The sequence below is a fragment of the Paenibacillus sp. 23TSA30-6 genome, assembly GCF_014858585.1.
In the GTDB taxonomy this organism is placed as follows: domain Bacteria; phylum Bacillota; class Bacilli; order Paenibacillales; family Paenibacillaceae; genus Paenibacillus.
Genome location: NZ_SLTL01000003.1, coordinates 115,343 through 230,685 on the forward strand (window position 1 = coordinate 115,343; position 115,343 = coordinate 230,685).

The following is a 115,343-nucleotide window of genomic DNA, read 5'->3' on the forward strand; positions in this document are numbered from 1 at the left end:
TGATCTCCGCTACACCATACGATAGCCCGCAAACGATGCACGCGTCTCGCTGATCCAGCGCCGTGCTGTCGGCCCCAGATCGGTCGTCTCCGAGTAGATAAGGGAGGTGGTGCGCCGTGTCTCCTTCAAATCAGGCAAGTACAGCGCCGTTAGCCCATTATCCCGCAGCAGCTCGCTGCGCAAGTAGGATTTGGGCAGCAATGCGGAAGCCTTGCAGGTCGGCAGCAGGCGCACAATCGCCTCGAACGAGTCAATTTCCATACGGATATCTGGCATGATGCCGCTGCGCTGGAACAGGTCATCGGTCAGACTGCGGTACCAGGTTCCTTTGGAAAAAATAATCATTGGCAATCCTTGCAGGTCTTTCATCGAAGCGGTTCCCGTCTTCATCGTTAATTCATGTCCGATCGGAACGACTAGCTCCAAATGATCGTCAAACAGTGGAATGCAACGCAAGCCGGCCTCATGAATGGCAGACCCGACAATACCGGCGTCTGCTTTTTTGTCGCGTACAAAAGCGACGATTTCATGGGTTTTGCCTGTGAGCAGTTTCAGCTCGGTTTGGGGATGCTTGCTCATGAAAGCTTCAACAAGAGTAGGCAGTGTCGTTTGGAGTGTCGTCAGACTTGCACCAAGGGTGAGCATACTCTGAGCTTCATTTTTGTGCTGGGACAGCTTTTGTAAAAAACGAAGCTGGCGCTGGCGCTGCTCCAGTGCGAAGGTATATACAAATCGGCCTGTCGACGTAATTTCGAGTCGTTTGCCCCGTCGATCAAAGAGGTTTACGCCCAGATCCTCCTCCAGCTTGGCGATTTTGCGGGACAGGGCGGGCTGGGACAGATTAAGCAGCTTGGAGGCTTTATTCAGGCTGGATTGCTCGACAATGACGGCAAAAGCGTTCAAATCCTCAAACAAATCATCCACTTCCTCTCTATATGCAAAAAAGACATAACAATTAATACGTATATTGCAATTCCATTATAAGCCGAAAAGGAGTAACATGAAAGCGACACAAGATGTTCACACCTTTGTTTTCTCTTTTAAGGAACACCTTGTTGGACATTTCCTGTCGGAAACTGTCATATTATATGTTATATTACTATTGAAAACGCTATTATTGGGAGAAGGGAGCATTACCTAGATGAGAGGATTTTATTCCAGAAAGCTGCACTCGCTTCTTGGCGTCATCCCGCTGGCTCTGTTTTTTGTAGAGCATTTGGTGACCAACTTCACAGCGGTGGAGGGCGGCAAGGAAGGATTCAATCGCAGCGTGGCCTTCCTAAATGGTCTGCCGCTTGTTATTGTGCTTGAAACGTTATTTATTTACTTGCCATTGTTGTTCCATGGAATCTATGGTTTGTATATCGCTTACCAGGCTGATCCGAATGTCAAACGTTTTGGCTATTCGCGTAACTGGCGCTTTCTGTTTCAGCGCATTTCCGGTGTAATTACGTTCGTGTTCATTATCTGGCACGTATACGATACACGTTTTCAGGTGGCTCTGGGTAATGTAACACATGAGGAGCTAGGCGGCGTGATGCATGGCATTGTGACGAATCCAGTCTATTTTATCCTTTATTTAATCAGTGTCGTTTCGGCATCCTTTCACTTTGCTAACGGACTATGGGCATTTATGGTCAGTTGGGGAATTACGGTGGGACCACGTGCGCAAAAAGTATCTTCCTATATCTGCATGACCTTGTTCGTGGTTATATCCATCGGCTTCATCGCTTCCCTGTTGGCATTCCGCAGCGCGGAATTTCAGGAAACGGCAACCGCATGGGTACAATGCAACGCAATTCAACAGCTACTGTAAACGAGGTATTCAAACGATAAAATAAAATCCTGAAAAAAGGAGTGAGCAGAAATGGCAGCATCCAACATTATTGTCGTGGGCGGCGGTCTTGCGGGTCTAATGGCTACGATCAAGGCGGCAGAGGCAGGAGTTCACGTTCATTTATTTTCTTTGGTTCCGGTCAAAAGGTCCCACTCCGTTTGTGCTCAAGGCGGCATCAACGGCGCGGTGAATACGAAGGGTGAAGGCGACTCGCCCTGGATTCACTTTGACGATTCGGTCTATGGCGGCGACTTTCTGGCCAATCAGCCCCCGGTAAAAGCGATGTGCGAAGCGGCTCCGGGTATTATCCATCTCATGGACCGCATGGGTGTCATGTTTAACCGGACACCGGAAGGACTGCTGGATTTCCGCCGCTTCGGCGGTACGCAGCATCATCGGACAGCCTTTGCCGGAGCGACGACAGGGCAGCAGCTTCTGTACGCACTTGATGAGCAGGTACGACGCTGGGAATCCGAAGGTTTGGTGACCAAGTATGAAAACTGGGAGTTTTTACAGGCTGTACTGGATGATGAGAGTATCTGTCGCGGCATCTGTGCGCAGGATTTGCGCACGATGGAAGTGAAGACTTTTGCAGCGGATGCAGTTATTTTGGCATCGGGCGGACCTGGCATTATTTTCGGTAAAACCACGAATTCCGTGATTAATACCGGTACGGCTGCCGGGGCGGTATATCAGCAGGGCGTACGCTATGCCAACGGCGAGTTTATCCAGATTCATCCGACGGCTATTCCTGGGGATGACAAGCTGCGTCTGATGTCCGAGTCGGCACGGGGAGAGGGCGGCCGTATTTGGACGTACAAGGACGGCAAGCCGTGGTATTTCCTCGAAGAAAAGTATCCTGCTTATGGAAATCTGGTCCCTCGTGATATTGCGACACGTGAAATATTCAGTGTATGCGTCGATGATGGGCTCGGCATTAATGGCGAGAACATGGTGTACCTCGATCTGTCCCATAAGGACCCGAAAGAGCTGGACGTGAAGCTGGGCGGTATTATTGAAATTTATGAAAAATTCGTCGGTGACGATCCGCGTAAAATACCAATGAAAATCTTCCCGGCTGTGCATTATTCGATGGGCGGCATGTGGGTCGATTACAATCAGATGACGAATATTCCGGGGCTGTTTGCTGCCGGAGAATGTGAATTCCAGTATCACGGAGCGAACCGTTTGGGTGCAAACTCGCTGCTGTCAGCTATTTATGGCGGTATGGTGGCTGGACCGAAGGCTGTGGAATATATCAAAGGCTTGAAAAAATCCGCACAGGATATAGCTTCCTCCGTGTTCGATGCGGCGGTCAACCAGCAGGCGGAGAAGTATGAGCGTATTTTGCATATGGACGGGAAAGAAAATGCCTATGTCCTTCACAAAGAGCTGGGCGAGTGGATGACGAACAACATGACCGTGGTTCGTTATAATGACAAGCTGGAAGCTACGATCCACAAGATCAAGGAGCTGAAGGAGCGTTACTCCAACATTAACATCAATGATGCTTCGCGCTGGAACAATGCGGGTGCGGCGTTCACACGTCAGTTGTGGAATATGATGGAATTGGCTGAGGCCATGACCAAAGGGGCGCTGCTGCGTAACGAAAGCCGTGGAGCCCACTACAAACCGGACTTCCCGGACCGTAACGATGAGGATTTCCTGAAAACAACGATTGCGGACTGGACACCGGAAGGACCGCAAATCTCGTACGAAGCGGTGGACGTTTCGCTGATCAAGCCGCGTATTCGGGATTACTCCAAGAACAAGTAATTAAGGAAGATACAGAAGGGAGTGTATGAGATGTCGGAGCAAGCAGTGAAATCGGATAAAACCGTAAAGTTCGTTGTGACCCGTCAGGATGAACCTAATGCGAATCCATATACGGAAGAATTTGAGTTGGCTTATCGACCGGGGATGAATGTAATCAGTGCGTTGATGGAGATTCAGCGTAACCCGGTGGACAGTCATGGTAAAGAGACGGCCCCGGTATGCTGGGAGTCGAACTGTCTGGAGGAAGTGTGTGGAGCATGCTCCATGGTGATTAACGGCAAGCCGCGTCAGGCTTGTGCAGCGCTCGTCGATAAGCTGGAGCAACCGATTACCATTGCGCCGATGAGCACGTTCCCAGTTGTACGGGATTTGGTCATCGACCGCAGCCGGATGTTTAACGCGCTCAAGAAGGTCAAAGCGTGGATTCCGATTGACGGTACCTACGATCTGGGCCCCGGCCCCAGAATGGCAGAGAAGAAGCGTCAATGGGCGTATGAGCTGTCCAAGTGCATGACCTGCGGTGTCTGCCTGGAGGCTTGCCCGAATGTTAACGAGAAAACGACATTCATTGGACCTGCGGCGATATCTCAGGTTCGTCTGTTCAATAGTCATCCAACTGGGGAAATGAATCAGGAGGAGCGGCTGGATGCGTTGATGACGGACGACGGGCTGGAGGGCTGCGGTAACTCGCAAAACTGCGTACGTTCCTGCCCGAAGGGCATTCCGTTGACAACCTCCATTGCCGAAATGAACAAGCAAACGACCAAGCATATGTTCAAGCGCTGGTTGACCGTATAGCACTAGCCAGTGGGCGATTTAAAAACAGGCTTTTTCCCTGAACGGGAGAAAGCCTGTTTTTTTGTGCTCAGGACAGATAGGAGTTACCATGGAGGGAGGAGAGTGGGGCAGCAGTTATGGTATAATTATGGTATTGTGTATCGTTTTTGGAGAAAAGGAGGCTGGACAGGTGACTGTACAACCGATGACGCGTCGGCCCGTTACCGGGTCGGATGTGCTGAAAGGATTAAAGAAGCTGGGGGTTCAAAAAGGCATGACGTTGCTTGTGCACTCGTCGATGCGCAGCTTTGGCAGTTTTGTTCCGGGCGGGGCCTCTGCGATTCTTTTGGCATTAACCGATGCGATTGGCCCGGAAGGAACGCTGGTCACGCCGACGCAGTCCCATGATCTGACCGATCCGTCGACATGGATGAACCCGCCTCTGGGTGAGTCATGGTGGGAACTTGTACGCGAGGAAATGCCCGCCTATGATCCGGCCTGGACGCTGACCGGAGGGATGGGTATTATTGTGGAAACGTTTCGTGGCCTGCCGGGAACACTGCGCAGCGGACACCCGCATGTTTCGTTTGCGGCCCGTGGACCTGCAGCCTCACACTTGCTGGAAGGGCATGAGCTTGATTTCGGGCTGGGTGAACAATCGCCACTGGCGAAGCTATATGAGACAGACGCCTATGTGCTGTTGCTGGGCTGTGGACATGAGAGCAACACGTCCTTTCATTTGGCGGAATACCGTATTACGTACAATGGACGTGAAGAAACGACCCATCAGGCCCCGATGATGGTGAACGGGGAGAGGGCATGGGTATCTTTTCAGAATTTTAATATATCCTCGGATGATTTTGACAAGCTGGGGCTTGATTTTGAGCGGGATCGTCCCACAGCCTTTACGCGGGTGAACATCGGGGATGCATCGTGTTTTTTAGCGAGGCAGCGTGATTTGGTAGACTACGCAGAACGATGGTTAGCCACCAACCGCTAGAGGGCTAAAAGTATGAGATATTTGAATCATGAGATATCTGAACTGTACAATAGTTGAATAGATAGCAAGGGGGCACGCATATGGAGAAGACGCCGCAAACCCGCCGCGAGAGTCAGGATGCCCCACACGATGAGGCCGCTATCCCTCCCGGTTCTTCGCGGCGTTCCATTTCAAATGAGCCAGCCAATCCTTCGCGCCGCCGTTTTTTGAAAAAAGCCGCTTTAGCGACAGCCGGAACCGCGCTTTTAACCGGAGGGTACGCTTCCTTATGGGAGCCTAATCATTTGGAGATTACACGTTTTACGCTATCTTTGCCCCGTCTGCCGTCGGCTTTTGACGGTATCAGAGTCGTACATTTTAGTGATGTACACTTGGGCTTTCACATGGATGAGCAGGACCTGCGGGAGCTTGCCGACCGGATTGCAGGACTGGAACCGGATTTGCTTTGTTTTACAGGTGATATTGTAGATGATTATGCCGTATCTATGAAAGCCGCTGTTCCGGTCATGGCTTCGATGCATGCCACACTCGGTAAATTCGCCATTCTCGGCAATCACGATTATAGAGGTTTACCAGCCGGGGTACAGGAGCTATATCCAAAAACCGGGTTTACGTTGCTGAGAAATGAACACGCGATTGTAGAGCGAGCCGGGCAGCGTGTGGCGATTGTTGGGTTAGAGGATGACATTATGGGCAAGCCCAATCCGCGGCGTGCCATACACGGACTGTCTGATGAAATGTGCAAGCTGCTGCTTATGCATGAGCCGGATTATGCGGATGTGGCGGCGCGAATGTCCTTTGATCTTCAACTGTCGGGACATACACATGGAGGACAGGTGCGCTTGCCTGTCATTGGAGCGCCGATGCCGCCTCCGGGTGGACGCAAGTACATTCAGGGATTATTTCATGTGGGGAGCGACAGGATGCCGCTGTATGTCAGCAGGGGCATTGGCATGACCCATCTGCCGATTCGTGTGCTATGCAGGCCAGAGCTGAGTGTCATTACACTGAAATCCGGTCAATAGGCTATTATATATTTACTTTCATCAGTATGGGCTTGTAACTACATAAAAAGGGTTTAGTGTAATGTGTAGCTGTTTCGGACAAAGGAGTGATATTCAGATGGATCGTATTGCTGTCATTTCAGATATACATGGCAATTGGCCTGCCTGCGAGGCGGTGCTGGAGGATATTGCTTCCCGAGGAATTAGTCGTGTGTTTTGTTTGGGGGATCTGATCGGCAAAGGGCCTAGCCCTTGCGAGGTTCTGGAGGCTGTCCGTCAACGTTGCGAGGTGGTCGTGCGGGGCAATTGGGATGAGCTGGTTAGCATTACGGATGATCTCAATTTTAGCTGGCAAGCCGAGCGCTTGGGCACAGAACGGCTACAATATTTGGCACAGTTGCCGTTTCATTATGATTTCAGGATGAGCGGACGCCGTATCCGGCTTTTGCATGCTTCGCCGCAAAGTGTATATCATCGCGTGCAGCCATGGGATGAACCGGAGAAAAGACTCGCCATGTTCGACCCGTTGGCTGAGGAAAATGGCAAAGCCGCTTTTGCCCCGGATGTTGTAGGGTATGGAGATGTGCATAATGCCTTTATTCAGCATTTCCAGGGCAAGACGCTTTTTAATGTCGGCAGTGTGGGGAATCCGCTGGATGTAACGCAGGCTTCTTACTGCATTTTGGAGGGAAACCTGGGAGAAGATACGCCTGCACCTTTTTCCATTCAATTTGTACGTGTGCCTTACGATATAGAACTGGCGGTAAAACAGGCAGAGGAAGCCGGCGTACCTTCTTTGCCGTATTATATCCGTGAGCTGCGCACAGGCATTTACCGGGGAATTCAGGACCTGGATTGATTGTGCAACCTATTCGCTGCAAAAAGCCAATCCATCCGCAGGAGGGATCATTGTGCTGACCAGAGAAATGCTTCGTTCAGGGCTGCCGGAGCTTTATACTAACCGTGTCCGGTTGCGCCAGCTACAAGCGGGGGATTACCCCGCGCTGGAACGGATGCTGTCCGATCCATTGGTTATCCGGTATGTGAACCGGATTCGCAAGCCAGTCGATGCGCGGATGCGGCGTCTGGTAGCGCAAATCAGAGTAGCTGCGGATTCTCTGGATTCCCTGCATTTTGCGGTGGAATGGCATGGGGGAAATACAGCAGCAAACAACGAACCCGGCCAACTCAACGAACTCCATGAACCTAATGAACGCAGCCACTCGCCGCTGCTGGGTATCGCTTCTTTTCAGCAATGGAATGAAAAAGCGGGTGAGGCGCAGCTAGGCTATATTTTGGACCGTCCTTTCTGGGGACAGGGGCTGGCTACAGAGGTCGTGGAGGAAATGCTGAGATTTGGTTTTGGTGCTTTAAAGCTCAAGCGGATCGAAGGCCGTTGCCAAGAGGATAATCAGGCTTCCGTGCGTGTGCTGATCAAAAATAAGATGCGCCTGCTGCGCACAATCAGTGCCTATGATCATTCAGGAGAAGTGCCGAGTGTATTGGTGTTCTCGATTACCCAAGGGGATTATGCGTAGAAACGGTAGTGGAATATTTTGTTACAGAGATGAAATATAACTGCAAAACAACTCTAACACAGGACGGGTACAATACAGACATGACCCCCTTTTGAATAATATATGTTGCTGGGACCCGATGATTCGGGTCCTCTTTTTTTGTCTTGTTTTTATTGTAGCTACGTGCGATTTACAAGTTACTTTTATGATTCATAGGTACGGTTCAGGTCGTTTATCAGCTCAGGAAGCCATTCGGTCAGGGAAAGAAAGGAGTACCCCACTGATCGGGCTTTAGTTGTATCCATGTACCACGATTGTGTAATACCAAATGGAGACATATGCTCGTCGGCTGTTTTTTCTTGAATCACGGCCTGTTTTCCAGTTAACTGTTCAATGGTGGAAATGAGTTCTCCAATCTTCACAGTACCGTCCGAGCAAGCATTTACGGGTCCTGTCAAATGAGATTGACCAAGCCAAAGCAGAAAATCTGCGGCTTCGTCAGAACGGATAAACGAGATGTGCGCTGCCGGATTCGGTATGCCGATTTTTATTCCATCACGAACATGCTCAATATGAAAATGAAGTCTTCTCGTATAATCATCTGTTCCTAATACAATCGGAAAACGAACAGCGGCAACCGGGAACGTAGCTTGTTGCATGAAAACCGCTTCTGCCTGCCGTTTAGCCCCCTGATATGTAAAATCGTCCTTGCCGCCTTTGCGAACCAGGTAAGCCTGGGGGTCGAAGACACTCTCGGTCAGCACTTCCGGACTTGGATCGTAGACGGATAAGCTGGAGGTCAGAATATACCGTTTGGCTTTAGCATCAAAAATGCGGCACGCTTCTCTGGCTTCATCTGGAGAAAAGCAAATATTATCGTAGACAACATCCCAAACCTGTTCACCTACCGCCTCAGCCAGCGCTTCCGCATCGTTACGATCTGCAATAATCCGTTGGACACGGTCACCGAACGAATCGCTTGTTTGACCTCGTGTAAGGATCGTAACGTTGTTCTCAGAGTCCTCCAGCAGACGTTCCACCAGCCTTTTGCCAAAAAATCGCGTTCCACCTAATACAAGTATCTTTCTCATTCATGAATCACTCCTTATGGACTTGTTTTCATTATATTAAGGTAGACGAAAACAAGGATGCAAAGGATACGATGCGATAAATAGATAAGTACATACTACTTACAAAAAAATGCTTAATATCACTTAACAAATCGTGCAATAATGCTTATAATTGATTTATGGAGGTGATGCTTATTTATCAAGAAGAAAGGTTAGTGAAAATTCTTGAGAGGCTTCAGGAAGAAAAGATGATTTCGAATCAGGAGATATGCGATATGCTCGGTATTTCCAGAGACACTGCCCGGCGGGATTTCATTAAATTAGTGGATGAAGGTGCTGCGATACGAACCCATGGAGGTATTGCTTTACCTCAGTTTAAAGACAAAATAAAAGCATATAAGGAAAGAGTCCATGCTTCTTCTGAAGATAAATATAAAATTGGAAAAATAGCTGCCTCTTATATCAACAAAGGTGACCTTTGTTTTCTGGACGTCTCAACGACAGTGAAATTTCTTTGTGATCATCTCAATACAAGCTCTACAGTTTATACTCATTCCCTTGATAATGCAGAAGCACTATCTAACAACAATGAGGTCGATATATGCCTGCTGGGTGGAAAGTTTAATCCTGAAAATCGCTTTTTTTTCGATGTTAATGTGGCATCTCAGTTAAATGATATTTACTTTGATAAAGTTTTTCTTGGTGCAGCTGGTATTTTAAAGGATGGCATCTATTTTTCGAATTTTGAAGATGCGGTCATCAAAGATTTAGTAGCAAAACGATCAAAAGAGGTTATTCTGTTGGCGGATTCACGGAAATTCAATCAAATCAGCTCCTATAAGGGTGTTAATTTTAGTGATATTGACATGATCATTACAAATGAAAAGCCACCAGATAGCTTTAGAAGGAATTTTGAGGAAAATAACATTGAGATCAGACTTATTAATGAAGGGAAGGCAGTTAAAGATTACTTCGAGGGGGGCAAATATGACAAAGATAAAAGCAGTTTTCAGTGACATAGACGGGACTTTAATTAATTCAAATCATGTGATAACCGAGAAAACAAAGCTTGCAGTCCAAAAAGCAACAAACCTGGGTGTACCATTTGTCCTTGTTTCTGCTAGAATGCCAAGTGGAATCTTGCCACTCCAAAAAGAATTGGAAATCGATTCACCCATTATTTGCTACAGTGGTTCTCTGGTAATAGACTGTAGGAGTAATACCACTATTTTCAGCAAAGGCTTGCCTCAAGAGAATGTTATTGGCATTTATGAGGCTGTAAAAAGCAAATTCTCAAACATTCATATTAACATCTACAGCCATGATCAATGGATTGTTGAAAATCCACAAAACGAATGGATTGTTCAAGAGCAAAATATCACAGGGGCTCAGCCTACTCAGGCGAACCTTAAAACCTTCATAAACACAAACCCTGAAATGCATAAAATTCTCTGTATGGGTCCGTCTGAAGAAATCGAAGAGCTTGAAGAAGTATTAAAGAAAGACAACGCCGTTCTAACCATCTACAAATCAAAAGACACTTATCTGGAAATTATGTCTGGAGATGCATCTAAATCTAAAGCAATTCAGCAGATAATCAGCCGTTATGGTTTTAAAAAGGAAGAAATCATGGCAATCGGTGACAATTTCAATGATATTGATATGCTGAAATTCGCTGGGCTGGGCATCGCAATGGGGAATGCGCCTGACGAAGTTAAAAAGTATGCGAACCAAGTGACCTCCAGCAATGATGAAGAAGGATTAAGTTTGAGTTTAGAAGAGAACGTCATCAGCTAAAGGCGTTCGCCTTTGCAATGGGATTCTACCCTTTAAAGGGCTTATACCATCCTGAGAATCCCGTTGCAACAGCGATCGTAAGATCAAATCATTCGCGTAGTGGTGGATCACCAACGAAGTCTGTCCAATTACTCCCCGAGCAGCTTCAAAAAGTTGGCTGGCACCGAAAATTGCTGATTATTAATGGTAATCTTCCGAATCTCTTCAATAGAGTCGTCTTCCCCTTGGGCGTCTTTAATCTCTTTAATTTCTCGGTGGAGACGTTCCATTTGGAGGTCAAGCGCATTGGCTGAATCTGCCGCATTTTTTAATTCGCGTGTCAGGCTTTCAGGTACGGACTGGTTGTATTTATAAAAGATTTTATGCTCCAAACTGGCCCAGAAATCCATCGCAATGGTCCGAATTTGTACCTCCACGCAGACCAACTCCTGACAGTCGGACATGAATACAGGAACCTGGATCAGCAAATGCAGACTTTGGTAGCCGTTTGGTTTGGGATTTTTGATGTAGTCCTTGACCTCCAGCACCTTCAAATCACTTTGTCTCTGTAACATGTCACTTACATCATAAATGTCCGAAATAAAAGAGCAGGTAATGCGTAGTCCCGCAATATCCTTAATGTGATCCTTGACGGCAGCAAGGGAAAGCTCGCTATTTTTACGAAACATTTTGTTCATGATGCTCTCAGGGGATTTGAGGCGCGATTTGGTATGCTCAATAGGGCTATAATCGTGCAGCGCCTGAAATTCCTGCTTTAGTATTTCAATCTTGGTTTCCATCTCGTCGAGCGCAAATTTATAGATCAGCATAAAACGCGTGATATCGTGCTTTAGCTTTTTGATCTTGTCCATCGGGTCTTCCGGATACATATGTAATTCTCCTCACACATAGATGTCGTTTATTTAAAATAATGGAGCCGTACGGTTTAAGGTGGTTGGCAGCGGAGCGGCAAATCCCACCCTAAACAAATTTTAAAGCGGTACTGGAATTTTACGTTTTTGTTTAAAATAAACCCATTCGCGGAAGCCAATATCCTTCAGCATCGCCTTCACTTCGTCCCAATCATCGCCTACCCGAGCAGGTTTATGGGCATCTGAACCAAAAGTGACCTCTACACCAAAATGATGCGCTCTTTCTAAAATAGAAACGGACGGGTACCATCCGCCGCTGAGCTTGGTTTTACCTGAAGTGTTAATTTCAATCGCTACACCGGATTCTGCAATCACTTTCAAGGTTTCATCAATCGCTTCATCGGCAGGAATATCTGAGAAAGCCGGGAAATTCCCCTTCATCGCGTCGATATGACCCAAAATCTGAAACATACCGCTCCGCGCAGATTCCTGAATGAGCGCATAGTAAGCTTGTTTGACCTCGATTTTGCGTGCATCACTTACGTCATTCCAACGACTGCGATTAAAAATGCTGTCTCCCTCAACGTTGTGGATCGACCCAATGAGGTAGTCGAACGGATAAGGGGCCAGGGTGGAACGGTACAGTTCTGCAAAATCAGGAAAATAATCTGTTTCCAATCCGAGCAGCACGTCAATACGGCCTTCGTATTCCTTCTGTAGCTGCTGTACCTCTTCTACGTACTCGGCAAGCTGTGATTTCGCCATATAAATTTTCGGAAAAGCCTGATCCTGCTCACTGCATAAAAAGGGGGAGTGGTCTGAAATACCAATTGCCTGTAAACCGGACTGAATACCTGCTTCGATATAGTCCCGAATATTGCCGTCTGCATGACCGCAGCGGAAATGATGGGTGTGCAGATCAAATTTCATAGGATGTCGTCCTCTCGTATTTAAGGTTTGTATTTCGTATGGTGTTCCTAGCGGAGTGCGCTATTCAGAACTGATAAAATTGGTTTCCGGCATACCCTTTAGATCGCTTAGAAACTGCTGCATAGCGGAGTTCAGATATCGGCCGGATTTATAAATGACTCCCACCGGATGGCTAACCTCCAGCTCGGTAATCTGGATCATTTTCAATGTACCCGCACGTAGCTCGGGAGTGACCGACAGCCTGGATATAATGGCAGCGCCCAGATTGATCTCGACCATCCGTTTGACTTCCTCGCTGCTGGACAATTCGATCACGACATGAGGCACAATTTGGTGTTTTTTAAATACATCGTCCACGAATTTTCGTCCTACCGTATCGGGTGAGAGCAGAATAAGTGGAATTTCCCGAAGGGCTTCAATGGTAGCATGCGGTTGGGAGGCCAGCGGATGAGTGGGCGATACGACAAGCTCAAAGGAATCGTAATACAAAATCGAAGTGCTCAAATTTGGATTACGTTCGATCAAGTAACCGATGCCAACATCAATAAGCCCGTTTTCCACCTGTTGATAAATCATGGAGGAAGCCATGGATTGAATAGAGGTTTTGATGAGCGGGAATTGATCCTGAAAGTAGGAAAGTACACGCGGTAAAATTTGAATGGCGATAGACGTCGTAGTGCCCAGCGCAATATGACCCTGCGGCGTTTCGTTCAGATCGTACAATTTTTGCCGCAGTTCCTCGACAACACTCAAGATCCGCTCTGCATGTTCCAAAAAAACAGCCCCTCGGTCGGTCAGGGTGACGGGTTGGTTGCGGTCGATCAGAATGGTCTTGAACTCGTCCTCCAGACTTTTGATTTGGGCGGATACCGCCGGCTGCGTCAAATTGAGAAGTTCTCCGGCTTTGCGGAAGCTCATCGTTTTGGAAATCATGATAAGTGTTTCAAGTTGACTGATGTTCATGAAGTTCCTCCTCTCTTTTCTTAATTCTGTCGCAGCAGTACAGCCTGAGGATTTTTCACAAATCCACATGTGCATATGTAAAACCATCGTTATGCTTATTTCATTAAATTATAGGTTATTCGAGCGGGAAGGGCAATGAATCGAAGCAGAACACCGTGAAGTATGGTATATTGGAAAATAAAGACTAAAGTCCTGCTATACATCAAAAGTAACCCATTTGAATTCGATGGAAAGTGATGGAATAGGACATTATTCACATTTTTTGTGATTCGGCTATAAAAAATTGCTAGATAGCTGTCGATAAGTGATAGAGAGAGTATTTTACTGAAGGTTGATTCGTTATGCATCATTTTGAAAAATAAAATTCTAATTAAAATGGGACTTTTGTTGTGTGTCTAAAAGCCCATCGTAAAGGGGCGCAATGATCGTGAAGGCAGAAGTGATAAATCCTTTTTTGGAGTCGGCGCGGCGGGTCATTGAACAATTGATTCAAATCTCTCCCTCACCCGGCGATCTTGGTGTGAAAAATGTCGAGCTGGTAGACGACCATATTTGGATTATGATCGGGATGACCGGACAGCTTAGCGGAAATATTGTGTTCGGCCTGAATGAACAGGTAGCGTTGCGTATGGTTTCGGCGATGATGGGCGGATTCGTTTTGACTGAAATTGATGAGATGGGCAAAAGCGCCATTTCGGAATTGGGCAATATGATCAGCGGTAATGCCAGCACGATTTTGTCCAATCAGGGGATTGTAGTCGACATTACGCCTCCGCAGGTCATGAAGTCGGAAAACTTGACCTCCTTCGTACCTCAGCGTGCCCTTTATATTCCGCTCACAGTGGAAGGGATTGGCGAGCTGGATATTCAGGTGATGATCTCTTAATATTAAAGAAGCAGGTTTCTTTAATATGGAGGGATGACCATGAGTACATTGCAAAACAAGGTGGTTGTCATTACAGGGGCATCCAGTGGAATTGGCGCCCTTTGCGCACGGTTGCTGAGCGAAAAGGGCGCGATTCCTATTTTGACAGCGCGTTCGCAGGAACGGTTGGAGCAAGTGTCGGCGGGAATTAGCGGCAGGCATGAGCTGATCCCTCTGGATGTCACTCGTCAGGAGCAGGTAGAGGCCGTGGCTGCCCGTGTGCTGGAGCAGTACGGACGGGTCGATATCTTGCTCAACAACGCAGGTTACGGGAAGTTTGAGTATTTTCATGAGACAGACCTGACAGAGTTTGAACAAATGATGGATGTGAACTATATGGGCGCTGTCCGTTGTATCAAGGCATTTCTGCCGCAAATGACGGCAAGAGGTACAGGTCAGATCGTCAATGTGGCATCCATGGCTGGCAAAATCGGGACAGCCAAATCGTCCTCCTACACAGCAACGAAGCATGCGCTGCTAGGGTTCAGCAATGCGCTTCGGCAGGAGCTGCGCGGGAGCGGAGTTACGGTAACGACGATTAATCCCGGACCGATCGACACACCTTTTTTTGACCTCGCTGATCCTTCGGGCGGATATGTCCGTAATGTAGGCTGGTTTATGCTAAAGGCGGACAAGGTGGCACAGCACATCGTGAGAGCGATGGAGCTTCGCAAGGAGGAGGTTAATCTGCCACGGTGGATATCTCCTTTTCTCAAGCTGTATCAGCTTGCTCCCAGACTGACTGACAGACTGGGCCATGGCGTGATGAACAAAAAATAAAGGATGTCCCGCAAACCATGTGATGGTGGAGGGACGTCTTTTTTTTGTTATTTCGTAGCAAAGGAGGGCGGGACTAAATATCTGCATTTGGTTGCAGGGCTGTTTTCGCATATAATGGAGAGTAACGAATTTACGTATAGGGGTTGGACCTTTTCATGACATTGAATTTTGAATCGCTCGGCATTGAACAAGATCTGTTGACCAAGCTGGCTGAGCATGAGATTACGCAGCCTTCGCCGGTTCAGGCGCAGGCTATACCAGAAATGATGAAGGGCAGGCATGTATTGGCTCGTTCGCAGACCGGCACAGGGAAGACGCTGGCTTATTTGCTGCCATTACTACAAGCCATTGATCCACAGAAAAAGGCTACACAAAAGCTGATCCTGGCTCCCAGTCAGGAGCTGGCGATGCAAATTGTACGCGAAGGTCAGCGTTATGGGGAGCATCGCGGCATCCGTGTGCTCGGCCTGATCGGTGGAGCGGCAGTCAAGCGCCAGATCGAGAAGCTGAAGGACCATCCGCAGCTTGTGGTCGGGACACCGGGACGTGTACGGGAACTCATCGCTTCCAAGAAGCTGAAAATGCACAACATTACAACCATCGTCATCGACGAGGTGGATCAGATGTTCCAGCTCGGCGGAGCAGGCGATGTCACGAACATCCTGGGCACCGCCCAGCGTGACCGTCAGTTAGTATTTTTGTCCGCAACGCTGAACGACGAAATTCAAGCGCTGGCCAAGCGGGAAATGAAGGATTACGTGGAAATCGGGATTGATCCCGACCAGAAGACGGCCAGCGGTCTGGAGCACTATTACTTTGTATCCGAAGAACGGGATAAGGTGGACATGCTGCGCCGACTGGTGCGTCATTTTAATCCGAGAAAAGCGCTGGTGTTCGTCAATACCACCAATGCTATCGGGGAGATTGAGGCCAAGCTCAAGCATATGGGACTGACTACAGCATCCCTGTACGGTGATGCGGACAAAATTACACGTACCAACGTGCTGGCCCAGTTTCGTGCAGACAAGCTCAAGGTGCTGATTGCTTCCGATGTGGCAGCCCGTGGTCTGGATATTGAGGGACTGGAAATGGTGATCCATTTTGATCCGGCTACGGACAGTCAGGCTTATGTTCACCGTGCGGGACGGACCGGACGAATGGGGCGCAAAGGATTGGTTGCGTCGGTTGTTACCGACCGCGAAACATTCATCATGCGTAAGTTTTCCCGTGAACTGGGCATCGACATTGCAGAGCGTGCGTTGCACGGAGGGCGGGTTGTCGTGCCGCGTCCGGTGGATGCCAAGCGTGCGCCTGTAAGGCCATCCGAAGCCAGACCCACTTCTGACGGAGCAGCCTCGGAAAGCCGCAAGGCACCTGCACGCGGTGAGAACGGTCGTCCTGGCAGAACTACGGCAAATGGCTCGGCTCCAGGTAAGGGCAAAGGAGCAGCTTTGTCCAAAGCTGGGAAAGCGCAGCGCGAGCGTGATCGTAAAAACAAGGGAGCACCAAGATGGCTGAAGGAAAAAGGGTCAAAACCGAACGGATAAGTGAGAAGAGGGGGAGCCATGGAACAACAGCCTGTATTGCAAATTAATGGACTGACAGGCGGATACAGCGCCAAGCGCCCGGTGCTGCACCAGATTTCTCTGGATGTAAAGCCGGGCGAAATGGTGGGGCTGATCGGTCTGAACGGAGCCGGGAAAAGTACGACGATGAAGCATATTTTGGGACTGATGACACCGCAGGCGGGAGAAATCCGCGTGCAGGGACATAAGCAGGCAGAAAATCCCGAGCAGTATCAGGGAGCCATTGCTTTTGTACCCGAGTCTCCAGAGCTGTATCCCGAAATGACCGTGATAGAGCATATGGAATTCACCGCCAGAGCGTATGGAGTCAGTGAAGCTGATTTCCGCACCCGCAGTGACCAAATGCTGGACTTGTTCCGTATGCGGGATAAGAGCGGAAGCATGTCGATGCATCTCTCCAAAGGGATGCGCCAGAAAGTGATGATTATGTGCGCATTTTTGGCGGGACCGCCGCTATATGTCATTGATGAGCCATTTTTGGGTCTGGACCCGCTCGGTATTCGTTCCCTGCTTGATTTTATGCTGGAAATGAAGCGCTCGGGCTCGTCCATTTTGCTCAGTTCTCATATTTTGTCCACGATTGAAAATTATTGTGATCGTTTCATTGTGCTTCATCAGGGTGCCATCATTGCACAGGGTACGCTGGACGAAGTGACAGCACAGGCGGGTAAGCCGGGCATGCCGCTGGAAGATGCATTTTATGAGCTGGTACAGGGCAGGGAATGAGCATGGATTTGCAACGCTTGCATAAAGAAAGACGTGTTGCCTTCTGGGGACAAGTGCTGCCTTATCTCGGCTATGTCATTCAGAGCGGCCTGGCGGTCGTCTTCGGCTTTGCGCTGATTGCCTTTGCCGCGTGGTATACGTCGCTGATTATGCATATCCCGCCGGATTTGCCCATCCGCTGGATTATGCTCATTGTAGCCGTTCCGGTCGCTCATGTAAGCTTCCGTACGTATTTGAATGAAGCCGATATCGTCTTCCTGCGCCCGCAGGAGCATGCGATGCACCAATATTTTAAGTCCAGTCGTATCCGTGGCGTGGTGTATAAAATATTCGGCCTGCTGTTGCTGCTAATGATCGCGTGGCCGCTGTATATCCGCAGCGATACTGCGCCTAAGCCACTGCTGCTGACCATACTGCTGTTCGTGCTGCTGAAGCTGCTGTTCAGCTATGGCGGCTGGCAGGAGCTGCGCATGGTATCGCGCGGCGCAAGCATGGGGTATCGTCTGCTTCGCTGGGCGCTGGCAGTGCTGCTGGTAGCCGCATGGCTGTGGCAGCCTCCGCTGCGCAGCTTGCCGTTTATCGTGCTGGTGGGTGTGGTGTACGTGCTTGTCCTGCGTTTTCCGGTCAAGCTGCTGGTGGCATGGGAAAACCTGATCCGTACAGAAGGCATTCAGGCTGCCCGTGTGATGCGTACTTTGGGCTGGTTTGTTGATGTGCCGGCCCTTACGCAGAGAGTGACTCCGCGTCGCTGGTTGTCTTGGTTGGGTGGTAACATACCGTGGGACAAAAAGGGAGCTTATCGTTACCTGCTGTTCAAGACCTTTGTGCGCACAGAGCCTGTGGGGATGGTCATACGGCTGGGTATCCTTGGCCTGTTGATTATATGGATCATGCATACGAGCTGGATCGGTATCGCTGTGTATTTATTTTTTATATTCCTGATCGGCGTGCAGATTACTTCGCTAAGGCAGTACCACAAGGATTCGCTATGGCTTCAGCTCTATCCGCTTCCTGCCCATACCCGCCGTGCGTCTTTTCTGGACTTTGTTGTCCGGCTGCTGTTGCCGGTTGCGGTCGTCCTGTGGCTTCCTTTTATGTTGAGAGGAACTGAAGGGCTAATTTCCACGCTGCTTACGCTGGCTGGTGGAGTGCTGGTGGTATACTTGGTACGAGGCGCTCAGGCGAAAAAATGGCGTCTGGACGGTCAAGATGAGGAAGAAGTTTGATCCTGTGTGTATAAAGTAAAAACAAAGGCTATTCCGTAAGCAGCAAGCGCTGTTTGCAGAGTAGCCTTTTTGCGTGGGTACTGCTATGGGTCAGCCGTGGGCGCAGATGTCATTCTGCTTAAATAAACATCGTTTTGCTGATGATTACTAACAAAATGAACAGTACCAGAATCGTTCCTGTGCTTGTGAATGCGCCGAAACCACCGTAACCGCCTCTTGTTTCTTCTGCTCCCATGCTCATTCTCCTCTCGGTCATTGTGATGTAGGATACACCGTATATTATGAAGCGGATTTTCGGATTGCGTGGGCCAACGTGGAGGTACATTGCCGGATCGCCTTGTTTTTTCAGCGGATATGAGGGGATAGAGAGGAAAAGACACGTTTTGTCGAGAATAGAAGAAGTATGTAATCATTATTACTTGGAAAGTGGGAACGACGAGATGCTGGCAGACAAGCTGCTCGTGAATATATTTCTGGTTTTTGTACCCTTGCTGGTGTACAGCGCTTTATCGGATTATCGACATATGAAACAGACCCCATTGCTCATGGGAGGGGTGCTGGGTATCTCTTCTGTGCTTTGTCTTATTTTCTCGTATAGCTGGTACGGCTTGTTTTGGGATCTCCGATATGTTCCGCTGATCCTCTCCGTTTTATATTTTGGTCCCGGAGCAGGACTGGTGAATATAACACTCATGATGATGGCCCGCATTTATGTTGGACCTGATTCCATCGGAGTGGGGCTGATTAGCATGCTGTTATGTTATCTCGTACCTCTCTTGGTGAGAAAAAAATTTATGCAGCTCAAAGGCATGCTGGCCCGAGTGTTGATAAACTTGCTCATGAGTGTGTGGATGAATGTGATCATGCTGGTTATTCTTATGATGCATTCCTGGGCCAACGGCAGACTGGACGAGGATGAAGTCGAGCTGATCAAGGGGGTCCTTTGGTTTGCTATAATTCAATTTCTAAGTATCGGAGCTGCCTCTTGCTGGATGGAGTTTAGTCTCGAACGGGAAGAGATGAGAAAAAAGATCAAATATGCTGAACGTCTCAATACGTTAGGGGAACTGGCCGCTTCCATGGCTCACGAAGTTCGTAATCCGTTGACGGTCGTAAAAGGGTTCCTGCAAATGGCCCAGTCAGGGCTGGAAGGAAAAAACCGCAGATATATGGCGTTGGCGCTGGCGGAGGTGGATCGGGCTGAAAGAATCATTAGCGACTATTTGAATTTATCCAAGCCGCAGATTGGGAAGACGGAGCTGATGGATCTGTCCGGTATGGTTCAACAGATTGTTCTGCTCCTGAAACCGATGGCGGCCAAGCAAGGCGTAAGAATGCAGACGGAGCTGAGGAATGAAATATATCTACATACGGATCGTAATCAACTGTTGCAGGCGCTAATTCATATCACGAAAAATGCGATTGAGGCTGCGGAAGATGGAGGCAAGGTATACATAAAGCTGGCAGTTCAGAAAGAGAAGGCATGTCTGAATATCAAGGATACTGGAAAAGGCATGAGCCCGGAACATCTGGAACGGGTAGGCACTTTGTTTTTTTCGACCAAAGAAGTAGGGACAGGGCTGGGAACGGCAGTCTCCTTTCGCATGATCGAAGCGATGAACGGCAGTATACGGTATGAGAGCGAGCCGGGAGCCGGTACGGAGGTTATCATTTTGCTGCCGCTGGCACAAGAATCTTTGCGGGCTGCTGAGGGATAAGTGCTTTGAGTTGTGAATGAATCGTTCAGCAGGGGATATAAAAAAACGGTATGCCGCAACATCCGGCACGGCACACCGCTTAATCCAGCTATAAGTCTATCCAGTTAATACCGACCGATTAGATTAGGGGTTCAATAAGTCTTGCACACCACGATAAACAATGTCGTACAAGTCTTCCAGATATTCTTCCTCAATACAGGAAAACGCGATACGGAGATCATGCTCACCTAGTGCAATCGTTCCCACACCATATTGCTCCAGCAGATATGTGCGCAGTTGTTCGGCGGACAAGCCGTTCAGCTTGAGACACATGAAATAACCCGAATTGAAAGGATAGTAACTCCATACATCTCCGTATTTTCCGCTATCAAGTAACGCCTTGACCTTGTTGGCCCGGCCTTTCATGATTTGGAACTTTTCTTCCTTCTGTTGCTCAAAATCCGGTGATTTTAGAGCATCCAGCACGAAGGTTTGCGACGGGTGAGGGCCGCTGGAAATCGTTGCCCGAATGATTCCCAATGTTTTTTGCTCCAGTGCGCTCAGTACATCCTGATGTTCCGAAGCAAAGGTAATAAATCCGACACGGAAGCCCCACACAAATTCTTCTTTGGTAGCTCCGTCAATTTTGACTGGTAAAATTCTTGGATGAAGTCCAGCCAACTGGCCGAATAGCGATTCATGCAGCGAATCCTCGAAGAACAGGCCAAAATAAGCGTCATCCGTCACAACTACGACATTGATGCCTGCTTCTGCTGCTTCCTGAATGGCAGCAACAATCGCTTTGCCTTCTTCGATTCCCGGTGTATAGCCGGTCGGGTTGTTTGGGAAGTTCAGCACAACGATGGCTTTGCCGTATTCCTTCTGTGCCAGCAGCGCTTCACGTAACCCCTCACTATTAAAACGTTGATCCTCTGTGAACAACGGGAAATTCACCAATCGTCCATGACGGCGAATACCGAAGGTCAGCTCATAATTTTCCCAGTTTTTGTCCGGATAAATGACAGCATCCCCTTCATCCGTAAACAGGTCGGCAACGATGCTCAAACCATGAGTCAGCGCGTTCGTAACCACAGGTAGGCCGTAGCTTTTTCCAGCGAGCGACGGGTTTTCCTTCAGCATTTTTTCCCGCCATACACTACGCAGTTCGGGCTTGCCCGCAGGAGGCGCATAAGGGTACAGGTCCTTGGGGCTGTATGCAGACAGCTTCTCCTGAATGACCTCCAAATGCATAGGACCGCTACCCTCGGTAGCAATACCAATTGTAGCGTTGTACTTTTTAGCAAGTTTCCCCGCCTCAGCGGATTGACTTAAAATCCCTTCTTTTGGGAAATAAATCTCTTTACCTAAAAGAGAAAGCATTTCATATACATGCTCGTTGCCTGCCTGAATGTTGCGGTTTAACTGCGCTGCCAGTGGATTCATTCCGGTTTCATCCTTCCAAGTCATTTTGATTACATATTATAGCATTACACACGGTAAGCGTCACGCAAAAGCGTCAACGAAGCTTTCCTGACCTGCTGGAGCATGAATCCACGGGGAGGGAAGGCTTTATTTTTTGCGTAATGGCAGTTCTGCGCTTATATTATAATTTAACGGGATATGGGACAACGAAAGAATAGCATAAGGAGGTGCAGATTTTGCTGGATACGTCTGCGGCATCGTTTATCCTGTTGCCTGCCTTTGCCAAAATTGTGTGTGAGCCGGGCTGGAAATGGCAGGTACGCGAAAGACCGATGCCAAACTACGATTTATTTTATGTATGGAGCGGTGAAGGAACGGTTGTATTGAACGGGGAGTCTTATTCGGTAAGCAAAGGAAGCTGCTTCCTGTTCAAGCCGGGGGATGATACCCGGGCCACGCATAACCCGCAAAAACCGCTCATACTTACCTATATTCATTTTGATCTAACCGAGCCGCCGAAGATTATCCCTGCCAGCTATCGTATGCTGGAGGAAACGGTCGAGGTGGAGCAAATGCTTGCAAGGTACGTCCGTCTGCGCCTGGAACGCGCTTACGGGGCAGAGGAGGAGGGCGCGCTAATCCTGAAGCAGCTCATGATACATCTGCTGCGTGCCGACCGCAAGGAGCCGCAGGAGCAGCCGGCCAGCCACCAGCTCACCGAGGTCATCCGGGAAACGGCCAATTATGTGCGCCAGCACCCGGGGCTTCCTCATCGTGTCGAGGATTTGGCGGCACGGGCAGGGTTGTCATCACGTTATTTTTCGATCAAGTTCAAGGAGCTGCTGGGCGTTTCTGCGCAATCTCATATCATCAGCATGCGAATTGAGCGCGCACAGCATCTGTTGCTGCATGCCGGAATGAATGTGACTGAGGTGGCAGAGGCTTTGGGATACCGCGATATTTTTTTCTTCAGTCGCCAGTTCAAGCAGCACACGGGAAAAAGTCCATCCGAGATCAGGTAAAGGAATAAGCGGGTGGTTCTGGGGATCGTCATATAACGAATAAAAAAGATAAACACATATGAGAGGACCCGAGCAATTTTGCCGGGTCCTCTCATATGTGTTGTTGTAGTCATGCTGTAACGGCAAACACGCTTACGCTTTCGGAGCGTGCCGGAAGCAACCGAGACGCTGCCCCATTCTTACTACATCCCCTAGCTTCAACGCAGGGTCAGGATCAAACGTGCCGTTTTCGGTCAGCAAAACGACGGTTGAGCCAAACTCGAAATATGCAAGATCGTTGCCTTTTTCCCATGAGACGGCTTCATCATCGGTATATTTGATACTGCTTACATTCATCGCGCCAACCTTGACGACCGCCACCTCGCCGTATTCATGGGCAATGTACGTAATCTGCCGTTCATTGCGGCTCAGAACCGCTCTCATATGCTGTAAGCCGAAGTCATTCACCGGATATACCTTGCCGCGCAAATGCTCCTTCTCCACCAGTGTACCGGATACCGGCGCATGAATACGATGATAATCAGTCGGACTGAGATACAGTACAAAGGCGTAGCCATGCGTGTATTTCTCAAGACGCGGCGAACGGTTAAGCAGCTCATCCAGCGTATAGTCCTGACCTTTGACATTCAAAATCGTGCCGGACGTAATTGGGCCAGTGAATGTAATCTGCGCATCCACCGGACTGGTCATCACCTCGGCGTTCGTATCAATCGGGCGCATGCCCGCTTTTAATTTGCGTGTAAAATAGGCGTTCAGGGAAGGATATTCCTTCCATTCCTGCTCAGCCTCATGCGTCTGGATCTGGTACGTACGTATAAAGGTGGGGATAAAAAGTCGGCTTGCACCGCTTTGCGCGAAGGAACCCACGACCCGACACACCCACTTGCGCGATGATAGCTCGGTCATGAGCCGCAGCCACTGTTTTGCCATTTCAGATCCCCCTTGTTCATTTCCGAGCCGTCTTGGCCGGAACCTGTCCGGCCGCTCTGAACTATATTGACACAGAATGTGACGTAAATCAATACAGTGGACGGTCGAGTGAACGGTCGGTGTCTGCCGGGGGCATCCGTTCGAGAAGCCAACGCGCATAAGCCATCGGCTGAGTGTACGTTTCTTTCCAGACATTGTTCATGCCTGCCTGGCTGAAGCCGTAGCGCTGATCGCGGCCGTTGCATTCGATAAAAACAATCTTGCCTTTCTGCGTAATGCCCAGGTCCAGACCGACGTCAGCCAGCCGGGGAAGGTTTTGTGCCAGCCGATGAACGATTTGCAGCGCGAGTCTTTCCAATTCATTCATCAGACGGGCTGCGTTCCATGGCAGAGCCGTCTGTGCCTGTGACAACACCTCTGGCAAGGAACGGGCCGAGCCGCCCTGCGCCACATTGGAAACGAAGGTGTGGGAGGGAGCAATTTTGGCAAACATGCCTGTCACGCTCCAAATACCGCCATATCCGCGTTGCACCGTCACACGAATATCAAAAGGACGGTTGTTATACAAAGCGAGTGGTAATGTTTCCTGCACGATATGAGGACTACGCAGTAACCGCTTGTGTAGAAATGAAGGCAGTTCTCCGGCGTACAGGCGCAGTGTGATCCACCGATCGGGTACAGTGGGATGTGCGCATTGTAAAGTCCAGTCACCACGGGAATGTCTCAGGCGCATAATTCCTCTGCCGATGCTCCCGCTGCTTGGCTTGATGATGACATCTCCGGTCTGCTCCATCAAGGTACGAATCGAAGTCCGGTTGCCTTGCAGCGTACGTGGAAGATGGGGATGGAGCAGAGGGTCTTCCTGCAATATTGCATGTATGTGGTCCTTACGGAAACGGTTTTGTTCATTAAAGATGTAAATTCCGTTCTCCACCAGTCTGTTGATTTCACTGGCATTTTCGTTCTGTCGATAGAGGGTCCGATTATGGATGACCCGTGGCAACGGGAGAGTCATCTGACGATGGCCGTTACCATGTTTAACAAAAGCCCGGCATGTTCCGGTCGGTATATGAATATCCTCCAGACGAAGAAAGCAGGGGATTAGCTCGTAGCTCAATCCGGCGTCTTCGTAATTGAAGAGTGATTCATATCCCGTCCTCATGGCGGGGATGCCCCGGTACGTCACCGGGTTGAGCATGACGCCGACATGCAGCATGGGTGTGTCCGCCCTTCCTTGTTGAGACTCCAACTGACAACTCAGTGGTTCTAGTCCATCATATGTATCAAAGATCGGCCAGGCATGGACGGTAGCCTTACTGCATGCCCAAAGTGAGAAGCCAGGCACCTTTCAGGCAGGGAGGCGATATGATACACCATGAGTGTTGAAGAGAATTACAAGCGCTTGAATCAGAGAGGAAAGAAGGTGCAGGGCTGATGCAGAGGCCGAAGGTGGCAGTCGTTACACCGGGCTCTTTTGTTATACCTTCGCCCCGCAGCAGCTCGGTAGAGCGGGTTATTGCCCATATGGTACCGCTGGCCAGCGATAAGCTTCAGGTACAGATATATGGCATACGGGGAGATGAGGTGCCAGATAACGCCGATGTGGACGGGGTGCCATGCATACGTTATAAGCAAGGGCCAAGTTATGTTCCCGAGGTGATCGCCGACCTAAAAAGGTGGTCTCCTGCGGTGGTTGATGTGCACAACCGCCCGGCTGTGGCATATGCGATCCACAACGCTTTGCCCAATAGCCGGATCGTGCTGACTTTACATTCGACCACTTTCATCCGGGAGCCGCACCTCAAACGGAAGGAAGTGGATCGACTGCTGCAGCCGCTGGAGCGGATCATCGTGAACAGCGCCTATATGGGGGCAACCGTAGCTACTGACAGCTCTGATGCTGTCAGGGAACGCATCGCTATAAATGAGCTGGGCATTCATCCCGGCGATTTTCTGCCGCGCTGGACACCTGCGGCAGAAGCGGTCAGAACGGCGCGGCTGAACGATTACGGCTGGGCAGGCCGCCGCATTGTGCTGTACGCGGGCAGATTGGTGTCGGGCAAGGGCGTTCATCGGCTGCTCAAGGCCCTGCCGGGCATCGTCCGTGCCTGCCCGGATGTGCTGCTGCTCATTGCAGGCAGTGCCTATTACGGGCAGAGCCGCTTCACGCCCTATTCGGCGTCGCTGCATCGGCAGACGCGTAAGCTGAGATTGGGAAAGCACGTCAAGTTTCTCGACTATGTTCCCCATCCGGCGTTGGCCTCGCTGTATCAGTTGGCCGATGTGACCGTTGTTCCTTCGGTGGGAAGTGAGGCCTTCGGGCTGGTTAATCTGGAAGCGATGGCCGCAGGTGTACCTGTGGTTGCTTCCCGTACGGGCGGCATCCCAGAGGTTGTACGGCACGGGGAGACGGGCTGGCTTGTGTCTCCATCTCCGGGGGAGCAGGAAATGGCTGCTGCTGTCATCGGACTGCTCCAGCAGCCTGACTTGCGGCGGCGCATGGGAGAGGCCGGGATTGCCGAGGTACGAAAACGGTTTTTATGGCAGCATTCATCACAGCGCTGGGCGCAAATCATGCTGGATTGCGTAACGTAGTGACGTGAGCCCAGCTGTGAGCATAGGCTATTCTATAGGCATTAGCCATGATTCCCAGCCGGGTGAATGAAGCGGAGCGACCGCTGGTTCACTTCTGTGCCAAAGGAGCGGTCATTATGAACCATCGTATGAACCATAATAGTAAGGATAAAAGAACAGTGCGGCGTAACCTTTCCAACGCAGTTCCTTCCCCTCGTATAGACAAAAATAAAACGGCTCCCCCATCCGGCAACAGCAAACCGATCCAGCGGGAGACGGTGAGTGTAAAGTCTATCGTGGAAAGCCAAGCTCAAGCACATGACCTTATTGCAGTGGATGAAGCAGCATGGAGGAAGCACAAGCTTCCCAAGACGTTGGAGGAAGCCATGCTGCTCAACCGGGGGTCTGTACTGCTGCTGTCTGTGCCAGAGACGGATGCGGAACCTGGGACGGAATACGGCCTAACGTCTGTAACGTCCAGAGGTCAGACAGAGCAGGAATCTTTGCTGGATTGCTCCATTACCAGTATCCACATTGCCGAAGGCAGACATCGCCCCAAGCAGCAGCGGGTAGCGTTGTCCGCTGACAAGCCCGTTGCTGCTCTTACGGATGATGACGAATCTCCACTTAACATGACCTATGATGACGGGCTTCTCCGCGAGCACACATTTAATTCAAGAGCGGCTTCAACACGGTTTGGCAGCACTCCCTTTCACATTCCCGCAGAAGCGTGCAGGGATGAAGTGAGTATTGTGTTTGAGCAGCCATTCAAGGACGTGCATTATGCAATCACAGGAAATGCGAGCATACCGGGGGTAACGGTATCTGTCACGAAATGTCAGAGAGATTCGACGGTGTTCACGGTGGAACGCGCACACGCAGGTTCGGTTTGTGAAGGTTTGATTCTGTGGATTGCAATCGGGCACGATTAAAAGATGCCTATATAATGGTTGCGAATTTGCTTAAAACAAGAAAAAGGCATCCCGATGAAGGGACGCCGTATTCATGAGAGGAAAGAGGGCATACTTGTAATGGTAATATCGCCCTCTTTTTGTACATCCTAAGTAGAGCCAGATGTTTGCTTGTTTAAGCTCAATTTATTTCACACCTACAGCGTCAAAGGATTTAATGGCAGAAATGACTGCTATTGAATTTTCACCATAGCTGTCCTTGGCTGCCTGAATAACGGCGGCGCGTGCAGTGGAGAAATTAGAGGTGGAGGTCAGGTAATTTGTAAAGGCATTATAGTAAATATATACAGCTGCATCACGTCCGATTCCATCTACCTTGACACCATGGAAGGTGCCGCCTTGTGCCAGCAGATAGTAGGCTTTGTTAATAATGCCGCTATTAGTGTGGGTACCACCATAATCCTCGTTATTAGGGTCGGTATCAAAATTGCTGTAGTGATCGACCTGACCGTATTTGACAGGATCGGAAAGGGAGCGAATGGCGTCACCCTTAATGTTAGGTGTATAAGCTACTTTGCCAAAATCCCAGTTGGTACGCTCAATGTCGTTACCGATAATATCCGAGATGCTTTCACTCAGTGCGCCAGATTCAGCGAAATACACCAGCCCGGATGAATGCTCGGTCACGCCGTGAGTCAACTCGTGAGCAACAATTTCAAGGTCGCTGCTGAAAGGGGCAAATAACGTGCCGTCACCGTCTCCGTATAGCATATGGGTGCCGCCCCAGTGGGCATTATTGTAGTTCTTTTCCCCATAATGGACTGCGGAGGCAATAGCCATGCCACGTCCGTCGATGCTGTCGCGACCAAATTTTTCTTTATAATAATCATAGGTGCGAATGGCATAAGCATGGGCATCCACCGCAGCCGGATCTTTCCATACGTTATCTGTACTTGTATAAAGGGTGCCTGGAAGCGTCTCGGTATTGTGAACATTGTAAGTTAAGATGCCTTTACCACGAGTCGCATCCTTCAATTGGTACTTTTTACCAGAAGTCGTTGTTTCGAACGTTTTGGTATCCCCGAGTACACCACGACCTGTGCCGATTACTTCATTGAGGATGTCATACTTGAACACGATTTTGCCGTCATTGGCATCAATAAAGTAACGTGTGCGCAGTAAGGTAGGCTGCAAAATATTAACTTCCGTTACATAAACCAGACGTGTTGTGTCTCCATCAGGATAGATGTACAGTTCTGCCTTAGGGTCCACGCTCGGTTCCAGATTGGCGATTTTGGCGATAGGTGCAGTTGCAGGCTCTACCGCTTCCAACTTGCTATTCTTCAGTTCAGTTGTTTTTTCCAGATTCAAATTATCCTTGTCCATAGAGGAAGATTCTTCGTTGTTAGATGCCTCTGCGTAGGTGTCTTTACTCACACTGCTAACGTCCCCGGAAGGTTCAGCAGCGGTATGGGCGGAGGAAGAGAGGGATTGAACACGTGTAGCTGCATCTTCATACGCGGTATAGACGGCCTCAGTAGCACTGATTTTTGGAGTTGTATTTTCTTTAGCGTCGGCTTGTTGATCTTCTGAAATGACAGCTCCCAGATAAGAAGTAATTTTACCAGCCTTATTCACATGGATGGTCTGCTCGGCTCCAAATACAGGGATTCCATCCACATACTGTTTTAGGCGATAATGTTGCGTACCGAATTTATCACTGGTTCGATCCACGATCCGAAATTGCTCACGGACACGGGTGCTGCTGTTGGTATTGTCCATACTCATTAATGTTTTCTGTTGTCGATTCAAAAAGCTCCAGACCAGATTGTCACCTGATACCGATGAAGGAGACTTCCAGTTTACGGTTTGAAATGTTGGCGTAAACTGAGTAGGATCGGGAACAGAATTCTCCGCTGCGGCTGCGGATGCCCCAGGTACTACAGAGCCTAAGAGCATAGCCCCTCCAAGAAGTGAAACCCATACTTTTTTCATTAAATACTCACTCTCCCAAGTTGATGTGAGGATGAAAATCATCCTGTTTGAATAGGCATGGCGCCATGTATGTAGGTCTTGTTGCTTCTTTGAAACGTGAAGAGGATGGAAAGAAATTACCTTATGCAAAAAAACCAGATATAGTTTTTTGCAATTCTATCTTCTCGGCTCTGATGTTAGCACAGAGATTGTCGAACGAGAAGAATTATTATACAAATAACTCCAAAATGATTCAATAGTCCCAAAATATTAATTTGTTTGTCGTATATCGTCGAAACAAATCGAAAAAAGGGGCATCCCGTTAAACGGGACGCCACAGGCTCAAGGAGGAAGGGGTACAGACTTACACTGTACCCCTATTTTTTGTCCACTTATAAGTAGGATCAAATGATAGCCACATAACAGGCTTCTATCTACTGAATGAGGAACATTTTCGAGGAATACGGGATATGATTTACTTGATTCCTACAGCATCAAAGGATTGAATAGCGCTGGTTACTGCTGGCGAATCAGCACCGTAGAGGTCCTTGGCTGCCTGCACTACAGCCGCGCGTGCGTTAGAGAAGTTGGAGGTAGAGGTCAGATAGTTCGTAAAGGCATTATAGTAAATGTATACAGCCGCTTCGCGTCCGATACCACTAACCGTAACGCCATGGGACGTACCGCCTTGTGCCAGCAAATAATAGGCTTTGTTGATAATACCGCTATTCGTATGGACTCCGCCTTCATCATCATTGTTAGGGTCCGGGTAAAAATTGGAATAGTGATCCGGCTGGCCATATTTTGCAGGGTCGGATAGAGAGCGCAGAGCGTCGCCCGGAATGTTAGGCGTATAAATGCCATCGCCAAGGAGCCAGTTGCTACCATCCATATCATTACCAATAATATCTGAGAAGGCTTCATTCAGCGCACCGGATTCACCGTAATACTCCAGATTGGAGGTGAACTCTGTGACACCATGGGTGAGTTCATGCCCCACGACATCGGGATCACCGCTGAAAAAGGTAAATGATTTGCCGTCGCCGTCGCCGTATGTCATTTGAGAGCCGTTCCAGAAGGCGTTGTTATATTTTTTGCCGTAATGGACGGTCGAACGGATTTGCATGCCGCGTCCATCAATGCTGTCACGTCCGAATTTTTTCTTATAATAATCAAAGGTTCGAATGGCGTAGGCATGGGCATCAACACCCGCCGGATCATCCCATACATTATCCGCATCCGTCAAAATAGTACCTGGTGTCGTTTGGCGGTTGGCAGCGGTGTAGGTTACGATCCCGTTACTGCGTGTCGTGTCTCTCAACTGATATCCGTTGCCGGAAGCTGTGGTCGTGAACGATTTTATTTCACCATCTACGCCGCGACCGGTGCCCGTTGCGTAGTTGAGGATGTCATACTGGAATACAATTTTTCCGTCTTTGGCATCAATAAAGTAGCGTGTACGCAAAGGTGCAGGCTCCAGAATATTAACCTCTGTCACATAAACCAGCCGTGTAGTCTCACCGTCAGGATAGATGTACAGTTCTGCTTTAGGTTCCACACTTGGCTCCAGATTGGCGATTGTGGCAATGGAGCTATGTTCGGCTGCTGCCGCTTCAATGTGGCTGTTCTTCAGCTCGTCTGCATGTTCCAGACTGGGATTGATTTTATCAATAGAGATGGATATTTCGTTGTTAGATGCTTCCGCGTAAGTGTCTTTACTTACACTGCCTTGATCCTTGCTGCCCTCGGTAACGTTATTGGTGACGGAAGGGTAGGATTGAATTCGTGTAGAGGCTTCTTCATACGCGGTATAGACAGCCTGGGTAGCACTTATTTTTGGAGTGGTATCCTCGGTGGCATCTTGCTGTTGATCCTCTGAAATGACGGCGCCCAGATAAGAGGTGACTTTACCGGACTGATTCACATGGATGGTCTGCTCGGCTCCATATACGGGAACCCCGTTTACATACTGCTTCAACCGATAATGGTTTACACCAGATTTGTCGCTTGTACGATCAATAATGCGAAATTGGTCACGAACACTGGTGCTGTCTACACCTATCAGCGTTTTCTTTTGTCGATTCAAATAACTCCATACAATATTGTCACCGGATACGGATGAAGGAGCCTTCCATTGTTCTACGTGAAAGGTTGGCGTAAGCTGAGTGGGATCAGGAACGGAATTCTCCGCTGCTGAGGCACCGGGTGCTACAGCCCCTAATAATATAGCTCCCCCAAGCAGTGAAACCCATACTTTTTTCATTAAAAAAATCACTCTCCCCAAATTTAGGTCAGGATGATGTACATCCTGTTTTGTTTTAGGCATGGCGCCATGTATGTAGGTCTTGTTGCTTTTTTAAAACGTGAAGATCATGAAAAAATGAACTTATGCAAAAAAACAAGTTTTATTTTTTTGTGATTCCACCGTCTTGGCTCTGATATTAGCACAGAGAATGTAGGACGAGAAGATGTATCTTACAAATCACTGCAAAATGAGTCTAAAGACCCTTATTTAGATTTTATTTGTCTTATTTAGTCGAAATTGATCGAAAACGTACAGAAGACAAGAAAAGGGCGTCCCTTTGAGGGGACGCCATAAACATAAGGGGGAAGGGGTGCAGACTTGTACACTGCACCCCTATTTTCCGTCCATTGTATGAGCAGGTCATATGACAGTTGCACAATGGCAAAGGTCTATGGACGAGGATGAATAAGGGGGATTGCAATTATGATTTAGTTAACGCCTACAGCGTCAAAAGATTTGGCAGCTGCAGTTGCTTGTGCCGAGTTCGCACCGTAGAGATCTTTTGCCGCTTGAATAACAGCAGCGCGTGCGTTGGAGAAGTTGGAAGAAGAAGTCAGGTAGTTCGTAAAGGCACTATAATAAATTTGTACCGCTGCATCGCGACCGATACCATTTACAGTTACGCCATGGAAAGTACCGCCTTGTGCCAACAAATAATAGGCTTTATTAATAATACCGCTGTTAGTATGAACGCCACCGTTATCGGAGCTGCCTTTATACAAGTTTGAATAGTGATCTGGTTGATCATACAGGGTAGGATTGGACATAGAACGAAGTGCATCGCCCGCAATGCTTGGCGTATAAATATCATCGCCTACAAGCCAGTTTTTACGCTGAACGTCATTGCCGATGACGTCCGAGAAAGCCTCGTTCAATGCACCAGATTCTCCGTAATATTCCAAATTCGAAGTATACTCTGTGACACCGTGAGTAAGTTCATGACCTACCACATCGGGGTCCCCGCTGAATGCGATAAATGTGCTACCGTCCCCATCTCCATAAGTCATTTGGCTGCCGTTCCAGAAGGCGTTATTGTAGCGGCTACCGTAATGGACCGTCGAACGGAGTTGCAGGCCGCGTCCGTCAATACTGTTGCGCCCGAATTTGTCTTTATAATAGTCATACGTTTTCGCGGCATACGTATGGGCATCTACTCCGGCCGGATCATTCCATACGTTATCGGCATCTGTCAGAATTGTGCCTGGTATGGTCTGACGGTTGGAGGCCGTGTAGGTCACGATTCCGTTACCGCGAGTTGTATCTCTTAACTGATAGCTACTGCCGGAAGCGGTAGTGGTGAACGACTTGGTATCACCAAGCACGCCTTTACCTGTGCCTGTCGCTTCATTAATGATGTCATACTGGAATACGATTTTGCCATCATTGGCATCAATGATGTAGCGAGTACGCAGTGGCGCAGGCTCTAAAACATTGACTTCTGTCACATAAACCAGCTGCAGGGTATCCCCGTTAGGATAGAAGTACAGATCGGCTTTAGGATCTACTTCAGGCTGCAGATTAGCAATTTTGGCAATGGAACTTTGTTCTGTCTCCACCGCTTCAATTTTGCTATCTTTCAGGGCAGACGCTTTATCAAGACTAAGCTCGTCCTTATCAACGGATGTTGTTTTATCGTTGTTAGCAGCTTCTGCGTAAGTGTCTTTACTTACACTGCTTTGCTTTTCAGCATCTGTAGAGATCGTATCGTCGGAGGAAGGGAGGGCTTGAATCCGTGTAGCTGCTTCTTCATAAGCGGTATATACGGCCTCGGTAGCACTGATTTTCGGAGTTGTACCTTCCGTAGCTTCTTGCTGCTGATCCTCAGTAATCACGGCCCCCAGATAAGAGGTGACTTCACCAGACTTGCCCACATGAATCGTCTGTTCAGCTCCATATACGGGAATCCCGTTCACATACTGTTTCAGCCGATAATGACTTACACCGGATTTGTCGCTTGTACGATCAATGATGCGAAATTGATCACGGACACTGGTGCTGTCCGTACCCAGCAACGTTTTCTTTTGTCGATTCAAATAACTCCATACAATGTCGTCACCCGACACCGATGAAGGGGCCTTCCATTGCTCGGTGTGGAAGGTTGGCGTAAGCTGACTTGGCTCTGAAACGGAACTTTCCGCAGATGCACCAGACGCTACCGACCCTAATAACATAGCTCCTCCAAGAAGCGAAACCCATACTTTTTTCATTTAAAATTCACTCTCCCCGGTTAATGTCAGGATGAAGACCATCCTGTTAAGAAATAGGCATTGCGCCGTTTATGTTGGTCGTGTTGTCGTCTGGAACATGAAGAAAATGGAACGTGAAGAAGAAAAACCGAAGTGTCTTTCATGAAGAGTGCGTGAAAAGAGGGTACTGCATGTGAAGCTTACAGTCTGAAAAGGTGACAAACTCCTCCTTTCCTGTCGTATAAGTAAAAGTGGAATAAAGGCGGATAATGGAAAAAAGTTGTCTTATGCAAAAAAAACAAATGTTGACTTTTTGAACTCCCATCATCTGGCTCTGATATTAGCACAGAGAATGACGGACGAGAAGATGTATGTCACAAATTTATCCAAAATGATTCTTTAGACCCTAATAACTCATTTATTTAATAGGATTAATAAGAAATGTCAAATAAAGTCGAAAATTGCTTTGTCGAAAAGACTCCACGCTTGCCGTTACACACGCGTTTTAGAGCGCATAGGTTATGTTGAACTGTCCTAATTATGCTGTCTATCCATACAGCAGCAAGGGAGGTGAGGTGGGAGCATGAGGAAGCAGGCAAGATTTGGATTCAAGGCCCATCGCAGGCGGCATTCCAATGCGCATGACCCCTACCCGAAGGTGTGGCTGCCTGTACGAACGCCATCCGTGCATATCACCCCGACCCCTGTAACAAGGAGGGGACCAGGCACAGAAGCAGAAGTACAGACAGGTGAAGAACGGCCACCCGGTTCGTCTTCGGCGGGAAAATTGCTCGTATCCGTCATCATTCCGGCTATGAATGAGCAAAAAACGATCGGGGCTGTAGTCCGTGAGGCACGCCATGTTCATCCACATACCGAGGTCATCGTCGTCGAGAACGGATCAAGCGACAGGACAGCCAAGGCGGCAAAAGCAGCGGGTGCGCGCGTGCTTTCCTACCCGCAGCCATTGGGGCATGATATTGGCCGCCGAGTCGGAGCGGAAGCGGCTTCCGGGCAGGTACTGCTTTTTCTGGATGGTGATATCGTCATTCCCTGCGTCAGACTCAAGCCATTCATACAGGCCGTATGTGCTGGAGCGGATGTTGCACTGAATGATTACCATGGGCCGGTAGAGCGTACGTCGGTGCATCCTGTGGTTGAAGCGAAGCATGTATTGAATATTTTGTCGAACCGTGCTGATTTAGGAGGGGCATCCATGACGGGAATCCCGCATGCCATAAGTCTAAGGGCTCTAAATAAAATAGGTCTAAAGTCCTTGGAAAAACCTCCGTTATTTCAGGCCATGTCGATCGCTTCTGGCTTGCGGGTGGTGACTGTTCGTGGAATAGCCGTCGGTAAAGTGAATGCGACCCGCAAAAAAATGAACGGCAGGGACCCGCTTACGGATGTGGTTGTACAGGATCATCTTGACGCGATTGCCTGGCTTACATCACATCTGGGGACGCGTGCAGGATATACGGATTTGAAACGCAAACGGATCAGAGACGAGGTGAAGCCGTGAGCAGAACGTATCGTAAAGGGAGGTATGATGACCGAAGCCGGGGCATACGTCGGGTTCAGCGAAGACATGGAAAGACGACCGCGATGGACAGCCGCAGGGTGAGGAAACCTGCGCCCCGACGGAGGGAAATGATCGAAGTTCATCCCAGAGAGGTTCGGGCATTGCCCGGGGATATCCTGCTGCGGGGAACCGCCGCCGCAGTGGTCAGTGCCTGCAACGAGGAATCTACGATTGGCGGGGTGCTGAGCGAGCTGGAAAAGCTGCCGTTTACGGATATCATCGTCGTATTGAACGGTTGCACGGACGGCACACGTTCTATAGTAGCGAAGCATCATCCGGGTGTGACCCTCGTCAGCGTGCCGGATCGGCTCGGGCATGATGTTGGACGGGCGGTAGGCGCACGTATAACGCAGGCTGATATCGTGCTGTTTGTGGACGGGGATCTTCCGATTCCTGCGGCTGATTTGCTGCCTTTCCTCAACGCAGTGGATCAAGGAACGGATGTGGCGCTTAATGATCTGAGCAGACATTTGCCGCCATACTTCCGACAGGACAGCGTGACCCGATGCAAAGGATTTCTGAACCGCGTGCTGCGCAGGCCGGATCTGGGGGCAAGCTCCTTGACTGCTGTACCGCACGCGTTATCACGGCGTTCGCTGGAGCTACTCGGTCCGGCCATGCTCGCTGTTCCGCCGAAAGCCCACGCTATGGCGGTGTTGCACGGTATGAAGGTGACGGCAGTACATGCTGTCGACGTCATTGGAACAAACCGCAAGCGGGCTTTCAATATCGGCAAAGGGAATGTCATGGAGCAACTGATTGTCGGCGATCATGCGGAGGCACTGGCTGCGGTGTTTCAGGTAGCCGGAGCTTCCCCGCTCGGACCTGTTCCAGCGCGGGCCGACGTCGCCAAAGGGAGGAATGCACGATGAGTCTGACGAGCATTATTATTCCGACCTATAACGGTCTGCACCTGCTCAAGCCGTGTATTGAGGCGATTCGGACACATACAGCAGATGTGCCTTATGAAATTATTGTTGCGGACAACGCTTCAAATGACGGAACGGATGATTTTTGTGAAGCCGAACGGCTGATTAGTATCCGTCTCCCCAAAAACCGGGGTTTTCCGGCAGCTTGTAATCAAGGGCTGCGGCTGGCTTCGGGTGATCAGCTCGTCATTTTGAATAATGATGTGACGGTTACACGGGGATGGTTATCCAATATGCTGGTTGCATTGCGGAGCCAAAGCACAGTGGGACTGGTGGGACCAGTGACGAATTATGCTAGCGGTACTCAGCAGATTGACGGATTAGCAGGGGATTTGGATAGCTGTCTCCAGTTTGCAGAGCAGAATAATGCAAGTAATCCGTCCAGATGGCAGGAGGTCAAGCGGCTGGTCGGGTTTTGTCTGATGTTCCGGCGTGAGCTGATGGAACGGATCGGATTACTGGATGAACGGTTTAACCCCGGGCATTATGAGGATGACGATTATTGTCTGCGCGCACGTGTACATGGCTACAAACTGTTGATGTGCAGTGACTGTTTTGTCTATCACCAGGGGAGTGCGAGCTTTTCACGCTCGGAATCTGCCTGGGTCGAAGAGTTGATTGAGCGGAATCATCGTTTGTTTATGGACAAATGGAACATAGACCCCAGAGCGTTTATTGAGACTGGAAATAGCGGAGCTTTAGGCACCGAACATGCTGTCGAAGGAGGAAGGAAGATATGAAAGGGGTTATTCTCGCAGGAGGAACCGGATCGCGCCTTCATCCGTTGACTTCATTACTCAACAAGCATCTGCTTCCGGTCGGCAAGTATCCCATGATCGTGTATGGTATTGAAAGACTGCGACAGGCGGGGATTACCGATATGCTTCTTATTATTGGCAAACAATCGGCCGGGCTGTACACCGATTTTCTGGGCAGCGGCAGCAATTATGGTGTCCAACTGACGTACCGGATTCAGGAAAAGGCGGGCGGCATTGCGGAAGCACTCGAACTGGCGAAAAGCTACATGGAGCCAGGAGAAAAATTCACCGTTTTGCTGGGTGATAATCTGTTCAAGGAAGATCTGGGACCTGTTATTGAACGGTTCGGGCAGCAGCCTCCGGGGAGCGCCAGAGTATTGTTAAAAAAGGTGGCAGATGCCCACCGCTACGGAGTACCCGTGTTTGATCCCGAGCGGCCTGAGAGCATAGCGCGGATTGAAGAAAAGCCGCAGCATCCCCAGTCCAGATATTGTGTAACTGGCATCTACATGTACGATACCGCCGTGTTCGATAAGATCCGGCAGATTACACCTTCGACGCGTGGCGAGCTTGAAATCACGGATGTAAACAACTGTTATGCGGCAGAAGGCAAGCTTGAATACGACATTTTGCGGCGGTATTGGAGCGATGCAGGGACCTTCGATTCCCTTCAGGAAGCCGGGGTGAAAATGAAAGGGCTTCTGCCCTGATCTCAGCGATACACCTTCCGGCCGGGCCAGGCATATATTATGGGCATAATGCCACCCGGAGGAGTGAACGGCATGAAACGCCTGAGTATAAAAAGGAAACACAGCAAGAGGCTCAGTAAGAAAGGCTATTGGGCGGGGTATAAAAGAGGTCGGGAGCAGGGCAGCAGATTGGGCCAGGCTTCGTTCGGCAAGGTCTTTGAAGGCATCAGCATTATCATTCCGTCCTATAATCAGCTTCATCGGCTTCGCACCTGTATTGATCGTATTGAGGAAAATACAAGCTGTCCGCATGAAATCATCGTGGTGGATTGCGGCTCAACAGACGGGACACGCACCTATCTGCTGCGTAAAAGCATCGCTGTGCGTTACGCGCTACTCCAAAAGGATATCCATTTGACAGGCAGCTTGAATCAGGGATTGATGATGGCGAAAGGCACCACCATTGTGGTGCTGAACCCCAATGCGCTGGTAACGCCAGGCTGGCTTGATCGAATGCTGGAGTGCCTGCACAGTGATCCGCGTATTGGTGTCGTTGGGCCTGTAACGAACGGTCCGTTCGGAGAGCAACAGATTGAGGTACCTTATACGAACGAACATGAAGCGCGTCATTTCGCAATTTCCCATAATGTTTCCAATTCGTCCGCATGGCGGGAAACCCAAAGTCTGGCCGGATTTTGTTTGCTGCTGCGCAGAGAGACGCTGGAAAAGACGGGCTACTGGGACGAAGCCTGTCACAGCGGTCAGGAGGCAGATGCAGATTGGCTGTTGCGTGTACGTTTGTTGGGGACACGTCTGGCTATTGCGGGAAATGCGTTTATCCATTGCACGGAAAGTGATCGGGATACGGCTTATGCCTTCCCCCAGACGACCGGAGAAGGCGGTTTGACGGAGGATGGTAGCCGGAACCGATCCTTTTTTGTCCAAAAGTGGGGGGATGCGGATAAGCTGCTCCACAGCCTCAAATTCGGCACATCAGAGCCGGACAGCCCGACATCGCCAGCCAAGGCCCGACACGGGTCGGCGGCAATCTTTTATCCCGTTGGAGCACTCGTTAAGGGACCGTCTGGTGCAATATATCGGCTGGAGCCGGGGAAAAGACGCCTTCTGCATGGAGTCAGTGGTGCGGGAGGTGAGGACGTTGCCCCGGTCAGGGTATCCCAGCTTGATCTGCTGGCCCTTCCGCTGGTACCGAAGCCGGAGGTGATGATTTCCGATGTCGCGGATGCACCCGTAACTGCACAGCCAGGTGTTCTGGAAAATGTGGAAACTGTGCATATTCCCGGCGAGTATGCACCTGTGCTGGCAGCCCCGGAACTGGAGAACATGCCTGCACTGCCTACACTTAATATTCCGGCTCAACGCATGCGATGGATTCAGGTCCTTTATGCGGAAGGCGGGCAACTGTATCAGATCGGGAAAGGCTGGAAGAGGCCGTTCCTTACCCCCTATGCCGCCATGAGCTGGCTGGCGGCTGACTACCGGATTCGGCTGTTGGCCCCCGCCGATTTATCGGCTTTGACGGAGGAAAGACCCATTATTGCACCACCGGTATTGCACGGGCATTTATAATGCTCGGAATAGGCGCTTTTAGGCGGAACCGACTCCACGCTGCCGCATACGCTGTAGTAGCGGAAAGCCCGTAGGCAATTCGTGCGTTCCGCACGGCGGAGCACATAAAGGAGGGGCTTATGCATAACCAGGTAGACGATTTGCTGATCCATATTTCGCACTCGCAGCAGCAGATGTCAAGGCTGTTGGATGCGGAACGGCAGGTGGTCGTGCGCATGTCGCAGATCATACATGAACTGCCGGACGAAGAGCCGCGTTTTGATGGAATTCCGGGTATTCTCGACAGCTCGGGACAAGTAAACAAAAGCATTGTTGCCTACTTGAACGGTATTGCCGATCTTCAGGAAGCAATGGCTGAAATGCTCGTTCGTGTCGTGAAAGAGACGGCATACCCGGACGAGGAGTAACGTACCAACCGAGGGCAGGGAGTGAACACATGAGTAGGGAAAAAGCAATGATTCATATGCTGGACGCAGCTTCCAAAATGCAATGGAATGTGTCCATGATCCTGGAGGCCAAGGCGGTAGAAGCCGAAAAAATGCGTAATTGGACGCTGAACCATCTGGAGCCTCACGCATTTGACACGGATGAAGAACAATTGGGACGGCCTTTGGAAATTCATGAGCAGATGGTGGAAATGCTGGAGGGTTTAACCCGGCTTCAAACCGGACTGTGCAGTAATCTCAAGGCATTACTGGATCAGGATGAGCAGCAAGGTGGCGGAATGGAAGGGATGATGGGAGGAATGGGACCGGGGGATATGAGCTAATGAGCATGAGGCGCGAACGTGAGATCAAGCTGGATATGATGGAGTCCATTGCTGCCAGCCAGCACGCCGTTGCCCGGATGCTGAGCAGTCTTGCGGACTTGACGCCCCATGCAGATATGTCCGCTACCCGTCTGGTGGAAACCATTCGTATGCTCAGCAACTACCAGGGGGAAATCACGCAGATGTTGGCGGGCATCCCATTAAGACGACAGGTGTATGGAAAACCGACTCAGCCGTGGCTCCAGCTACCTGTTCCAAAAACGAAACAACGACGAGGAAGCTAAGGAGGAATGAAAATGAGAATAAGGTGGGAACGCGTCACGCGGGGAAAAGCCCGTAAAAGACGCAAAAGCACCCGGCGTTCGAGCATCCGAAGATTAAAGCTGAGAAAAAAACGTCTGCTTGCTTTAAGACGGCGTAAAAGAGGGCTTCACTCCGCCCGCAGAAGCCGTCCTCATCGGCGTCGGCAGAAAAAACCTCAGCCCACCCCGGCGGCAGCCCCTGCTGCGGAGAATCCACAGCCCGAGCCTGTTGTACTGGAGCATGATCCGCAGGCATTTCAGCAGGGATATGATGCAGCTTACAACGAGGGTTTCAATTCAGGCTTTGCCAAAGGTTATGAAGATGGCCACCAGGTCGCTTACAAGGCTCAGTAAACTGTGCAAATTATCTATTACTGCTCATCCCCCGAAGCTAGCAGCTTCGGGGTTGTTTGCGGTTCGGCAGTTGGACGGGCAAACGCCAATTTTGTCCGGGCAGTGGCAGTCGTCCATGATGCGTTTGACCCCTCCGCATATAGTTTAGGAGTGACAGAAGTTTATCCTACAACAGGACAGGGTGAAGGATGTGAACGATCAACGAAGCGGAAATGAACGCGAAGCATACCGATGCGGCTATCGGGAAGGACGCAGAATGGGCGGTTGCACGGCTGCTCTGTCACAGGTCGTGGCAATACAGCCTGCTGTTCGCCAGTTGAAAGTGTTGTATATTCCGCAAGGTTTCGCAGCTATAGACACAGGTGTTCAAGAGGCATTAAGCCAAGTATGCAGCGAATTGGTCATCGGTACTCCTGCCACGATGCTGGCTGACGCCGATGCCCATCGACCCGACCTCGTGCTGGTCATGAACGGGCTGCATGTTTTTCCACCGGATCATCTGGAGCAGGTGCAGCAAATACGGGGCCTGGGCATTCGGACAGCCATATGGTTTGTAGATGATCCCTATTTTACGGAGGATACGGCGTTGATCTGCCAATCCTACGATGTTGTATTTACGCACGAGATGTCATGCCTGCCGTTTTATCGAGATCAGGGAGTGGCACAGGTACACTATTTGCCGCTTGCTGCGTCAGCCCGGATCTTTTATCCCCGGCGGGTGGAGCGGGAGCACCAGCATGACATTTGCTTCATCGGGAATGCCTTCTGGAACCGAGTGAAGCTGTTTGACCACCTCGCTCCTTTTTTGGCGGACAAAAGAGTGCTGATCGTAGGTGGGCACTGGGATCGGCTGACCCGACGGGATGTGCTGGAACGATTTATCCGTCCAATCTTCATGGAGCCGGAGGAAACAGCCAAATATTATAACGGCTCCAAAATTGTTATCAATCTGCACCGTCCAACGGACCCCGGACTGGATAACCGGAATACGCATCAGCTATCCGCGGAGTCCATTAATCCCCGGACCTACGAAATTGCCGCCTGCGGCACGCTCCAGATGACGGACATTCGGAAAGATTTGGACCGCTATTACAGACCAGGCTATGACATTGAAACCTTTGGTGGAGCAGAGGAGCTGAAGGTCAAACTGGACTACTATCTCAAGCATGACTGGGAACGTGAGCGCATGGCTTGGCGCGGGCTGCACACCACCATGCAAAAGCATATGTACACGAATCGTATGGAAGAATTGCTGGACAAGGCGATGGCCTAAAGTAAACACCAAAAACAGTGAGGAGTGAAAGTGATGACGATATCTACGACAGGACCGTTTGACCCGGCCACAACCTCCTGGGAAAAGGGGAGAGCTGCGGGACTCGGTGATGGATACGACGAAGGCTATTTGCGCGGACGCGCCAATGCGATTCTTGCCCGGACGAAGGCGGTCTTCCCTTTTCGGCAAATCCATGTGCTGTATGTAGTCTCCGGTAAGGGTCTTCCCTATTCTCCACTGGATGAAGCGGTGATCACCACGTTGCAAAGTATGACGGCTCAGGTTACCGTAACCGACCCGCGTCAGCCAGTAGGTGATATTGCTACCCAGCTCCGTCCGAATCTGATGCTGGCGCTGGATGGGATGGATCTTCCGCTGGAGCAGGTGAAAGCGGTACGTCAGTTGGGCATTCCAACCGCAATCTGGCTGACGGATGATCCCTATTACACGGACACGACGACCAAAATTGTTACGCATTATGACCATGTGTTCACGCTGGAGCTGAATTGCATCGAAATGTACCGCCAGCTCGGCTGTTCGTCTGTACATTACTTGCCCTTTGGGGCATTTCTGACTCAATATTTCCCGCTTAGCTCTCCCGCTTCCGTACGGCGTGAAATCGGATTTACCGGCTCAGCTTACTGGAATCGCATCTATTTCTTTAATCCGATTATGCCGCAGCTTATGGCCCGTAATATTAAAATCAACGGAATCTGGTGGGATCGTCTCCCTGATTATCAATCGTACGGCGATAAAATCGAGCAGGGCCGCTGGATGTCTCCAGCCGAGACGAATGACACGTATAACGGCAGCAAAATTGTCATTAATCTTCATCGTTCACATCAGGATGATTCCGTGAATAACAATGCTCTGAAAATTCCGGGAGCGTCGCCGAATCCGCGCACGTTCGAAATTTCTGCCAGCGGCACCTTGCAGCTCACCGACACACGGGATGATCTGGCTCGTTTTTACAAGCCGGGAGAAGAAATTGAGACGTACAGTTCCCAGCAGGAGCTGCTGGAGAAGATCGAGTTTTATTTGACACACGAAAAGGAACGCCGTGAGATTGCCCTGCGTGCTCTGGAACGGACTCTGCGTGAGCATACGTATGGTCACCGGATTGACCAGCTGCTGTCGGTCGTATTACCTTAATTCGGTTTAAACGCCCGATGGTCGTTATTTTAAAGGAGGTGAACTCCGATCAAACCGAAAATGATGCTATTCAGCCATGTTAGCAATGTCCGCAGCATTACGGGAGCGGAAAAGCTGTTATTGCAATTTTGTGTAGACATTCGTATGTACTTCGACTGCATTCTGGTGACGCCCGCTGAAGGACGGCTGACCATAATTGCCCGCAAGCGCGGAATTACCGTCCAAATTCAGAACCTGCCCATGCTGCATGGTATGTACACCCCGTATGAGGGATTGGAGCAGGATGCGGAGAATTTGCGAAATCATGCCGCGTACGCACCTTTGCTCCAGTTGCTACAGCAAGCGCGTCCAGATGTGGTACTGGTCAATACCTGTGTGAACGTCATGCCCGCGATGGCTTCCCATGAGTTGAATATTCCGGTGGTCTGGAAAATAACCGAAGTCATTAACCAGAATGAGCATACACCTGTCTCGGTTTCCATCATCGAGCGTTACAGCCGATGGGTCATCGGCATTTCACAAGCCGTTTTGCGGCCTTTGCACGGAGCGGGGCTGACGCGTCCCCACACGGTGTTGTCTCCATGCCGGGATATGGATATGCCGCCCCACAAAGAGCATGTGCTGCAACGGAAGCGCAAACGTGAAAAGCTGGGATTAAAGGCATCCCATATTTGTATTGGTTATATTTCTTCCTTTATCTACGAAGCCAAAGGACTGCTGCCTTTTGTTCAAATGGCTCTGAAGTTGTGTGAAACGAATTCGCGCTGTCGCTTCTGGATCATCGGCAGCTCGGTGGACTCGCAATATTACGTAAAATGCGTCTCTTTAATCCGCCAATCCCCCTACAGTCGCCGATTCCAGTTCAGCTCATTTGAGGAATCTGTATCCACTGCCTATAGCGCGATGGATATGGTCGTTATCCCAAGCATGGTGGAGGAAGGCTTTGGTCTGACGGCATTGGAGGGACTGGTTTACGGCAAGCCGGTTGTGGCCTTTGCGCAGGGTGGACTTGTGGAGCTGATGGAGGCGACCGGAAATACAGAGTTTTTGGTAGAGCCGGGAAACAGCGATATGCTGGCGGAAAAAGTGGGCTATCTGCTCAATCATCCTCAGGAAGTGGAACGGATCGGTGTACGCAACAATAGCGCTGCTATGCGTGTATACGGACCTGATTCCTATAAAACCAGCCTGCACGTCATGGTCAGCCAATGGGTGTGCCATAATCCGCAATGGTTCCCGCTGATTCGGCAGCCGGGAGGACCGATATGGACGCGGGAGGGAGAAGGGCTTCGTCAGGTCACTGCGATACCAGAGGCTTTTACCAGCACCATTCGGGAATTTCCCGAATCGGTGGTCTGCCAACTGCCTGTGCTTGGTCTGCCGCCTATTGAGTATGTGGCCATTCCGGGCTTGCCGCAGCTACCTGCTCCTGTGCCGGAGCCATTGCCAGACCCGCCTCACGACAAGCGTGGCATTCGGGCGAGACGCAAGCATATCAGACCGCGCAATCGCAATCGCAAGCGCAAGGGTAAGAGCAACACCAGCAGCAGGAGCCATCGCATTCGCTGGTTTCCGTCAAGGCTTCTGCCGAAATCCAAGTCCAGACAGAAGCTCAGGTTGAAGCGGAAGCTCAAACGGAGACTCAAGCTCAAGCGCGTGTCGAGGCATCTGCATCCGAACAAGCGGAAGCGGCTAGCGCTCAAGGCTGGACGCCACAAAAAACAACGGTCCGGGTGAAAGCACACCGGACCGTTGAGGTGAACGTTTAGCTGGAGCACAGACAGTCTACTGGAAAACAACGACAGCAAAGGTGGGTTCCAACACGATGAAAATATTGACCGTGCTCGGCACAAGACCGGAAATTATACGGCTCAGCCTGATCATTCCGAAGCTGGATCACCATGCGGATCAGCATGTGCTTGTGCATACGGGCCAAAATTACACGGAAAGCCTGAGTGGGCAATTCTTCCGCGAACTGGGGCTACGTGCCCCGGATTATGTGCTTCAGGAGAAGGCGGGGACGCTGGGGAAACAGCTGTCTGCCATGTACTCGCAGATGGAGGATATTTTAAACAAGGAGCGCCCGGATCATGTGCTGCTGCTCGGTGATACGAACAGCGCCCTGTGCGCCTTGCTTGCGGAACGTATGGGCTACCCGGTCGTGCACATGGAGGCGGGTAACCGCTGCTACGATCTGGATGTACCGGAAGAGAAGAATCGCCGCGTCATTGACGCGATTTCTACGATTAATATGCCGTATACGGAGCAAAGCAAGCAGCATCTAATACGCGAAGGCTTTCCGAGCCAACGAATTATATTGACCGGAAACCCGATTTACGAAGTGATGCAGCATTACGAGAAAGAGGTGTCCGGCAGCGACATTTTGAAGAAGCTGGGACTGTCGCCAGGGGAATATTTCCTGGTGACCGCCCACAGAGCCGAAAATGTCGACCATCCGCCGCATTTGCTGGCTATACTGGATGGCCTGAATCGGGTAGCGCAGCAGTCCGGACAGCGGGTCATTTGCAGTATTCATCCCCGCACTGCCGCTCGTATCGCGAGCCATCCGCCGATCCAGCTTGATCCGTTGGTGGAGTTCCACGAACCGTTCGGTTTTTTTGACTTCGTACTGCTGGAGCGGCATGCCCGCTGCGCTTTGACGGACAGCGGCACCGTACAGGAGGAATGCTGCATCATGGGTGTGCCGACGGTCACGATGCGCCTGACGACGGAACGACCGGAAACCGTGGATTGCGGCAGCAATATCGTGTCCGGGCTGGATGGAGAGGTTATAGCGAACGCGGTAGCCTTAATGATCGGGATGAAGCATAAGTGGCAGTGTCCCGCAGGATATCTGGCGGAGGATGTGTCAGATAAGGTAGTCAAATTTTTGCTTGGAGGGAAACGGCATGTTTGAAAACCAACGTATCTTGGTTACCGGCGGTACCGGCTCCTGGGGGCATGAGCTGGTTACCCAGTTACTGCCGCGTAACCCCAAAGAGGTCATTATCTTTTCGCGCGGAGAATCGAGTCAGGTTGCGATGAACAGGCAGTTTGAGGATGAACGACTTAGCTTCTGCATCGGGGATATTCGGGATAAGGATGCACTGGTTACCGCCTGTCAGGGTGTGGACTATGTATTTCATTTGGCGGCTCTCAAGCACGTACCTGTATGTGAAGATCAGCCCTATGAAGCACTCAAAACGAATGTGGTAGGCACCCAAAACGTGATCGAAGCCGCTGTCATCAATCAGGTCAAGAAAGTCATTTATATATCGACTGACAAGGCCGCGAACCCATCCAATTTTTACGGGATGACCAAGGCGATTGGTGAAAAGCTGATTGTCTACGCCAATTTGCTGAATAGCGATACGCAGTTCGTTACGGTGCGTGGCGGCAATGTATTGGGCACGAACGGAAGTGTGGTGCATCTTTTTCAGAGCCAGATTCGCCAAAAGGGTACCGTTTCGATCACAGATATGAACATGACGCGCTTTTTCCTGACTTTGCGGGATGCGATCAGTCTACTGTTCAAGGCGTCGGTGGAAAGTATCGGCGGGGAAATTTTCATCATGACCATGCCAACCTGCCGCATTGTGGATTTGGCAGAGGTGCTCATCGAGGATTCGGGCGTGGAGAATGTAGAAATTGTAGAAAAAGGTGTCCGTCCTGGCGAGAAAATTCATGAGATTTTAATGAGCGACTTTGAAAGTCTGACGACGGTTGTATACGACGAGCAGTATTTGGTCATTCTGCCAACGCTGAATATCCCCCAACTAAAGGATCGCTACAAGCAATGCCCTCCAGTGTCGTTCAGCAGCTTTAGCTCAGAGTTCAATCTGATGTCTAAAGCGGAGATTCGAAGCATTCTCCAGAGCGGGGGGTTCATTAAATGAAGCTGCTTATTTTGGGTGGTAACGGCATGGCAGGTCATGTGCTGGTCGATTACTTTCAAAAGCAGGGCGGATATCATGTGTTCTACACCACGCGTGATCCCAAGAATAAAGGGGGTCTGCTGCTGGATGTGAATGACAGCTTTATGGTGGAGCAGCTGGTGCGGAGTGTGCGACCTAACGTCATTATTAACGCGGTGGGTGTGCTAAACCAGTATGCCGGAGCGGATCAGGTTACAGCATATCAAATTAACGGCCTGCTGCCGCACCTTCTCCAGCGGACGGCGGACAGAATAGGTGCTCGGTTCATTCATATCAGTACGGACTGTGTATTCGAGGGGACGCGGGTACCCGGTTTATATGCAGAAACGGATCAACCTGACGGAACAAGCGCCTATGCATTGACGAAAATACTCGGGGAAGTAAAGGCGCCGGGCCATCTGACGATCCGCACCTCCATTATCGGCCCGGAAATCCGGCCGGGGGGCATTGGTCTGCTGAACTGGTTCTTGCAGCAGAGCGGGGACGTTGACGGGTATCGCCGTGTCTTTTGGAACGGGGTTACTACGCTGGAACTGGCTAAGGCTATACGGGTGTTGATGAATGGGCCGCTGGATGGACTCATTCATCTGGTTCATCCTGAACCGATCAGCAAACATGATCTGTTGCTGTTGTTCAAGGATATCTGGAAGAGGGAGGATATTCAGATCGTGCCGAAGGATGAGCCGGTGCAAGACCGGACACTTCGTTCTACCCGGGCCGATCTGCTCTACGATGTTCCTCACTACAGCATTATGCTGAAGGAGCTGCTGGAATGGACAGAAGCACAGCGGAACAACGTCGGCCCGTCATTGTAATTACCGGAGCGGCAGGCTATACCGGGATACACGCCTGCCGCTATTTTGCAAAGCTCGGCTGGGAGGTAGCGGCGCTGACCCGCACGGCTGCTTCCGCCCGGGAGCTGATCTTGCAGTTGAACGGTGATGAGAACTCCAGCGCAAATTCTGGCACCAGCTTCTACATCACGTCTTATGTATGCGATTTGCTCGATAAGGAACGTCTTCGTGAAGTGATAGGCCAAATTGCGCCGGATTATGTGCTTCATCTGGGTGGTAAAAATTCGGTGCCCGAATCATGGCAAAGCCCGCTGCTCTACATGGAATCCAATGTGCTGTCCACGCTGTATCTGCTGGATGCGCTGCGCCCTTTTCCCACAGCCCGGATTGTCGTGGCGGGTTCCCGGCTGAAAGCGGCTTTGCAGGCTCCATATCATCCATCGCATCCGTACAGTCTCAGCAAAAGCCTTCAAGAGGCAGTCGCGCTCTCCTGGAGCGCGTTGTTCGGCCAATCCGTCATGCTGGCGGAGCCTTGCAATCTGATTGGCCCGGGTCCCTCCACCGGCTTTTGCGCATTGTTGGCAGGTCATATCATCAGTACAGAGCGCACGTACACGGAGCTGGCAACCGAATCAGCACCGGAGTCTTTGCCCGCACTCGAACCTGCACCGTTCCGGGTATCTTCCCGGCATGCGCAGCGTGATTTTCTCGACGTGCGCGATGCCGTCAGAGCCTACGGTGTGCTGCTGGAGCAAGGGGTACCGGGGCAGGTTTATCCGGTCTGCACAGGCCGAATCGTGGAACTGGGCAACATCGTGGAACGTATGGTTGCACTGGCAGATACACCTGTCGCCATCCAATGGGGGGACGCGGCAGAGTCAGCGTCTACAGATGCATACCGGGCCAAGGAGCTGGAGGACATGGGGTGGAGGCCGATCATACCGCTGGGGCAATCGCTGGAGGATATGATCCGATACCACCGAGCCGGAAAGGAAGGAACGATATGAGACCGAGTGTAACAATCGTCATTCCATTTTATAACTGTGGATACGTGGATCAGGCTCTACAAAGCGCATTAGAGCAAACCTACGGCCCGCTTGAAATTATTGTCGTCGATGACGGTTCCACGACACATACCGAAATGCTTCAACCTTATCTTCCATATATACATTATTTAGGGAAAGCCAATGGAGGAACGGCCAGCGCACTGAATCATGGCATTCGGCATGCTAGTGGCGAATACATTGCGTGGCTCAGCTCAGATGATACCTATCATATGGACAAAATAAACAACCAGGTATCTTTTATGGTGGAACAAGGCGCGTATATCTCTCACACCAATTTCAATTTCATCAATAACTACAGCCAGATTACAACCCATCAGGCGGCGGCTGTGTTTCCTTCCCTACCGGAGTTTTATCGTTTTTTCCAGCAAGGAAATCCGGTCAATGGATGCACGGTCATGTTTAAAAAGGAGCTGTTCTCACATATCGGTCTGTTCGATGAATTGCTGCCGTATACCCATGATCTGGATATGTGGTACCGAGTGATGATGGCGCGATATCCATTTCCTTTTCTGAACGAACCGCTGGTCAACTACCGTTGGCATGATGAAATGGGAACCCAAAAGCATTGGCCGGCCGTTGAGCGGGAGTACAGCATAACTCAAGCACGGTATCGAGATCGCTTCAGTCAGTTGTTGAACGGTTTTTCCTAATAAAGCCGGAAGTCTGTCAGGGGGGATTGATATGGTAGATACAGGTATTGTGATGCCGCTATACAAACAGGATATCGGCTATCTGCAAGCCGCGATTTCATCTGTGCTGGCTCAGAGCTATAGGGAATTCCGCTTCATCATCGTTATTGACGGAGCGCCGGAAATGATGGGACCAGCGCTCCACGCAGCAGGGGGGGACCCGCGTGTCCAGTTGATTACACTTCCTGAGAACAAAGGAGTATCCAGTGCCCTTAACCGGGGGTTTGACGAGTTGTTCCAAGATCCTGCGATCACATATGTGACCTGGGTATCCAGTGACAATGTATATTATCCCGGCTTTATAGAACGACTGCGACGAGAGCTGGAGCACGGGCCGGACTCGCTCGGCCTTGTATTCTCCACCTTCCGCCAGATTGATGCTTCAGGAAGCCCGTTGTATGATGAGCAGCATCAACAAGCGCTGATCCGGTATCAGAGCCAGTCGCATGAGGAACTGCTGAACGCCAGCATTGTTGGGGTTTCGTTTATGTACAAAAGCAAATATGCCCGCCGGATCGGCGGCTATCGGTTGCAACCCGTGGAGGATTATGATTACTGGCTGCGGCTGACCGAGACGTGCAGCATGAAATTCATCCCGGAAATTCTGATGGATTACCGGGTGAATTCCGCTTTTAGTGTATCGGCCAGCTTGCACAGCCAGAAGGAGCATCGACGCTGGCGGCACGCATTTCAAGTCGCCAAGCATGAGGCGAGAGCGCGCCGGGGTATTCCGCTTGAAATGACCATTTTAATGCCTGTCACGGATATGACTCAGGCTGAGCCGTTGCTGGATCAGCTGCTGGAGCAGCATTACAGCAATTGCTTGGTGCGGTTGCTGGATCTTACGCCGGAACAGGGCGCCTCTTCCTTCCTGCCGATGATGCTCGATCCTCGGCTAATCATAACGCCGAGACCGCATTATTCTGTCACGGAAGCACTGGTTCAGGCGATTGGGGAAACGGTTACCCGCTTTGTTGTGTGCTACGGTGTCAAACCTTATATCGCTGTGACGGATCTGCTGTATCTGACCGATTTGCTGCGCCCGCTACAGGATACACATGCCTTTTCCTATTATACAGATGACCATTCCGCCATAGGCAGCGGCCGAGGAGTCCAGTCCGTACCGCCGGAATGGAATTACGTGTATTACACCTACAGATTGCATCAGGCACTAGAGCAGAGCAACTTTTAAATAACAGGAGACAGCGCCGGGATTGTGGTCAGCTCCGACTGAAGAACACGATGCTCCTGTACAACATTACCAAACTGATCCAGTCCAAAGTTGGAAAGCACGACATTTGCGGGTGCAGCGGAGACTACGTTGTATTGTACCTCATAGGCAAGTACTCCTTGTATAAAGAAGGTGCGTCGGGCAATGGAGTTTGCAGGTACGTTAACCGACGACACGTACAATGGGATCTTGGTATCCGGTACGAGCGAGAAAAAAATTTGTATGGTCACGGTTGCTGCGTTTACCGTATCCTCATTCACCAGATTCACAACGACATTGGAGCAGGCAGTACCAAAATCCCTGGTGTTTGTCATATAGCCGGTTGTAAAAGCCAAATGAATCATCCTTTCGAAAACAGAATATTGGAAAACCCCCGAAGGGATGCTCCTATACTATGAATCTATTGAATAGAAAGCTTGTATGCTTGTCGGTAGGCTATGCCGAAAAAAGGTACATTTTTGGAGATACCCCTTCCATGATTACCAATTTGCAATGAAAGGAATGCTCACGATGCCTTTGAATTTTCAGGTGACACCCAGCGGTTTACCCAAGTTTGAGCCCAGTGTCGCTGTTAATTTGTTGAATCCGAATATTGTGGTGGCTGTCGCTGTTGACTTTAGTAGCGGGCCCCCTCTCATTGGTCTTTACCGATCATTGGACGCAGGGGCGAACTGGACCGATTCTTTACTGCCGCTTCCGCCGGGATATACAGGAGCTGAGGCGGGAATGGTAGCCTATCTGTTTCCCAATATTTTTATCATATCGGCACATGTGTTTCCGGGAAATGAAAACGGGGCTGTCGCGATCTACCGCTCTACGGACGATGGAGCCACCTTTGATCCTCCGGTGGTCATTAATTCGGGCTTTGGAGATTACATTAATAATGACTGGACCAATATTACGACGGATAATGCAGGGGCAAGTCCCTATCTTGGGCATGTCTATGTCACGTATAACCGTCAATACAATATAGAGTTTAATGCCCGGTCTGCGGCCTTCTACCAGCGTTCCACCGATGGAGGTTTAACTTGGGACCGCCCGTTATTGCTTTCGAATATCCAATCCTCCACGGAACGACCTGAGCCTGCGGTCGACAAATATGGCAGCGTATATGTCAGCTGGATTCGTACAGGGCCGCAAACACCGGCTTTTTTTATCCGGCGGTCCTTTGATGGAGGGGCTACCTTTAGCGGAGATATTCTCGTATCCAATATAACGCTTGTGCCCAATCCTTTACCCGTTCCCGGTTATGACTTTCGGATATTGAATTTCCCCAGCTTGGCCGCAGACTGCTCGGGTGTGCCTTCCACAACAAACACGTTATATGCCGTGTGGCAGGATTTTGGCCAGGGATACAGCAATATTTTAATGTCCAAATCACTCAATTTCGGCACAACGTGGAGTGCTCCGGTCATCGTGACGGATAGTCCGCCTGGCTCGCAAAATTTCTTTCCTGCGATTTCGGTGTCGCCCAAGACAGGACTGGTCGTTGTCGTGTACTATACCAATCGACTGGACGGCTTTAATCTGGATGTGTTCGCTGCACAGTCGTCGGATGGAGGTAACACCTTCGTGAACAGCCGCCTGACGACGACCTCCTTTAACCCGAATGCTGGGGGTGGAGTAGGCCCAGTGGAGCTGATTGGCGACTATATTGATGTAGCCATTGTGCCGCCGAACAGCTACATTTCCGTCTGGACGGATACGCGCACCGGCAGTTTGACGATTTTTGCCGGTGTACCGGGAGGTGGAGCCTGATGCCGAACGTACAGCTTACGCCTAACGGAAGGCTGGCGCAGGAGCCGAGTGTAGCTTTCAACCTGCTTGACGGTACCATAATAGCCGCGGCTATTGATTTTACGACAGGGCCGCCGTTGACGGCGGTATACCGTTCAGGTAACGGCGGTGTCTCCTTCACACAGCAGATTTTACCGCTGCCAGCCGGCTATGTAGGGGCGGAATCCCATAGCGTCAGCTACGGTTTTCCCAACTTGTTCGTCATAGCCTGTCATGTATTTACCGCAGACGGCTTGAGCGGTACCATCGCTACCTATGTGTCCAGAGACAACGGTAATACATTTGATCCACCCGTGATTGCCCAGCGAGGGTATGGGACATTTGTCAATAATGTTGAGGTCAGCGTGAAATTTGATACTTCTCAGGTCAGCTCCTATACCGGAAACATCTATTTATGTTATACGCATCAGTACAATCCCGACTTTTTCGGCGGCTCGGTCATGTTTTTCCAGCGATCACAGGATGGAGGGATCACATGGGATACACCCGTGGTGCTCACCGCTGGCTCCAATCAGATCACGCGGGGGGAAATCACCGTGAACATTACAGGGGTGATTTATGTCGGGTACATTGTGACCAATCCTGTTAATGGATACCAAGTCATTGTGTCCTTCAATGGGGGGACAGCGTTCAGTTCCTCGCTACCTGTGTCTTCTGTTGTCCCGGTTCCGAGTCCGTTGCCCGTGCCCGGGTTTGGCTTCAATGTGTTGTCGGCGGCTAATATTGCCGTAGATCATTCTACTAGCCCGAATCAGGGAACACTTTATGCGGTCTGGCAGGATAATCGGGCAGGGTATGCAGATGTACTGCTCGCCCGATCGGTGGATGGTGGATTAAGCTGGACTGCGCCGCAATCGGTGACAGGGGCCAGTGCAGGGGCACAGCATTTTTTCCCGGCCATTGATGTTTCGCCCGTAACCGGCGTGATTAAGATCGTATATTATACCAATCAACTATCCCTCTCTTTATTAGACGTATTTCTAGCCGAATCAGCGGACGGCGGGCTTACCTTTACAAACCGCAGAGTAACAGACAACTCCTTTAATCCTAACGGGATTAGTCCGGTTCCAGTCGTTACAATCGGTAATTTTATTGATGTGACGATCGTACCGAATAACGGATTTTTTGCGGTCTGGACAGATGCGTTATCGGGTTTCCAGCAAATTTACGGAAGTAACGGAATGTAGCTCAGCGTACGAGACAGAGGAGGTGAGGCTGTTTTGAAAATTTTGTTGGCTACGTACTGGCCGATTCCTCATTTGGGTGGCGTATGGCCCTTTATGCTGCAAATTAAACGGAGACTGGAGCTACTGGGTCACACGGTAGACTTGATGGGGAACGGACCGGATACACCTAAATACCATATTGTTTTTGAAGATAGGGAGCTGCTGAAGGCTCAACTGCTGCCCATGCTGGATGCGAAGCTGAATGAGTCGGCTGTACCTGTATTACATTTGGATTCATGGGTGCAGACGGTGGAAAAGGATCGATACTGTATGGAGCTGGCAGCGGCGTATTTTGGGGTGGATCAGTACGATATCATTCACACGCAGGATGTCATTGCGACGCGTGCTCTAAGCCGGGTCAAACGTAAGGATAGCGCATTGGTGGCCAATATTCATGGCTCGCTGGCCCGCGAAGTTATGATGGCTCTCGAACGGGATCATGAGGAGGGTTACCGCGAGACCTTGATGTGGAAATATTATTGGGCGCTGGAGCACTATGGCGCTCTGTCCGCTGATATTACCATTACGTCTACGGAATGGATGAAACAGACGCTCGTCCGTGAATTTGAAGTGCCAGAGCAGCAGATTGCCACCTTCCAATACGGCTTGGATACCGAGCGCTTTTGGGAAGTCCAGGCGAAGGGGACGGACATGACACGACCCGAGGGGAAAAAAGTCATTATTTGTCCCTCACGGTTGGTATATATCAAAGGACTGCATTATCTAATAAGCGCTCTTGGCTTGCTGAAAGCAAGGCGCACGGATTGGGTGTGCTGGATTGTTGGAGAGGGAGACAAAAGGGAAGAGCTTCAAACACAGGCGAAGGAGCTGGGGCTGGTGGAAGAGGTAGTTTTCCTCGGGCATCGTGAAGATGTGCCTGCCCTTTTGCAACTGGCAGATATTTTTGTTCATCCGAGCATACAGGATAATCAGCCCTTTTCGGTTATGGAGGCGCAGGTTTCGGGGCTTCCGGCAGTGGTATCGAATGCGGGTGGACTCCCGGAAATGGTGGAGCATGAACGTACTGGACTGGTTTCCCTGGTTGGCGATGTGGAGGCGTTGGCAGCTCATTTGCAGCATTTGCTGGCTCAGGATGACGTGCGTATGGCCATGGGGAACCGTGCCAAGACATGGGGAACTGCGCATTGGTCTCTGGATGTCATGATTGCACGGCTCGTGGGTATTTACGGGCAAGCGCTCAATCAAGTACTTTGATTCGATAGTGAGGAGGGGGAACATGACTTTTCCTGTAGTTGGAGACTTGTACAACCGTATTTTTGAAATCCAGCAGTCGCACCCGGATTTTGAGGTGGATTATGAAATATGGAACCGGATTAACACCTCGTTACCGGAACATTATAAGCTACCGGACACTGAAATTCTGGAACGTATCAAACAAACTGTGCCATGAGAACGACAGTAATTTAATACATCTGGAGCAATTGTAAAAGGCAGGCGGGGACGTGGTTCCCTGCCTGCCTTTTGGATGATTTCGGATCATGTTCCGTCTGGGTTTTCATCAACCGAATCTTCGTAGACCGAGCCTTGGATCACGAGTGGACCCGTGACAACGGCCCGGCGGTCAGCCGATTGCACGGTCAGGCAATATACATATGGCGCTGTCTGTTCCACGGTTTCCTCATACCTTAGCTCGGCAAAGCCCTCCTGATAGCAGGAATCCTGCAACCAGTCCAGCACGGGACCCTGCCCGTCGTTGCGACGCAGCCGGATATCCAGCTCTCCGATATCCCAGTTGAGCAGCGGATTTTCCCATGCCAAGGAGACTTCAATGACAATACGTCCTTCAGACTCATTCGCAGGAATGATCAACGTAGATAGCACGCTCTCCTGTTCGGTGACCTGAAAAGGCAGCGCATGTGTGCCTGCATCGGCTTTGTTTTGTACCGAATATTTTAACATACCTTCTTCCTCTCCTGTCCGTATATTAGGGCGTCACGGTAAAATGACTGGCTGTACGCATAGCAACCACGTTCCCATCCTCTACAAATTCAGCCAAAATAAATAGCGTTTCCGGATTGCATATACTTGTGACCACCCGCAGGTAAAAAGGATTTTGGGCTGTCTCCATATCCTTGAGCTGTACGACGGAGCCGACTTCGGGAGAAGCGCTCAGGCTAAGGAGCTGCCGCCGGAAAACGCCGCTATCATTCCCTATTTCCAACAGTACATCGACAGGTCTCTTTTCACGATTGAACAGGGTCACATGGCAGCTCTGGATACTGGCGCTGTCATAAGCGAGGTGATGATCAGCAGATAAAAGAAACACGGACATATCCTGTAGCCTCCTTGAATTCCGTTGTATACCAGCTTTATATCATATGAAAATGTGCCATGTCTGGACTGGATAGTTGTACGCCTTTTTTGACAAAATACGCGCCGGGGTCCAACCCTTTTAGCCGAGCTGTGCATGTAATGTAGCGTGGAACAACCTGCGGCCTGAGGAGAAAGGTCGCTTTAAAAAAGGAGGCACGGCTATGAGACTTGCACAACTGGCAGGGGAATATGATGCGGTCTTCAGTTTGGGGCAAAACTGCACGCCTGCCATTCAATTGGAAAAGAATCGCCTGCGGCCGTTTGCCGGGGTGCTGGACTGGATGATGTCTGACACGCTGTCCGATGTGAACCGCTTGCTGGAAAACCGGTTTGCCGGGTTTATGGATTTGCCCAATTTAAGTGTTGTTGGTACGAGCCAACTGAACTATATGGTCAGGGATATCGATTATAACGTGATCTCGGTACATGATTTCCCGCAGGAACGCAATACGTCCGCTGATCTGGCGACTTATCCGGAGTTCAGGGAGAAGATAGACCGCCGTATCGAACGTTTTTTTGCAAAAACGCAGAAGGCGCAGCGCAGCTTGTTCGTCCGTATGCTGGGAACCTATGCAGAGGTAGAGGAACTGGAGCGCATCTTGTCCGGCATGATGGCGCATGAATTTCGTCTGCTCATCGTTAATTGTTCCGGTGTAACAGAGTTGACCGAGTTGGACTGGCAGCTTGCGAATGTATGCGCGGTGGAAATGCCTTTTGCCGATGTATGGAATTACCAAAGTGATCCGCACTGGCGTACGCTTTTTGGGGGAATGTCCTTGTCTTCGGAAAGGGGAGGGCGGCGTGCTTGAGCGATTGCAGGGGGATTATGACGCTGTATTCAGCCTGGGAGGACATTGCCTGCCTTCCATTCAGCTGGATAAAAACGGACTGCGTCCGTATGCGGGACCGCTGGACTGGATGATTTCCGGCAACTTGTCGCAGATCAGTCGCTTGCTGGATGTCCGTTTCGCCGGATTTATGGACCTTGCCAGCCTGCGTGTCACGGGGCATGATTACGGCGAGTATAACTTCATGGTCGAGGATGCGTCGTATGAGATTACGGCGGCACACCATTTTCCCGTTACCCAGAATACATCGGAGCATCTGACTTCCTATCCTGCATTCAAAACGACGCTTGATCGCCGCATCGCACGTCTACTGGAGAAATCTGAGCTTGCGTCCCGTCTGCTGCTGGTTCGTCTGGGGGGTAGCCGGGAGCAGGCGGTAGAATTGCACACCGTGTTATCAAGGATGATCACCCACGATTTTCGTTTGTTATTCGTGGATTATACAGGGACTGCCGGTGTGACGGAGCTGGATTGGGGGCTGGAGCAACTGGTTTCAGTGGCGCTGCCGCCTGAGGATATTTGGAGCGGGCAGGATGAGATGTGGCGCTTTATGCTGGCAAACGTCAGGCTACACGTCTGAACAACGGGAAGGTACGTCTTAGATTGTCTTTGGTGCCTGTGCTTGTGCCTGCGCCTGCGCCAAGCTGTAGAGCGCCGCATAACATGATGGGAAAGGAAGAAACTTGCTTCGGTTCAAAAGGAGGGTGCGCTAGTGAAGGCTTTGGTCACCGGGGGAGCCGGATTTATTGGTTCCCATCTGGTGCGTGCGCTTGCTGATTCGGGCATTAGGGTGCATGTGCTGGATAATCTGACGACCGGGAATGTCGCAAATGTGGACCCGCGCGCGGTCATGCATATGGCGGATATCCGCAGCTCCGTGACTCGGACGCTGCTCATTCGGGAAAGCCCGGATATTGTGTTTCACTTGGCGGCACAGGCCGATGTCCAGCAATCCATCCATCGACCGGATGTGGACGCAGATGTGAATGTGATGGGGACGATCCATCTGTTGCAGGCTTGTCATGAAGCTGGTGTATCCAAGCTGATATTCGCGTCCACATCCGGCGTATACGGTGAACTGCAAAAGCAATATATTCAGGAAGACGATCCCGTGGAGCCGATTTCGGGCTACGGGCTTTCCAAGCTGACCGCAGAATCGTATATCCGGCTTTTTCATCGGTTATATGGCATGAATTACACGATTTTGCGTTACGGTAATGTGTATGGTCCCGGTCAGGCGGCGAAGGGAGAGGGCGGTGTAGTCGCTCTTTTTATGGATCGGCTGAAAAAAGGAAGCCCCTTGCTCATTCACGGCGACGGAACGCAAACCCGCGATTTTGTGTACGTCAAGGATGTAGTCAGAGCCAATATGGCGGCTATACGTGCAGCGGATCAACGTACAGTGCATGTAAGTACGGGACGAACCACGTCCATCAATCGGCTGGCCTACGATTTGCTGAAGCTGCACGGCTCGTCCGTTCGGCCCGTGTATTCAGCTGCGCGGGCGGGAGACATTCACCATAGCTGTCTTAGCAACGCAGTCGCGAGACATTGGCTTCGGTGGGAACCGCTATATGGCATCTCTGCCGGATTGAAGGAAACGTACGTGAGCAGTATGGGTTCTGGCAAAGAAGGCATGTAGCGGGAAAGCGTGGGATTCAGGAAGGGGCTGGGGGATCAGCCTCTTTTTTATGGATAGCCTGGCAGCTACTTATAGGAAAATATGCACTTACCTGATAGAATGGTCAGCAGTATAGATCACAGGTTTCACAAAGGAGGAGTCTGAACCCATGTTGAAGCAGGCTTTAAGAACAATAGGTATCACCCTGGTCACATGTACGTTATTGCTGGATGCAGGTTCTTTTTCTTTAGCAGCCGGTACATCTGTTGCTGCCGGAGCTTCGGACGGAACAACGGATAGCAGTACTACGCAGAACTTGACCATTGAGAAGAAAAATAAATTGCCCAAGGGATTCGTGTATCTGGATGAAGTGATTCCTGCGGCGCAATATGAAATCCGCTATTATAGTGAGAATAACTTTGTCGGCAGACGGATTGATGGATATAAGGGGCCTTTTGCGATCATGACCCATACAGGTGCAGCGGCTTTAAAAGGGGTTAGCGACGATCTGGCAGCCAAAGGGTATCTGTTGAAAGTATACGATGCCTATCGCCCGCAAAAAGCCGTGAATCATTTTGTTAGATGGTCGCAGAATAGCGGTGATCTGAAAATGAAGCAGCAATATTACCCGAAGCTGGATAAGCGCAATTTGTTCAAGCTGGGCTTCATCGCCAGGAAATCCGGCCATTCGCGGGGGAGCACTGTGGATTTGACGCTGGTGGACATCAAAACGGGGAAGACTGTCGATATGGGGAGTCCGTTTGATTTTTTTGGTGATATTTCCTATTACAATACGAAGCTGATCAGCAAGACACAGCAGGCGAACCGAAAAATCCTTAGGGATGCTATGGTGAAGCGTGGCTTCAAACCTTACAGCAAGGAATGGTGGCACTTTACGCTGATGAAGGAACCTTATGCTAAAACATACTTCAATTTTGATGTGGAATAGGAAATATGGGACGATTTAACTAAAAAGGATGGGCAGCTAACCTCCATGGAAGGCGTCAGCCAATCGGCGGAGAGTCTGAAAGGGATGTCCGCCGAGCTACGCCAGTTGATTGGACGGTTCAAGGTGACGGGATAATCATTATCAATATGTATATCAATACACGGAAAGACGGCAGCTTCCTGATGGGAGACTGCCGCCTTTTGCTATTCATCGAAAAATGTCTACATGTTCATTATGATTCGCCAGCCAGCTTCAAGGCTTGATCCAGCACGGCGGCACCGTTTCCTCTACCGTAAGCCATCGTGTCAATGACATCCACAGGGATTCCATAGGGAGCTGCAATTTCGGCAACCGGCTTTTTACGCATCCGTACTTGAGGACCAAGCAAAATAGCAATTACAGAATCTTTAATGCCTTCCAGCTCTTCCTTAATGGTACTTTCGGGGATGGCTTCGATGTTCAGCTCTATGGATCTTGCTGCTGCTTCTTTTTTCATCTTGGAAACCAGAATGGATGTCGACATACCCGCAGAGCAGGCAAGAATAATTTTTTTCATATTTGAACGCCTCCAGAAATTGATTTTTAATTATTTATACTCTTCATCCAGATCAGCAACAAACGAGCGTTCTTTGATGGCAGATTGATACCAGTAGCCGGATTTCTTCAAATGCCGACTTCGACCATTCTCCAGGTTAATTTCCACCAGTCCATAGCGATTTTTAAAAGCATTCATAGGAGAAACGTTGTCTGTAAAGGCCCACAGCATATAACCTGTACAGTTCGAACCATCCTCTACAGCTTGTAACGTGTAGTATAAATGCTCAGTTATAAAGTCAATGCGATAGTCGTCCTGAATGATGTGCTCCTCATTTTTGAAGACAACTTCATTCTCGATGCCCATACCATTTTCCGCGACAAACCACTCGATATTGTTATATTCGTTCTTGATACGCATCCCCATATCGTAAATGATTTTCGGATAAATCTCCCAGCCCCGTGACTTGTTCATTCTTTTACCCGGAAGATCGAAATGCTCATAGTAGTAAGAGGGATGAAAAGGAATATTTTCATTCCACGCCTTACTCTGCGCTTTGACCCGGTGGGGATAATAAAGATTGATCCCGACGTAGTCAACGGTATGTTCCTTAATCACTGTTAGTTCTTCTGTGGTTGATTCAAATGTAATATCATGCGTGCTCATTAAGTCGAATAGTTCTTGCGGGTATTCGCCTTTAATAAGCGGGTCCAAAAATACTCGATTGTAAAATAAATCATACACATGTGCCGCGTACTGGTCATGAGGGGCGCTGGATCGGGCATAAGTAACTTCGGGATTCAGAATAACGCCTATTTTTGCCCCGTTCTGACTATAATTTTTGGCTTTGAAAAGTTGTACGCACTTCGCGGTTGCCAGCGTTTTATTATAATTCCATTGCATCCACTTCCGCGTATTTTGTTCATAGGGATAGCGAAGGGCATCCAGATAGACACGAGTCTGTACAACAATCGGCTCATTAAATGTAAACCAGTGTTTTACCCGATCTCCGTACCGTTCAAAAACCTTTTCCGCATATTTCACAAACAGTTCCACCACATGCTTGGAAGACCAGCCCTCATATTTGTCCAGCAAATAAGCGGGCACCTCGTAGTGCTCCAGACAAATCATGGGCTCGACCCCGCTTGCAATCAACTCGTCAATGACCCGGCTCATATAATCTGCATACGTTTCATCCACGACAACATTCTCATAATCCGTTAAGAAGCGGGACCAATTAATAGAAGTACGATAATGGGTCAGGCCAATCTGCTTCATCAGCGCAATATCCTCGGCGTAACGATTATAGAAGTCGGTTGCACCCGCAGGCCCATATCCATTGTGCCAGACATAGCGGTCATTTTTGTACCATTGGTCGAGAAATGAATCCTGACCTTCTTTTTTACCACTCCAGCCCTCTGTCTGCCAGGCGGAAGCCGCAGCACCCATGATGAAATTCGACGGAATTTGTATCGTATGTTTAGCCATTACATGCTTCTCCTTTTCGTTCTATAGATTCCCAAAGGCCCGTTAAGTAGGCCGCTCCCAGTGCACGGTCATACAGTCCATAGCCGGGCTTTCCTTGCTCTCCCCAGATCATTCTCCCGTGGTCAGGTCTTACATACCCTTCAAACTGATGACGATGCAGGATATGAATCAGCTCCGCCATATCTATGCTACCCGATTCGGATAGATGCGCTGACTCTTCAAAATCACCATTAGGATAACGTTTGACATTACGTAGATGAACAAAATGAATCCTTTTTTGCGCGGCGTATTTGTCTAGCATTTTGGGTAAATCATTGTCTGGTGAGCTGCCTAACGAGCCACTGCAAAAGGTAATACCGTTATGCACACTGGGCTGAAGCTCCAGCAGACAGTCAAAATCCGCTTCTTTGCTAAGAATACGCGGCAGACCCAGAACAGGCCATGGCGGGTCATCCGGATGGATCGCCATTTTCACGCCGACCTCTTCGGCCACAGGAATCACTTCTGCCAGAAAATAAGCTAGATTTTCCCAGATTCCTTCGGCTCCCAGTTGTTTATACTGTTTCATCAAAGCAGGAAGCTCTTTCTTTGGATATGATAAATCCCAACCTGGGAGCGTAAAATCAGCAATGATCGGCTCAATCTTTTTCAGTTCTTCCCCCGAGAAAGCCAATGTCAACGATCCGTCGGGAAGAGGCTTGTCAATGACGGTACGAAACCAGTCAAAGGCAGGCATGAAATTGTAACAGACTACTTTTACCCCGGCATCACCCAGCCTTCTCAGCGTTTCTTTATAGTTGGCAATATAGTTATCTCTGGTGGGGAGTCCCAGCTTGATCGCTTCATGTACCGGAACGCTTTCCACGACTTCAAACTGAAGTCCTGCTTCCTCGATTTGCTGCTTGAGAGCAGTGATACGCTCCATAGGCCATACCTCTCCAGGCGGAACGGTATAAACCGCGCTTACAATTCCTTTGATATAGGGGACATGCCGGATGTAAGAGAGTGGAATGGAATCCTGCTCGCCATACCACCGAAAAGTCATTTTCACCATAATCAGCTTCTTCCTTTAAAGTTGGCGTTAACCTCAATCCATTAAGAATACGCTTTCAATTGAATGATATATTTCTATAGTAGCGCATTATTCAGCCGTTCGCTTGTTGGCAATTTTGACGAACGGGAAATAGATGATAATCGCTACCACAATACAAATGATCTGAGTTACAACGGCGCCAATGCTTCCACCTGTAGACAGGTAGGCATTAATAATAGGCGGAGTAGTCCATGGAACCATGACGACGGCCTTACCTGCAAATCCAAGCAACGTCGAAAAGTAGCCAATCGTTCCTGTGATAAGCGGAGTAATAATGAAAGGGATAGCCATCAATGGATTCAACATAATCGGAAGTCCGAAAATGACAGGCTCGTTAATATTAAACAGGCCCGGTCCAAACGAAAGCTTGGTAATTTCCTTCATATCCTCACGCTTGGAGGCGATCATAATACAAATCAAAAGGGCCAGCGTAATCCCTGAACCACCGATACTCATGTATACGTCCCAGAAAGGCATGGTAATAATGTTCGGAATCGGCAGTCCTTGCTCATAAGCAGTCATGTTGACGGTAATCGCTCCAAGCAGCAGAGGTTCACGAATCGGTTTTACCATTTGGTTCCCGTGAATGCCGATCACCCAGAAGATTTGCGCAACCAGCATCAGTACCAGTATACCCGGCAGTCCTTGCACCACGGTCTCCAGAGGTTTTTGCACCACATTATAGACGGCATCATACAGGTAGAGACCCGTAAATTTATGAAAGAAGAATCCAAGCATCGAGAAGACAGTCACCGTAATGATGGTTGGAATGAGTGCCGAGAAAGAAACAGCCACATTGCTGGGAACACTTTCAGGCATTTTAATTTTTAGCTTATCGGACTTGCCCAGCTTGCTGTACAGCTCAACGGATAGAATGCTTATGAAAATACCTAAAAACAAGCTTTTGGTATCCGTAAACTGGCGGGCTATGACATCCGTTACTTTTTGCATTTCTCCGTTAACCATCAACTCTATCGTGGTTGGCGTTACAGATATAAAGCAGATCACAGCGAGTAGTCCTGGAAAGAGATTTTTCTCCCCGTTAATTTTTCCTAGCTCCAGACCAATCATGAAAATAGCCAGGATGGTAAGGATATTCAAGCTGGCATAGTTAATGCCTGAGAAAATCGGTTTGTACTCTGCCAGGAAGGAGAAAGGTTTAAAATGGGCCAGACCATTTACCGGGTCCATCACCATATTGGAAATCAGAACAGCAAAGGCACCCACAATGATGACAGGCATTAATGTGATAAAGGCTGATTTGATCGCTATAATATATTTAAAATTGTTGATTGCATTTGCCACTGATGTGAGGCCGTCAACCAGTTTGTCTTTGAAAGCCATAGGATAGCGCCCCTCCCTCTACGATTTTGGTACGAATTGATCAATACGTTCATACAGGTCTACAAACTCTGAGGCCATATCTCGAATGGTGATGGCATTCATCAAATGATCCTGAGCATGTACGATCATGACCGACATCTCTGTTTTTTCACCCGCTGCTTCCTTATTAATGATTCTGGTTTGAATTTTGTGGGAGGACACCAGTTCTTTTTTAGCTGAGGCTAATTCTTCTTTGGCTTCCTGAAACTTCCCTGCCTTTGCAAGCTCGATCGCCTCCATGGCCGAGCTGCGTGCATTCCCAGCGTATAATATAATTTGGAATACAATTTCTGTATCATCCATGCCCTCCATACTTACGTCGTGCTCTGTAGTTTCATCATTATTCATGTTTTTTATCTCCTTTCAAAAGCTGCCTTCTTTAGCATTATAATTTGGAATCGCTTTCAATTTAACGCATACTTTTTCCGCTTCTTAACGGAAAAATCGTCTCTTCTAAATGACTTCTTCATCACCAAAAAAGGAGAGACCCCCGCCTTGCAGGCTTCAGGTTCCTCCTTTGCATTACATACTTCTATGTTCAACTATTTTTATGCAGCACTTCTACGAATTCCGTGTACGTTTTGCAGCGGATAAGCTGCTGGACGAGCTTTTCATTATTTATGATTTCAAGCAAAATATGATACATACTCTGTAAATCTTCTGATTTGGTGCGCTGTATGCAGAGCATACAGATAAACTGTACCGGTTTGCCATCCCAATCGATAGCTTTTTGTAATGTACAGATGGCCCAAAACGTGAAATCAGCGAAAGGTTCCATCGGATGCGGGATCGCGACAAAATTGCCAAATGATGTTGGGGAAACAGCTTCACGCTCTACCACAGATTGCAGCAGGGGGCCTTTCACAAGATCGGCTTCGTGTATTTTTGCGGCTATAAATTCAAGCACTTGGAGTTTGTTATCGAACTTCTGCTGAAGAAAAACCAATTTTTTTCGTACATACTGCACAGCAGGAAGTCTTGCCTCTGAGATTGCTTGTTCAATTTTAGTGATATCGGAACCGCCCAAAAATGTATTCACATGTATCATGGGTACAGAAAGCGGTTCTGAAATGGGGATCGTGCTAATGACAAAGTCCAGTGCATCCAACGGCATTTGTTTAAGCTTATAAAATTCAGTGGTTCCCACGATATCCAACCTGGAACCGAAGACCGATTGAAGCTTATAATACAGCAGCTTTGCGCTGCCGAGTCCAGAAGCACATACGATCATGCACCTTTTGGGTGCGCCCTCTATTTTCTTTCTTTCCATCGCGACTCCGATATGAATGGCTAAATACCCAATTTCATTTTCCTCGATGTGTATATGAAGCCGTTGCTTGATGACTTCTGCAGCAATGATACCTGCTTCAAAGGCAAGCGGGTAATTGGCTTTGATTTCATCGAGCATAGGATTACGCAAATTCATTCCGTATTGATAGCGGTTAATGACCGGTTTGAGGTGAAGGCAAAAAGCAATCAGCAATTCCTTGTCGTTGTGAATGTTCATTTTCAACTGCTGATCAATTTGGTCCAGTATTTCAATAGTTAGCTCGTAGATATCTTTATCAATGATCTTTTTAATCTCTACTTCATCCAAATGGGCACTAACGACTGTCCTTACACCCAGCAGGTGCACAGCAATGTACGCAACTTCAACAAGTGGAAAGGAGTGCTTCATGTTTTGTTCTAAAGCAGATACGATCTCAGTCGCCACCATAAACTCTTTCTGCGCTTCAATTTTTTTCATTTCTTGAGGATAATACGAAACATACCTTTCTTCACGAATACGCTTACATGCTATAGCAATATGAATGACCAGATTGTTCAAAGCAATGTCCGACAACTGAATATCATTGAACTCAATGCGATCCAGAATCACTTCTCTTATGCATTCCATCTCTTCGTTAGAAATCAGAGGAGGGTGGGACATCTGCTGCTCGCCTATTTCATCTGTTCTACTGAATATATAGTCGGAAATGCAATAACGCAGCTTGGCCTCGTTACCTTTGACTCGAATACCATGATACGGTCTGTTCTCCAGGGATAGTCCGTAGGTTGCCAGTAACATGCGCAGTTCTTTGAGGTCATTCTGTAAAGTAGATCGACTAACATACAGGATCTCAGCTAAATCATCAAGTTTGATATATGCATTGGTGAGCAGTAGCTTTTTCATTAAAAAACGATTTCTCGCTTCAGAAGAATTCACTAATGGATAGGGCACATTATTTTCATAATCCTTTAACTGCTTCAGCAGATGATGAAATGCTTGTTCGTCCCGAATCTCTAACTTGTAGCCTGTTCCTTTAAGGGGTTTGACTGCTGCTCCATGCTTCGACAACAGCGCACCCAATTCCTTTAAATCCGTTCGTATGGTTCGAGAGGATACCTTCAATACATTTGCCAAGTGTTCTCCGTTGACCAACTGTTCTGCAACCAATATACGAAGAATATCAAAAATACGCAAAATGAGCCTCCTTCCATAGCAGTTCTGATGAACAGTATACAACGGTAGATTGGTTATGAAAAAGTGAAAAATTCGATTATACGATTGTATTGAAAAAGAGTGGTGTTGAGTATACAATTAAGATATAAGCAAATGATTATATAGAGAGAAGAGGTGGTCGTATTGGACCAACTGGCTTATGTAGCGGATCAATTAAAGCTATTGGGTGATAGAACACGGCTGACGATGCTCTCTTTGCTCCAAGAGAGGGAATGGTGTGTGTGCGAATTTGTCGAGATTTTTGATATTTCGCAACCGGGTATCAGCCAGCATCTAAGAAAGCTAAAGTCTCAAGGGATTGTAAAAGAAGCTCGACGCGGACAGTGGGTGTACTATTCTCTCAATGTGGAGGACAAGCCTCATATTCAAGCGGTCCTTCAATGTATGCCAGATGAGAAGCAAATTTTGAAGCTTTTAAATAAAGAAGAACCAACCGCTGCTTGCGGACCTGCTTCGAATTCCTGCTCCTGCTAAAGATTCGATGGAAAAGTTGCCTCTGTGAGCATGGAAAATGATGCCCAATATATAAGCATATGCTTATAAAATGATTTGATGTGATGATACATCTTGGATCGGAGGTTTGAGCGTGTTATCGGTTTTCTTGGCATGCGCTATTTTCCTGTTAACTTTGACGCTGGTGATCTGGCAGCCCAAGAACCTGTCTATTGGATGGTCAGCCTCTGCAGGAGCAATTTTGGCTCTGCTTGTTGGCGTGGTTCATATTCAAGATGTGTGGGAAGTAACCCGAATCGTGTGGAATGCCACGCTGGCTTTTGTAGCTATTATTCTCATTTCATTGGTGTTGGATAAGATCGGACTATTTGAATGGGCCGCTTTACATATGGCGAGGGCTGCGCAGGGAAGCGGGGTCCGGCTGTTTATGTATGTGACTTTGCTGGGAGCGGTGGTAGCTGCTTTTTTTGCAAATGATGGTGCCGCTTTGATCCTGACTCCCATTGTGCTGGCGATGGTACGGGCGCTCAAGTTTGAAGAAACAAGGGTATTCCCTTTTATCATAGCCAGCGGCTTTATTGCAGATACAGCTTCGCTTCCGCTCGTCGTCAGCAATTTGGTTAACATCGTGACCGCCAATTTCTTCAACATCACATTTATGGAGTATGCAGGCCGTATGATTATTCCGAATTTTTTTTCTATAGCTGCGAGCATGTTGGTGCTGTATCTCTTTTTCCGTAAAAGCATTCCAGGAAAGTTTGATGTTGCTTATGTAACGGCTCCTGCTAAAGCGATTAAGGATGCGAAAATGTTCCGGCTTTCCTGGATCTTCCTGACCCTCCTGCTTGCAGGTTATCTGATCAGCGAATTTTTCAACATTCCAGTTTCGGTAATTGTGACAATCATTGCTGTTATTCTCTTATTTATTGCTCGTAAAAGTCCTGTGGTACCTGTAAAAGAAGTCATGAGAAGCGCGCCATGGGCCATCGTATTTTTCTCCATCGGGATGTACGTCGTAGTATACGGGTTGCGTAATGTGGGTTTGACAGATTTGCTAGCTCATTTTATTCAAGCGGCAGCAGACGAGGGGATGTTTGTGGCTACGATGGCTATGGGTTTTATGGCTGCCGTCATTTCGTCGGTGATGAACAACATGCCTACGGTCATGATTAATGCGTTGGCGATCCATGCTACGAACGCAACGGGAATGATCCGGGAAGCACTTGTTTACGCCAATGTAATCGGGTCGGATTTAGGGCCCAAGATGACACCCATTGGCTCCTTGGCTACGCTGCTCTGGCTGCATGTGCTTACTTCTAAAGGCATAAAGATTCGTTGGGGAACCTACTTCAAAACAGGTGTAATTCTGACCTTGCCTACGCTTTTTTTCACGCTTTTGGGTTTATATTTGTGGTTGACAATATTATGATTTAAACACTAAAGGAGACGATCATCATGGATAAAAAGACAATTTACTTCTTGTGTACTGGTAACTCTTGCCGTAGTCAGATAGCAGAAGGCTGGGCCAAAAAGGTTCTGGGCGATCACTGGAATGTATACAGCGCAGGCATTGAAGCGCATGGACTGAACCCGAAAGCTGTACAGGCGATGCAGGAAGTGGAGATTGATATTTCAGGGCAAACATCAGATATCATCAGCTCTGAACGGTTAAACTCCGCCGACTTGGTTGTGACCTTGTGCGGGGATGCAGCGGATAAATGTCCTGTTACGCCTCCTCATGTGCGCCGTGAGCACTGGGGTTTTGATGATCCTGCGAAAGCGCAGGGTACCGAAGAAGAAAAATGGGCCGTCTTCCAGCGTGTGCGTGATGAAATTGGGGTACGCATTCATAAGTTTGCTGAAACAGGAGAGTAAATAGGCAGGCCGCCTACCCGGCGGCTTTATTTTAGAATCATAGAACCCCTGTTCCACTTAAAATAATGGCGAGTATGATGAAGACCGCTCCTGTCCAGCTCACATAATCATATATCATGCTGAACCCTCCCTCTTGTTATCTTCTCTATCACCCCATTTAGTTTCCTTATCCTAGGTCATTCTGAGGCTAAACAAGATTTTCTTTCTATAACCTCTGTATTCACCAGAACCTGAGTATGATGCTCCTGATTGTTGTTAAGCCTCTCCATAAGCAACTTTACAGCAGTTTGGGCCAAAATATCCTTTTTCACATGAATGGTTGTGAGTTCCGGGCTAATGACCTTGGCCTCATGAATATTATCAAATCCCATAACAGAAATTTGTTCAGGCACGCGTATGTTCATGTCTTGAAACGTTTTAATGACGCTGATCGCCATGTAATCATTTTCGCAAAATAATGCCGAAGGCAGCTCACCCAATTCATGAATAGCTGCTTTAAATGAATCCTGTGACATTACAAGCAGGGGATTCAAATCAAATGTAAGCCCATTTTCTATGGAAAGATTGTGTTCCTCCAAAGCTGCCATAAACCCTTCCTTTCGTTTTTTAAAGTTAAGAATTCTGGTACTGGATTGTACGTATCCTATTTTCTTGTGTCCTAACTGAATTAAATATTGACCTGCCTGATAGCCGCCAAGGTAGTTATTAATGGATACAAAACTGGCATCAATATGTTCAAAGCAGGTATCCAAAATAACGATATTGGAATGAATGGATTGTATAGAATAAATATCCTCGGAAGTTAAATTGGTGCCAAGCAGAAGCACCCCAGAGGAGGGGTGGTCTTTTTCCAGAGCAGATAATTCTTCTTCAAGGCTATGGCTATCAAAAGACGAAAAAATAAGGGTGTTTCCATGTTCTCTCACCTGATTGGTAATATGATGAATTAATTCATTAAAAAATGGAAGCGAGTCATAATGCTCTGTTACGATGTCTGTATTTTTGCACGCAACAAAACGAATCACATTGTAATTTTTAGAGAATTCCTTGTTTGTCTTCATGGTTCGTGGTTTATATTCATGTTCTTCAGCGATTTTCAAAATATGCTGCTTCGTTTCTTCGCTAACTCCGGGCTTATTATTAAAAGCAAGAGAGACGGCAGATTTCGAAACACCGGCAAGCCTTGCAATATCATCAATTTTCAATGTGGATCCTCCTATTGGACTAAACTACATAAATTATAACATTATTATACGAGAAAGTTTAGTTTATAAACTAAACTAAACTAAAATGTGATAAATAAAAAAATGTTGACCAATTATGATTTTTGATGTTAATATTCAGATGTAAAGCGCTTTAATTTAGTTTATTTTACGAAAAAAATATAAAATTAGTTTTTTAGTTTAGTTATATTTAGAAAAAAATTAAGAATGCAGCAAGGAAGGAAAGGTGATTCATTTGAGATTAAACATTGCTGAAGATCAAAGAAGTTTTACAAAAGAGGGAACCCCTTTTTTTTATTTGGCAGATACGGTTTGGAGCGTATTTACCAACGCGACGTTGGAGGAGTGGAGTGATTACCTTGATTATAGGAAGATGCAGGGGTTCAATGTGTTGCAAATTAACATGCTCCGACAATGGGATGCTAGTGAATCGGACTTGAACCTTCAGCCGTTTGCTTTAATGGAGAATGGAGATTTTGACTACCATACATTAAACGAAGTATATTTTGATCGGGCAGAAGTCATGATTAAGATGGCTGTGGAGCGCGGATTTATTCCAGCTTTGGTCCTTCTGTGGTGTAACTATGTACCTGATACATGGGCTGATATGTTTCAGAAGGACAATAAAATGCCGTTTGAATGTATTGAAAGCTATGTAGCATATGCAGTAAGTCGATTTTCCCAATTTGATCCTATTTTTCTGATCAGCGGGGATACCGATTTTCCGACAGAACGTGCCAACGCCTACTATTTAAAGGCACTGGAAATTGTACAACAAGTAAGCCCGGAAAGCTTAACTACTCTCCACATTCAAGGAAGATTGAAAGAAATCCCTGAAGTTTTTGAAAAACACAATGGACTAGGATTTTATATGTATCAATCCGGGCATAATTCACAATTTCAATATGTATCTCATGAGATTGCCCAGCATTTTTATCATAAATCGGAAATACGGCCAGTCATTAATGGGGAACCATGCTATGAACAGATCAGTTATAGCCGTAATGTGTATGGCAGATATACTGCATTGGATGCCAGAAAAGCAGCATGGCAGAGTCTCCTTGCAGGTGGGGGAGCAGGAGTAACATACGGAGCGCACGGAATTTGGAGCTGGCATAAAAAAGGGAAGAAATTCGGCATCGTAGAAGGGGAAGGCTTTGATAGTCCCTATGATTGGAGAACGGCATTACGTTTTGAAGGTGCATGGGATTATTCATTTATTAAATATCTGTTTGAAATGTATAAGCTTGTTGGCATTAGGCCGCTGGATATTGTTCTAAATAAGACAGAAGAGATTAGAGCCGCCGGAAACGAGAATACCGTAGTTTTGTATATTCCGGTTAACACAAAGGTGCGATTAAGCATCAATGTGCAGGATTACAAGTTTACAACGATTGATTTAGCGGGAAAACGTTTTGCCCAAACGGAGGTATACGTTCAGGATGATCAATCCGTCATGGAAATGCATAGTTTTGAAAATGACGTTGTGATCATCGGGACAAAATAAAACAAAAGACGAACATGATGGCAGCTATGATCGTGGGTAAGCTTGCAGGCGGTATAAGCGTCATAATTGTCGCTGCTATTGCAAAAAAGAAAATAGAAAGCGCATCCAAGAAGGAGTGAACATGATGGATCATAAAAAAACAGCCGAAGAAGTATTAAGTTCAGTGGGAGGAAGCGAAAATGTGAACAGTGTAATTCACTGTGTCACTCGACTGAGATTCAAATTAAAGGATAATCAATTACCAGATAAAGAAAAAATCAAACAGATTGACGGTGTCATTACTGTCGTAGAAAGCGGCGGACAATTTCAGGTGGTCATTGGGAATGAGGTTCCCAAAGTATACGAAGCTCTTTTGGAGACGATGGGAGTAAAGCCGGATCAAGCGAGTCAAGAAGAGCAAACCAATGAGAAATCCAGTTTATTCAGCCGATTTGTCGATGTGATCTCAGGCGTGTTCATGCCCGTTGTTGGTGTGCTCGCCGCTGTAGGGATTCTAAAAGGACTGCTGGCCTTATGCACATCCCTGGGCTGGATGACGGATCAGATGGGCACATATAAAATTTTATATGCGACAGCAGACGCTATGTTTTATTTCTTTCCGATTATTCTAGGGTTTTCAGCAGGTAAAAAATTTGGAGGAAACCCGTACCTGTCTGCTGTTTTGGGGGCCGCCTTGGTGTATCCGACCATGACTTCCGCCTTTACGGATAAAACGGCGCTGTCCTTTTTGACCATACCTGTTGTTCTGATTAATTATACTTCTTCTGTTATACCTATCATTATTGGAGCATTTTTGGCAGCTAAGGTCGAAAAAATGATAAGCAAGTATGCACCTGCCTCCATTAAAATGTTCATTGTGCCTTTTCTGACCTTGGTCATCATATCACCGATTGTTTTTCTGGTTGTCGGGCCGATATCAACTATAGTCAGCGATGGGTTAGCTAATGGCTCCATGTGGATTTACCAGTTAAGTCCGGCTGTAGCTGGTCTCGTTCTGGCCGGGTTCTGGCAAGCCATTATTATCTTTGGTCTGCATTGGGCATTCATTCCAATTCTCCTGAATAATGTAGTTACGAACGGGTTTGATCCGATTAACGGTATGCTGTTCTGTACTACTTTTGCTCAAACCGGTGCGGCCTTTGCCATTGCTTTGAAATCACGTGACCCTAAATTAAAGCCGATTGCGACTTCCGCGACGATTGCAGGCTTGATGGGGGTTACGGAACCAGCTATTTACGGGGTTACGCTACCTGCCAAAAAGCCGTTTATTTTAGCTTCCATTGCCGCAGGTATAGGGGGAGCCACGGCAGGTTTTCTGGGATCAACGGCATATGGTTTTGCCTCCGGCGGCATTTTTGGTATTCCTCTGTTCATTAATCCAAAAGGCATAGATGCAGGTTTCATCGGCTTTATCATATCTTTGGTTGTGGCTTTTGTACTCGCATTTATCCTGACCTATCTTTTCGGCTATAAAAATGCTAAACCTGCGCCTGAGATTAAGGTTGCAGATGAAAGCAAAGAGGAGGACAAAGTGGTATTCAGTCCTCTAAACGGTGAATTGATTCCTTTAACCGCTGTAAATGATGAAGCTTTCTCAAGTGGTGCGATGGGTCAGGGGGCTGCTATTATTCCGAAAGATGGGGTAGCCTACGCACCTTTTAACGGAACTGTTGTTACCGTTTTCAAAACAAAACATGCAATCGGGCTTATTTCTGAGGATGGTGTTGAACTGCTCATTCACATTGGAATTAATACGGTAAGCCTGAAGGGAAAACATTTCACTTCTTTTGTCTCTGAAGGGGATGCCATTCAAAAAGGAGACAAGCTGGTTGAATTTGATCCCGAGGCTATAGCAGGTGAAGGATATGATCTCACCACATCCATCATTGTAACCAACTCAGCCGTGTACACGGATATCATCGTTGAAGGGAAAAAGGATATCCATGCTGGAGATTCGTTATTAAATATTAGATAGTTGCCAAATATAAAGTGCTAAAAAAGGAAATTCGTGAAGCTGACGATGACCGGTGTGTTAGATAACACGGGTTGTCGTCAGTTATTTTTTTAGGATAATGGTTTCTGTATCGCCTTGGAGACCTGCGCCGTTTTGCCACGTCCGGTCTGTTTATGATCTGAACAGGCAGATTGCGGCCAGCTTTTCATTATCTCCGGGCGAGAAAATATTCGAGCGGGAGAATCGTTTTTACGTCTCGTAACCGATTGTCCTGCTTGTGAGAGAAGGGGCCGCTGTACCGCACATTCCACTGGCTCAAAGTACAGCGGATAATGGACTGGAGCCAGATTGAATGGCGGATATACGAAGCACCGGGGAAACTCGAAGTTACAGAGCTTGTTGCGATTCCCCAGGCATCCGTACCCGTAGTGGTGGAAGTGGTGTTTGAAGCGGTCAACGGATGCATTACGGCAACTTCTGATGGAGTACAGACGGCAACATGGAAGGTGACTTTTTCGGACATTCGCTAAAATAATAAATTACCTCACGCCCAGCGCATTCATCATTTGCCGGAAGGATTGCACATATTTATCCGGTGCTAACAGGTCGACGATCCTTGTCAGCCCCTTCTGGCGAATGGATTCGCGTTGTGACACGTTGTTCATCAGATCCAGTCCCTCCAATACCGCCTGCGAGATATTTCCTTGCGTATAAAATTTACCCGTTACGTTATGGTCGATGAAGGTTCGCACCCCGTCAGAATCAGAGCTGAGTACGGGGCAGCGGCAAGCCATGGCCTCAGCTACGGCGTACCCAAAACCCTCTACCAGCGAAGTGGACAACAGATACCCGCCTGAATCGCCAATCATGGAGTAATACAGAGGCATTTTGGCATGAGGCACGTTGTTGAAACGTTCTACAATGGAGGACAAGCCAAGCTGTGTAACCATGCTCTCGAAGTGTACCTTATCCTCTGGCTGCGAAAGGGTATTATCATAGAACATCCAGATGCGAAGATCCGGGCGGTTTTGCAGCATCCAGTAAGAGATATCGATAAAATGCCTCCAGTTTTTGTTCGGCTCCAGTCGCCCAACCCATGCAATGACCGGATTGATCGGAGGAGTGTTAGGTACATAATTAAATACGCTGGTATCCAGTACGTTTGGAAACACGTAACGCTTAAGCCACGGACACATGCTGGAAAATAGTTCGACCAGATGCGTAGTGGTGGGTAGTAGTACTGCATTGGCGTATCTTTGAAGTAACGGTGTGGCTTCGCCTACTACCAATGCAGCCTCCACATGCGGACCGAAGCCCTGTGATTCATAGATTAGCACACCCTGATAGCCCAAAATGCGCAGTTTTGCGAGCATCTGGTAATCCGACGAGACGACGATGGCATCGTAACGGTGAGTGTGTATCAGACTAGAAATATCTCCCTCGGAAGAAGTCATAAACACGGGAATATCTCCATGCAAGTTTTGCATCCCCGTACCCTGCTGATAGTAGAGAAGATGGCATTCAATCCCATCCTGGCTAAGCACCTTGCAGCGTTGGCGGTTCAAGGTTTCCACGCCGCCGCTGGGTATATAAAAGGTAAATAGAACTTTGATCTCAATAACCCCCTTCGGCCAATCGAAAGCTTCCTATTATCAAGGTATTCCAGCAAAAGGACGGGGTGTGGGTATCTATGGAGGCCTGGATTGAATCAGCATATAATTGTGGATGAGGCGGGGATGCAAATGAATGTTAGGGCGAACCGTACTAGTTAACGAGTGTAAAAGCACAATCATTCGTTCACATTTTAGACATATTATTTTAAGCTTATATTTAAGTGACTTTAAGCTGGAGTTATATGTGTGGGATTAACATTAGAGTTTAAAAGTGTTGCCGTGGGATTCTCTTTGATTATATAAGACATGAGAAGGTAAGAATCCCACGGCAAAGGCGAGCGCTATCGCTTCTCCAGCTTCAAATCCTCCGCTACGCTTCTACCTGCTTCTATATAAGCTGAACTAGAAAAATTCACATAAAAAACGGAGTAGACGGAATGGTGCTGTACAAGCGAAGCGGTCAATTTTGTCCCCGGATTTCTACCCTACTCATAGGTTCAATTCAAGAAATACGGGGGCGGTGGCGATGGGAAGCACCATCTGTCTGCGTAGTGGCGCTACATGTAACTTTTAAGTTCAGCTTATTTAATGCATCATTTTTGATATGGGAAAAGGGAATAGAGATGTTGGGACGAATGGGTAGTTACAGTGAAAGACTATGATTTTGCAATATGATAAAAGAAAGGGTGAAGCGTGTGCTCAAGGTGCAGCAGGTGAGCAAGTGGTATGAGGGCAACCGGGGCGTACATAAGCTGGATTTTGAAATGCAGCGTGGCGAGATTGTTGGGTTTCTGGGGCCTAATGGTGCAGGCAAAACGACGACGATGCGCATGATTACAGGGTATCTCCAGCCGAATGAGGGAGTGATTACGATTGATGGCATCCCGATTCAGGAGCAGGGCAGACAGGCTCGTTCCAAAATCGGTTATTTGCCGGAAACGCCCCCTCTGTATGGAGATATGTCCGTTCGATCCTATTTAAAGTTTGTGGCAAGCATTCGAGATGTGCCTGCGAGAGAACAAAAGCTGCGCATTTCCGAGATGATTTCCCGGCTTGGGCTGAACGGGCGTGAAAAGCAACTGGTACGCAGTTTGTCCAAAGGGTATAAGCAACGTTTGGGACTGGCGGGGGCGATTATTCATAACCCGGATTTGCTGGTGCTGGATGAGCCGACCTCAGGTTTGGACCCGAATCAGATTCTCGAAATTCGCCAGCTCATTCAGGAGATTGGAGAAAATCATACGGTGCTGCTCAGCACACATATTTTGCCCGAGGTGGACGCCTTGTGTAATCGGGTTCTTATCATCCATGAGGGTGAGTTGGTGCTGGATGGACGGCCTGAGGCGCTCGGCGGTTCGATGGAAGACGGATTTAAGGTAAAAGTAGAGGTCAAAGGCAGCCGTGAGCAGGTGCTGAACGTTCTTCGCGGTTGGGGGAAAGTAGAGGTGGAGCTATTAACATCTGGCTTGTCTCAAGCTGACACGAAGCAGACTGCAACTGAGGAAGATTTGACCGGATGCTTACTGACAGGCGCTTCCAGTGAGGATTTCCGTGAGGAGCTTTTTTATGTGCTGTCTGGTGCGAAGCTTCCGATTTTAGAGTTGAAAAAAGAAAGCCTCAGCTTGGAAAATATATTCCAGCAGTTAACGACTCGCGAATCAAAAGCAGGTCAGGCCGATCAAGTGAATGTAGTGGAACAAGTCGAGCATTCGACGGAAAATGAAATTTCCGCAGGTGTTGCTGAGGACAGCCAAGAAGCTGCGTCCGGCAACAACAAAGCCGGGCAAGACAAGAGTACAGGAGGTGAGCGGCCATGAGGCGCTTGTTCGCGGTCTGTCAAAAAGAGCTGCAAGCCTATCTATGGACGCCGACAACGTATTTTGCGCTTGCGGTGTACATGCTGCTGACGGGGTTGCTCTTTTACACGAATTTTGTCATGTATCAGCCAAGCATCTTGGACTATCGGCTGGTACTCGGTGACACGCTGTCCATGCTGGTGTTCGTCGTCCCACTGCTCACGATGAGGCTGGTAGCGGAGGAATTCAGGCAGGGTACGGATGAGCTGTTACTTACCTCGCCAGTGAGTGTGACGGAAATGATTGTGGGTAAATTTTTGGCTTCCCTGGGCATGCTGCTGATTTTGGTGCTGTGCAGCCTGGCGTATCCGGTCGTGATGTCCTTTTATGGATCGCTGGACTGGACACTCGTATTTACGTCTGTGATCGGTCTGTTTATGCTGGGTGCAGCCATGATGGCCATTGGTCTGTTCGCTTCGACGCTTTCGCAGCATCAGATGATGTCTGCGGTCGTCAGCTTTATTATTTTGCTTGTATTTTGGATGCTGGATTCGTTTGGTGGACAAACAGGCGCGTCTGCGGCATTGCAGCAATGGCTGGAGCCTTTTTCACTAACCGCACGGTTTGACAGCTTCACCAAAGGATTGCTGAACGGAGCCGATGTGCTGTATTACGTGACGGTGGCGGCGCTCTTTTTGTTATTCAGCATTCAGGTGGTCGAACGGAAACGGTGGAGGTGATGAACATGAAAAAATGGCTGGGTCATACAAACAGTGTGGTATTGTCGGTTGCTGCTGTAGGTATTTTTATTTTGCTGACGTTGTTTCTGCGTTCGCTGGGAGGCTTTCAGCTAGATTTGACGGCAGGCAAACAGTATACGTTGTCTGATCAGACATTGACGGCCATTCAGGGAGTGAAGGAAGACGTGCGTCTGATTGCTTTTACCGTATCGACTTCGCAAAATCAAAAGCTGAACCGGGACGTTACGGATATGCTGAGGGAATACGCCAAGCGTAACAGCAAGCTCAAGGTCGAGCAATATGATCTGAATCAGGAGCCGCTGCTGGCCAAGGAATACGGTGTCACCGAAGCATCCATCGTGCTGGTTCAGGGTGAGAAGAAACGTGTTATTGATATAGGTAGTCTGTTTACACAGGCACAGGGAAGTAGCGAGGGGGCGTACCAGTTTACAGGGGAAGAAAAGCTGACCAGCGGACTGCTGGGGCTATCGTCTACCCGCCAGGGAAAAGCTGTTTTCCTAACTGGACATGAGGAGATCCCTTTGTCCCAAATGACCGGATTGAGCAATTCACTGGCGCAGGATAATGTGAAAACAGAAGAAGTGCAGCTCAATCAGGCGGGTAGCGTGCCTAAAGATGCATCGGTGCTGGCTATTGTGGGGCCGCAACGGGATATCAGCGCGACGGAGCTGAAAAGCATTCGCACCTACTTGAGTGGTGGTGGAAAGCTTTTTCTGGCGTTGGGCTTTCATCCGAACATGCAATCGGACTGGAAAAATCTTGACGCACTGGCGGCTGATTACGGTGTGAAGGATACACATGCGATCGTGGTGGATCAGGAGCAGACGAATACGCTTGGACCTCTGTTTACAGTGCCTACCTTTGGCAGTCATGCGATTACGGATAAGCTGGCTGCGTCCAATCTGTACCCGGTGCTTTCGCTGTCCATTGCTCTGCAAGCAGGGGAGCAGAAGAATTGGAAGACTACGGCCTTGCTCAAATCTTCTGCCGCCAGCTATGGCGAAACGAATATTCAAGGGCTGCTGAACAACGAAACACAGAAGGATGACAAGGACCCGCAGGGGCCGCTTGATCTGGGTTACGCGGTAGATGGCAAGGACGGCAAGCCTAAAGCAATTATTCTCGGAACGTCGGCCCTTCTGAGCGACACCGAGATCAGCACGGGAGGCAATCGGGATTTTGTCCTGAACAGTCTGAATTATGTACAGGAACAATCTGACGGGCTTACCATTCGTCCTCGTCAGGAGCAGGATTATAAGGTGGTTTATTTGACTCCTGCGCAAGCGAAGACTATATTGACCCTATCCGTGATCGGATTGCCGTTGTTGTTCGCGGCAGCCGGAATCTTATTATGGTGGAGGCGAAGAAGAGCATGAGAAAATGGATACCCACAGTGCTGCTGTTAGTTGTATTGGGAGCGGGTATAGTCTATGCCAAGAGCCAAAACTTTTTTCGTGAACAAGCTCCTGCAGCTCGCCAGTTGGTTCAGCTTACGCAGGGGAATATTACGTCTTTTGCTATAACAGGGAAGGAAGGCAAGTCGGTCGAACTTACCCAACATGATGGCAAATGGAGCATGAGCAAGCCTCAGTCTTATCCGTTAAACGGCTATATGATTGATAATTGGTTAGCCGCTATTCAAAACGTGAAGCTTGGTGAGGTGGTGGAATCTTCTCCAAAAGACGTAGCCAAATACGGAATCAGCGCTACCAACAACCAAATTCAGATCAAGACCAAGGATGGAAGCGAGCATACTTTTGCTTTTGGTGAAACGCTGCCTTCCGGTGATGCTGTCTATGTGCTGTCAGATAAAAAAGAAGTGGCTTCTGTACCTATGGACGCTCTTTCCGGGTTGCTACTGGGTGCAGCCGATTTTACGGATACGACGCCGTTCGACTGGGATGATGACAAGCTGAGCGGACTGGAGTGGGAAGGTCAGTCAGCCTCCTGGATGCTCAAGTCTTCCGGTGACGGAGGAACGGTGGAAAGCTCTTCCACAGCTTGGACGCTGAATGGAAAGTCGGTAACCAGTGATGTGGGGACTTCCTTATCACAGCAAATCAAGAATCTGGCCAGCAGCCAGTCTTTGCGCAAAGCATCCGAACTGAACAAACCTGTTCATCGCTTTACGCTGAGCGTATCGCTGGGCAAGCAGGACAATCCACAGTTGGTGTATCAGGGCTGGACGGTAAACGGTGACCCGGATACTGTATGGGTTGTGCCACCGCAAAGCAACTGGGCGTATGGGCTGTCGGCATCAGACGTGGAGCGTATTGAACAAGCTGGACATGACCAGGCTCAAACTGGAACATAAACGTTAGAAATAGTAATGCACGGCAAAGAGGCTCCATCGGCGGATCATCGTCGATTGGAGCTTTTTTGTGTTCGTTACTCGTCAGGCTTGCCGCTTTTGGAAGAATGCCGGTTCCCATCGTTTAATTCCTTGATGACCTCAATCAGCTCATGAAGCGAGAGATCCAGCTTATCCAGCTTTTCTTCCATGGTGTGCAGGATGTGCCGCAACAAAATAAAGCAAAGACCTGCCGGAAAGCCTACGTTGGTTATGATAGAAAGAGCATCATCCATCTGCAATGGTTTCCCTCCTTTTTAGCCATATATATAAGGAAGGTAAATAAAAAGAACCGTATACAACCGACCCAAAAAATAGTATAATAAATGAGAACAAATGTTCTGTTCTGGTTGTAAAATATGTTCTCAAATTACCCTATAATACGAGGATTTCGAAAAGCCAAATCCAAAGAGAAAGGGTGGTTTATGATGAATCAATCTCAGCTAACATTGGTTGAACAATATCGTAAAAAGCTGTACCGCATTGCATGGAGAATTCAGTATCGTGCTCGGGTACAAATGAATCATGAATTTGTTATGGAAAAGAACGAAGCCGTCGCTACTCCATCTTTTACAGACTCTGCAAACTCTAAAATGTACACTCTACAGCTCATTAACTCTCTACCATCTGAGATCGGAAAAGCCATCATCTTTGACCTTTACATACTAGACAAAACCGAAGCACAGATTGCAAGAGAACTGAAGCTATCCCAACAGGCGGTGAATAAATGGAAAAAGAAAATGCTGAATCAATTATCTCAGATGCTGAGTTCATCAAACTGCTCCAATTAGCACGAGGCGGAGATCAGGAAGCTATGAGCAGGATACTTCATTTGTTCAAGGAAGATATTCAGAAAACCAGCCGGTATATCCGCATGTCCCGTGAGGATGCCGTTCAAAGTATCGTGGCTGATTTTATAGAAGAACTGCGGCAAGAGTTAAAGACAGATCAATAGAAAAAGTGGACAATGGATATAGCCTTGTCTATCCTTATCGGTAGGTTTAACTTATTTAACGGAGGGCTTATAAGTTTATGAGTGATAACAGGGCTTCTTTTGAAAAAAATATGAAGATGTATCCAGTCAACAGTATTCGTTCCAATGTCTTCATTCTTGTTTTATTACTGTTAGATCTGTTTTTGATTATCCCCTTAGTGGGAAATCCCTACATTGCAGTTTACGTTTATGTACTGATGCCACCGATTGTTCTGATAAACATTTGGGCCCTTGTACTGGTTATAATGCCACGCAAATTGCAGTTGAATTACATTTTATTCCGTGGTGTATTTGGTTTGGTTTGTTCTATTGGCTTCATGATCATGACACAAAAGTTTGCTTATGGCATGTTGGGTCTGGATACTCCAATCTTTCCATCGGATTTGCTACACAACAATTAGTTGCCACAGTATTGATGAGTGTATACTCCATGCTGGCATTTGTTCTTTTTCATTTTATTATGGAGTTACACCGCTACTATTGGCTTAATAAGCTGAGGAATCAGACATCAGATTGAACACAACGAATGGATTACAAAGTATTTCCTCTATCAAGATGTTTTGCAATAATGAAGAAGCCTGCGAACGCCCAAACTATAATGGGTGTTTCGCAGGCTTTTTAGGTTGTAGATTTATTTAATCAACATACTTATTTCCGTCAGCATCAATATAGACGGATTGAACAGCTGTGCGGCGATACGGATATCCTGCCTCTGTGGTGCCGTTAATTTCATAGGTTACGGAATAGATGCCGGGCTTGTCCGCTTTGGACAGCTCGATTTGTCCGGTGGGATTAACGGTTTTTTGCTGTACCGTCAGACCCTTGGTCGCAGAAGTAATTCCTTGCTGTGGATCACCGTAATATTGCACCTGATAGGTGACTTGCGTAACGCTGTCAGGGGAATTCTGTGGCTCCAGATTCAGCTTCGGACCTACGGCATTGAGCTTGTATTTTAGTTCAGGCACCTGAGCAGCATGGTAGCGAGCGATCAGAAGATACGCTCCTTTATCAGGAATCGTGGCGTTCAGTTTATAGATACCCGGTTTTGGATTTTTAATGACGGCGTTATGATGCCAGGCACCAGCAAAAATTTCGTCATCATAACCTGCTTTCAGATTAACGATCTCGCTGGTACCGTCAGGCTTGGACAGCTCAAGTTTACTTACACGTTTATCGCTGATCCAGTCCAAATCAATGGATTTGACGCCATTTTCAACGGTAAGGGTTTCTGATGCTTTACCGTTATAGTCGCCGCCTCGGATAAAGTAGGAATTATCGATATCGCTATAGGTGGATTGAAATGCAGAGGCAGTCAAGGAAGATGCTGAAAGTACCTCAGATTCTTGATTCAATGCTGGAGTATTCGCTTGGAGGTAAGGTTGGATCAGGGAGAAGACGTAAGATCCGGTACGAACTTTGGCATGATCCCAGGGTCCGACTTTAACTACACGTCCACCGGGAAGCTTGGCATTGTCGACTGTGACTAGTCCATCATTCTTGCCAAAGGATGAGAGGTAAAGTCCGCCCAGTATGTAGGAAGCGCTGCCGTCGGACCAGTTATCACCAGCAAACGTGAAGAATGGGATTGTAGTTGCGTTGCTGAGTGCATCGGTCTTGGATCGGTAATACTTCATATAAGAGGTTTGTAAAGTAGAGGTGCCGGGATTTTGTGAGCCAATAATATCTGCCAGCCACCCGGCCCAGCTACTGTATGCGAGATCTGCAAGTTGTGAGCCATGATGGGGACTGCTGAGGGTGATCACACGTTGTACATAGGGAGCGGCTCCGTTATATGCAAGAGCGGTTTGAGTATCCACTCCACCTTTGCTGTGGGCAATGATGATGAGTTTTTTTCCAAAGTGATTACTAATGACCTTAATTTTGTCGGCTAGAAGCTTTCCATTGTCCCACATATCCTGTGATGTGCCATTTGCATCGTACAGATTAACGGTGGCCGTCTGGTATCCGGCGTCACGTGCGCGCTGAAGCATGTCGTTATTATTCTTCCAGACTTCCGCGCTGCTGTTCAAACCATGTACAAATAATAGTGCGGGCTTGGCAGGATCAACGCGATTAGGTGGTGGGCCTTCTGCCCAGCTTCCTCCAGGATCTTTCGGGGATTGGGGTGTAGTGGAGCCTGCAAAAGCGCCGACGGGGACAAGAGTGACGGATAACAAAAAAATGAGCATCAAAACGGTGATCTTTTTCAAACTGAAAATCCTCCTTTGTAAAATAAAGTATTTTTCAAACTTATTATACATGCCATCTTGTGGTAAATCATCAATTGTATTTCATATTTACATTAAAATTTTATTTTTTAGTCATTTTTTAGTCAGCATAGCCCTGAGAATCATAGCGCATCCTATACACGTCACACATTTTATATGTATGGAGGATGAGTTCATGCCAGTAACTAAGAAGGTCATCAGTTTTACGATTTCTGCTGCTTTACTCGCCAGCATGGCTGCTTTGACTGGATGTGGGGAAGCAGATAATCGTAACGTCCGCACGAACAATGCCCGTTACAATGCACAGAACACACAGATGGATGGTGTGAACCGTTTCGGGGTCAAGTCCAATGGTATGGACGGAATGCGGCCGAATGAAAATGCTAACGAAAATGGAAACCGTGTCGGTAATCTGCGTGTAGATCGTTCCCTATCCAATCGCATATCTGAGCTGCCAGATGTAAAATCAGCGACGGTACTGGTTGGTGAACGTAATGCCTATGTAGCGGTTTCCTTGAATGATCAAGGAAACGGAAAAGGTGTCGGTACTCCGAGCGTCAACGGTACTGAGCGTAACAAAAATGTACCGAGTGTGAATGGTGTTAATGGTACTAGAGGGAACCGTACTACAGATACTACAACGCCAGGAATGACTGACAATGGTGTTACCGGGAATGGAACACCTGCGCGTCGTGATGATGGTTTGTTCGGTACGATGGGTACAGGCTCGTACGGTATGTTGCGTGGCTTGACGGACAACAATCGTACAGATAACACTAATACCACAATCGAGGGAGCAAGAACTGCATACGAACCAAGTGATGAAGTCAAGAGCCGTATTGCTAACAAAGTTAAGCAATTTGCACCTTCGATTGAACAGGTGTATGTATCGGCTAACCCGGACTTTATCAAACAAACCACTGACTTTTCGCGCAGTGTGCAAAATGGTCGTCCGATCAGAGGCTTGAGCAATGAAATGGTGGATGTGATTGAACGTGTATTCCCGACCTCTGCGGCAGATACAAACCGTCCAACAGAAGGATCAACAACGGCACCAACTCGTCCACAAAATCATACCCCTGCACCTCTGAATCATCGCTAATTCACCACATATGTGTGTAATGCCAAAAAAAGAGCTATCCATCTCGGCGGATGACCGCCGGGGGGATAGCTTTTTGGTTTAGGGGTAATCATAATACTGAATTATCTTCGCACTCCTTTGATCCATACGCCTTGCAGCTTCAAGTCTGCATCCAGTAACAGAACGTCTGCTTGTTTACCTGCTGCAAGCAAACCTGTCCGATGCGTAATGTTCAGGGACTTAGCCGGATTCAGGCTGGCTGTTTGTGATGCCTCGGGAATAGTCAGACCCACATGACGAACCAGATATCGGAAGCCTTCAATCATCGTCAGCGTGCTTCCTGCCAGAGTCACGCCATCCTCCAGCCGTGCCACACTGCCCTGCACGATTACTGGTAAATCGCCGAGTGTGTAATGTCCGTCCTCCAGCCCGGTGGCAGACATAGCATCGGTGATGAGAATAAGATTGTGCTCCCGTTTCAGCTTGGCGAGCAGGGAGACCGCTGCCGGATGAACGTGGATACCGTCCGCAATAACTTCCGCTTCAATGCGCGGATCAGCAAGCACAGCTCCGGCGGCTCCCGGCTTGCGGTGATGCAGCGGAGTCATGGCATTGAACGCATGCACCGCATGGTTCAGGCCCGCCGCCGCTGCGCGTTCCACTTCTTCATACGTGGCATCCGTATGACCGAGAGCCGCAGTAATGTTATGGCTGCGCAGCCATGCAATCAGCTCCAGTGCGCCTTCCCGTTCGGGCGCAAGCGTCAACTGGCGGACAAGGCCCGGATAGCGCTGCTCCCATTCCTTCGCCCAGGCCAGATTAGGTGGTTGAATGTGCTCCGGGTTTTGCGCTCCCGGCCAGTATGGGCTAATGAACGGCCCTTCCAAATGTACGCCCTCCAGTTGTGCATAGGGCATAGGCTGCGCCATGTAGGCGTGAACCTCACTTAGCACCCGGTCGATTCGATCCTTGGGTGCGGTCATCGTAGTAGCCAGCATTGCGGTCGTTCCTTGGGAGCCGTGAAAAGAGGTAATCGTATCCAGCACCTGCGGATTGGCGTCCATAAAGTCCTCGCCGTTACCCCCGTGAACATGAATATCTATGAAGCCCGGCAGCAGATAGCCACCTTCCAATCGCACGATGTTTGCCCCCACCGCTGCACCATCACTCTTATTTTGCACTGCTGCTGCAACTAGATCAGCAGGCAAATCATCCTCTGCACCAGCATATACGATGGATTGCCCCTCTATGGCGACAACCCCTTTTTCAATCATGTGATTCCCTATAACGACTTGTCCATACAACAGTTGGGTTAAATCACCATTCGTTTCATCCGAGTTCAATTCAACCAGCCTCCCGCTTCCTGATCCAGTAAAATCAGCACGTTGGGATGACATTGCAGCAGAGAAGCCGGGCATTCTGTGGTTACAGGTCCGGTGAAAGCTTGCTTTACAATGTCTGCCTTATCCGCGCCAAAAGCGACCAGTACAATTTGCTTCGCCTTCAGAATCGTGCCAACCCCCATCGTGACTGCTTGCTTGGGTACAGTTTCTATATTACCAAAAAATCGGGCATTCGCTGTGCGTGTTCTCTCTTCCAAATCCACCACATGTGTGACTCCCGTCAGGCTGTGCCCAGGTTCATTAAAGCCGATATGACCGTTGTGACCAATGCCGAGCAATTGGAGATCGACGGGTCCATGATCCAGAATTGCCTGCTCGTGGGCCGCACATTCTGCTGCCAGATCGGACGCATTACCGTCAGGTACGCGCGTATGGGCAAGAGGAATGTCGATGTGCTGAAACAAGTGCTCATTCATAAAGCTGCGGTAGCTCTGCGGATGTTCCGGGGGAAGACCAACGTATTCATCGAGATTCACGGAGTAGGCTCGTGCAAAGCTCACCTGGCCCTTACGGTACATTTCTGCAAGGTGACGGTAAATGCCGATGGGTGTACTTCCGGTAGCGAGCCCAAGCATGGCCTGAGGCTTGTTCAGCAGTAAACTGGCGATCACAGCGGCAGCGGTAGCATTCAGGTCTTCACGGCTGTTCAAAATACGTATGTTCATCTTTAGTGGCCCCCTGGTTGTTTTTTGAGCTTGCTTACTTGTTGATACGAACCTTCCAGTCTCGGAATATATTTGTCAAAATCCGCGCTGACCATACCTGTAAACAGGATATCTATGATATGAAGCTGGGCAATGCGGGACGCCATATCTCCACGCCGCATCCCTTCTTCCAGCGAGGAGGAAAACAGCGCAATATCCGCAATACCCGCCAGCGTGTTATTTCCGAAGGAGGTCAGGGACAATGTTTTGGCCCCCTGTTCCTGTGCGCAGCGCAGAGCCGCGATGGTTTCCTGGGTTTCCCCCGAATAGGAGACGGCAAAGGCGACATCTCCCGGCCCGAGCGAGGAGGCAGAGGTAATCTGCATGTGCGAATCCGCGAAGGCGGTACTATTTTTTCCAATACGAATGAGCTTCTGATAAAAATCCTGCGCCACAATCGAGGAGGTTGCCATACCGTACAGATCAATGCGACTTGTGGCGGACAGCCATGCAATCGCCTGCTCCAGTTTGCCAAAATCCAGCAGTCGGGTCGTATCCGCAATGGATGCGGTATGATTCGCCTCAATAGCTTCCACAATTCGAGAGAGCGAATTTCCGGCGACGATGTCCTGATAGGAGGTTTCACCGTCACTGTTCGAACGGGGCAGCTCGGCGGCCAGCTTCATTTTGAAATCCGGATAGCCTTTAAAATGCAGTGATTTGCAAAACCGTGTAACGGTCGCTGGACTCACGCCACAACGCTCCGACAGCTCCCGAATGCCCAGATGCAGCACCTCTCCCGGAGCTTGAAGAATGGATTCCGCCAGCTTGCGCTCTTGCACGGGAAGCTGCTCCAGTCTGTGGGTTAAGGTATGAAGAATGGGGGACATGAGTTGCGCTCCTTTGGCTGTAGAGTATTTTATATGAAAATAAATATCGTAAAAATAAACATAAAAAAGAAAATTATTTTCATATCTATTGTAAAATAATCCTGTCGCACTTGCAAGCAGTTGGAGGCAAGATGTGAGCAAGTTTTACGAAAAAGATAGCGAAAATTGTCGAAATCATCATACATTAATTTACATATTGCGAGATATATTTACAAAACAACCTATTGACTTGTCTCTTAAATGGAGGAGTATAATTGAATAAAGTTCCAGTGTAGGAATTTTTCGAGGAGCTTTGCAGATGGCATGGTCGGGCGGAACGAATAGGATCATTCACAAGGAGGAGTTTGCTATGCAAAGCCAAGTGATTGAAATGATCAGCGCGGTCAAAGAAGATCCTGAGCTGGTCGGTAAGCTGGATGGACATTCGGACATTATTCATGATGCAGGACTGGATTCGTTGCAGTTGGTTCATTTCATGCTGCAAGTGGAGGATGCGTTTGACGTGGAAATTGATTTTGATTCCTTTGAGCTAGAGCATTTGAGCTCGGTAGATGCGTTTTGCAGCTACATTCAGGGGATTAGCGATGCGGAAAAAGCGCCGCACCCGGAGGGAATGGAGACGGTCTGACGTACAGCTTGGTACATGTGCCTGAAAATCCATTAAACGAGGTGTTAGCATGCAGCCCAAAAGCAATGTGCTGATTGATGAGAAAGCGTTCAAGCTCATTAAGCGCAACCTGAAAAACGCTTCTGTATCTTACCGTAACGCAACACAGGACCCTACCTTCAAAACGGACATGCCCCAGACGATCGGCATTAAGCTGACCAACCGCTGCAACCTGAGATGTACGCACTGCTTTGAATGGAACGAGGAAGGCTATCATCATCAAATGGACAAAGAAGAGCAAAACATGGATCTTGCCCCGGATATGCTTCGGCAAATTTTGAGCGAAACGAAGGAGGCCAAGTCCCGGCTGTATATGTGGGGCGGAGAGCCGATGTTTCATCGGCGTTTTGACGAAATTTTGGACGTGCTGGCCGAAGATCGGCGCGAAATGACCTTTTGTACCAATGGACTACTCATTGATAAATATTTGGACCGGATTTTGGATTTATCTGAAAATCTGGAGCTGTTAATAGCGATCGAAGGCTTTGAAAGAGAACATGATCTGATTCGCGGTAAAGGCACCTTTCAAAAAACGATGCGGCAGATGGATAAGCTGATTGAACTGCGTGACCAGGGATTGTACAAGGGACGGGTGACCGTCCATGCCGTCATTAACGATAACATGATCGGACGGATGTACGAGTTTCTGCAAATGCTGGAGGACAAGAGGCTGGATCTGGTGCTGTTGACGTTCCCCTGGTACATTTCCAAAGAAACCTCCCTCAAAATGGATGAATATTTTACACGTAACTTCTCTTGGCTCCGACAACTGGAGGAAAAAAATATTAGTAGCTGGCATGCTTTCAAATATAAAATCAACCCGGATAATATCGACCCTCTTATGCAGGAGCTACAGCGGATTAATGAGCGGGTGTGGAACATTCGCGTGCGCTATCAGCCCGGTCTGGACTATGAGGAGATCGACAAATTTATACATGGTGAGGAAATGGTCAGCCGTTGCTCCAATCATTGCTTGGCACTCACTTCCAGAACGGATATTTTGCCGGATGGAAAGGTGATGCCTTGCAAATTTTTTAGTGAATTTACGATTGGAAGCTTGCGTGACCACAGCCTGAAGGAAATCTGGAATTCGGATGCGTATGAGAAAACACGCCAAACGATTAATCACGAAGGATTAACGCCGGTGTGCTCCAAATGCAGCGTATTGTATCTGCACGGAGCTGGCTCCCTGAAATATATTTAGTTTTCGATCGCAGTTGTTTCTTACTGGATGGAAGAGAGGGATGACAGGACGTGACGACTAAAACCATTAACCTTGTGGAAGCGCTTGCCCATGAACGCGATCATGGAGTCCTGATTTGGCTGTTTAATATTGGCGCAGAGCAGGTATGGCATCCGTCCCCCCGTAAGGGGGGGATGGTAGATCGTGATGAACAGCAGGTGGTAAATCGGATGGAGGAAATGAATCTTCTGTTGTGCCGAAGTCAGGATGTGATCGTGCTGCGAGAACAGCCGGATCAGGCTTTTCTGGACATGCTTCAGCGATTGGGCTTTAGCCTGCCGCGTATTGAGGTGCCGGAGCCTTCTGATCCATTAACGCCGATTTCGGAGCTGGTGCTGGCGGACGAGGCACTTTTGGCACGGCTGCGTGTGGTTGGGGAAGCAGGCCACGGTAGTAACGGAGCCAAAGCGTGGCTTGTTCCATATGCGGTTACCCCGCAGGAGGAAGCGATTGCGGAGCACTGTGGACTGGAGCTGATCGGGGCTCCGTCCTCAGTCAGCGCCCGGGTGAATGATAAAATATTCAGCCGCCTGACCGCGCAAAAGCTTGGTTTTGCCGTCAGCGAGGGGGCTGTATGTGCAGATGAAGCGGCGATCCGCAGGGAGTGTGGCAGACTGGCCGACTTGTCGGACGGGCCTGTGAAGCTGATCATTAAGCAGCCGCATGGCGCATCGGGACAAGGCATGTATATGCTGGACGAGCTGTCCAAACTGGATACGCTGTTGAGTGTGATGAAACGCTTTGGCGGCTCATCGCCTTCTTCTGGAGGCTGGCTGGTGGAGCGCTGGCATAACAAGCAGATGGATCTGAACTACCAGCTCTGTATTGACGAGGGCGGCGGGGTGACGATGTTTTCACTGAAAAGGCAAAATGTGGACGGCACGGTATACACCGGGTCCCGCGTTCCGGCTGAGCTTGGTGATGCGCTGGAGGAAGAAGTGAGACGCTGTGCCTGCCAGTTGGGAACGTATCTGTATTCTATCGGTTATACGGGCATGGCTTCCATTGACGGTTTTGTTGATGAAGGAGGATTGCTGGTTCCGGTGATCGAGATTAACGGCAGATTTACCTTGTCTACCTATATTTCGTTCCTGTCTTCGGTCTTGGGAGAGCAGCATAAAACGCTGTCCCGCTACTACCGCAACATTACCACCACACCGCTGACCTACAGCCGCTTGTGTGGCTTGCTGGCAGAGGAAGGCTTGCTCTACACGCCCGAACGCCCCGAAGGGGTGTTTGTTTATACGGCAGGCACGTTGTCCGGTACTCCGGTGAAGCGGGGCTATGTGAATCGGATTTTCACGCTTATTATGGCAGATAGTTGGCAGGAAGCCGAAGCCTATGCGCACAGGCTGGAAGGTGTCATTGCGGGATTGGCAAGCTCATAAATCGGGAGGAATTTAGGATGAAAACAGATGTGTACCATGTAGTACCCTTGCTGGAAAAGGTATTGAAGCTGGCTCCGGGAGAGCTGGAACAGTTGACTCCGGAGCAGGATTTGCGAACCTTGGGGTTGAATTCCCTATCCGCTGTTGAATTGATTGTAGAGCTGGAAAATGAGCTGGATATTACGATGGAGGACGACGATCTGGTGCTGGAGCATCTTTCTACACTTCAAGGCATTGAACGTCTGCTGGGCAAATATGCATAAGGGGGCGGCAGAGATCAGACCTGTGCAGGCATCGGGCATGAAGAACGTTCATGACTCCGTTGACGATTACGCTGCTGAAGAAATTATAGATGCTCCTCCAGGCAAGCACTGTGTATATTCATCCCTGCGCACCTCGCTGCGGCGGTATGGCGTGAACATGGCGGAATCCGAGCTGTTCATGCTGTGCGGCAGTATGTGCGCGGAATATAGCGGAGATTTGAAGCGCTTCGGTCCCGAGAAATATCCGGAGCAGCTTCAGGAAATGGCAGCCAGTGGCGGTCCGGTGATTCGGGTGGAGCCGTGGATTGTTGGTGTAAGCGATGAAACCGACCTGCTGCGGGCGCTGACATCAGGCTACGGTACGATGCTGCACACATCGAGTACCTCTTTAACCTACCACGATGTGTATGTGAAAAATTACCCAAGGGGCCATGTCATTGAGCTGTCTGGACTGGACTTGCAGGAGCGAACAGCACAGGTAAATGACAGCTTCCTGCTGGATTCTTCGGGCCATGCCATGACTTATGTCGGTTCGGCCCGGCTCGACGATCTGATGCAGGGCATAATTGAATATGCCTGGGTGGTGGAACAGCCCGCGCCCCTTTCGCCAGGCGAACTGCATGCGGCGTGTGCATACCATATTCGTCAATATGTGACTGGACATGAAGCGGTCTGGAGAGGTGTACCTTCGTCCTATGACCCGGGAAATAACCCCGGAAATGTCGCAGTTGGCAAACAGGTCAAGCGCGGAGATGAGGGCTATCGGGCCTTTGTCGAGGATTTCCGCCTGCTGACAGACATGGAGGATGCGGACTTCCGTACGTACTGCCATGAAATCTATTACAATCTGCGTTTGGGCAGCGCACTTCATCTGACCGATTACACGGCGGATTATTGCATGCTGCATGAAGCCACATTGGGACCGCGGGCGCAGCATGTGATGGAATTGGCGCAGTCATTGCATGCGGAGTGGCATAAGCTCAACCTGCATATCTACAAAACAGGTCTTCAACTGCGCAAGCATCGGATGCCTGACATTACCGAACGCGCCCTCAGCTTGATTGACAAACAGCGGCATATGCTGGAGGAATTGATGTTTTTAGCCGAGCAGGCAGCCGAGTAGTTCAGGCAAGCCAGATATGTAAATCGTATCAGGTAAACCGCTCAGGCCAGTTGTATCACGAATACTCAACAAGGTGTCACGGACAGATGAAAGAGGAGGGAGAATTGAATGCCGTCCATTACATTGAATCAATTGTCGAAAACGTTTACGTACTATAAAAAGGAGCCGGGCGTGCGCAAATCATTACAAAACCTGTTCAGGCGGGAAAAGCTGACCAAGGAGGCCGTGCGAGATGTCAGCTTCACCATTGAGGAAGGGGAAATCGTCGGATTTCTTGGCCCGAACGGGGCGGGCAAAACAACGACGCTCAAAATGCTGTCCGGCATTCTCCATCCCACTGACGGGGAGGCATCGATACTCGGCTTTACCCCGTGGAAGCGACAAAAAGAGTTTAAACGTCAGTTTTCCATCGTGATGGGACAGAAAAACCAGCTTTGGTGGGATTTGCCCGCCAGCGAGTCATTCGAGCTGAACAAGCTTATTTACGAAATAGATGAAAGTCGTTACAAGGAGGCGCTGGACGAGCTGGTTACCCTGCTTGGGGTGGAGGAACAGCTTCATGTTCAGGTTCGGCGCTTATCTCTCGGCGAGCGTATGAAAATGGAGCTAATTGCCGCGCTCCTGCATCGTCCACGGGTCATTTTGCTGGACGAGCCGACCATTGGACTGGATCTGGTTTCCCAAAGGCGGATTCGCGAGTTTTTCAAAGCCTATAACCGCACACACCGGACGACCATCCTGCTGACAAGCCACTACATGAAGGACATTGAGGATTTATGCAGCAGATCCATCATTATCAGCGGGGGCAGACTGGTGTATGACGGAGACTTGCACAAGGTGAATGAGGTCATCGGTGCTCGTAAATTGCTCAAGGTTCGACTGGAGACCCCTGTGTCTAACCTGACGTTGGCGGGACTTGGCAAGCTGCGCTCCAACTCGGAGCTGGAGGCGGTATTTGAGCTGGATGCAGAAGATACTCTAACCTGGTCCAAAAAGATTTTGGATGCGTTGCCTGTCGTTGATTTTACGATTGAGGACGTCCCGTTGGAAGAGGGGATAGCCAATTTGTACGATGGAGGCAGGCTAGCCGATGCGAAATAATAAATATATGAAGGTGCTCCAGCTTGGCATGCAAAACGAAATGGAATACCGGGCCAATTACTGGCTCCAGATGGCGGGATTTATGTTGCCGATCATGACACAAATTTTTCTCTGGCTCGCGGTATTCGGCTCTTCGGGACAAGCAAGGGTGCTGGGCTACTCTTTGTCGGAAATGCTGGTGTATGTAGTCATGGCAGGGGTAACCGGGAAGCTGATCGCCACGGGGTTTGAATACGAAATTGCTACAGACATCAAGGAAGGCGGACTGGCCAAATTCATGGTGCAGCCTGTACATTATTTTGCTTACCGTTTTTGTCGGTTTATTGGAGGCAAGGCGATACAGTCCGCAGTAGTGCTGCTGGCGGCTGCGATTCTACTGCTGTGCCTTAGCCTGGAAGGACAAATCAGCTTCGGGCTGTCGTATATTCTGCTTTACATATTGGCGTTGCCGGGGGCGCTGGTGCTCAATTTTGTGGTCTATTACGCGCTGAGCGGCATAGCCTTTTGGGTGACGGAATCGGCGGGACTGTTCTACACGCTGTCGCTCGTCATTTATGTAGCTAGTGGCACGGTGTTTCCGTTGACGATTTTTGGAGACGTTTTGGCCCGCATGTTCAGTTTGCTACCGTTCAGCTACACCGTATTTTTTCCGGTGAATGCATTAACGGGCAAGCTGACCATGCTGGAAGCCGCTGAAGGCATTGGCGTGCAATGGCTCTGGATTGTAGTGCTGGCGGCCGTATCGCGCCGGGTGTGGCAAGCCGGGGTCAAACGCTTTGTCTCGGTAGGAGGTTAACATGAAAAATGTTTACCGAAACGTTGGACGTTACATTCGGCTGTACTGGAAGTTCATCCAGTTTTCCGTCATGTCGCAGATGGAATACCGCATTAATTTCATTACTGCCTTTCTGGTTGAAGCCGCTTATTTGCTCATCAAACTGCTGTACGCCTCGGTTCCGTACCGGGCCGGAACGGATATTAATGGCTGGTCTCCTGACGCGGTGCTGTTATATATCGGCGTATTTACGATGATGAGCGGCTTTTACAGCGGCTTGTTTTACAGCAATTTTACAAGTCTGCCCGATAAAATCCGTACCGGTTCACTGGACGTGCTTATGACCAAGCCGGTGTCCCTGCAATTTATGGTGACGCTGCGGCAATTTGAGCTGGGCTACACCGTTCCGAACGTAGTCGGCGGCGGAATCATGACGGGCATTGGCTGGTATCGGCTCGGTCTGCCGTTCAACATTGAGACGGTCGGTGGCTTTTCTGTGCTGCTCGGTTGCGGAGTGTTGACGGCCTATTCCGTGTTTTTGCTGCCCCAGTTGCTGGCTTTCTGGATCATCCGCACGAACGGGGTGACGGAGCTGTCCAATAGCATTTTCGAGACGAACTATGTGCCGATGGCGGTGTATAGCAACCTGATCCAGCGTATCGGCTTGTTTGTGCTTCCGGTGTTTGTGATTTGTAATTTTCCACCGATGTTTATTCTGGGCAAAATGGAACCCGGCTTGATCATATGGGCATTCCTCGCTCCGATCTGGCTACTGGCGGTGATCCGCTTTATATGGCAGTTTGCCTTGCGTGATTATACGAGTGCAAGCCAGTAGCGCTACCGTACTAGCAGGCTAATTACGAAGCAGGAAAGGAAGCGAATCATATGAATGCGATACCGAACCAGCGTCATTTGTATATGGGAACGTTCGAAGCGGAGGTGTACTGGCGGGATGCCCAGTTAGCTTCCCTGCCCGCCATTCCTGACCGTGCTTCTTCTGCGATTGTGGCGGCAATGGATGAGCTGCTGTTCAGCTTTTGCCAGCCGGGAGACGCGTTGTTGACCCGCTATGCTATTTCGCCTGTGCATCGTCAGTATATCGCGCAGTTGGGCTTTCGCCCGGCTGTAAATGAACGGGATTTGACTGACGGAACGGAGCAGGCGGGGAATGTGTCGGTGGCTTCCGTTTTTGAACTGTTGGGCAGTCGCAAGGCCGATACCAGTACGGGTTTTCCACAACTGGAGGGATGTGTGCTTAGCCCGTTTGCGGGTTTACCTCATGTGGAGGAGGCCGCACGCGCTTGGGGTATTACGCTGCATCAGCCGCCGCTGGAAACGATCCGCAAGGTGAATGCCAAAACCTATTCTTCCGATTTAAAACGCAGTCTCGGTCTGCGTCATCCCGGTTATATTGTGACTTCGTTTGCGGATGTAGCTGAGGCGGGACGCAAGCTACTGCGGGATGGAAGCTTTTTAATCAAGGATGATTTTGGTGTATCGGGCAAAGGAAACCTGCACATTACCTCAACGCAGATGCTGGACCGGATTGTATCGTATTTACGTGGGCAGGAACGAAAAGGCAAACGGGTACTGTTCCTTCTGGAGCCTTTCTTGGAGAAGGAGCAGGATTTTTCATGCCAATTTATGATTGGTGATAACGGAAGTGTCGATATTCTGTCTGTGCAATGGCTGGCTAACACCCAATTTGCCTATCGGGAATCGTTGTCGCCGGATAAGGCTTTTATGGAGCGGCTGGAGCGCGAGGGCTATTTTCGCTTAATGCAGGATGTAGGGAAACAGCTGTATCAGGACGGTTATTACGGCGACGTCTGCATTGACTCGATGACACTCCGTGGCGGGAAGCTGGAGCCTATTATCGAAATTAACGCCCGTAAATCCATGAGTCTGATCAAGCACCAATTGGACACCTTTTTGGCTGGAAAAAATATGCGCGGCACGCTGACGAATTATTCACTGTCCCATGATGGCAGTCTGTCCTATGAAGAATTGCTGGAAGGGCTGGAATGTGAAGGACTGTTGTTCACAGGTGAAAGTGAAGAAGGCGTGATGCCGCTGGGCGCCAATACGCTGTATGTGAACACGGGTGGACGAGATGGCGAAAAAAGGAATACAGGTCATAAAAGCACCCCAAGCAGAAAAACAACGGAGCGCGGGGGCAGATCGTCTGCCAAGCAGGTTCGCGTTAGCGGCATTGGCAGTGGCAGTGGTGACAGCCTAACTGTGTCTGGCGGGTCGGAGGGCCTAGCTGATTTTCAAGGTAAAGAAGAGGCGACTGGAAGTGAGCGGACGCGAGGGAAAGGTCGTCTTTATTTGGAACTAGTTGCCGCGGGTGAAGAGGAAAAAATGCGTCTGACTTCGAAACTGGAGCATTTTTTGGCGGAGCATCATTTTACAGTGCTGAATTAAACGGGAGGCGTATGAGCATGAGCGAGAGTATGCATCAGAGTATGAAGGTAACGATTTTGTGTTCCGGTTTCGGATTGGGCTTTTATACCCCCGGCTTGCTGATGCAAGCGGGTCTTCGCAGGCTGGGCGTGGAGACGGCGATTCATGTATTTGAAAATGTGCTGCCCGAGTCGGCTCGTCTCAAGGTGGACAAAAGCCGCAAAGCGTACCATGACAATTTCGCTGTAGCCTTAATGTCACAGAAGGTTCCGCAGGATATGCGTAATTCACTTGATCTCGCTGCCATGGAAGTGCTGCTGACCCGATGGATGGAGGAAGATCGGCGGCATTTTATATGCTTGTCCGGCCATTGGATGTATGTGCTGGAGGAGTATCGCAAGCGCAGGGAACCGGGATCGGTGCATGTGGACATTGTGTATATGGATTCCACGCCTTCTCCTTCGTGGAAAAATCTTGCCAAGCATAACCCGCATTTTGCCGATGGGTGTAGAGAAACGACATTTTTTGAAAATGACCAAAATAGAGTCAGCCACTATATTGATGTCCCGGCTGTGGAGCATGTTCCATTTGAAGCACGGCAATCCCGCTTATTTGTACATGGCGGCGGTTGGGGCATGGGGACGTACCGTGAAAAGGTCGGACGGCTGGAAGAGACGGGCTGGGAGCTGGATTTGCTGCTGTATGATCAGGATCAGCCGGATGAACAGCGGGACGGTATGCGTTATTTCCGAATGGACCCGCAGTGGAGAACATGGCAACGGAATGAAGCCGGGGAGCATACATTTCCGCCTTTCGGTGAGGTGCAGGCTGGCGAGGAGACGTTGTATGAGGTCGGGGCGGATTACCATGGCATGCTGGATCAGGCATGTCATGTCCAGGCCATTGTTAGCAAGCCTGGCGGGGGCAGTCTGACAGATTCGTTCGCTACAGCCACTCCACTCATTATGCTGGAGCCGTTCGGTGTACATGAGATGCATAATGCGGATCTGTGGGAACGGCTGAGACTGGGGATACGGTATGATACGTGGATGCAAATTTATGACGGCAGCGCTGAGATTCTGGAGGACATGCATCGGAGGATCGTGGAGTTGCGAAGTCAGACACCACGCTATGTGGAGGCATATGTGAGGAACGCTCAGGTGCGGACAAGCTCAATGGGATTGGAGAAAGGGTCATGAACGCCGCAGCAGCGGCGCAAGAGCCTGCAGTACGGGATATCCGCTTTGGCCTCATTGGCTGTTCAGCCATTGCACCTCGCGCGCTGCTGGAGCCAATTCGGCACGTTGCCGGGGCCCGTGTAACCGCGCTTGCGAACCGGACCGTTGCCAAGGCAGGAGATCTGGCGGACCGTTTCGGCGTTAGTGTCGTTTATCGGCATGCCAAGGATCTGTTGAGCGACCCGGAGATTGACGCCGTGTATATTGCGCTGAGCAATGATCTGCACGCCGAGTGGATCGGTAAAGCATTACAGGCTCACAAGCATGTGCTTGTAGAGAAGCCGTTATGTCTGAATCCGGCGGAGCTGGCTCCCCTGGAAGCGGCAGTCGGTCAGAGCAGCGCTCATCTGCTGGAAGGAGTCATGGTGCAGCACCATCCTTGGCAGCGCGAGCTGCGCAATATTGTGGATTCCGGTCGCTATGGCCGTTTGCGCTCCATAGCGACCAGCCTGTGCATTCCCGCAAAGGACGGGCATGCGGAGAATTACAGATCCCGACCCGAGCAGGGCGGGGGATGCTTTTGGGATTTGGGCGTGTATTGGCTCCAGTTTCTTCAGGCAGTCATTGGACTGGAACAGGTGGAATTTCGCAGTCAATCGGATTTCGATGGTCCCAACGGATGTGACTGGACATTTCGTGCACAGGCCCGTTATCTGGAGGGATTGGAGGCATCCGCCCTCTTTTCATTCGAGCGGCCATACCGCTGCGCTCATGTATTAACCTTTGATTCGGCGGTAGTTACTTTGCAGGACTGCTTTCGGGCGAATCTGGGCTTTTATAAAATAACGCTCAAGACGGAAATAACGAAGGATACAATGGCAGACTCCAAAATTAAAACCGTTTTCGAGCCGATGAACTATTACGTCAATCAGTTGGATGCGTTCTGCAACATCATCCGGCGAGTCGCGGAGCCGATTCCGTTCCACGAGGCCGCCGAGCGCGTCAGATTGCTGGCAGCTATTCATGAGGCCGCCCGTTCAGGCACGACAATCTATGCGGTATAGGAAAAAGAAGAAGGGGGGGAGATTCAGCAGATGGATAAAAAGGACGAAGCCTTGCTGAAACGCTTCGGTGAACATCCGACGCCATTTTACTACTACGATGGCGACGCGCTGCATGCTCATGTCAGCTCGCTGCTATCCCGTCTGCACCCGGCTGTGCGTGTGCATTACGCACTCAAGGCCAATGGGAACGTAGCCTTGGCGGGATTGCTTCGCACGTTAGGATGCGGCGTCGAAATCGCTTCGGCCGGGGAAATGTTCGTCGCGATGGAGGCCGGGTATGCCCCGGAAGACGTGCTGTACGCCGGGCCGGGAAAAACGGTAGCCGAACTGAGTGAGGCGGTAGCCTGTGGAATCGGCAGCATTCATGTCGAGTCGGTGCGGGAGCTGCGCTTGCTGGAGGATATTGCTGCCCGAGCAGGCTTGTTTGTCCGCGCTGCGGTTCGTGTGAATCCCGATAATGATTTGTCGGGATCGACGATCAAAATGGGCGGCGTTCCTCGTCCCTTTGGTGTGGACGAGGGGCAGTTGGATCACTTTTTTACGGTGCTGGAAGATTGTCCACATGTATATTTCCAGGGCATTCAGGTGTATACAGGTACGCAAATGCTGAAAGCGGATCAGATTTTAGCTTCATTTGCGAATACCCTTCAATTGGCAGAACGCATACAGGATCAGTATGGTGTTGCGATGCATACGGTAAATTTGGGCGGCGGGTTTGGTGTTCCTTATTTTACTCATGAGCAGCCGTTGGATATGGGACAAGTGATCGACGGACTGAACGCGATGGCAGAGCAGACTCGATCCCGTCTGCCAGGTGTTACGCTGATTATTGAAAGCGGCAGATATCTGGTTGCTCAGGCAGGTATGTACGTCTGTAGGGCATTGTACACCAAGGAATCCAAGGGCGAGAAGTTCGTCGTGGCTGATGGCGGTATGAATCATTATGCCTCGGCTGCTTTTCGAGGACGTCGGATTAGGGACAACTATCCGGTGCGAATTATGCGTGGGCAAGGGGAGGGACAGGAAGTGGCGATTCAGATGGGACAGGGGAAGGACATGCCTGTTCAAGAGGCTACTGCTGAGCTGAGATTAGGGGAGGCGGCAGACCGGATAGAAGAGTTTTTGCCGCAAGAAGCAACCGTGGATCTGGAAACCGTGAGCATTGTCGGACCGCTTTGTACACCCGAGGATTGTCTTGTGAAAAAAGCGCAGCTTCCTCCGATTCAGGAGGGTGATTATATTGTCATTCCGAATGCAGGAGCTTATGGACTAAGCTATAGTCCGGTGCATTTTCTGGGACATGCTACGCCGGCGGAGCTGCTGGATTTCCGCGGTGAGGTACACGTGATTCGCGAGCACGGTGACCGTACAGACTTGCTCCATCACCAGCGTATGATCCCTTTGCTGGAGGATATTTTCTGATCATAAAAGTCAGCACTCGCTTGTCGTGACTAAAAAAACGCCAAAACCGTCGGAGCCGATAGAGATCGGACCTGCGTTTTGGCGTTTTTTTTCGTTTTTTTGCATTATATGTGTTGTGGCTTGGACTTTATCGTTGCTTGGAGCTGCGCATTTCCTGACGTACAAGCTGCCACACCATGAAGATCAGCACAGCGACTTGTGGGATAAACGTTTCCCAAGTAGGATACATGCCCAGCCAGCTAATGGATGGCAGCGAAGAGGCCGTGTGCCCCGGAAGCTTGCCAGCCACTTGAAGTGAGTGAATACTTTCGCCCAGAAACCGGAATACGAGATAGTAAATCAGTACAGTGGCTGTCAGGAAAAAGGCGCGAATCGGCAATCGTACACTAAACTTGATGATCGCAAATGCCAGTACAACCAGTATGACAGTTGCCGAGCCAATACCAATCAGCAATTGAGAGGTTTCGATGGCAGGGGCCATACCGATATAAAAGATAGCCGTCTCGGCGCCTTCACGCAAAATCGCAAGTGCAGAAACTGCGAACAGCGACCACAGGCTACCACGCGCCAGCGCGCTGTCTACGCTGTTCTCGACAAAGCGGTTCCATGCGGCAGCATTGGATTTGGAATGTAGCCAGCTACCGACAGTCAGCATAAGCACGACCGCGATCAGTCCAGTCACACCCTCCAGCAGCTCACGCATGCTTCCCGATGCGGCGGCCGCGACCAGTGTGGTGAACAGCACTGCCAGGATTCCGCTCAGTACCAGCCCTGTTCCGGCACCGGCCCATATCCAGCGACCAGCCACAGCTTCGCCGCTTTTTTTGGCATACGCCAGCAGAGCCGCGAGCACGAGAATGGCTTCCAGCCCCTCACGCAGCAAAATCAGTGCCGCATCCCAAACGGTGTAGGAACGTTCTTCCGTCAACGGACGGAGTCTTTCCAGCATCTGATCAAGGGTTTGGATGGCTTTGACTGTGTTCGGTGGAGAAGACAGCAGATAACCGGAAGTCTCGGTCATTTCATTTTCAATCGCGGTATAGGACGCCGGATCGGAAATTTGCACATGTCCTTCCACCGAAGGCCACAGGGCGATGAACCGCCCTACCTTGTCAGCCGCTTGCTCAGGCTGATTGGCTACCGCATCCTGCCGTGCGGATTCGAGGAGCTTGACCGCATCACTTAGCGAAGCTACTGAACCATTAGCCGCGTTGTTTGCTCCAGCTTCTTGACCCGTATTCACCAACTTGCCTTGACTGTAATCCGACAACAAAGTCGTTAGCTCCTGCATTTCCTTGAGAGCCTGCTCTTGTCGTATTGGTTCGGCTTGCATGGAGATGCGAATTAGGCTGATTTTAGTTTCCAGCGCACTGTATACCGGAAAATTGTCCGAACGAATCGGTGTCTCCACCTGATACCATGCTTTTACGATCCGGTCGTAATCAGCGCGGGCCGCAGTCCAGTCGCCTTTTTGCATGGCAGCCAGACTGCCCTTCGCCATGGGGAGCAGCTTTTCCGCTGCTTTGGCTCCAGCCGGGGCGGGTTTGCCGCCTTCCGCAGCAGTCACAAATTCGTTGACCGAACGAGCTAGCACGGACAGTGCAGCTTTTGCTGGTTCTCCGCCGCCGCTGGCAAGCGCCTGCTCTGCATCCGCGAGAGCCTTGTCCACCGCTCTGATATGGGCTGCATCACCACCGTTTGTTTTGGCAGCTTCCCACAGCGTACGGAATTCTTTGACGTCCCTGGAGGCTTCCGTCCATTGGGATTGTCCCGCCTCCACCAGTGCACCACCCACCACAGGCATGAGCTGATCATTGGAAACAGCTTTGGCATCTGTTTGTGCGAAAGCGACCGACCCGGAGCCGGATATGAACGGAGTTGCTGTCAGCAGCAGAGACACCAGCAGAAACACCCATCCCAAGCTTTTATTGCGCCGATTCATATAAATCCCCTTCCTGGCCTGCTGCTAAAATAACGTATCCCCGATGTAGCCGCCTTGCGATACACCCGGGAAGCAGGCGAACACCGCACTGCCTTTGTGTACAATGTATTCGTTCAGCTTGTCATTGCGCGCAAGCTTCTCCTGAATGTGGACGAACTGCTTGAATAGATCACGCTGGTAGCTGATGAACAGCAACCCGGCATCGAGCTGTCCTGTTTGCTTATCCAATCCGCTCGAATAAGAATAAGACCGCCGCAAAATATTAATGCTCCCGTCCCCATGAGCCAATGCCACATGAGAGGTGGGGGGCGTAATCGGCTTGCCTTCCGGACTTGTGGCCGCCAGATCAAGCTTGTCGAACTCCTTGGCCTTGCCCAGTGGGGCCCCGCTGCTGCGATGGCGTCCGAAGGTATCCTCCTGGTCGCCCAGTGTCGAGCGATCCCATACCTCTACCCGCATGCGTACACGCCGCACAGCCATATAGCTGCCGCCGCCCATCCACGCAGGACCGTCACTCGCCTGTGTCCATACCAGTCGGTTCATCTCATCAGCCTTGGAGGTATCCGGGTTCCCCGTACCGTCCTTGAAGCCGAGCAAATTCCGCGGCGTGCTTCCCGCCGGATCGGCCTGTGCTGTCCGCTGGAAGCCTTCCTGTGTCCAGCGAAGCACCGCCGTTCCTCTGGCGATACGCGCCAAATTACGCAGGGCATGGAAAGCTACCTGCAAATCATTGGCGCATACCTGTACCCCGATATCGCCGCCGCACCATTGATCGTCCAGCGCATCGCCTTGAAAGCGAGGCAGCTCACGAAGTCCGGCAGGTTTAAGCCCTGCCAGACCGTAGCGCCCATCAAAAAAGGACGGACCCACACCAAAGGTAATCGTCGTCCGTGACGGCGATAACCCCGCCGCTTCGCCCGTATCGGACGGAGGCAGGTTAAGATTTTCGTTATCGTTGCCGATCAGCGCGCCGGAAGTCATCGTAGCGGTGGCTTCTGTCCAGGCTTTAAACAGGCTGCGCACCCGTTCCTTGTCACTCGTCGTTAGATCAAAGGCGGCGAAGCAGATGAAATCCTGTGCCGGAGTCACAATTCCAGCCTGATGCTTCCCGTAAAAAGGAACCACATCCTTGGTATCCGCATCCGTCATCATGCTTTCGAGCCGTTGGCTGGCTGTCAGCACAGCCCCCACGCCACCGCCGCCGAGCAGGAGACCCAGTCCCCCGACCCCTGCCAGCTTCAATAGATCCCGGCGTGATACAGATTTACTCTTTCCCGACAGCTCACCAACCTCTGGCTGAACATCCTTTTTGACCAGATCAGCCTGTTCTTCATGGGATTCTGCATGCTGCTGCGATGGTTGTCCCTTTTGCCGCTTAAAGCCTTTCATATCGTTACACTCCTAACAATTTTCCCATTTGGGACAACGGCTCTGCCAGAGCATCAAGGTTTTGGCTCAGCTTTTTAATTTCTTCCGGTTTAAGCTTCGTATAAGATACATAGCCTTCGCCTTTCTTGAAAGGAGCCAATTCTTTCTGCAATGCCTCAAAGCGCTCGCCAATTTGCGTTTCCAACGCTGCATCTTTTTGGTTCAGGTCTGTTTTCAAAATCTCATATATTTTTTGTGCGCCCTCTACATTAGCTGCAAAGTCGTATAAATCCGTGTGGGAATAACGTTCTTCTTCACCCGTCACCTTGGAGGTGGACACTTCGTTCAGCAGCTCGACTGCGCCCGTTACCATCAGGCTGGCGTCAATGTTGACCGTCTCCACCTTGGCACGCAGCAGCTTTGCATCACTCAACAGGCGGTCGGAAAACTCGTCCAATCCTTTGGTGGTGTTTTCTTCCCATAATGTCTTTTCAATCCGGTGAAACCCGCGCCAATCCGCTGCATCCACATCACCGTCACGCGCATCAATATTCGGGTCAAGATCGCCCAGCGCTTCCGCAATCGGTTCAATCCGTTCATAGTACATACGTGCAGGAGCATACAGCGCCTTGGCTTTGTCCAGCTCGCCAGCTTTGACCGCGTTCGTGAATTCTTCTGTCTTTTTCACAAACGTATCGCATTGCTCTATGGCATAGGCACGGTAAGCGGCCACCGCTTGATCAAAATTGGGGGCAGAGGTCGCAGGAGTCGTTGTCTGTGTAGTTGCTCCTGCATCTTTGGTCGTTGCAGCGGGCTGCTGAGTAGCAGTTCCGGTTTGGCCGCAACCAGCGAACAGAATAGAAGAAACCAGCACTCCGGCCGGTACGGCATAACGTAGTTTCATAATTAAAGAACACCCTTTCTGGCCAAGCGGCCATGAACCATAGTCTGTTGCGCGATATCTATATGCATCATTATTTTGATAATGATTATCAGTCGCGGTTTTTCTTATCATAAGGCTGCCCCATATGCCTGTCAATACATAAAATTAGACGCAGAGTCTAATGATTCAGCAAAGGCTGAAAATAAGTGCCTAGGCCCATTTTTATCCGCATATTGAACCATACCTAAGCACGTGACATAAAATGTGTTGACTGTATCCCTTAACCTTGTTACACCACACAAAACCCGAGCAAGGAGGGGTGAAATTGACGAAGGGTAACGACCACAAAAACAAGTTTTTGTTAACTCACCGTGAACGTGAAGTATTTGAACTGCTTGTGCAGGACAAAACAACACGTGACATCGCCGGACAACTATTTATTAGTGAGAAGACGGTGCGTAACCATATTTCCAACGTAATGCAGAAACTGAACGTAAAAGGTCGTTCACAGGCGGTCGTGGAATTAATCAGGCTTGGCGAAATAAAAATCTGACCTCTTGTTCCTTGCGGGGTGCAAAGTCTTCTCGATGATCCTTCAACAGTGAAGGCTGGTCGGGAAGGCTTTTGTTTTTTTTAAAATGCATAAAATATATTTTATTTCTAAAAAATACAACTCTTGGGCAAACATAGCTGCGACAAGATTAGCGGCAATAACGTAACAGCATAGGATGGCAATAACAATAGCACTTCCTACAATTATGATGTGATGGATCGTCGTGCTTCCGTTGCTAATGCCAAAGGTGAGGTTGCGAAATATAACCAAAAGTGAAGAGAATTTAACGAACTGGGACAGGTTATTAAAATAACTGATGAGAAAAATCAGGAAAGTAAACAAGTATTATGACTAATTGGAAATCGAACTAAGCTTAGGGAGCCATTTGGCAGCGAAATCTCTTATACCTTTGATGACCTTAATCGGTTAACGTCAGCGGGAACAGAGTCTTCATCTCCAGATGCCAAATATACGCATTACAAAAATGGTCTACTGGATCAAACGGTTTCATTAAGCGGTTTGAACCGTTTGAACTACCGATTCTTAGTGCTGAGATTGGAAACTTCGTTAAGTAAATTGGAGTGAAAAAGCTTTAAATGGCTATGACATATGTTAAATATAGATAAAAAAAGGGCGAGGATTGTAAAATAGGAGACTTTATTGTCAATGTGTTTACTTCGAATATGATAAAATAAGAACGTATGATTCCGTAAGCGTTAGTTGGGGAGGAGTGGGAGTTGAGAAATTGGACAATCGTACAGATATCTTAATATACCAGACAGAAGATGGGAATACCAAAATAGACGTGAAACTGGAGAACGGCAACGTTTGGATGACTCAGAAGGCAATTGCAGAGTTATATCAGACTACGTCTCAAAACATTACGCTTCACATTAAACACATCTATGGAGAAAATGAACTAGCTTTTGATGCAACTTGTAAGGAATACTTACAAGTTCAAATTGAAGGTTCAAGAGAAATAAAACGCAAGGTCAAGCATTACAATCTTGAAATAATTATTGCTGTCGGGTATCGTGTCCGCTCGCACAGAGGCACGCAGTTCAGACGGTGGGCAACCGAGCGGCTTAATGAGTACCTTGTCAAAGGCTTTACAATGGACGATGAGCGTTTGAAAGATATGCGTCACTTTGGACAAGACTACTTCGATGAATTGCTCCAGCGTATTCGCGACATCCGTGCATCGGAGAAAAGGTTCTATCGCAAGATTACGGATATCTACGCCTTATCGGTTGATTATGACCCCCATTCCAGTGTGTCCAAAGAGTTTTTCGCTACTGTACAAAACAAACTTCATTTTGCCGTCCATGGTCATACCGCGGCAGAGCTGATTGCCGAGCGAGCAAGCGCTGATAAAGGCAATATGGGATTAACAAGCTGGAAAGGCGACAAAGTAAGGAAGAGCGATATAACCGTAGCCAAGAACTATTTGACCGATAAAGAAATACAGGCATTGAATCGCATCGTAACGATGTATCTGGACTATGCGGAAGATCAGGCGGAACGTCAATCCCCGATGTATATGAAGGACTGGACCCAGAAGCTGGACTCATTCCTGAAATTCAATGAGCGAGATATTCTGATAAATGCAGGAAGTATTTCGCAAGAGATTGCAGAGAAGTTGGCGACAGCAGAGTACGACAAATACAATCGACAAAGATTGGTTATGGACACAAGTGATGATTTTGATGAATTTATCAAACAAAATCAATTGGATAAAAAGTAGTGCCCTTTTACCTTAACAACAAGCTTGGTGTGTTTCAAACCCCATCGCGAATGTAATGCAGAAACTGAACATAAAAGGTCGTTCACAGGCGGTCGTGGAATTAATCAGGCTTGGCGAAATAAAAATCTGACCTCTTGTTCCTTGCGGGGTGCAAAGTCTTCTCGATGATCCTTCAACAGTGAAGGCTGGTCGGGAAGGCTTTTGTTTTGTAGGATGACTCAACCAAGTGAGCCAACGTAAAAACAAGCGATTGTCGCAGAAAGAGACAATCGCTTGTTTTAATCATTTGTAGTTTAAAAATCATAATCCAGAAGCTGTTCCTGACAGTTAGCTATTCTTGATAACTCCGATTTGGGATGCCCAAGTCGGTTTGTTTTTTCACTGCACATCCAGCAGGAACAATGAATTTTCCCTTTGGAGAATGCACCGTCGAATTTGGCGACCCATCCCCGGTGTGCTGAAAGTCGCTTCTTACGCTGAATAACTCGCTTTCTGTGGTGTCTAAAATAGGCTTGATTACGTTTTTTTCGGTTAGGCTTCATTACCATCACGCTCCCTTGGGCAAAGGCTCAGCCCGCAGGAGAAACCAAGGGTATAATCAATACTCTACGGGCAGAGCGTGATGGTAATCTGATTTATATGATTAGGCATGAGTCACCTGCTTGGAGTTATTTTAAAGGTGAAAGTGGGAAGTGGATCCCAGAAAAAAATTCTTCAACGACTTGCACATCGGTTCGACTGGTATGAAAGACATACAACTCACGTGTAGGGTACAGCTTTTTATACTCTTAGTCCATTATATCACAGTGATAGCTGCAATGAGGATTCAGTGAAAACCGTTCACGGCTATTCGTTTTAATAATTTAGTAAAAAGCTATGATCTGTTTTTTTAATTACTGAGTGCGTGCTTCAAAATGTATTTCCAATGTAATGCAGAAACTGAACCAAAAAGATTAATCATAGATGTTTGGGGAATTAACCAGGCTCAAGGGATGTTATTTTTCTTCTTGATCATTCTTTGTAGTTTATTATTTTTAAAATTCAAATAGTGAACAGGATGAAAGAGAGTAGTGCCTTTTATTTTTGTCGCTAGTACCTGTAAAATACTAAATCAGTAAAGGAGGCCACATGGCGAATCCTCACGATCTTATCCCTAAACATAAGTCGGATTTTGATAGCATTAATCAATTGAAATTGTGCAGTAAGGAAGAAATTCGGCCCATAATTCCTGAGCTTTTTACCTGGTTACAAGACAGTAATTGGCCCATTTCAGCGGAAGTAAGAAATATTTTGTTCCAGTTCGATATGGAGCTAATTCCAGTCATCCGGCAAATATTAAATTCAAACGATAGTTCATGGAAGTATTTCGTGCTTATACATTTTTGTAAGCAGCTTCCCAATGCTTTACTTGAAAAGTTAACATACGAACTAAACAGACTCAGCACCAATCCGAGTGAAAACGATAAATTAGAAGAGATCGATCAGATTGCGAAGGAGATTTTAAACGATTAAACCGCTGAAAAATGTAGGAATTTGTGCATAAGTGTTGTACTATATAGGGAAGAAACTACCATTAGTTCATCCGCCAACCTACATGAATGGTTTAATGTTGAAGACTGTACCACAAAGTAATAAAAAGATAAAAATGCATTTTGTGATAGTCTAAGGAGGCGAGTATAGATCCCTGCGAAATCAGTGCTCAGGATATAGACAAAATGGAAGACGGCTCGGGTTTTGAGTTATACTTGTATTAAAAGGATCACAAGGCAGAAAGGCTCGTTGCTTCAGGTAGGAGTAAGTAGCTTTTGCTTAGGTCTACCTGTGGTATATTCTTGATCGGAGGTGAACGGGGAGACATATGACACAAAACGAACATTTGATGACCTATACGCTGAACAGCGGCATAAAGGGAACAGTCGACCTATCCAGTAAGCAGGTTCAGGAATGGATAAAAGCATATCGAATTGGCAGCAAGTTTGTAACGGTAGTCGGTAAACAGTATTTTGGTTTGAATCCTGAATTGGTAGCAGATTTTAAGGTACATAATGAATACTCGGAGCAGCGGGATCATATATCCATGATACAGCCTGCAATGGTAAGTAAAGCTGTAGACGTAGACCCGTTGGTAGAGGCGTACAGTCAGTATAAAACGTTGATTCAGGTAGAGTGCAAATGCGGAGCTTCCTATATAGAAGAGTCGCCGCACAAAAGAACCAAGTGGTCATGCAAGGAATGCAATAACATTGTGTTCCTGGATCGTAAAAAGGGCATGGTGGATACGGGAAAAGGCAAGGCGTGGTATATGACCAACAAATACTATGTGGAAAGACAAAGCAATTGACCTAGGTCAGTTGCTTTTATTCTATATGTCCATTCCCTGAACTTTATAAATCAGCTATAACCTTTTGCCAAATAATAAAATTGATGTTTTTTGCGCTTTGTAGTACATTATCAAGTGTATTATAAGGAGGCTTCTCATGTACGGACATAGACAAGATGATACTTTATACATCATGACTTACACATTAAATAGCGGTATCAAGGGCACAGTGCCTTTGTCTAATCAACAGATACAGGAATGGCTTGAGTGTTACAGAATCGGCAAGAAATTTGTAACCGAGATTGGCAAAGAGTACTTTGGGCTGCATGCGGAACTGGTCGCTGATTTTAAAGTTCATAATCAATATTCAAGCTATCAGGAAGTCATTATCCCGGTTCAACAGCCGGATACTGGCTTGAAAGAGCTGTCCCAAGCTTACAAATCAACAGAAACCTTGATCAAAGTAGATTGCAAATGCGGCACCTCCTATGTAACGGAATCTCCCTTTAAGCGGACCAAGTGGTACTGCACTAAATGCCGGGAAATTGTTTTTCTCGACAACAAAAAGGGAATGGTCGACACTTCCAGAGGCAAGGCTCATTTTATGACCAATAAGTATTTTGTGGAACGGGAAACAACTGGCGTATAAGCCGGTTGTTTTTTTGTACGTAAGGTTTGTATATATCCTAATTTTTCAAAGCCGAGTGCGTTATAGTGAAAAGGGGGGCTTATGGAAATGTGGAGTATTTTGCTGAATCACGTTTTGTTAATAGGATTTCTGGCTGTTTTGATTCAACAGATCTACAAGCATCGCTTTCATCAGCAAAATGGTAGCAGTTTTCTGCTATGCTTGTGGGGTATCTTGCTTAATCGGTACAATAGCTTGTTTGAACTGACAACGTTGTACACGGTGTATACTGTTATTTTCGCAGTAGGAGCATTGTTGTTTGGAGGCTTCTGGCTTGTGCAGCTATTTGAAGAGGGGAAAGAGAAATCTTGATATAACGATAGTCAGGTGGTGAACGTCATTCGGGAAAATCATACGAACAGCGCAAGGAATCGCATGAGCACGAACAGTGTGTACATAAACGAAACACTTCATCTGGAACAAATTATAAGTGACTTGCGGGTGATGGGCTATGTGGCCTTTCATCATCATCCGCAAATTACAGGTGAGCTTGAAGAGCTGAAAAAGCAACTATTGTCGTTTTTTCAGCAGCATCATGTATTGTGGATTGAGCTTGACCCGCTAACGCAATATGCGGTGGTGAACAACATGGGGAAGGCCACGGTGCTAAAACTTATGGGTCGGAAAATGAACCCGCTGCGTGATCTGAGAGCGAATGCTGCTTTGGCCGGGCAACCGCTTCACGAGTTGGATCGGGAAATAGAGCGGTTGAATCGGCTGGTTCACCTGTTGCGCTACACCCGTTTTTCTTAGGCGACGGCAGCCATGTAAAAAAGCATTCACGAAGCATGGTTGATCACATGCCGTGAATGCTTTTTTTTGGTATCAGCTTACACAGATTTCAAAAACTCCACAATGGTCAGTAGACCCTTATCGAAATTTTCCAAATTAAAATGCTCGTTCGGCGCATGCAAGTTTTCATCCGGCAAGCCGAAGCCCATCAGTACGACTGGAGCGGTTAGCACACGGGAGAAGGTTTCCACAATTGGGATGGAGCCGCCGTCCTTGGTAAACAGGGCGCGTACACCGTATACCTTCTCAAAAGCATCCGCCGCTGCTTGCAGAAATGCGTGTGACGGGTCGATGTTAAAGGCGTTCGCTTTTTCACCCTGCTGGATGTCCAGCGTGGCACCTGTCGGAACATGGGCGCGCAGATGGCGCTCAATTTTGTCCAGAATGTCCTGCGGATTCTGGTTGGCAACCAGGCGGCACGTAATTTTCGCATGAGCTTCCTTCGGAATGACCGTCTTCGTGCCTTCGCCCTGGAAGCCGCCATACACGCCGTTCAGCTCCAGAGTCGGACGTGCCCCGACACGCTCGACGAAGCTGAATCCTTCTTCGCCGTAGAGGGAATCAAGCGCAAGATCCTTTTGCAGCTTGCTCTCATTGAAATCTTGCTTCACGAACTCTGCTCTCATCTCAGCCGATAGTGGCGCGACATCGTCGTAGAAGCCGTCGATGCTGACGCGTCCCTTGTCGTCATGCAGCGTTGCCAGCAAGGACACTAGGGCATGCAACGCGTTCGGCACACCGCCGCCAAAGGAGCCGGAATGCAGATCCGTATTGGCTGTGCGGATCGCAACTTCCAGTGAGCACAATCCGCGCAGACCTGTGCAAATGGCAGGCTTGCCTTTTTCGATCAGGGAGGTGTCGGATACCAGTACAGCGTCGGCAGCCAGACGGTCTGCACCTGTCTGCAAAAACTCAAGCAGGCTCGGGCTGGACACTTCTTCCTCGCCTTCGATGCAAAATTTGATATTCAGCGGCAGCTTGCCTTCCTGCTTCAAAATGGCTTCGACCGCCTTAATGTGCAAGAATACCTGACCCTTATCGTCTGTAGCTCCGCGCGCATACAGCTTTCCGTCGCGGAACGACGGCTCGAACGGTGGAGTTTCCCACAGATGAAGCGGGTCGACCGGCTGTACATCATAGTGACCGTACACGAGGATCGTCGGTTTGCCGGGTGCATGCAGATAATCCGCGTACACCAGCGGATGGCCTTTAGTCGGAATAATTTCAACGTTTTCCAATCCAGCAGACGTCAGTTTGGCGGCAAGCCAATCGGCTGCTTTGTTAATGTCTCCTTTATGCTCGGATAATGCGGAAATACTCGGAATGGACAACCATTCCTTCAGCTCATCAAGCTGCTGCTCTCTAACCTTTTCGAAATATGCGGAATAACTCATGATTTATGTATCCTCCTCTTTCATTGTGCGGTTTTTGCTCTATCCTCCGAACCAAGGCCGTGGACGATATGTATAGTTTACTACGTTTTGCGCTGAACGAAAAATCGCGATGGTAGATGTGTTAAAAAATAGGCGACCTGTCCGGTCTGCTTAGACCCGAACAGATCGCCCGTCGAATAGTGGTGAAGCTACGCTCGAAGGTCTAGTTGACCTCCGAGATGAGGCTGTACGCTTTTTTCCATCATCTGGATCAATGCTTGTCCCTGTTCACCAGCTTGATCCTTAGCCATGCCCAATACTTTCACGCTCACGGCTTGCGCCAAGCTGGCCTGGCTCATACCCGTTGATAATGCTGCGATATCCATGTTTTCATTCCTCCTTTGTCGTGAAGACTCTTACTATTTATCGGTCAGAACTGTTATTTGTTTCATCCAATTGGAATTGTGCCAGCAAATCTTGGAGCTGTTCTGCCAGACGGGTTAAATCTGCGGCAGAGGAACCGATCTCTTCCATGGAGGCGAGCTGTTCCTCTGCGGCCGCAGATACCGTCTCGGTATGGGATGCGGCTTCTTCGGCAATACGTGTAATTTCCTCCATACTGCCGACCACTGCACTTGTTCCTTGTGCTACTCCTGCTGTAGAAGCTGAGACGTTATCAAGCTGCTTCGCCGATTTAACGATCGCTCTACGAATACGGGAGAAGGAGCGGCCGGACAGATCCACGGAATTAATGCCTTCGCTTACGCGCTCTTTGGCAGATTCCATCGAGGTCAGGGCCTCGGATACGCCGTTTTGAATCCCTTGAATTTGCTCACGGATCTGTTGTGCCGAATGAGCTGAATTTTCCGCCAGCTTGCGGACTTCAGTCGCTACAACTGCAAAGCCTTTACCATGCTCTCCGGCGCGTGCTGCTTCAATTGAGGCGTTCAGGGCAAGCAAATTGGTCTGGCTGGCGATTTCTGTAATGACCGTGACAATCGTTCCGATTCGCCCGGATCGTTCACTCAAAGCGCCAATAATCGCATCCAGCTCTTCCACTGTAGTACGAATGCCATCAATGGAAACGACACTATTGCCGATATGCTCACTGCCTGCATCCGACGCCTGAATGGCCTGTGAAGAGTAGGTGGTCATTTCAGTCATAGCCTCAGTCATGGCTGCGATATCTGTTGACATGCCTGACACACGATCCTGATTTTCTTTGGCACTGTTGGCTTGTCTTTCGCTACCTGCGGCTACATCCTGAATGGCTACGGTCACATGCTCAATCGCGCGGGTGGTTTGTTCTGCACCTGCTGCGAGCTCTTGCGAGGAGGCCGACAGATTGCCTGTCATGGCTTGGATTTCTCTGATCATGTTACGCAGATTATCTACCATTTGCTGAAAATATCTCGATAATTCGCCGATTTCATCTGTGCTGTTCGTAGCGACATTGATGGAAAGATTGCCTTGGCTGATAGCATCCATAGAATTACGCAATCTTTGGATCGGTTTGAGTATACTGCTGATTAGCCACAGCGCCAGCACACCGATAATGATAGCTGAAATGACCAGCACCACGATAGTCGTGATGAGGATCGGCTTGGCGGAGGCACTTGTTTCCGACTTGTCCATCGTTCCGGCAATTTTCCAGCCCGTCAGCGTATTGGTTTTAAAAATCAGGTTTTTAGATACGCCATTCAGATCGTAATCAAAGCTGCCTTCCTTGGAGGCAAACAGTTGCGGCAGTTTTTCCCCCAATTGGGTACTTCCGCTGACTTCTGTCGGGTGGGTAACGATGCGCTTAGTGTTATCCAATATCATGACATAACCATGCTGCCCGATTTTTAAATTCGTAATTTCCTTTAAATTATTCAGGTTCAGGGAAAGACCGAGAACACCGCTATTGTCAGGAAGCGTACGTGAAATATACACAACGGCGACCTTAGCCGTATTGAGTCCGACAGGGCTGATTACGGTTTGCCCGGGTTTCTCCATGGCCTGTTTGTACCAAGGACGCTCACGAGGATCGTTTTTGGAGCCTACGGCTTTGCCAATGATGAGTTTTCCTTCGGGAGTTCCTACGAACATATCGAGGGCTTCCGCATGCATTTTCAAATAGATTTGCAGCTCCGTCAGGAGTGCTGCATCTGCTTCTGGAGTGTTGTCACTGGCCGTCATCGTAGTAGCGTAATATTCGATATCTGCAATTTTGGCTTGAATCGTCTGGGTGACTGCGCGGTCGGCTGCGGTAACGCTAGTCGTCGCACTGTCCACTAATTGCTGGTCTGTCTGGTTATACGCTGCCTGATAAGAAAAAGAGCTGACAATAATGCTAGGAACAAGCATGACTAGCAGGAATGCTGCTGTCAATTTTTTGCGAAGCGTTAAAGTTTTCAGTCGTTTCAGTTGTTTCATCAAACCCCCTGCTTTCTATGTACATTTCAATTCCAAAATTTATATTGTATGTATTTACTATCGGCTATTTTAAGCGGATTTGATAGATTTATTGCTAATTTGTCCAATACGCTTAAGAATTTCTCGCATAACATGGAGTATCTTGCAATTTGGAGGGATAAGCAATGGGTTTTTTTCTGGATATGAGAAGTTCAACAAATTCATCAAAAACAGGTGAGGGTCCCGATATCCAGCTGGGTCCTGAACCGGAGCGGTTCGGCCTGATTGGGCTGCGAACCTATCTCGTACCGGGTCCGGTAGTGACCTTTAGCGGTTCCATCGGTCTGATCGGTGAGCTTGGTGATACGTATGCGATTGAAATCGTGCGTGGTGCCGAATACGATCCGAACGATGTGATTTACCGGGCAGAGGGTGTACTTGGCGTCACAGGAGCCACTGAAACGCAAGCTTTTAATGCACAGGATCTTTCCGCGCCATGGGCGATACAAACGGTGTATTCCTCTTATATTTCCGGGGTATCGACGACCGTACGTAACGGTCCGGAGGTATTTACTGGCATCGCTTCGACTCCTTTTTTCTAAATATATCAGACGAGTATTTACTTAATTAAGAGCTTGCTGCAACACCCAGAGTACAAATATCCTGGGTGTTGTTTGCTGTAAGCTCATCAGTTCAGGCTCCTAGAATCGGAGCGTCTCGTCCCATGTGACCGATTCTCCATATTCTGCTTCCCGGATTCTAATTCTTTAAAATCTCTCGCAAATACCCTGTCAACTCATCTGCTGCTTTGGTATGGGAGGGGAGCCCGGGATGGCTGCGAGATCCTAACGTTTCTTCCGTCGTGTTCGGCAGTTGGAACACGGACACATTCCGATCCCTCGTTCTTTTCTTGTACGCGTCTACCGCCCGGTAGATCGCTGGCATCATCGGAGTGCCAAGCATCCCATAGGCCCACACAATATGGGCAGCAGGATTACAGGTCCGAAGCTTGGCAAGAAAATTTGTGATAGCGTTTTCAAAAGCTTGTAAATCTTCTTCATTGAATGAACCGTCCTCGTTCAAGCGTTGCTTGTACACTTTCCCATTTACGGGGTCCGTCCATGCAGGAGAATAAAAGGCTCCCCCGTCATTAGTCCCCAAATTCACCACGACCACGTCCGGCTGCCATGAGGTAAAATCATGA

General features: G+C 48.9%; 114 protein-coding genes and 2 pseudogenes (2 of these 116 running past the window's edge). 80 read left to right on the plus strand and 36 right to left on the minus strand.

Annotation, left to right across the window (positions count from 1 at the left end; translation table 11 throughout):
- A protein-coding gene (locus tag E0698_RS03765) for a potassium channel family protein (protein ID WP_149094685.1) crosses the window boundary here: on the plus strand, nt 1–3 show its end. The gene continues 675 nt to the left of window position 1, outside the view; 3 of the gene's 678 nt are visible here — the last part of the coding sequence; the start codon falls outside the window, past its left edge; the stop codon is at nt 1–3.
- A 6-nt stretch (nt 4–9) separates the two neighbouring features.
- On the opposite strand, the gene E0698_RS03770 is transcribed toward E0698_RS03765, so the two are convergent.
- Nucleotides 10–915 carry a LysR family transcriptional regulator gene (locus tag E0698_RS03770; protein ID WP_025685430.1) on the minus strand — a complete coding sequence of 302 codons (906 nt, stop codon included), beginning with the start codon at nt 913–915 and terminating at the stop codon, nt 10–12.
- A gap of 226 nt (nt 916–1,141) precedes the next feature.
- Here E0698_RS03770 and E0698_RS03775 point away from each other — a divergent pair, with 226 nt between their 5' ends.
- From E0698_RS03775 to E0698_RS03805, 7 genes are all read left to right on the plus strand, one after another.
- A complete protein-coding gene (locus tag E0698_RS03775; protein ID WP_134912875.1) occupies nt 1,142–1,816 on the plus strand; it encodes a succinate dehydrogenase cytochrome b558 subunit in 675 nt (224 codons plus the stop codon).
- A 51-nt stretch (nt 1,817–1,867) separates the two neighbouring features.
- Nucleotides 1,868–3,613: a succinate dehydrogenase flavoprotein subunit gene (gene sdhA / locus E0698_RS03780; protein WP_149094687.1), complete on the plus strand. Its 1,746-nt coding sequence runs from the start codon at nt 1,868–1,870 to the stop codon at nt 3,611–3,613.
- A 30-nt stretch (nt 3,614–3,643) separates the two neighbouring features.
- Nucleotides 3,644–4,411, plus strand: coding sequence for a succinate dehydrogenase iron-sulfur subunit (gene sdhB / locus E0698_RS03785; RefSeq protein ID WP_014277823.1), 768 nt, complete (start codon nt 3,644–3,646; stop codon nt 4,409–4,411).
- Nucleotides 4,412–4,580: 169 nt separating this feature from the next.
- Nucleotides 4,581–5,390, plus strand: coding sequence for an AAC(3) family N-acetyltransferase (locus E0698_RS03790; protein WP_192510655.1), 810 nt, complete (start codon nt 4,581–4,583; stop codon nt 5,388–5,390).
- Between the two features lie 80 nt (nt 5,391–5,470).
- On the plus strand, nt 5,471–6,415 hold the full coding sequence (locus tag E0698_RS03795; RefSeq protein WP_192510656.1) for a metallophosphoesterase: 945 nt from the start codon (nt 5,471–5,473) through the stop codon (nt 6,413–6,415).
- A 97-nt stretch (nt 6,416–6,512) separates the two neighbouring features.
- Nucleotides 6,513–7,253: a metallophosphoesterase family protein gene (locus E0698_RS03800; protein ID WP_192510657.1), complete on the plus strand. Its 741-nt coding sequence runs from the start codon at nt 6,513–6,515 to the stop codon at nt 7,251–7,253.
- A 52-nt stretch (nt 7,254–7,305) separates the two neighbouring features.
- Nucleotides 7,306–7,932 carry a GNAT family N-acetyltransferase gene (locus E0698_RS03805; protein ID WP_192510658.1) on the plus strand — a complete coding sequence of 209 codons (627 nt, stop codon included), beginning with the start codon at nt 7,306–7,308 and terminating at the stop codon, nt 7,930–7,932.
- A 182-nt stretch (nt 7,933–8,114) separates the two neighbouring features.
- On the opposite strand, the gene E0698_RS03810 is transcribed toward E0698_RS03805, so the two are convergent.
- Entirely contained in the window at nt 8,115–9,002 is an 888-nt protein-coding gene (locus E0698_RS03810) for an NAD(P)H-binding protein (protein WP_192510659.1), read from the minus strand.
- A gap of 158 nt (nt 9,003–9,160) precedes the next feature.
- On the opposite strand from E0698_RS03810, the gene E0698_RS03815 reads away from it, so the two are divergent.
- Nucleotides 9,161–9,997, plus strand: coding sequence for a DeoR/GlpR family DNA-binding transcription regulator (locus tag E0698_RS03815; RefSeq protein ID WP_202894745.1), 837 nt, complete (start codon nt 9,161–9,163; stop codon nt 9,995–9,997).
- Nucleotides 9,969–10,778: a Cof-type HAD-IIB family hydrolase gene (locus tag E0698_RS03820; RefSeq protein WP_192510660.1), complete on the plus strand. Its 810-nt coding sequence runs from the start codon at nt 9,969–9,971 to the stop codon at nt 10,776–10,778. The genes E0698_RS03815 and E0698_RS03820 overlap by 29 nt, the downstream gene beginning before the upstream one ends.
- A gap of 128 nt (nt 10,779–10,906) precedes the next feature.
- Here the strand turns inward: E0698_RS03820 and E0698_RS03825 are convergent, their stop codons facing one another.
- From E0698_RS03825 to E0698_RS03835, 3 genes are all read right to left on the minus strand, one after another.
- The gene (locus tag E0698_RS03825; RefSeq protein WP_149094694.1) at nt 10,907–11,647 is read right to left on the minus strand and encodes a GTP pyrophosphokinase; all 741 of its coding nucleotides are present in this window, start codon (nt 11,645–11,647) and stop codon (nt 10,907–10,909) included.
- A 102-nt stretch (nt 11,648–11,749) separates the two neighbouring features.
- Nucleotides 11,750–12,559: a histidinol-phosphatase gene (locus E0698_RS03830; RefSeq protein ID WP_192510661.1), complete on the minus strand. Its 810-nt coding sequence runs from the start codon at nt 12,557–12,559 to the stop codon at nt 11,750–11,752.
- A gap of 60 nt (nt 12,560–12,619) precedes the next feature.
- The gene (locus tag E0698_RS03835; RefSeq protein ID WP_014277800.1) at nt 12,620–13,522 is read right to left on the minus strand and encodes a LysR family transcriptional regulator; all 903 of its coding nucleotides are present in this window, start codon (nt 13,520–13,522) and stop codon (nt 12,620–12,622) included.
- 427 nt (nt 13,523–13,949) lie between these two features.
- Between E0698_RS03835 and E0698_RS03840 the strand changes: the two genes are divergently transcribed.
- From E0698_RS03840 to E0698_RS03860, 5 genes are all read left to right on the plus strand, one after another.
- On the plus strand, nt 13,950–14,408 hold the full coding sequence (locus tag E0698_RS03840) for a chemotaxis protein CheX (RefSeq protein WP_192510662.1): 459 nt from the start codon (nt 13,950–13,952) through the stop codon (nt 14,406–14,408).
- 39 nt (nt 14,409–14,447) lie between these two features.
- Nucleotides 14,448–15,227: an SDR family NAD(P)-dependent oxidoreductase gene (locus tag E0698_RS03845; protein ID WP_192510663.1), complete on the plus strand. Its 780-nt coding sequence runs from the start codon at nt 14,448–14,450 to the stop codon at nt 15,225–15,227.
- Nucleotides 15,228–15,382: 155 nt separating this feature from the next.
- Complete coding sequence (locus tag E0698_RS03850) at nt 15,383–16,774, plus strand: DEAD/DEAH box helicase (protein WP_149094698.1); 1,392 nt, start codon at nt 15,383–15,385, stop codon at nt 16,772–16,774.
- Nucleotides 16,775–16,792: 18 nt separating this feature from the next.
- A complete protein-coding gene (locus E0698_RS03855; RefSeq protein WP_192510664.1) occupies nt 16,793–17,539 on the plus strand; it encodes an ABC transporter ATP-binding protein in 747 nt (248 codons plus the stop codon).
- Between the two features lie 2 nt (nt 17,540–17,541).
- Nucleotides 17,542–18,765, plus strand: coding sequence for an ABC transporter permease (locus E0698_RS03860; protein ID WP_192510665.1), 1,224 nt, complete (start codon nt 17,542–17,544; stop codon nt 18,763–18,765).
- Between the two features lie 118 nt (nt 18,766–18,883).
- On the opposite strand, the gene E0698_RS26610 is transcribed toward E0698_RS03860, so the two are convergent.
- On the minus strand, nt 18,884–19,000 hold the full coding sequence (locus tag E0698_RS26610; protein WP_238353844.1) for a YjcZ family sporulation protein: 117 nt from the start codon (nt 18,998–19,000) through the stop codon (nt 18,884–18,886).
- Nucleotides 19,001–19,148: 148 nt separating this feature from the next.
- Between E0698_RS26610 and E0698_RS03865 the strand changes: the two genes are divergently transcribed.
- On the plus strand, nt 19,149–20,483 hold the full coding sequence (locus E0698_RS03865; RefSeq protein WP_238353845.1) for an ATP-binding protein: 1,335 nt from the start codon (nt 19,149–19,151) through the stop codon (nt 20,481–20,483).
- Nucleotides 20,484–20,606: 123 nt separating this feature from the next.
- On the opposite strand, the gene E0698_RS03870 is transcribed toward E0698_RS03865, so the two are convergent.
- A complete protein-coding gene (locus tag E0698_RS03870) occupies nt 20,607–21,905 on the minus strand; it encodes an aminotransferase class I/II-fold pyridoxal phosphate-dependent enzyme (protein ID WP_192510666.1) in 1,299 nt (432 codons plus the stop codon).
- Nucleotides 21,906–22,120: 215 nt separating this feature from the next.
- Between E0698_RS03870 and E0698_RS03875 the strand changes: the two genes are divergently transcribed.
- Complete coding sequence (locus E0698_RS03875) at nt 22,121–22,906, plus strand: helix-turn-helix domain-containing protein (protein WP_192510667.1); 786 nt, start codon at nt 22,121–22,123, stop codon at nt 22,904–22,906.
- Between the two features lie 132 nt (nt 22,907–23,038).
- Here E0698_RS03875 and asd read toward each other — a convergent pair whose 3' ends face one another.
- The gene (gene asd, locus E0698_RS03880; protein WP_192510668.1) at nt 23,039–23,836 is read right to left on the minus strand and encodes an archaetidylserine decarboxylase; all 798 of its coding nucleotides are present in this window, start codon (nt 23,834–23,836) and stop codon (nt 23,039–23,041) included.
- Between the two features lie 88 nt (nt 23,837–23,924).
- Complete coding sequence (locus E0698_RS03885; RefSeq protein ID WP_192510669.1) at nt 23,925–25,052, minus strand: YheC/YheD family endospore coat-associated protein; 1,128 nt, start codon at nt 25,050–25,052, stop codon at nt 23,925–23,927.
- A gap of 218 nt (nt 25,053–25,270) precedes the next feature.
- Here E0698_RS03885 and E0698_RS03890 point away from each other — a divergent pair, with 218 nt between their 5' ends.
- Complete coding sequence (locus E0698_RS03890) at nt 25,271–26,431, plus strand: glycosyltransferase family 4 protein (protein ID WP_192510670.1); 1,161 nt, start codon at nt 25,271–25,273, stop codon at nt 26,429–26,431.
- A gap of 47 nt (nt 26,432–26,478) precedes the next feature.
- On the plus strand, nt 26,479–27,342 hold the full coding sequence (locus E0698_RS03895) for a WIAG-tail domain (protein WP_192510671.1): 864 nt from the start codon (nt 26,479–26,481) through the stop codon (nt 27,340–27,342).
- A 165-nt stretch (nt 27,343–27,507) separates the two neighbouring features.
- Here the strand turns inward: E0698_RS03895 and E0698_RS03900 are convergent, their stop codons facing one another.
- The 3 genes from E0698_RS03900 to E0698_RS03910 form a co-directional block, all read right to left on the minus strand.
- Nucleotides 27,508–29,316, minus strand: a complete 1,809-nt coding sequence (locus E0698_RS03900; RefSeq protein ID WP_192510672.1) for a M4 family metallopeptidase — start codon at nt 29,314–29,316, stop codon at nt 27,508–27,510.
- 454 nt (nt 29,317–29,770) lie between these two features.
- The gene (locus E0698_RS03905) at nt 29,771–31,558 is read right to left on the minus strand and encodes a M4 family metallopeptidase (RefSeq protein ID WP_192510673.1); all 1,788 of its coding nucleotides are present in this window, start codon (nt 31,556–31,558) and stop codon (nt 29,771–29,773) included.
- Between the two features lie 470 nt (nt 31,559–32,028).
- Entirely contained in the window at nt 32,029–33,807 is a 1,779-nt protein-coding gene (locus E0698_RS03910; protein ID WP_192510674.1) for a M4 family metallopeptidase, read from the minus strand.
- A gap of 562 nt (nt 33,808–34,369) precedes the next feature.
- On the opposite strand from E0698_RS03910, the gene E0698_RS03915 reads away from it, so the two are divergent.
- The 18 genes from E0698_RS03915 to E0698_RS04000 all read left to right on the plus strand — a co-directional run bounded on the left by E0698_RS03915 (nt 34,370) and on the right by E0698_RS04000 (nt 50,861).
- Complete coding sequence (locus E0698_RS03915) at nt 34,370–35,308, plus strand: glycosyltransferase family 2 protein (RefSeq protein WP_192510675.1); 939 nt, start codon at nt 34,370–34,372, stop codon at nt 35,306–35,308.
- A gap of 83 nt (nt 35,309–35,391) precedes the next feature.
- The gene (locus E0698_RS03920) at nt 35,392–36,240 is read left to right on the plus strand and encodes a glycosyltransferase family 2 protein (RefSeq protein ID WP_431091375.1); all 849 of its coding nucleotides are present in this window, start codon (nt 35,392–35,394) and stop codon (nt 36,238–36,240) included.
- A complete protein-coding gene (locus E0698_RS03925) occupies nt 36,237–37,037 on the plus strand; it encodes a glycosyltransferase family 2 protein (RefSeq protein ID WP_134912916.1) in 801 nt (266 codons plus the stop codon). The genes E0698_RS03920 and E0698_RS03925 overlap by 4 nt, the downstream gene beginning before the upstream one ends.
- Complete coding sequence (locus tag E0698_RS03930; protein ID WP_134912917.1) at nt 37,034–37,765, plus strand: sugar phosphate nucleotidyltransferase; 732 nt, start codon at nt 37,034–37,036, stop codon at nt 37,763–37,765. The genes E0698_RS03925 and E0698_RS03930 overlap by 4 nt, the downstream gene beginning before the upstream one ends.
- Before the next feature lie 72 nt (nt 37,766–37,837).
- Entirely contained in the window at nt 37,838–39,334 is a 1,497-nt protein-coding gene (locus E0698_RS03935) for a glycosyltransferase family 2 protein (RefSeq protein WP_192510677.1), read from the plus strand.
- Between the two features lie 119 nt (nt 39,335–39,453).
- A complete protein-coding gene (locus tag E0698_RS03940) occupies nt 39,454–39,741 on the plus strand; it encodes a hypothetical protein (protein ID WP_025684990.1) in 288 nt (95 codons plus the stop codon).
- 29 nt (nt 39,742–39,770) lie between these two features.
- Nucleotides 39,771–40,103, plus strand: a complete 333-nt coding sequence (locus tag E0698_RS03945) for a restriction endonuclease subunit S (protein ID WP_149094711.1) — start codon at nt 39,771–39,773, stop codon at nt 40,101–40,103.
- On the plus strand, nt 40,103–40,387 hold the full coding sequence (locus E0698_RS03950) for a hypothetical protein (protein WP_238353846.1): 285 nt from the start codon (nt 40,103–40,105) through the stop codon (nt 40,385–40,387). Before E0698_RS03945 ends, E0698_RS03950 begins: the two co-directional genes overlap by 1 nt.
- Before the next feature lie 12 nt (nt 40,388–40,399).
- Nucleotides 40,400–40,759, plus strand: coding sequence for a hypothetical protein (locus tag E0698_RS03955; protein WP_192510678.1), 360 nt, complete (start codon nt 40,400–40,402; stop codon nt 40,757–40,759).
- A 181-nt stretch (nt 40,760–40,940) separates the two neighbouring features.
- Nucleotides 40,941–42,032 (plus strand): glycosyltransferase family protein, encoded by a 1,092-nt coding sequence (locus E0698_RS03960; protein ID WP_192510679.1) that lies wholly within the window; start codon nt 40,941–40,943, stop codon nt 42,030–42,032.
- A 33-nt stretch (nt 42,033–42,065) separates the two neighbouring features.
- Entirely contained in the window at nt 42,066–43,184 is a 1,119-nt protein-coding gene (locus tag E0698_RS03965; RefSeq protein ID WP_134912922.1) for a CgeB family protein, read from the plus strand.
- Nucleotides 43,185–43,244: 60 nt separating this feature from the next.
- Nucleotides 43,245–44,921 carry a glycosyltransferase gene (locus E0698_RS03970; RefSeq protein WP_192510680.1) on the plus strand — a complete coding sequence of 559 codons (1,677 nt, stop codon included), beginning with the start codon at nt 43,245–43,247 and terminating at the stop codon, nt 44,919–44,921.
- A gap of 88 nt (nt 44,922–45,009) precedes the next feature.
- Nucleotides 45,010–46,101, plus strand: coding sequence for a non-hydrolyzing UDP-N-acetylglucosamine 2-epimerase (gene wecB / locus E0698_RS03975; protein ID WP_192510681.1), 1,092 nt, complete (start codon nt 45,010–45,012; stop codon nt 46,099–46,101).
- Complete coding sequence (locus E0698_RS03980) at nt 46,094–47,080, plus strand: polysaccharide biosynthesis protein (RefSeq protein ID WP_192510682.1); 987 nt, start codon at nt 46,094–46,096, stop codon at nt 47,078–47,080. Before wecB ends, E0698_RS03980 begins: the two co-directional genes overlap by 8 nt.
- Nucleotides 47,077–47,934: a dTDP-4-dehydrorhamnose reductase family protein gene (locus E0698_RS03985; RefSeq protein ID WP_192510683.1), complete on the plus strand. Its 858-nt coding sequence runs from the start codon at nt 47,077–47,079 to the stop codon at nt 47,932–47,934. The genes E0698_RS03980 and E0698_RS03985 overlap by 4 nt, the downstream gene beginning before the upstream one ends.
- Entirely contained in the window at nt 47,892–48,920 is a 1,029-nt protein-coding gene (locus E0698_RS03990) for an NAD-dependent epimerase/dehydratase family protein (RefSeq protein ID WP_192510684.1), read from the plus strand. Before E0698_RS03985 ends, E0698_RS03990 begins: the two co-directional genes overlap by 43 nt.
- On the plus strand, nt 48,917–49,630 hold the full coding sequence (locus tag E0698_RS03995; RefSeq protein WP_192510685.1) for a glycosyltransferase: 714 nt from the start codon (nt 48,917–48,919) through the stop codon (nt 49,628–49,630). Before E0698_RS03990 ends, E0698_RS03995 begins: the two co-directional genes overlap by 4 nt.
- Before the next feature lie 31 nt (nt 49,631–49,661).
- Nucleotides 49,662–50,861, plus strand: coding sequence for a glycosyltransferase family 2 protein (locus tag E0698_RS04000; RefSeq protein ID WP_192510686.1), 1,200 nt, complete (start codon nt 49,662–49,664; stop codon nt 50,859–50,861).
- Here the strand turns inward: E0698_RS04000 and E0698_RS04005 are convergent.
- Nucleotides 50,858–51,235, minus strand: a complete 378-nt coding sequence (locus tag E0698_RS04005; RefSeq protein ID WP_192510687.1) for a hypothetical protein — start codon at nt 51,233–51,235, stop codon at nt 50,858–50,860. The two genes, E0698_RS04000 and E0698_RS04005, sit on opposite strands and share 4 nt — an antisense overlap.
- A 175-nt stretch (nt 51,236–51,410) precedes the next feature.
- Here E0698_RS04005 and E0698_RS04010 point away from each other — a divergent pair, with 175 nt between their 5' ends.
- The 4 genes from E0698_RS04010 to E0698_RS04025 are packed head-to-tail and all read left to right on the plus strand — an operon-like array spanning nt 51,411 to nt 55,334.
- A complete protein-coding gene (locus E0698_RS04010) occupies nt 51,411–52,658 on the plus strand; it encodes a sialidase family protein (protein ID WP_238353847.1) in 1,248 nt (415 codons plus the stop codon).
- Nucleotides 52,658–53,884, plus strand: a complete 1,227-nt coding sequence (locus E0698_RS04015; protein WP_192510689.1) for a sialidase family protein — start codon at nt 52,658–52,660, stop codon at nt 53,882–53,884. The genes E0698_RS04010 and E0698_RS04015 overlap by 1 nt, the downstream gene beginning before the upstream one ends.
- A 33-nt stretch (nt 53,885–53,917) precedes the next feature.
- Nucleotides 53,918–55,138, plus strand: a complete 1,221-nt coding sequence (locus tag E0698_RS04020; protein ID WP_192510690.1) for a glycosyltransferase family 4 protein — start codon at nt 53,918–53,920, stop codon at nt 55,136–55,138.
- 22 nt (nt 55,139–55,160) lie between these two features.
- Nucleotides 55,161–55,334 (plus strand): hypothetical protein, encoded by a 174-nt coding sequence (locus tag E0698_RS04025; protein ID WP_187644874.1) that lies wholly within the window; start codon nt 55,161–55,163, stop codon nt 55,332–55,334.
- A gap of 86 nt (nt 55,335–55,420) precedes the next feature.
- Here the strand turns inward: E0698_RS04025 and E0698_RS04030 are convergent, their stop codons facing one another.
- Both E0698_RS04030 and E0698_RS04035 read right to left on the minus strand, forming a co-directional pair.
- Nucleotides 55,421–55,843 (minus strand): hypothetical protein, encoded by a 423-nt coding sequence (locus tag E0698_RS04030; protein WP_192510691.1) that lies wholly within the window; start codon nt 55,841–55,843, stop codon nt 55,421–55,423.
- Nucleotides 55,844–55,868: 25 nt separating this feature from the next.
- Nucleotides 55,869–56,216 carry a hypothetical protein gene (locus E0698_RS04035; protein WP_149094722.1) on the minus strand — a complete coding sequence of 116 codons (348 nt, stop codon included), beginning with the start codon at nt 56,214–56,216 and terminating at the stop codon, nt 55,869–55,871.
- A 202-nt stretch (nt 56,217–56,418) separates the two neighbouring features.
- Here E0698_RS04035 and E0698_RS04040 point away from each other — a divergent pair, with 202 nt between their 5' ends.
- From E0698_RS04040 to E0698_RS04055, 4 genes are all read left to right on the plus strand, one after another.
- Entirely contained in the window at nt 56,419–57,066 is a 648-nt protein-coding gene (locus E0698_RS04040) for a DUF1796 family putative cysteine peptidase (protein WP_192510692.1), read from the plus strand.
- Nucleotides 57,059–57,685 (plus strand): DUF1796 family putative cysteine peptidase, encoded by a 627-nt coding sequence (locus tag E0698_RS04045; protein ID WP_149094724.1) that lies wholly within the window; start codon nt 57,059–57,061, stop codon nt 57,683–57,685. Before E0698_RS04040 ends, E0698_RS04045 begins: the two co-directional genes overlap by 8 nt.
- A gap of 132 nt (nt 57,686–57,817) precedes the next feature.
- Nucleotides 57,818–58,747 (plus strand): NAD-dependent epimerase/dehydratase family protein, encoded by a 930-nt coding sequence (locus E0698_RS04050; RefSeq protein ID WP_192510693.1) that lies wholly within the window; start codon nt 57,818–57,820, stop codon nt 58,745–58,747.
- 148 nt (nt 58,748–58,895) lie between these two features.
- A complete protein-coding gene (locus E0698_RS04055; RefSeq protein ID WP_192510694.1) occupies nt 58,896–59,675 on the plus strand; it encodes a M15 family metallopeptidase in 780 nt (259 codons plus the stop codon).
- 232 nt (nt 59,676–59,907) lie between these two features.
- Here E0698_RS04055 and E0698_RS04060 read toward each other — a convergent pair whose 3' ends face one another.
- The 6 genes from E0698_RS04060 to E0698_RS04085 form a co-directional block, all read right to left on the minus strand.
- Complete coding sequence (locus tag E0698_RS04060; protein ID WP_134912935.1) at nt 59,908–60,231, minus strand: PTS sugar transporter subunit IIB; 324 nt, start codon at nt 60,229–60,231, stop codon at nt 59,908–59,910.
- Between the two features lie 30 nt (nt 60,232–60,261).
- Entirely contained in the window at nt 60,262–61,698 is a 1,437-nt protein-coding gene (locus E0698_RS04065) for a glycoside hydrolase family 1 protein (RefSeq protein WP_192510695.1), read from the minus strand.
- On the minus strand, nt 61,691–62,749 hold the full coding sequence (uxuA, locus tag E0698_RS04070) for a mannonate dehydratase (protein ID WP_192510765.1): 1,059 nt from the start codon (nt 62,747–62,749) through the stop codon (nt 61,691–61,693). Before uxuA ends, E0698_RS04065 begins: the two co-directional genes overlap by 8 nt.
- Before the next feature lie 90 nt (nt 62,750–62,839).
- Nucleotides 62,840–64,135, minus strand: a complete 1,296-nt coding sequence (locus E0698_RS04075; protein WP_134912936.1) for a PTS sugar transporter subunit IIC — start codon at nt 64,133–64,135, stop codon at nt 62,840–62,842.
- Nucleotides 64,136–64,153: 18 nt separating this feature from the next.
- Nucleotides 64,154–64,522: a PTS lactose/cellobiose transporter subunit IIA gene (locus E0698_RS04080; RefSeq protein ID WP_192510696.1), complete on the minus strand. Its 369-nt coding sequence runs from the start codon at nt 64,520–64,522 to the stop codon at nt 64,154–64,156.
- A gap of 190 nt (nt 64,523–64,712) precedes the next feature.
- A complete protein-coding gene (locus tag E0698_RS04085; protein WP_192510697.1) occupies nt 64,713–66,638 on the minus strand; it encodes a BglG family transcription antiterminator in 1,926 nt (641 codons plus the stop codon).
- 162 nt (nt 66,639–66,800) lie between these two features.
- On the opposite strand from E0698_RS04085, the gene E0698_RS04090 reads away from it, so the two are divergent.
- From E0698_RS04090 to arsC, 3 genes are all read left to right on the plus strand, one after another.
- The gene (locus E0698_RS04090) at nt 66,801–67,151 is read left to right on the plus strand and encodes an ArsR/SmtB family transcription factor (RefSeq protein ID WP_134912938.1); all 351 of its coding nucleotides are present in this window, start codon (nt 66,801–66,803) and stop codon (nt 67,149–67,151) included.
- 112 nt (nt 67,152–67,263) lie between these two features.
- Nucleotides 67,264–68,559 carry an arsenite/antimonite efflux transporter gene (locus E0698_RS04095; RefSeq protein ID WP_192510698.1) on the plus strand — a complete coding sequence of 432 codons (1,296 nt, stop codon included), beginning with the start codon at nt 67,264–67,266 and terminating at the stop codon, nt 68,557–68,559.
- Nucleotides 68,560–68,585: 26 nt separating this feature from the next.
- Entirely contained in the window at nt 68,586–69,005 is a 420-nt protein-coding gene (gene arsC, locus E0698_RS04100) for an arsenate reductase (thioredoxin) (protein ID WP_044645741.1), read from the plus strand.
- A 176-nt stretch (nt 69,006–69,181) separates the two neighbouring features.
- Here arsC and E0698_RS04105 read toward each other — a convergent pair whose 3' ends face one another.
- A complete protein-coding gene (locus E0698_RS04105; protein ID WP_044645740.1) occupies nt 69,182–70,210 on the minus strand; it encodes a LacI family DNA-binding transcriptional regulator in 1,029 nt (342 codons plus the stop codon).
- A gap of 244 nt (nt 70,211–70,454) precedes the next feature.
- Between E0698_RS04105 and E0698_RS04110 the strand changes: the two genes are divergently transcribed.
- From E0698_RS04110 to E0698_RS04120, 3 genes are all read left to right on the plus strand, one after another.
- A complete protein-coding gene (locus E0698_RS04110) occupies nt 70,455–71,735 on the plus strand; it encodes an apiosidase-like domain-containing protein (protein WP_192510699.1) in 1,281 nt (426 codons plus the stop codon).
- A 124-nt stretch (nt 71,736–71,859) separates the two neighbouring features.
- Nucleotides 71,860–73,710 carry a beta-glucoside-specific PTS transporter subunit IIABC gene (locus tag E0698_RS04115; protein WP_192510700.1) on the plus strand — a complete coding sequence of 617 codons (1,851 nt, stop codon included), beginning with the start codon at nt 71,860–71,862 and terminating at the stop codon, nt 73,708–73,710.
- Between the two features lie 311 nt (nt 73,711–74,021).
- The gene (locus E0698_RS04120) at nt 74,022–74,219 is read left to right on the plus strand and encodes a hypothetical protein (protein WP_192510701.1); all 198 of its coding nucleotides are present in this window, start codon (nt 74,022–74,024) and stop codon (nt 74,217–74,219) included.
- Between the two features lie 9 nt (nt 74,220–74,228).
- Here E0698_RS04120 and E0698_RS04125 read toward each other — a convergent pair whose 3' ends face one another.
- Nucleotides 74,229–75,263, minus strand: coding sequence for a glycosyltransferase family 4 protein (locus E0698_RS04125; protein WP_443146899.1), 1,035 nt, complete (start codon nt 75,261–75,263; stop codon nt 74,229–74,231).
- Nucleotides 75,264–75,973: 710 nt separating this feature from the next.
- Between E0698_RS04125 and E0698_RS04130 the strand changes: the two genes are divergently transcribed.
- From E0698_RS04130 to E0698_RS04145, 4 genes are read left to right on the plus strand one after another with little or no spacing between them, the layout of a single operon-like run.
- A complete protein-coding gene (locus E0698_RS04130) occupies nt 75,974–77,119 on the plus strand; it encodes an ABC transporter ATP-binding protein (RefSeq protein WP_192510702.1) in 1,146 nt (381 codons plus the stop codon).
- Entirely contained in the window at nt 77,116–77,838 is a 723-nt protein-coding gene (locus E0698_RS04135) for an ABC transporter permease (RefSeq protein ID WP_192510703.1), read from the plus strand. Before E0698_RS04130 ends, E0698_RS04135 begins: the two co-directional genes overlap by 4 nt.
- A gap of 5 nt (nt 77,839–77,843) precedes the next feature.
- Nucleotides 77,844–79,235, plus strand: coding sequence for a GldG family protein (locus E0698_RS04140; RefSeq protein ID WP_192510704.1), 1,392 nt, complete (start codon nt 77,844–77,846; stop codon nt 79,233–79,235).
- Nucleotides 79,232–80,173 (plus strand): DUF4340 domain-containing protein, encoded by a 942-nt coding sequence (locus tag E0698_RS04145; protein WP_192510705.1) that lies wholly within the window; start codon nt 79,232–79,234, stop codon nt 80,171–80,173. Before E0698_RS04140 ends, E0698_RS04145 begins: the two co-directional genes overlap by 4 nt.
- Nucleotides 80,174–80,247: 74 nt before the next feature.
- Here E0698_RS04145 and E0698_RS04150 read toward each other — a convergent pair whose 3' ends face one another.
- Complete coding sequence (locus E0698_RS04150) at nt 80,248–80,445, minus strand: YvrJ family protein (RefSeq protein WP_238353854.1); 198 nt, start codon at nt 80,443–80,445, stop codon at nt 80,248–80,250.
- Between the two features lie 192 nt (nt 80,446–80,637).
- Here E0698_RS04150 and E0698_RS04155 point away from each other — a divergent pair, with 192 nt between their 5' ends.
- The 3 genes and pseudogenes from E0698_RS04155 to E0698_RS04165 all read left to right on the plus strand — a co-directional run bounded on the left by E0698_RS04155 (nt 80,638) and on the right by E0698_RS04165 (nt 81,720).
- Entirely contained in the window at nt 80,638–81,000 is a 363-nt protein-coding gene (locus E0698_RS04155; protein ID WP_134914571.1) for a sigma-70 family RNA polymerase sigma factor, read from the plus strand.
- Nucleotides 81,001–81,023: 23 nt separating this feature from the next.
- The gene (locus tag E0698_RS26615; protein ID WP_237171583.1) at nt 81,024–81,164 is read left to right on the plus strand and encodes a hypothetical protein; all 141 of its coding nucleotides are present in this window, start codon (nt 81,024–81,026) and stop codon (nt 81,162–81,164) included.
- Between the two features lie 77 nt (nt 81,165–81,241).
- A pseudogene (locus tag E0698_RS04165) lies at nt 81,242–81,720 on the plus strand (hypothetical protein).
- A gap of 118 nt (nt 81,721–81,838) precedes the next feature.
- On the opposite strand, the gene E0698_RS04170 reads toward E0698_RS04165, so the two are convergent.
- Nucleotides 81,839–83,413 (minus strand): esterase/lipase family protein, encoded by a 1,575-nt coding sequence (locus tag E0698_RS04170; RefSeq protein ID WP_192510706.1) that lies wholly within the window; start codon nt 83,411–83,413, stop codon nt 81,839–81,841.
- 193 nt (nt 83,414–83,606) lie between these two features.
- On the opposite strand from E0698_RS04170, the gene E0698_RS04175 reads away from it, so the two are divergent.
- Nucleotides 83,607–84,533, plus strand: coding sequence for a YhcN/YlaJ family sporulation lipoprotein (locus E0698_RS04175; RefSeq protein ID WP_192510707.1), 927 nt, complete (start codon nt 83,607–83,609; stop codon nt 84,531–84,533).
- A 101-nt stretch (nt 84,534–84,634) separates the two neighbouring features.
- Here E0698_RS04175 and nagA read toward each other — a convergent pair whose 3' ends face one another.
- Genes nagA through E0698_RS04190 form a run of 3 tightly spaced genes read right to left on the minus strand, consistent with a single transcriptional unit; the run spans nt 84,635 to nt 87,449 of the window.
- Nucleotides 84,635–85,855: an N-acetylglucosamine-6-phosphate deacetylase gene (gene nagA / locus E0698_RS04180; RefSeq protein WP_192510708.1), complete on the minus strand. Its 1,221-nt coding sequence runs from the start codon at nt 85,853–85,855 to the stop codon at nt 84,635–84,637.
- The gene (gene nagB, locus E0698_RS04185) at nt 85,852–86,580 is read right to left on the minus strand and encodes a glucosamine-6-phosphate deaminase (RefSeq protein WP_192510709.1); all 729 of its coding nucleotides are present in this window, start codon (nt 86,578–86,580) and stop codon (nt 85,852–85,854) included. Before nagB ends, nagA begins: the two co-directional genes overlap by 4 nt.
- 2 nt (nt 86,581–86,582) lie before the next feature.
- Complete coding sequence (locus E0698_RS04190) at nt 86,583–87,449, minus strand: MurR/RpiR family transcriptional regulator (protein ID WP_192510710.1); 867 nt, start codon at nt 87,447–87,449, stop codon at nt 86,583–86,585.
- A 349-nt stretch (nt 87,450–87,798) separates the two neighbouring features.
- On the opposite strand from E0698_RS04190, the gene E0698_RS04195 reads away from it, so the two are divergent.
- The 12 genes from E0698_RS04195 (at nt 87,799) to E0698_RS04250 (ending at nt 100,079) form a co-directional block, all read left to right on the plus strand.
- Nucleotides 87,799–88,077 (plus strand): phosphopantetheine-binding protein, encoded by a 279-nt coding sequence (locus tag E0698_RS04195; protein ID WP_014277736.1) that lies wholly within the window; start codon nt 87,799–87,801, stop codon nt 88,075–88,077.
- Nucleotides 88,078–88,126: 49 nt separating this feature from the next.
- On the plus strand, nt 88,127–89,320 hold the full coding sequence (locus E0698_RS04200; RefSeq protein WP_192510711.1) for a radical SAM/SPASM domain-containing protein: 1,194 nt from the start codon (nt 88,127–88,129) through the stop codon (nt 89,318–89,320).
- A 50-nt stretch (nt 89,321–89,370) separates the two neighbouring features.
- The gene (locus tag E0698_RS04205) at nt 89,371–90,747 is read left to right on the plus strand and encodes a peptide ligase PGM1-related protein (RefSeq protein ID WP_192510712.1); all 1,377 of its coding nucleotides are present in this window, start codon (nt 89,371–89,373) and stop codon (nt 90,745–90,747) included.
- 17 nt (nt 90,748–90,764) lie between these two features.
- Entirely contained in the window at nt 90,765–91,010 is a 246-nt protein-coding gene (locus tag E0698_RS04210) for an acyl carrier protein (RefSeq protein WP_025682535.1), read from the plus strand.
- Between the two features lie 37 nt (nt 91,011–91,047).
- Nucleotides 91,048–92,133: a hypothetical protein gene (locus E0698_RS04215; protein WP_238353848.1), complete on the plus strand. Its 1,086-nt coding sequence runs from the start codon at nt 91,048–91,050 to the stop codon at nt 92,131–92,133.
- Nucleotides 92,134–92,241: 108 nt separating this feature from the next.
- Complete coding sequence (locus tag E0698_RS04220; protein WP_192510714.1) at nt 92,242–93,234, plus strand: ABC transporter ATP-binding protein; 993 nt, start codon at nt 92,242–92,244, stop codon at nt 93,232–93,234.
- Nucleotides 93,224–94,030, plus strand: a complete 807-nt coding sequence (locus tag E0698_RS04225; RefSeq protein ID WP_192510715.1) for an ABC transporter permease — start codon at nt 93,224–93,226, stop codon at nt 94,028–94,030. The genes E0698_RS04220 and E0698_RS04225 overlap by 11 nt, the downstream gene beginning before the upstream one ends.
- 1 nt (nt 94,031) lies before the next feature.
- Entirely contained in the window at nt 94,032–94,844 is an 813-nt protein-coding gene (locus tag E0698_RS04230) for an ABC transporter permease (protein ID WP_192510716.1), read from the plus strand.
- A gap of 50 nt (nt 94,845–94,894) precedes the next feature.
- Nucleotides 94,895–96,436, plus strand: a complete 1,542-nt coding sequence (locus tag E0698_RS04235; RefSeq protein WP_192510717.1) for a hypothetical protein — start codon at nt 94,895–94,897, stop codon at nt 96,434–96,436.
- A 17-nt stretch (nt 96,437–96,453) separates the two neighbouring features.
- A complete protein-coding gene (locus E0698_RS04240; protein WP_192510718.1) occupies nt 96,454–97,614 on the plus strand; it encodes a UDP-glucuronosyltransferase in 1,161 nt (386 codons plus the stop codon).
- Entirely contained in the window at nt 97,611–98,657 is a 1,047-nt protein-coding gene (locus E0698_RS04245; protein ID WP_192510719.1) for a Gfo/Idh/MocA family protein, read from the plus strand. Before E0698_RS04240 ends, E0698_RS04245 begins: the two co-directional genes overlap by 4 nt.
- Before the next feature lie 30 nt (nt 98,658–98,687).
- Nucleotides 98,688–100,079 (plus strand): type III PLP-dependent enzyme, encoded by a 1,392-nt coding sequence (locus E0698_RS04250; protein ID WP_149094748.1) that lies wholly within the window; start codon nt 98,688–98,690, stop codon nt 100,077–100,079.
- Nucleotides 100,080–100,206: 127 nt separating this feature from the next.
- Here E0698_RS04250 and E0698_RS04255 read toward each other — a convergent pair whose 3' ends face one another.
- Genes E0698_RS04255 through efeO form a run of 3 tightly spaced genes read right to left on the minus strand, consistent with a single transcriptional unit; the run spans nt 100,207 to nt 104,293 of the window.
- A complete protein-coding gene (locus tag E0698_RS04255) occupies nt 100,207–102,021 on the minus strand; it encodes an FTR1 family iron permease (RefSeq protein ID WP_192510720.1) in 1,815 nt (604 codons plus the stop codon).
- Nucleotides 102,022–102,045: 24 nt separating this feature from the next.
- On the minus strand, nt 102,046–103,410 hold the full coding sequence (gene efeB / locus E0698_RS04260) for an iron uptake transporter deferrochelatase/peroxidase subunit (RefSeq protein ID WP_044645713.1): 1,365 nt from the start codon (nt 103,408–103,410) through the stop codon (nt 102,046–102,048).
- Nucleotides 103,411–103,414: 4 nt separating this feature from the next.
- Nucleotides 103,415–104,293, minus strand: coding sequence for an iron uptake system protein EfeO (efeO, locus tag E0698_RS04265; protein ID WP_192510721.1), 879 nt, complete (start codon nt 104,291–104,293; stop codon nt 103,415–103,417).
- A gap of 304 nt (nt 104,294–104,597) precedes the next feature.
- Between efeO and E0698_RS04270 the strand changes: the two genes are divergently transcribed.
- From E0698_RS04270 to E0698_RS26620, 3 genes and pseudogenes are all read left to right on the plus strand, one after another.
- Nucleotides 104,598–104,825, plus strand: a complete 228-nt coding sequence (locus E0698_RS04270; protein WP_134912963.1) for a helix-turn-helix domain-containing protein — start codon at nt 104,598–104,600, stop codon at nt 104,823–104,825.
- A 745-nt stretch (nt 104,826–105,570) separates the two neighbouring features.
- A complete protein-coding gene (locus E0698_RS04275; protein WP_192510722.1) occupies nt 105,571–106,569 on the plus strand; it encodes a virulence RhuM family protein in 999 nt (332 codons plus the stop codon).
- A 31-nt stretch (nt 106,570–106,600) separates the two neighbouring features.
- Nucleotides 106,601–106,699 (plus strand): annotated as a pseudogene (locus tag E0698_RS26620) (helix-turn-helix domain-containing protein); the annotation flags it as partial.
- Nucleotides 106,700–106,862: 163 nt separating this feature from the next.
- Here E0698_RS26620 and E0698_RS04280 read toward each other — a convergent pair.
- Nucleotides 106,863–107,111, minus strand: a complete 249-nt coding sequence (locus E0698_RS04280; RefSeq protein ID WP_192510723.1) for a hypothetical protein — start codon at nt 107,109–107,111, stop codon at nt 106,863–106,865.
- Between the two features lie 586 nt (nt 107,112–107,697).
- Between E0698_RS04280 and E0698_RS04285 the strand changes: the two genes are divergently transcribed.
- The 5 genes from E0698_RS04285 (at nt 107,698) to E0698_RS04305 (ending at nt 110,330) form a co-directional block, all read left to right on the plus strand.
- Nucleotides 107,698–108,081 (plus strand): DUF5071 domain-containing protein, encoded by a 384-nt coding sequence (locus E0698_RS04285; protein WP_134912964.1) that lies wholly within the window; start codon nt 107,698–107,700, stop codon nt 108,079–108,081.
- Nucleotides 108,082–108,427: 346 nt separating this feature from the next.
- Nucleotides 108,428–108,910, plus strand: a complete 483-nt coding sequence (locus E0698_RS04290; protein ID WP_192510724.1) for a hypothetical protein — start codon at nt 108,428–108,430, stop codon at nt 108,908–108,910.
- Between the two features lie 136 nt (nt 108,911–109,046).
- Complete coding sequence (locus tag E0698_RS04295; RefSeq protein WP_025686288.1) at nt 109,047–109,538, plus strand: hypothetical protein; 492 nt, start codon at nt 109,047–109,049, stop codon at nt 109,536–109,538.
- Between the two features lie 81 nt (nt 109,539–109,619).
- The gene (locus tag E0698_RS04300) at nt 109,620–109,889 is read left to right on the plus strand and encodes a hypothetical protein (RefSeq protein ID WP_192510725.1); all 270 of its coding nucleotides are present in this window, start codon (nt 109,620–109,622) and stop codon (nt 109,887–109,889) included.
- Nucleotides 109,890–109,952: 63 nt separating this feature from the next.
- Nucleotides 109,953–110,330, plus strand: coding sequence for a hypothetical protein (locus E0698_RS04305; RefSeq protein WP_187644878.1), 378 nt, complete (start codon nt 109,953–109,955; stop codon nt 110,328–110,330).
- Nucleotides 110,331–110,407: 77 nt separating this feature from the next.
- Here E0698_RS04305 and E0698_RS04310 read toward each other — a convergent pair whose 3' ends face one another.
- The 3 genes from E0698_RS04310 to E0698_RS04320 form a co-directional block, all read right to left on the minus strand.
- On the minus strand, nt 110,408–111,763 hold the full coding sequence (locus tag E0698_RS04310; protein WP_134912967.1) for a dipeptidase: 1,356 nt from the start codon (nt 111,761–111,763) through the stop codon (nt 110,408–110,410).
- 188 nt (nt 111,764–111,951) lie between these two features.
- Nucleotides 111,952–112,128, minus strand: coding sequence for a YjfB family protein (locus E0698_RS04315; protein ID WP_082067275.1), 177 nt, complete (start codon nt 112,126–112,128; stop codon nt 111,952–111,954).
- Nucleotides 112,129–112,165: 37 nt separating this feature from the next.
- Nucleotides 112,166–114,160 carry a methyl-accepting chemotaxis protein gene (locus E0698_RS04320; RefSeq protein WP_192510726.1) on the minus strand — a complete coding sequence of 665 codons (1,995 nt, stop codon included), beginning with the start codon at nt 114,158–114,160 and terminating at the stop codon, nt 112,166–112,168.
- Between the two features lie 164 nt (nt 114,161–114,324).
- Between E0698_RS04320 and E0698_RS04325 the strand changes: the two genes are divergently transcribed.
- Nucleotides 114,325–114,741 (plus strand): hypothetical protein, encoded by a 417-nt coding sequence (locus tag E0698_RS04325; protein ID WP_149094756.1) that lies wholly within the window; start codon nt 114,325–114,327, stop codon nt 114,739–114,741.
- A gap of 157 nt (nt 114,742–114,898) precedes the next feature.
- Here E0698_RS04325 and E0698_RS04330 read toward each other — a convergent pair whose 3' ends face one another.
- On the minus strand, nt 114,899–115,343 hold the final stretch of the coding sequence (locus E0698_RS04330; RefSeq protein WP_192510727.1) for an SGNH/GDSL hydrolase family protein. 683 nt of this gene lie beyond the right edge of the window; the window shows 445 of its 1,128 coding nt (coding positions 684–1,128); the start codon falls outside the window, past its right edge; the stop codon is at nt 114,899–114,901.

Coding starts and splice junctions, on each gene's coding strand:
- E0698_RS03775 (WP_134912875.1), top strand. CDS start 1,142: ATGAGAGGATTTTATTCCAGAAAGCTGCACTCGCTTCTTGGCGTCATC.
- sdhA (WP_149094687.1), top strand. CDS start 1,868: ATGGCAGCATCCAACATTATTGTCGTGGGCGGCGGTCTTGCGGGTCTA.
- sdhB (WP_014277823.1), top strand. CDS start 3,644: ATGTCGGAGCAAGCAGTGAAATCGGATAAAACCGTAAAGTTCGTTGTG.
- E0698_RS03795 (WP_192510656.1), top strand. CDS start 5,471: ATGGAGAAGACGCCGCAAACCCGCCGCGAGAGTCAGGATGCCCCACAC.
- E0698_RS03800 (WP_192510657.1), top strand. CDS start 6,513: ATGGATCGTATTGCTGTCATTTCAGATATACATGGCAATTGGCCTGCC.
- E0698_RS03810 (WP_192510659.1), bottom strand. CDS start 9,002: ATGAGAAAGATACTTGTATTAGGTGGAACGCGATTTTTTGGCAAAAGG.
- E0698_RS03815 (WP_202894745.1), top strand. CDS start 9,161: ATGGAGGTGATGCTTATTTATCAAGAAGAAAGGTTAGTGAAAATTCTT.
- E0698_RS03820 (WP_192510660.1), top strand. CDS start 9,969: ATGACAAAGATAAAAGCAGTTTTCAGTGACATAGACGGGACTTTAATT.
- E0698_RS03825 (WP_149094694.1), bottom strand. CDS start 11,647: ATGTATCCGGAAGACCCGATGGACAAGATCAAAAAGCTAAAGCACGAT.
- E0698_RS03830 (WP_192510661.1), bottom strand. CDS start 12,559: ATGAAATTTGATCTGCACACCCATCATTTCCGCTGCGGTCATGCAGAC.
- E0698_RS03835 (WP_014277800.1), bottom strand. CDS start 13,522: ATGAACATCAGTCAACTTGAAACACTTATCATGATTTCCAAAACGATG.
- E0698_RS03845 (WP_192510663.1), top strand. CDS start 14,448: ATGAGTACATTGCAAAACAAGGTGGTTGTCATTACAGGGGCATCCAGT.
- E0698_RS03850 (WP_149094698.1), top strand. CDS start 15,383: ATGACATTGAATTTTGAATCGCTCGGCATTGAACAAGATCTGTTGACC.
- E0698_RS03855 (WP_192510664.1), top strand. CDS start 16,793: ATGGAACAACAGCCTGTATTGCAAATTAATGGACTGACAGGCGGATAC.
- E0698_RS03860 (WP_192510665.1), top strand. CDS start 17,542: ATGGATTTGCAACGCTTGCATAAAGAAAGACGTGTTGCCTTCTGGGGA.
- E0698_RS26610 (WP_238353844.1), bottom strand. CDS start 19,000: ATGGGAGCAGAAGAAACAAGAGGCGGTTACGGTGGTTTCGGCGCATTC.
- E0698_RS03870 (WP_192510666.1), bottom strand. CDS start 21,905: ATGAATCCACTGGCAGCGCAGTTAAACCGCAACATTCAGGCAGGCAAC.
- asd (WP_192510668.1), bottom strand. CDS start 23,836: ATGGCAAAACAGTGGCTGCGGCTCATGACCGAGCTATCATCGCGCAAG.
- E0698_RS03885 (WP_192510669.1), bottom strand. CDS start 25,052: ATGCTGCATGTCGGCGTCATGCTCAACCCGGTGACGTACCGGGGCATC.
- E0698_RS03890 (WP_192510670.1), top strand. CDS start 25,271: ATGCAGAGGCCGAAGGTGGCAGTCGTTACACCGGGCTCTTTTGTTATA.
- E0698_RS03895 (WP_192510671.1), top strand. CDS start 26,479: ATGATTCCCAGCCGGGTGAATGAAGCGGAGCGACCGCTGGTTCACTTC.
- E0698_RS03900 (WP_192510672.1), bottom strand. CDS start 29,316: ATGAAAAAAGTATGGGTTTCACTTCTTGGAGGGGCTATGCTCTTAGGC.
- E0698_RS03905 (WP_192510673.1), bottom strand. CDS start 31,558: ATGAAAAAAGTATGGGTTTCACTGCTTGGGGGAGCTATATTATTAGGG.
- E0698_RS03910 (WP_192510674.1), bottom strand. CDS start 33,807: ATGAAAAAAGTATGGGTTTCGCTTCTTGGAGGAGCTATGTTATTAGGG.
- E0698_RS03915 (WP_192510675.1), top strand. CDS start 34,370: ATGAGGAAGCAGGCAAGATTTGGATTCAAGGCCCATCGCAGGCGGCAT.
- E0698_RS03920 (WP_431091375.1), top strand. CDS start 35,392: ATGGACAGCCGCAGGGTGAGGAAACCTGCGCCCCGACGGAGGGAAATG.
- E0698_RS03925 (WP_134912916.1), top strand. CDS start 36,237: ATGAGTCTGACGAGCATTATTATTCCGACCTATAACGGTCTGCACCTG.
- E0698_RS03930 (WP_134912917.1), top strand. CDS start 37,034: ATGAAAGGGGTTATTCTCGCAGGAGGAACCGGATCGCGCCTTCATCCG.
- E0698_RS03935 (WP_192510677.1), top strand. CDS start 37,838: ATGAAACGCCTGAGTATAAAAAGGAAACACAGCAAGAGGCTCAGTAAG.
- E0698_RS03940 (WP_025684990.1), top strand. CDS start 39,454: ATGCATAACCAGGTAGACGATTTGCTGATCCATATTTCGCACTCGCAG.
- E0698_RS03945 (WP_149094711.1), top strand. CDS start 39,771: ATGAGTAGGGAAAAAGCAATGATTCATATGCTGGACGCAGCTTCCAAA.
- E0698_RS03950 (WP_238353846.1), top strand. CDS start 40,103: ATGAGCATGAGGCGCGAACGTGAGATCAAGCTGGATATGATGGAGTCC.
- E0698_RS03955 (WP_192510678.1), top strand. CDS start 40,400: ATGAGAATAAGGTGGGAACGCGTCACGCGGGGAAAAGCCCGTAAAAGA.
- E0698_RS03965 (WP_134912922.1), top strand. CDS start 42,066: ATGACGATATCTACGACAGGACCGTTTGACCCGGCCACAACCTCCTGG.
- E0698_RS03970 (WP_192510680.1), top strand. CDS start 43,245: ATGATGCTATTCAGCCATGTTAGCAATGTCCGCAGCATTACGGGAGCG.
- wecB (WP_192510681.1), top strand. CDS start 45,010: ATGAAAATATTGACCGTGCTCGGCACAAGACCGGAAATTATACGGCTC.
- E0698_RS03980 (WP_192510682.1), top strand. CDS start 46,094: ATGTTTGAAAACCAACGTATCTTGGTTACCGGCGGTACCGGCTCCTGG.
- E0698_RS03985 (WP_192510683.1), top strand. CDS start 47,077: ATGAAGCTGCTTATTTTGGGTGGTAACGGCATGGCAGGTCATGTGCTG.
- E0698_RS03990 (WP_192510684.1), top strand. CDS start 47,892: ATGGACAGAAGCACAGCGGAACAACGTCGGCCCGTCATTGTAATTACC.
- E0698_RS03995 (WP_192510685.1), top strand. CDS start 48,917: ATGAGACCGAGTGTAACAATCGTCATTCCATTTTATAACTGTGGATAC.
- E0698_RS04000 (WP_192510686.1), top strand. CDS start 49,662: ATGGTAGATACAGGTATTGTGATGCCGCTATACAAACAGGATATCGGC.
- E0698_RS04010 (WP_238353847.1), top strand. CDS start 51,411: ATGCCTTTGAATTTTCAGGTGACACCCAGCGGTTTACCCAAGTTTGAG.
- E0698_RS04015 (WP_192510689.1), top strand. CDS start 52,658: ATGCCGAACGTACAGCTTACGCCTAACGGAAGGCTGGCGCAGGAGCCG.
- E0698_RS04025 (WP_187644874.1), top strand. CDS start 55,161: ATGACTTTTCCTGTAGTTGGAGACTTGTACAACCGTATTTTTGAAATC.
- E0698_RS04030 (WP_192510691.1), bottom strand. CDS start 55,843: ATGTTAAAATATTCGGTACAAAACAAAGCCGATGCAGGCACACATGCG.
- E0698_RS04035 (WP_149094722.1), bottom strand. CDS start 56,216: ATGTCCGTGTTTCTTTTATCTGCTGATCATCACCTCGCTTATGACAGC.
- E0698_RS04040 (WP_192510692.1), top strand. CDS start 56,419: ATGAGACTTGCACAACTGGCAGGGGAATATGATGCGGTCTTCAGTTTG.
- E0698_RS04055 (WP_192510694.1), top strand. CDS start 58,896: ATGTTGAAGCAGGCTTTAAGAACAATAGGTATCACCCTGGTCACATGT.
- E0698_RS04060 (WP_134912935.1), bottom strand. CDS start 60,231: ATGAAAAAAATTATTCTTGCCTGCTCTGCGGGTATGTCGACATCCATT.
- E0698_RS04065 (WP_192510695.1), bottom strand. CDS start 61,698: ATGGCTAAACATACGATACAAATTCCGTCGAATTTCATCATGGGTGCT.
- E0698_RS04075 (WP_134912936.1), bottom strand. CDS start 64,135: ATGGCTTTCAAAGACAAACTGGTTGACGGCCTCACATCAGTGGCAAAT.
- E0698_RS04080 (WP_192510696.1), bottom strand. CDS start 64,522: ATGAATAATGATGAAACTACAGAGCACGACGTAAGTATGGAGGGCATG.
- arsC (WP_044645741.1), top strand. CDS start 68,586: ATGGATAAAAAGACAATTTACTTCTTGTGTACTGGTAACTCTTGCCGT.
- E0698_RS04115 (WP_192510700.1), top strand. CDS start 71,860: ATGGATCATAAAAAAACAGCCGAAGAAGTATTAAGTTCAGTGGGAGGA.
- E0698_RS04120 (WP_192510701.1), top strand. CDS start 74,022: ATGGACTGGAGCCAGATTGAATGGCGGATATACGAAGCACCGGGGAAA.
- E0698_RS04130 (WP_192510702.1), top strand. CDS start 75,974: ATGATAAAAGAAAGGGTGAAGCGTGTGCTCAAGGTGCAGCAGGTGAGC.
- E0698_RS04135 (WP_192510703.1), top strand. CDS start 77,116: ATGAGGCGCTTGTTCGCGGTCTGTCAAAAAGAGCTGCAAGCCTATCTA.
- E0698_RS04140 (WP_192510704.1), top strand. CDS start 77,844: ATGAAAAAATGGCTGGGTCATACAAACAGTGTGGTATTGTCGGTTGCT.
- E0698_RS04145 (WP_192510705.1), top strand. CDS start 79,232: ATGAGAAAATGGATACCCACAGTGCTGCTGTTAGTTGTATTGGGAGCG.
- E0698_RS04150 (WP_238353854.1), bottom strand. CDS start 80,445: ATGGATGATGCTCTTTCTATCATAACCAACGTAGGCTTTCCGGCAGGT.
- E0698_RS04155 (WP_134914571.1), top strand. CDS start 80,638: ATGAATCAATCTCAGCTAACATTGGTTGAACAATATCGTAAAAAGCTG.
- E0698_RS26615 (WP_237171583.1), top strand. CDS start 81,024: ATGAGCAGGATACTTCATTTGTTCAAGGAAGATATTCAGAAAACCAGC.
- E0698_RS04175 (WP_192510707.1), top strand. CDS start 83,607: ATGCCAGTAACTAAGAAGGTCATCAGTTTTACGATTTCTGCTGCTTTA.
- nagB (WP_192510709.1), bottom strand. CDS start 86,580: ATGAACATACGTATTTTGAACAGCCGTGAAGACCTGAATGCTACCGCT.
- E0698_RS04190 (WP_192510710.1), bottom strand. CDS start 87,449: ATGTCCCCCATTCTTCATACCTTAACCCACAGACTGGAGCAGCTTCCC.
- E0698_RS04195 (WP_014277736.1), top strand. CDS start 87,799: ATGCAAAGCCAAGTGATTGAAATGATCAGCGCGGTCAAAGAAGATCCT.
- E0698_RS04200 (WP_192510711.1), top strand. CDS start 88,127: ATGCAGCCCAAAAGCAATGTGCTGATTGATGAGAAAGCGTTCAAGCTC.
- E0698_RS04210 (WP_025682535.1), top strand. CDS start 90,765: ATGAAAACAGATGTGTACCATGTAGTACCCTTGCTGGAAAAGGTATTG.
- E0698_RS04215 (WP_238353848.1), top strand. CDS start 91,048: ATGAAGAACGTTCATGACTCCGTTGACGATTACGCTGCTGAAGAAATT.
- E0698_RS04220 (WP_192510714.1), top strand. CDS start 92,242: ATGCCGTCCATTACATTGAATCAATTGTCGAAAACGTTTACGTACTAT.
- E0698_RS04225 (WP_192510715.1), top strand. CDS start 93,224: ATGCGAAATAATAAATATATGAAGGTGCTCCAGCTTGGCATGCAAAAC.
- E0698_RS04230 (WP_192510716.1), top strand. CDS start 94,032: ATGAAAAATGTTTACCGAAACGTTGGACGTTACATTCGGCTGTACTGG.
- E0698_RS04235 (WP_192510717.1), top strand. CDS start 94,895: ATGAATGCGATACCGAACCAGCGTCATTTGTATATGGGAACGTTCGAA.
- E0698_RS04240 (WP_192510718.1), top strand. CDS start 96,454: ATGAGCGAGAGTATGCATCAGAGTATGAAGGTAACGATTTTGTGTTCC.
- E0698_RS04245 (WP_192510719.1), top strand. CDS start 97,611: ATGAACGCCGCAGCAGCGGCGCAAGAGCCTGCAGTACGGGATATCCGC.
- E0698_RS04250 (WP_149094748.1), top strand. CDS start 98,688: ATGGATAAAAAGGACGAAGCCTTGCTGAAACGCTTCGGTGAACATCCG.
- E0698_RS04255 (WP_192510720.1), bottom strand. CDS start 102,021: ATGAATCGGCGCAATAAAAGCTTGGGATGGGTGTTTCTGCTGGTGTCT.
- efeB (WP_044645713.1), bottom strand. CDS start 103,410: ATGAAAGGCTTTAAGCGGCAAAAGGGACAACCATCGCAGCAGCATGCA.
- efeO (WP_192510721.1), bottom strand. CDS start 104,293: ATGAAACTACGTTATGCCGTACCGGCCGGAGTGCTGGTTTCTTCTATT.
- E0698_RS04280 (WP_192510723.1), bottom strand. CDS start 107,111: ATGAAGCCTAACCGAAAAAAACGTAATCAAGCCTATTTTAGACACCAC.
- E0698_RS04285 (WP_134912964.1), top strand. CDS start 107,698: ATGGCGAATCCTCACGATCTTATCCCTAAACATAAGTCGGATTTTGAT.
- E0698_RS04290 (WP_192510724.1), top strand. CDS start 108,428: ATGACACAAAACGAACATTTGATGACCTATACGCTGAACAGCGGCATA.
- E0698_RS04295 (WP_025686288.1), top strand. CDS start 109,047: ATGTACGGACATAGACAAGATGATACTTTATACATCATGACTTACACA.
- E0698_RS04300 (WP_192510725.1), top strand. CDS start 109,620: ATGGAAATGTGGAGTATTTTGCTGAATCACGTTTTGTTAATAGGATTT.
- E0698_RS04305 (WP_187644878.1), top strand. CDS start 109,953: ATGAGCACGAACAGTGTGTACATAAACGAAACACTTCATCTGGAACAA.
- E0698_RS04310 (WP_134912967.1), bottom strand. CDS start 111,763: ATGAGTTATTCCGCATATTTCGAAAAGGTTAGAGAGCAGCAGCTTGAT.
- E0698_RS04315 (WP_082067275.1), bottom strand. CDS start 112,128: ATGGATATCGCAGCATTATCAACGGGTATGAGCCAGGCCAGCTTGGCG.
- E0698_RS04320 (WP_192510726.1), bottom strand. CDS start 114,160: ATGAAACAACTGAAACGACTGAAAACTTTAACGCTTCGCAAAAAATTG.
- E0698_RS04325 (WP_149094756.1), top strand. CDS start 114,325: ATGGGTTTTTTTCTGGATATGAGAAGTTCAACAAATTCATCAAAAACA.